Source organism: Parasphingorhabdus sp. (assembly GCF_036964565.1).
GTDB lineage: Bacteria > Pseudomonadota > Alphaproteobacteria > Sphingomonadales > Sphingomonadaceae > Parasphingorhabdus.
This window is the reverse complement of record NZ_JBALTN010000003.1, coordinates 1-112,723: the sequence shown is the minus strand read 5'-3', so window position 1 is coordinate 112,723 and position 112,723 is coordinate 1. Positions and strand designations below refer to the sequence as shown.

Here is a 112,723-nt window from a genome sequence, read left to right as displayed (position 1 = left end):
CGCTGGCCATGGGCGGGCGAAGTGAGCCAGAGACTGGAAAAGCCGGCCGGAGCCGAACGCTGGCTGTTCTCGAAACTGTCGGAATGGGAAGAAGAGCAGGCGAGACCGGCGCCCCGATCCGTTGCCATGAACGAGCAGGCAACGCTGGACAGGCTCACTGCGCTGACCGGTCAAGGCGCCGAGGATCGGAAGGGCCAGAAAAGCTATGCCGCCGCCGTCACCGGCATCTTCAACCCGCGCCGGATAAAGGGCGAACCCAATATGCTGCTCGCCGAAGCGGGCACGGGCATCGGCAAAACGCTGGGCTATCTCGCCCCGGCCTCGCTCTGGTCCAGCCAGGCCGGCGGTGCGGTCTGGATTTCGACCTTCACCAAGGCGTTGCAGCGCCAGCTCGACCGCGAAACCCGGCGCATCTATTCCGACGAGGCGACCTTCCGCAAGAAGGTGGTGGTGCGCAAGGGCCGCGAAAACTACCTCTGCCTGCTCAATCTGGAAGACGCGCTGCAGGGCGGGTTCACCGGACGAGCGGCGATTCTCGCCCATCTCGTCGCGCGCTGGGCCGCCTACAGCAAGGACGGCGACATGATCGGCGGCGACTTGCCCGGCTGGCTGACCACCCTGTTCCGGCGCAACGGCGCCACCGCGCTGACCGACCGGCGCGGGGAATGCGTCTATGCCGGCTGCCCGCATTACCGCAAATGCTTCATCGAGAAAGCCGCCCGGGCCAGCCAGCAGGCGGATATCGTGATCGCGAACCACGCGCTGGTGATGGTCAACGCCGCGCGCGGCCGGGAGCAGCAGAACCGCCCGACCCGGCTGATCTTCGACGAGGGCCATCATCTGTTCGATGCCGCCGATTCGATGTTTGCCGCGCGCCTGTCCGGCCAGGAGGCGATCGAGATCCGCCGCTGGGTGATTGGACCGGAGTCCCGCAACCGTGGCCGGCGCCGCGGGCTTGCCGCGCGCCTCGCCGATATCGCCTCCTATGACGAGGAAGGCGGCCGGGCGATCGAAAGCGCGCGCCTAGCGGCCGAGGCGATGCCCGGCGACGGCTGGCTGCAGCGGCTGGGCGAGGGCGAACCCTTCGGCCCGATCGAGACTCTGCTGCACGAGGTCCGGGCAATGGTCTTCGCCCGCGACGAAAGCCAGAGTGCGGACGCGGGCTATGGCCTGGAAACCGAGCTGTCCGATGTCGATGGCCCGATGATCGACGCCGTTGCCACCGCCGCCGAAGCCATGGATGCCCTGCTCCGGCCGCTGGTTCGCCTTGGGCAGCGGATCGAGCACCTGATCGAGGAGGGCCCCGACTGGATGGATGCCCCGGCCAGGGCCCGCATGGAAGGGGCCTTGTCCAGCCTCGGCTGGCGCTGCGATACATTGTCGGGATGGCTTTCGCTGCTGGCGCGGATTGGTGGACCCGCCGATCCCGACTTTGTCGACTGGCTGATGATCGACCGCTTCGAGGGCCGGGAATATGACATCGGCATCTGCCGCCACTGGCTCGATCCGACCATCCCGGTCACCGAGGTAGTGACCAAGCCGGCCCACGGCATATTGATCACCTCGGCCACGCTGAAAGGCGGCGGCGGCTGGGAAACCGCGCGGGCGCTCAGCGGGGCCGTACATCTCGATCATGCGCCGCAGGAATTCGAGGTCGCCAGCCCGTTCGACTATGCCAACCAGGCCAAGGTGATCATCGTCACCGACGTGAAGCGCGGCGACATGGCGGGTCTGGCGGGCGCTTATGCGCAACTGATCGAGGCATCCGGTGGCGGCACGCTCGGCCTGTTCACTGCGATCCGCCGGCTACGGACGGTTTACGCCCGGATCGCCGACCGGATGGCGCAGGGCGGACTGCCGATCTATGCCCAGCATGTCGATCCGATCGACACCGGAACGCTGGTCGACATCTTCCGCGACGACCCCAAAGCCAGCCTGCTCGGCACCGACGCGCTGCGCGACGGCGTCGACGTGCCCGGCCAGAGCCTGCGGCTGGTGGTGATGGAGTCGGTGCCCTGGCCGCGTCCCAATATCCTCCACCGCGCGCGGCGGCTGGCGGGCGGCGGCAGCGCCTATGACGACCGGATCATCCGCGCCAGGCTGGCCCAGGCTTTTGGCCGGATCATCCGTCGCGCCGACGACCATGGCCATTTTGTCATTCTTTCATCGGCTTTCCCTTCGCGTCTTCTCAGCGCCTTTCCCGAAGGCACACCGATCGAACGGATGCCGCTGGCGGAGGCGCTGGCCGAGATCCGCAATGCCAAATCCCAAATGCCGCAATCCGGTCTTTCAACTGAAACAAGTTTCATGCATGACAACGGGCAATGAAAAAACTGACCCTCCTCCGCCACGCCAAATCCAGCTGGGATGATCCGGTTGACCGCGATTTTGACCGCCCGCTCAACAAGAAGGGCAAACGCGCAGCAGCGGTAATGGGCCGCTTCATGCGCAGCAAAAAACTGGCCTTTGATCAGATTCTGGCCTCCCCTGCGGTTCGCGTGATCGAGACGTTGGAGAATGTCGAGGAGGCCTGCGGTCAGGCCATGGAGCCGACCTGGGACCGCAAAATCTACCTTGCCTCTTCGGCGACTCTGCTGGACGTCCTGCGCGGTGCCAATATCGATGCCGATCATGTGCTGCTGGTCGGCCATAATCCCGGGCTGGAAGATCTGATCTTCGACATCGTGCCAGACGACGGAAGCTCTCCCGCCCGCGATGAGGTGGAAATCAAATATCCAACCGGCGCGCTGGCTGAGATGACTCTGGCTATCGACAGCTGGGCCGACATCGGCGAAAACTGCGGCACGCTAGACCGATTCACCCGGCCCCGCGATCTGGATCCGGAACTGGGGCCGGACTACGACTAGGTTCTGTCCCGATGGCAAACATGGTGTCGTGTCCATGTCGGAAAAAATTGAGCACTACATGAATTTGACCCTGCCGATGCGGGTTCAGGCAATCGAAATGTCGCATCCGTTAAGGTTGGCGAAGATATTGCAGCGGCGCTTGGTTTCGGGCACCGCGCTCCATTCCTCGAACCAAGGGTCATGGCCATCCTTCATTTTCACGCCCGCGCGTCCTTCGCTCTGTTGGTGTCGGCATCGCTCCTGATATCGTCGCCCGCAAGTTCCGAAGAAAAGAGCACGGGCGAAGGCGAGGTTGAACGGTGGTCAGTCTTGCTTGCGTTTGGCGAAGACGAATGTCCGGAAAGCATCGATGGCGAAATCGTCGTGTGCGCGCGCCAGCCGGAAGAAGAACGATACCGGATCCCGAAATCCGTTCGGGAAAAGGAAAAGGAAGAGGAAGCGCAATATGCCTCCTCTTGGTCAGCGCAGTTCCAGAATCATGAGGACGCCGCACGACTGGGCCGCCCGAACAGCTGTTCGCCGGTCGGCACCAATGGCTTTACCGGATGTCAGGCAGCGGTCTTGCGGGACTGGTTCGCCCAGCGCAACCAGGATGGGCCTGCAGAATGACGCGCTGCAACCCAAAGCGACAGAAAAGTTTTGAAAAGACTAGGCCTCGTTGAGCGCATCCGACAACCGGTCGCGGATGGATTTGAGCTCGGACAGGACCAATATGTTCTCGTCCTGCATATTCTGATCGGACGTTGGAGCCCGAGAACTGGGCAGCGTTGCCGTATCGTCAATCTCTTGTGGTTTGCGCCGCGCGGCCAGAAACTTCCGGGCACCCTTAATCGTATAGCCCTCTTCGTTGAGCAGGCGGTTGATCGTTTTGACAATCTCCACATCTTCGGGACGATAGTGACGGCGGGCACCCGCGCGCTTCAGCGGCGTCAGCACCGCAAACTGATCTTCCCAGTAACGCAAGATGTGAGGCTTGATGCTAAGTTCTTTTGACAGTTCTCCGATAGTCCGGAAAGCTCCGTGTTCCTTAATCATGCTCTACTCCCCCGGTACGCCGGGTCCATTAACCTGCAGCGATAATCCTGTCACGCATCGTTTGACTGGCACGAAAGGTCAGCACGCGACGCGGCGCAATCGGCACCTCGATGCCGGTCTTGGGATTACGCCCGGTGCGTTCTCCCTTGTCGCGCAGCACGAACGTGCCAAACCCAGAAATCTTCACATTCTCTCCCTCGACCAAGGCGTCAATCATATGGTCGAGAATCGATTCCACCATGACCGCGCTGTCAGCACGCGAAAGCCCGACCTGCCGGTTCATGGTATCGGCAAGATCAGCGCGGGTCAGGGTGTTCGTGTAGCTCATCACAATTTCTTTCATTAAGAGATTGAAAAACAATAAAGCTATAAAGCAGATACTTGCTTTTGTAAATGTTGTCGGAAACTTACCAGTAGATTTCAGGCGCCTAGCCCGATAAGCGGAAATCATGACCGATAAACTTTCTCAGCCCGTAGCCCTTTCCGAATTGCTCTCTCAATGCGGACCCGGCGGTCCCGACCATCCAGTAGCGCTGCCACAAAGCTGGACGCAGGGCCGGACCGCCTTCGGCGGCCTGTCGGGCGCACTTGCCTATCACGCTGCCAGCCATATCGAGGATGACCTGCCTCCCCTTCGGTCGGCCCAGATCGCCTTTACCGGGCCGCTGTTTGGAACGCTGACCGCTGAAACCTCCATGCTGCGCCGCGGCAAGAGCACCGCTTTTGTGCAATCGGAAATATTCGGCGACAAGGGTCTCGGGCTGCACTGCAATTTCATTTTTGCCGCGCCTCGCCCCACCGAAGTGAAGACTTCGGACATCAGCATGCCGGATTTCCCTCCGCTGCCCGACGAGACGGACCTGCACAGCGGCCCACCGCAATTTTTCACCTCGAATATGGAATATGTCGGCAAGCGCATCGACACGAGCACGAAAACCAACCGCCTCACCCGGTGGATGCGCCTGAAACAGCGCAATGCCCTCGACCCCGTCGCGGAGATACTGTGCATGTGCGACAGCCTGCCGCCTTCGGTCATGGGCCTGCTCGACAGCAACGCCATGGTCAGCTCGATGAACTGGCAGGTCAACATCATCGCGGAAGACGTTTCGACGGAAAACGGCTGGTGGCTGATCGACTCGCACACCCATCATGCTGATCACGGGGCCAGCAGCCAGTATATGAGTATCTGGAACAGCCGCCGCGAATTGATGGCAACGGCCATGCAGAGTGTGGCCTATTACGCCTGATGACCGATGGCCTTCCTGATCGGCAAAAACCTCGTCTCGCCATTATCGGCACGGGGATTGCCGGTCTCTCTGCGGCCTATCTCCTCAAGAGCCTGTACTCGGTCACCGTCTTCGAAGCCCATGACCGCGCAGGAATGGGTGCCCATGGCGTGGATTATGTCAGCAACGGCATTACCCGCCGGATAGACATCCCCTTGCGCATCTTTTGCCGGGGCTATTATGATCATCTGCTTGCACTTTATGATCATATCGGGGTCGAGATACTGGCCAGTGATCATGCCGGAATTTTCGCAGACGAAACCGGTCGGATAGTCCTCCATTATGGCAACAGGCGCCGGGGCGCGTTGTCCGTGTCCTATTTGAAGGGCCGCAGCCTGTTTAGCGCCAAGGCCTGGACGATAGGCTTGCAGAGCCGTAGGTTTTTCAGCCGGGCCAAGGCCGATGTGCGTGGCCGGACCGACCTGGCAGACACCAGCTTTGGTGCGTATCTGCAACAGGCGCGAGCGGGCCAGGCGTTTGTCGATACAGTGCTGCTGCCGATGCTGTCAGTGACCTGTACCTGCGATTATCAGGCGATACGCAACTATCCTGCGGACATCATGCTGGAATATCTGACCTGCGGCATACACCAGATCGGGATCATGAGTGCCGCCAACGGAGTCGAGGATATTGTGCCGCGCCTGTTGACCGGCGTTGAACTGCGGACCAACAGTCCAGTGGAGAAGATCACGGCGGACGGAGACCTGCTCCGGCTGGTGACCAGCAGCGGCGCGGATGAACGGTTCGACCATGTGGTGATTGCCGCGCAGGCCCAACAGGCTGCGGCCATGCTGCCGGGCTTTGGCGAACGTGCGGCGTTGCTCAACCGCATACCCTTTGAACGGTCCAGCATGAGCGTCCATACCGACAAGGCAATCCTGCCTAGTCCTGTGGAAGGTCTGTCGCCGGTCAGTTATCATGTGCCGCGTGGCGAAAGCAGGGCGGAAGTCTCGGTCGACCTGACCAAGGCGATCGCCCGCCTGTCCGGCCAGGATGCGGTGTTCCAGACCTGGAATCCGATGCGCAGGATCGCCCCCAATCGCGAACTGGCCCGGGTCGATTTCACGCGGCCGACGGTGACCCGCGACAGCCGCAAGGCTGTCACGGCCTTGCGCGAATGCCAGATGCAGGCCGGCAACAGGCTTTGGCTGTGCGGTTCCTACATGGCGGAAAAAATTCCGCTGCTCGAGGCGGCTGTCGAGTCTTCGGTGGCGGTGGCGGAGCGTCTGGGCGCTGTCATTCCCTGGAAGGCCGGTGCCGGCGCTGCACTCTAGATGAGGCGCGAGTTCCATGATCTCGCAGAACTCGCGCTCAACCAGGAGGGCCAGGCATGGGGCAATCTGGGATATTGGCAGACCGCGACGGATTATTCGAACGCATGTTGTGCGTTGGCCCGGATACTGGGCGAGGAAGCCGGCCTGAACAGCCAATCCATCGTCTTTGACGCCGGCTTCGGATGCGGGGACCAGCTGCTGCTTTGGCAGAACCATTTTCGCGTGGCCCGGGTCGGCGGCGTGAACCTGTCGTTCAGCCAGACCGACTATGCAAAGGCGATGCTGGACAAGGCGGGATTCGGAATTGGTGCCGCGAACATCGTGCAGGGAAATATCGATGATCCCGAGGCGTGGAAATTGGCAGCAGACTATACTGCACCAAGCCATGTTCTCGCGCTCGACTGCGCCTATCATTTCCCGAGCAAGGTGGTGTTCTTGCAATTGGCGCGGCATCATCTCGCACGCTCGGGCCGCCTCGCCCTGACCGACTTCGTTCTTTGCAGCGGGCCGGACGCGGGTTTTCTTGCCCCTCGCCTGCTGCGCGGGATGCTGCGCCTGTCGCATATCCCGGCCGCCAATCTCGTCCACCCTGAGCAATACCGCCATCAGCTGCAGGAAGCCGGGTTCGGCAAAATCCGGATGACCGATATCAGCGAGCAGGTCATGCTCGGCTTTGCGCTCTTCACGAAAAGCCGTCTGCGGGACCAGATGCCTGCCGATATCCGCAAGGGGCCGCGCAGATCAAGCCGGCTCAAATACTGGCTCACCGGCCATTTCCTGCAATGGGCCCACCGCCGGTCGCTGTTGCGCTACGTTCTGATCAGCGCCACCAAGGCCGATTGAGCTCAATGCAAATCGCTTGCGAAATCCGATGCTGCCCGCCATCCTTGGGACGAGAGTCAAAGGTACAAAAGCGGACCGTATGGAACGAAGGAAAAATGCGCCATGAGCGAAGACGATCTACTCGAAAACTACCGCCGGGCCTATGACAGCAAGGTTGGCTTTGGCCACCGCCCTGCACTGATAATGATCGACTTCTGCCAAGGCTATTTCGATCCGAATTGCGATCTTTATGCCGACGTTGACGATGCGCTCGCTTCCGCCCTGCGGGTGCGAGAAGCGGCGCGCTCGGCCGGCATACCGGTGGTCCTGACCAATGTTTCCTACCATTCCAGCACCATTGACGGCGGCCGTTTCTTCGAGAAGGCGGCGCCGCTGCGCTATTTTGTCGAAGGCAATCCAATGGCCGCCTTTGCCAATGGTCTGGAGCCCCGGCCCGAGGAACTGGTGATCACCAAGCAATATCCCAGTGCCTTTTTCGGCACCTCACTTGCCTCGACCCTTACAGCATCGGGCGTCGACAGCGTGTTGCTGACCGGCCTGACCACCAGCGGCTGTGTCCGGGCGACCTGTGTCGATGCCATGTCGCACGGCTTTCGCACGGCCGTGATTGCCGATGGCTGCGGCGACCGCCACCAGGCTCCGCACGAAGCCAATCTTTTCGACATGAACGCGAAATATGCCGATGTGGTGAGCGAGGCTGAGGCCGTGGCATTCCTGGAGCAAAACCGCGCCGAGCAGGCTGCTGCCGGTCGCTAGAAGACATCATTCCAGGATGGCAAGCAATTGCTGCCACAATTGTTCGTCGAAATTCTCGTCGGTCACCTTGGTGCCGGTCCGCACGACGACAAGATCGAGACTGGGGACGACATAGAGCCGCCGATCCAGAAAGCCCAGAGCTGCAACCAGATCAGGGGGTGCGGCTGCAATCAGCGGCCCGTCCCGTCGTTCCGCGCCGGCCCGCACTACATGGTCGCTGCCGTTGAGCCACCATAATCGACCATAAGCCGGGTTGGTGGCCGACGGAGCGAACATCTTTTGCAACTCGGTTTCCGAAATGATGCGCCGACCATCGGGGGCGACGCCTCTGGCCAGGATCATCTCGCCAAAACGGCCGGAATCGCCAGGAGAGGTGACCAGCCCGCCGTTGTTGCCGACGTCACCGAACCCGGCCGGACGCTCCCGCCACTGCGTGTCCTCCATTGCCAGAGGTCCGGTGAGCCATGCGGCGGTCATCGCCTGGAGCGAAAGCCCGGAAGCCGCGGTCAGGACCTGTTTTGAAACCGCGTAGGCGGGTGTGTTGTAGAAGAACAGCGTCCCCGGCGGAGCGACATATTCGAGTTTGTCATCCAGTCCGGAATTCATCGCAAGCAAATGTCCGACCTGGATCTGCGCTTCCTCCTCGGGACTCGCCTTCGACCAGCCGGTGCCGATATATTGGCTCACGGGCGCGCCGACCTCCACCATACCCTTGTCGACGGCAATGCCGACCAGAATTGCGACAAAGCTCTTCTGCTGCGAAGCCACATCTTCCAGCAATTCTCCCTCGCCGTTCACTTCGTAGCGGAACAGGTCAAAGAGCGGATCCGGAGCGAGCGACCAGGTCCGGGACATGAGGGTGACACCATCCTTGATAACCAGAAAGCCCGTGCTGTTCTGATCGCGTATATAGGCCAGCAGCTTTTCCACCGCGACCGTATCGGGATTGTCCGTTCGGCCCGCAGCGATTTCTGGCCGCCCGGCTGCCGTGCCCTGGCATCCTGTCATCGCGAAAGCGGCGAGGATGGACATGGCTGCATAGAGATTCCGCTTCATTCGCTCCCGCCTTTGTTTCCTGTGAAGGCCCGTTTCACTGGTCTGCTCCGGCCAAAACATTGCCGCTCTCCCGGATGCGCGATCCCCGCGAAAGCATGATCCGCGCCACTTCTCCCTGCATGAAATATAATATATCCCGTGCGCTTTGGCTCGCCTGTTCGGCATCGCGAGCGACCAGCGCGGTGCGCACCGTTCGCCAGTGGGCATAGGGGCCCGGTCGGTCGGAATTGATGGCCAGCGCCACATAGGAATAATGAAATCGGGTCTTGCGCCGCACCGAGGCGATCATCTTCCGGGCATCGGCGCTGGAATGACTGGCCATCGCGCTGAAGATCTCCTCGCTCAGCCGGATGATATGGTCGGCGGGCTGATGGTCATCTGCCGCCGCCAGCAGACGATCAATATCCGCCAGATATTCGGCCATTTCCAGGTCGGATGCACGCAGGCAGGCCACCCGCACCGCCAGCCCGTACAGCGCGGCCCTTAGCTCGTAGAGTTCAAATACCTCCTCAACCGTGGTCGCGGATATTCTTGCGCCGCGGTTCTCCTCTATTTCCACCAGGCCGTCTTCGCCGAGGATGCGCAGCGCCCGCCTTGCGACCGACCGCCCCACTGAGAATTCATCGCAAACACGGGCTTCGCGCAGCCATACGCCCGGCTCAAGCTGGTTGGCCTGAATGCGTTCGCGCAGCGCCTGCGCCACCGCATCGGCGCCAATCGTCGGCACCGGCTCTTCGGCTGGCGCAGGACGGCTGGTGACAAGGTCGCGGGCAGGCTTCATCCTGTCACCCTATCGCTGCGCCCGGCCCTGCTCAAGCGTATATTCAACAATATCCGACATATTGTCGTACAATATCTTGACAGGATGTATTGCGCTGGCTGATAAAATCAGCATCACCCCAAGTGCATGGCAACGGCGGCCGAGGTAGCCGACAAGCGGCTGATATTGGCCAAAGAGCAGCATGTTGTGGCCCGACGAGAAAACCGATGATGAGGTATCAGATGATCAAGACCAGCAGAAGAAGCTTTCTCGGCGCGGGCGCCGCCGTATCGCTTGCTCCCGTTCGGTTGTCGGCGAAGACAGCGGCTGAAGGAAGCATAGGGCAGGATCTTTCCCGCTATGTCGGCTTTGGCAATAAGCGCGCCGGCGGCGAGGGCGACAATGCTTGCGGCGAGTGGCTTGCCTCGGAGCTCGCCGAAGCTGGCTATGCGGTCGAGCGACAATATTATGGCGTCCCCTATTTTGATGGCACGACAGCGGAAATCGAGTGCCAAGGCCGCAGCGTTCCAATCTATCCGCAGCCGGTAGTCGTGGCGACGGGTCCACAGGGGCTGACGGGCGCGCTGATCCGGGTGGATGCGCACGGGCAGTTCAGCGGAACGATGAAGGATGCCATCGCCCTTGTCGATCTTCCGCATGGCAGATGGTCGTCGATGCTGACGCCCGCGGTTCGGGCACCGATCGAAGCGGCCTTCGCGGCGGGGGCCAAGGCGGCGGTGGCGATCACCAACGGGCCTTCGGGAAAGGTGATCGCGCTCAACGCCGACGGGCGCGGGCCGATGTTTGCAGGGCCGGTCGCCCTGCTCGCGCCGGACCATGCGAAGGATTTGCTTGCGGCAGCGATGATGAGGAAACAGGCGCGCCTGACGATCGACGGCAGCGGCGGCACCCGTCAGGCGTTCAACTTCGTAGGAAGACTGGATCGCGGCAAGCGGCGCTGGCTTGCCATTTCAACGCCACGGTCGGGCTGGTTCGGCTGCGCGGCCGAGCGTGGCCCGGGCGTTGCCGCCTGGCTCGAACTGGCGCGCTGGGCGACCCGGGGTCTGCCCGATCACAATCTGTCCTTCCTGTGCAATACCGGCCATGAATATGAATATCTCGGCGCAGCGGAAGCGATGAAGGCGATCGCGCCCGCTGTCGACCAGACCGATTTCTGGCTCCACATCGGTGCCAATGTCGCGGCCCGCGACTGGCACAGCATCGCCGGGGTTTCGCCGCTGCCAAGCGTCGACAGCCAGCGTTACCTGTCCGTTTCCCCAGCACTGCTGCCGGTGGCCCGCACGCTGTTTGCCGGACAAGCCGGCTATGAGGCACCGGTGTCAAGCGCCGTGCTGTCCGCCGGCGAACTCGACGAGGTGATCAAGGCAGGCTATTCACCGGCTGCGGGGGTTTTCGGCATCCACCGCTATCACCACACGGCCGACGATGACGAGCGGTGTTTGCACGTGCAAGCCACCGTCTCTGCCGCGCAAGGATTTCGGGAGCTGCTCAAAACAGTGGCCCGACGACAGGCTTGAGAAGGTCGAGGCACACTGTGCGGTTCCAATGCCCGATTAGCGCCCCGGTTGCGGACGTTGAGCGTTCCGCAGCAGGAGCCTGAAGGCTGCCCTTCAGGAAGCCACGCAATAGCAGTCATCTGTTGATTGAGCTCTTTAGCTGACAAGCAGGAGTATCTTTCCAGCCCCCGTGCAAGACTTCATCCTCATATGTCGATCCGGCGGGACAAATGTGTCTGCGGCAATGCCAGGAACCATGACGTCAATCGCTGGCTCCGCTCGCTCGCCCAATCAGATAAAACTCCTTTTGCCGGCCGTCGATATATTGCACTGAATTACCGTCAAAAAACGCATCCTCTTCTGTCTTGAAGGACAGTTTTTGGTTGTCCCATTCGGGAACCGGCACTGTTGCGCTGAGTTCGATTGACCAAGCCGTGTTCGAGCGCACAATATATTCTCCGCGCGGGCCTGGCGTCTGGTCGTCCCAAAAACCTATGGCAGCGCCTGCTCCATGGCCATGATAGCCAATCGGATGCGAATAAATGCTCGGCTCCAGCCCTTGGGCGATTGCCTTGTCACGCGCCCGCACGAGAATGGCGTTGCCACTATCGCCCGCCCTGAAGGACGAAGTCAGCGCATCCTGGACACGGTTGCTGGCAGCCAGGCCATCGCGCAAGCCTTTCGGTGCCTGCGTCTCGCCATCGCGCAAGACATAGGCGTTCTGCTGGGTGTCGGTGTTCAACCGCAAATAGGTAATCCCGAAATCTGTCCAGAGCATATCGCCTTGCTCAATGATCGTATCACCTTCCAAGGCTTCATCCACGCCCCGGCGGCTGATGGCTACCGACGGGTGAAACCAGGTTTGCACCCCCAGTTCCGCAATCCTTTCGCGAAACCACCAGGCGACGTCATCGGTCGTAGTAACGCCGGGCGTTATAACCTTGTCCGAAAGCCCTTCGCCGATGATGGCGTGGGCCAGCGCCACGATCTCGGGGTAGCGCGCCATTTCGGAAGGCGTTCGCGTTTCCAGCCAGCGCACCGCCAGCACTTCATCGCGGAAGACCCGCGATTGAAGCGAAGCCGGCAGTGCTGCCATCATCTCGTCATAGGCGCTTAGCGTCATGCCGTCGGCATAGGCGGAAAGTTTCGATGAATTGATCGCAATCCTGCGGGGATTGCGTTCGGCGATGATTTCAGCGAGCCGGCGCCATTGGTCGGGCTGCGCCTCCGGCGTCCAGGCGGCCTTGAACATCTCCCCCAAGCCGTAGCGGCTGACGGTTAGCCGCTCGACCGGCTTGCCCGCACCGGGATCGAAAAACACCAGAATGGTGCGCCGTCGGGCCGAGAAGCTCTCGGCATCAAGCATCGACTCGACCACCGGTTCCTCGAAATTCTCCCGCGCAACCAGCACCCACATATCAACGCCCTGTTCGCGCATGATCATGGGTATGATCGTGTCGAGCCGCTCCTGCAGCCAAATGTTCAGAAGAGCGGCACGATCTCGAAGCGGCAGGACCGTGGGGTAAGCAGTCCTTTCGGCGCCATCCGCCGCAGCGGCTGGCACGAGCGGCATCGACAGAAACGCTGTTGCAAAAAGCATTCTAGCGGCTGAGCCAATCAATCTATCCAAGCTGGAAAGCCGAAGAAACATCGACAGCCCCGTCTTGTTGCATTTATCCGTCACCATTTTATCACCTTATCGGATGCGCTGACATGCGCGCTGGGCTTCTGTTCGCTTCCTTGTGCGGCAAAGTTTGCCGAACGTCCAGCCGCTGTTGCCGGTTCCGATTTTGTCCGGACCTGAGTGCAGATCTGATCCAACCGTGTTCAACGTCGACATTCCGGCTATATGGTCTAGCCTGATATTTCAGCTGGTCGTCCGATAGTCACGGGCGCCTTGGCTCAATCGGGTTGCGGCAAAATAGACGCAGGGTGACGGGAGCACGCCATGGTTCCGTCATTTGGGAAAGAGAAGGAAGAGCAGATATGCTGATCGGATTTTTTGCAGCTGTTTCGGCAGCAGTGGCAGTTGCCGCAGGTGCTTTCGGGGCTCATGCTGCACCAGGGCATCAGGAAGCGGAATGGCTGAGAACAGGCGGGCTTTATCAATTGCTGCATGCCGTTGCGGCACTGGCGATTATGGGGATCGCTAGAGGTCCGGCAATTTTGCTTCTTGCCGGATCTGCCATTTTCGCCCTCACCTTGTACGGGATGGCATTCGGCGCGCCACGATGGCTAGGGGCCGTAACGCCAATTGGCGGCACATTGCTTATTGGCGGATGGTTATGGGCTGGTTGGCTATATTACCGTGGCTAGAATTTTATACAATTGGGCATGAGCACGGGTGTTAGTATCGTCTGCTTTCGGTGCATACGGCCCAGTCGCGCACTCATGCGTATCATAGCATCGCGCCTGACACAGATACCATCGACCACATCATCGATTCGCACTGGAAACATCTGAACGAGCGAGAATTTCGTGCCTATTAGGAACTGATTCTGGTCGCTCGTTCCGAACCCCAGCTGGCCGAGCTTCTGGCTGCTAGCTATGCGGTGTTCATCAGCAAATGGCATGATATCGCGCGTGAGTTGATAGGTTGGGAGGCTCAAGATCCCGACACTGCCCGTAGCGGCAATATTGCCCATTACCTTCTCGAGGGAATGGCATATGGAAAAATCGGAGGCCAAATTTCCGAACGGGAGATTCAGGAAATTCTCGATTATGCCAAGCAGATCATGCGGAGCCAGATGAGAATATAATGATCAACTAGTCGGCCGCTACGAGTCCCCTGTCGACAATCTGGATGCGGCTCGACTTCCATCGCACTATTACCGCCCAAGGTTGCATGAAAGCCTAGCTCTGCCGGTGGATGGCAGAAACTTTACAGACCGCCCCTGTTAGGCACGACCCGGGTGACCGACGGAGATTATCTCTAGGACTTCCATTCTGCTCCCTATATGCAAACCTTCCCGTGGCTTGAATCGGTGATGTGAGAGCAGCAGCAATATTCGTCAGCTGCCGGTCGTTCAATTTCACCGCTTCCATGTCTCTTGAACGAGCGACGCTCAGCCGCTGATTCAATAATTGCACCGAACCAATTTCGCGTTATGTTGCAATTATACTGGGGGTGTCACAACTTGGATTTCGCAGAGAAGCAGGACCTTACCGCAATGCCCGTGGCATCGGTACGCGCGTCGCTCTTTGGCAGCTTCCAGTTAGTGGCAACAGACGGCGCAGAAATCGTCATTTCCAATCGGCGCGCGCGCGCTTTGCTCGCAATACTCTGTCTTGCGCCTGACGAACCGATTGACCGGGATCATCTCAGCAAGCTCTTGTGGCCTGGCCGATTTGAAGCACAGGCGCGAGGAAGCTTGCGGCAATGTTTGCTGGATTTGGGCAAATTGCTGGCTGCTGCTGATTGCAATCCGTTGGAAGTCTCGCGCAGCCGGATTGGCATCAATGCCGCTGGCGTGCAGACGGATCTTGTCGATCTGGAAACAGCGCTTGCCGCTGGCAGGTGGGCGCAAGCAACAGAATTGCTCCGGGCCATTGGCGGCAAGCAACTTCTCAATCAATTGAGTTCTGGAGAGGATCTCGAAACATGGCTGGCCGAGCGCAGGCAGGCGGTTGAGCAGCGATTGCAAATGAAAATCAGTGATGCTCTGACCCAATTGAAAGCCTCCGACAATCTAGCGGATCATGAGAGGCTGCTGGATGCTTGGATGCTTCGCCACCCGACTGCATCCCGAGCCGTTATGGCGGACCGGCAAAGCGGCAGGACGCGGATCGCAATACTCCCCTTTGCGTCTTTGGATAGTGAAAATGATCAGGAATATTTTGCCGATGGAATCGTAGATGAACTGATTACGACGCTGGGTCGGGTTCCGCAGCTTCTGGTCGCTGGGCGCACCTCATCCTTTCAGTTTAAAGATTCCAGCCGCTCGTTGCCGGAAATTGCCGATCTGCTTCATGTAGCGCATCTGGTCGAGGGATCGGTGCAGCGACATGGTGAAGATGTCCGGATCAATGTGCGCCTGATTGACGGCCAAACCGGCTTTGAAAGTTGGAGCTATCGCTACAAGGGAACAGAGGACGATATCCTTTCCTCGCGTGAGCAGGTGGCGCGAACGGTAACACGGGAGCTATGTGCGGCGCTCCAGTTGGACATCGCGAACCCCGCTATCCGCCGAATGACAGACAATAAGGCCGCATATGGCCTCTATTTGCAGGGCCGCTCCCTGACCCGCCGTGCGATTGGCGACGGTGTGTTGGACACCGCAATTGGATTGCTGGAACAAGCGTTGGAACTGGAGCCGGAATTTGCCGAATGCTGGACGGCATTGGCAGAGGCGCATGTCTACACGGCCGTTTATACACCGTGCCTGGACAAATTGGGGCAAGCCGAGCGCATGGCCGAGTGCGCGAAAAAGGCCATCCAACTCTCGCCGGAACAGGGCCACGCCTATGCCATGCTTGGCCTCTATCAATGGACCAAGAATAATGCGGTCGGTGCCCTTGATCTCGCATTCAAAGCCCATCAACTGGAGCCTGAAAATCCCGCTGTTGTCATGCGCCTGGGGTCTTTCCTGTTATATTGCGGACGGACGGCAGAAGCGTTGCCCTATTTAGAAGCGGCGGTCGATCAGGATCCTGTCGATGGCCGCAATTATGGCATGCTATGTGTGGCGCATCTCAATCTCGGCAATATTGATGCTGCAATACATGCGGGCCAGCGGATGGCGGATCTGGGTCAGCCTTCGCTGCATTTGGCGGCGGCGACGGCAGCTTCTGGTAACCATGATCTTGCCGTGGAGCAATATCAAAAAACCCGATTGTTAATGAATAGCGTGATCTTTGCGCCGGCGGGAACCACGCCGATGTCACCGGAAGCCATGGACGCATACTGGCTCCTCGCCGCCAAGGGTATTCATAGTGGACAGGAGGAAGACCGCCAGCAATATTGCCAAATGCTGGAAATGTTGCACGCCACGTTTCCCGACCCTTGTGATCCCACGATTGTATGGCCTGCGATCTGGATGGGTTATGCTCCGATGGTGTTCAAGACTTTGGGAAAACAGATTACGCCACCCAATATGGTTGGCCTGATGTCGCTCTGGGCCGATGTCGAACCGATCCGCCAGACTCGCTTGCACCCGGACTTCTTGGACTTTGCCAAGCACATCGGATTGGTTGCGGCATGGGAAAAATATGGCTGGCCGGATGTCATGCCCGAACCATCTCCAGCGAATTGACGCTTTATTGACACTTTATTGACGGTAGCACTGTTGACGGGACGTTACATTCGCGCGCATCAATAGTGCACGGAAATTGCAGAGAAACTTAGTCCATTTGAGACGGCCCGGAACACCGCTTTGCCGCTATCGGGAGCGCTTTGTCTGCATCACGTTGGGGGGGCAGAATGAACTATCCGATTGTTCACAGATGCATTGCGGCGGCATTGATGATGACTCCTTTGGCAGCATGCGGATTGCCTTCCGATCAGACGGCGCAAGAAGACGGTTCAGCCATTGATAACGCCGCCATCGCCAATCACGTCAAAGGAATTGCAAAGGGCGTTCTCGCGGCCTTTAACGCTGGCGATGCCGAGCAAGCGGTCCGCTTCAACGCTCCTGATTTTATCCAGATGTTTCACGGCCAGCCGAATGCCGACAATGCCTCCAATCTGGAAAACGCCCGCACCCAGCTGGCCGATCCGGCAGCAAAACTCACTGTTTCGGATGAAAAGGTCGAAGTCTCGCAGGGTGGCGACATGGCGGTCTACACATCCATCTACGTCTATGATTTTACCGATCCCGCGAGCAACGCTCCGGCAACCGAAACCGGCAACTGGGTGATGATTTTCCGGCGACAGTCGGATGGATCGATGAAAATTTATCGAGAGATTATCTCCGATGCGCCGCCTGTGGAAACGGCGAGCTAGGACCAGATATTCAGCATTCACTACAGAACCCGGCTCGGGGTGAGGCGGGACTAAGTTGAGGAGAAGACGAATGAATTTGATGAAAAAAATGATGATGGCAACCGCGATGATTGTCGCTGCGCCGACGGCATTATCCACCCCCGCCATGGCCGACGAATTCCCATTGATGGCCGGTGATTACACAACGATGACCGGCATCTTCATTGAGGATAGCGGATGGACTGCTTATGCCTCTTATCTCGCCAGCGAATGGAAGAAGAACCAGGATTTCGCCAAGTCCAAGGGCTGGATCAGCGATTATAAGATATATTATGTTGTCGATCCCCGCGACGGTGAGCCGACTATGTATCTGACGCAAACATTCCCCTCTTGGCCGAGCGGCACCGAGATGGAAAAACGTAACAAGGAATGGGAAGCCTTTGACAAAAGAACCAACGCGCAGCTCGACGCCGAATCCGGCAACCGGGCGAAATTCCGCAAGGTCACAGGTTCAATGACCCTGCAGGAAGCGACCGTCCGATAGGTTCAAAGCTTGGTCTTGGCGGACAGTGCAATCCTTTGCACTGTTTGCCCGGATTGAACCCCAGTCCGGCGGATGGTTTTGCGACCCGCCGTCCGCCGGACTATCCTTTTCCCAAGCGGCGGAAAATCCCATGCAAAGTCTTGCCGAGATAGCGAGTGATTATGCTGCTCTCATGGCCGCGGGCGAGACCCTGGCGGCGGCAGAGAAATACTGGGCAAGCGACATCATCGTTCTTGAGCCGGCCAATGTTGAATCAGACGGCCCAGCCATTGCCATTGGCAAGCCAGCGGCGCTTGCGAGATTGACGCGCTGGCTGGCGGCCAATGCGATGAGCGAGATACTGATCGACGGCCCGTTTGTCACCGGCGACCAATTCGCATTCTTCATCGACATGGAAATCACCCGTCGGGCCACCGGCGAACGGCAGCCATTCAGCGAAATCGCCACCTACACCGTGCGTGACGGGAAAATCATCGAAGAAAGATTCTTCTATGGCTGATGCAGGTGCCGCCCTCCCTGCTCCTGAAAGGGAGGTTCAAATATGACCACACAAACCAACACGGCCACTATTGGTATGGAACTGACCTCGGTGCCGCTGTTCCTCGTTTACCTCGCCAATCTGGCAATGGCGATGCGGGTAACGGGGGCGGAACTGGCGGCGACATCCTTCTCGGCGCTGGCGGCGATGTCCTCTGTCGCCTTATTGATCGCGTCGGCCATCCTGCCCTCTTTTGAGAATTTAGGCGGTTTTCAGGCGATGCTCGGCGTCAGCGCCGTACTTATAAACTTCGCCGGATTGCTGGCGTTGCTGCTGCATAGAGATGTTCGGCAAGCCGTCACCAAGGAGCAGGCATGACCGCGCCTTCAACTAGCAAGCACAAACTCCAGAAACGCCTTGGTCTGCCGTTCGCGCTGGCCATCTCGATCGGCTCGGTCATCGGCACGGGGATCATGCGCGCACCGGGCGTGATCGTGAACGAGGTGCCGGTCTTTTGGATCGCGATGGCGCTTTGGGCGGGGACGGGACTGTTGGTCTTGCTGGCGGCGAACGTCACTGCCGAACTGGGGGCGGCGTTGCCAAAAGCGGGCGGGCATTATGTCGCGGTCCATGCCGCGTTCGGCGATTCGATGGGGCTGCTGTCGGGATGGACCAACTGGCTGGCAAATGTGGCGGGAACGACTGCCGTTGCCATTGCGTGCGCCGATTTTCTCGGCACCATCAACCCGTGGGTCGCCGCGCATGTGCCATGGACGGCATCGGCGATTCTGCTCGCGGTAACGGCGGCCAACGCGGCGGGCGTGCGCGAGGGGAAATGGATTCAAATTGTCGGCACCGCCCTCAAACTCGGTCTGTTATGCGCCGTCGTGGGTATCGCGTTGCTGATCGATCCGGTCGCTATATCGTCCTCGTCGGCTGCAACCATGGTAACGGCGATGCCCGGCGGCATCGCCGGATTCGTCGCGATGGTGACCGCGATCCAGATCATCTGGGGCGCGTATGACGGCTGGTTTGGCCCGATCTACTTTTCCGAAGAGGACAAGAACCCCGGCCGGAACATTCCCCGCGCGCTGTTCACCTCCGTATTCGTGGTCATCGCCGTGTATTTGATAGTGAATCTCAGCCTTTTCAAGGCGCTCGACATCACCGGACTGCGCACGTCCGAATTGCCGATGGGGCTGGTGATCGAACAGGTATTCGGGCGGACGGGCAATGTCGTGGTCGCGTTGATCGCAACGATCATGGCACTGGTCACGCTCAATTCGATCGTGATGCCTACGCCGCGCATCCTGTTCGCGATGGCTCGCGACGGACTGTTCCCCCAGGCCGCGACGCGCGTCAATCGCGGGGGCACCCCCATCGTGGCGCTGGGCATTTCGGCGATGATTGCCTTTCCGCTCATTTGGTCAGGTGGGTATATCTTTGTGTTCAAGCTGACGGGGGCGCTTTCGATCTTTGCCAGTTGCCTCTATCTCGCCGCCTTTTTCGCCCTTCGCCGCAATCAGCCCGATCTGACCAGACCGTTTCGCGCGATCGGCTATCCGCTGCTGCCGGCGCTGGCGCTGGCGATCAGCGTGTTGCTGCTGATCGCCTTCATCGCCGCCGATCCGATCAGCGGCGTCTACATGGCGGCGCTGATTGCGATCTGCATCCCGGTCGGGTTCGTCGTTCATCGCAGGCGCATCACAGGACGTGTCGCAGCATGATATCGACAGCCAGTCACGGCACCGCCTTCCTTGGCCATCCCCGCGGGCTCGGGTATCTCGCCTTTACAGAAGCGTGGGAGCGGTTTTCCTTTTACGGGATGCAGTCGCTGCTCGTCCTGTACATGACGCAGGAATTGTTCCTCCCCGGCCATATCGATAATGTGGCAGGCATAGGCTGGTATCGCTCGTTATTGGAAGGGGCATATGGCCCCCTGTCACCACTGGCGCTCGCGGGGCAGACCTTCGGCCTTTATGCGGGTTTGGTCTATTTCACGCCGCTGTTCGGCGGCTGGATCGCTGACCGGTGGCTGGGATCGAAACGGACGGTGATTTTCGGCGTCTTGTTGATGACGGCGGGCCATGCGGCGATGGTACTGGAGCAGAGCTTTCTGATCGCGCTGACGCTGCTGATCCTCGGCTCGGGCGCGCTCAAGGGCAATATCGCATCGCAGGTTGGGCAGCTTTATCCAAAAGATGATGACAGGCCCTCGCGGGGTTTCGTCATGTTCAGTACGGCGATCAATATCGGTGCTGTAGGTGGCCCACTCGCCTGCGGGTTGCTCGCGCAACTCTATGGCTGGCACGTCGGTTTCGGCACCGCCGGCGTGATGATGCTGGTGGCGCTCGGCGTGTATTTGAAGGGGCTGCCGCACCTCCCCGACGAACCGCATCTGACACGCAGTTCTGAGCCACATCGCAAACTTTCGGCGTCCGACTGGCGCAGCGTAGGTATATTGATGATCTTTCTGGTGTTCCAGGTGCTTCTGGGGCCGGGATATGATCAGCAATTCAACATGGGCATGGCCTGGATCGACGCTGCCGTCGATTTGCAAACGCCGTTTGGACGGGTGCCGGTTGCATGGTTCGTCTCTATCAACTCCCTCGGCACGGTCTTGGGCGCGATTGCTGCGATTGGCTTTTGGCGCTGGCAGGCAAGGCGCGGGGACGAACAGAGCGATAACACCAAGATGGTTGTCGGCGGCCTGATGTATGGCGTGGGCACGATGCTGATGGCCGTCGGGTCAGCGTTCCAGACGGCCGGATCGGTCAGCATCGTCTTTCCCGCGCTATCCTATTTCATCACGGGCGTCGCCTTCACTTGGTCATGGCCGACATGGCTTGCTGTCATGGCACGCTATGCTCCGCGGCAAATCGCCGCGCGGATGATGGCGGCGGCCTATCTGGTGGCCTTCTTCGGTGCGATCGTCGCGGGCTATTTCTCGCGCTTTTATGAAACCATGGACCCTGCGCTGTTCTGGTTGCTCAACGCCGCCGCCTGCTGGATGGGCGCCGGGCTATTTTACTTGTTCGGACCAGCCATGACCCGCGCTCTGGTCGCAAACCTCGATCAAGCCCAAGAGCCTGCAATCCTATCGAAATATGCTTCGTTTGTGATTGAGAAATGAGATTAGACAAGGAGCTTTAGCATGATCAAGTCACCCTCGGCACTGGTCCATGTGGTTTACCGTACCCGCCGTTTTGCAGAAATGCTGCAATGGTATGCGACCGTTTTCGGTGCCAGCATCCAGTATCAGAACCCCGCGCTCGCCTTCCTGACCTTCGACGAAGAGCATCACCGCTTTGCGTTCGCCGATCTTGGCGTGATCCGCCCGGGCGATCCTGACCACAAGGATGATAGGGGCATGATCGGCGTCGATCATGTCGCTTGGGAATATGCTTCGCTGCGCGATCTGCTGGAAAATTACGAGTTGCTCAAAGCGGCCCGGATCAAACCCTATTGGTGCGTCCATCACGGCATGAGCGCTTCGCTCTATTATGCCGACCCGGACGGCAACCAGATGGAATTTACCGTCGATGTGTTTGCCACAAAAGCCGAGTGCACCGCCTATTTCCACGGCGATGGGATAAGCGAAAATCCGGTCGGCACAGAATATGATCCCGGTGACTGGCTCAACCGCCTGCGCGGCGGCACGGCAGAGCGTGATCTGATGCAAATGCATCCGAATACTGCGGTCTCACCTATTCGCGGCGCAATGACGGCATTGGCGCTATGAAGCGGCTTATTAGCAGCGCGTCGGCACCCGCATTGTCCCCGAAAACCGTCACTCCGATACGCCAACGCAATAAGAGCCGCGTATAACCGGACCGCGTATTGGGATGAACGCATCCGCGTGAAGCAATGATGGTCTGACGAAATAGACAAGCTCAAGCTAATCAACCGGGTCCGGCAGGGTGTTTTGCCGCCTAGCTAGTGGGCCCCAAAAAGGCCCCCAATGGCCGCGGATTTTAGCAATCAGTGGCAGCCGTCTATGAACGGAGCGCTTGCTCTTTTTCAATGCTTTCAGAACGTTATAAACCAGTCGCGCACTCAAGCGTATAATCTGCTGGTGCCCAGAAGAGGACTCGAACCTCCACATCCTTGCGAATACTAGCACCTGAAGCTAGCGCGTCTACCAATTCCGCCATCTGGGCCCATGCAGGCGACACTTTTGTCGATGCCACCTGATAGAGGCGGGCGATTAGCCGCTTGGTGGCTTGGCTGTCAATGATTCATATCGACAAAACGCTGTTGCTGCCGTTTGCCTGCAGCGGCCAGGGGGGCAGGCGCGGTGCGGCGGTCCAAAAAATGCTGGGCATCGGGCGGAATCCGCTGTTGCGTCACCCGCCGCGCTGGGGCAGAGGAAAGCGGAAAACCAAGGCACAGATGGAAGATGGACATGGACCTCGACGGACGACTGATTTGCATATTTGGCGGCGGCGGCTTTCTCGGCCGCTATATCGCGCAGTCCCTGTTGGAGCGCGGCGCGCGCCTGCGCATCGCCGAGCGCAACATCAGCAACGCCATGCATATCAAGCCGCTGGGCAATCTCGGGCAGACGCAATTCGTCAGCGCCGATGTGACCAAGCGGGACAGCGTGGAGCGCGCGGTGCGCGACTGTGACGGGGTCATCAATCTGGTTGGCGTGCTGAACGGGGATTTTGCCCGGGTCCACGTCGAAGGCGCCCGTCACGTTGCCGAGGCGGCCGCCGCCGCGAGTTGCCGGAGCCTGGTGCACATGTCTGCTATCGGCGCCGACCCGCAGTCCGCTTCGCGCTACGGGCGGAGCAAGGGCGAGGGAGAAGCGGCGGTATTGCAGGCATTTCCGAATGCCGTCATCCTGCGGCCGTCGATCGTGTTCGGCCGCGAGGACCAGTTCGTCAACCGCTTTGCTGCGATGATCGCGATGTTGCCGATCGTGCCGGTTATCGGCGGCAAGACCAGATTCCAGCCGGTTTTCGTCGGCGATGTTGCCGAGGCTGTGGCCGAGGCGGTGAGCCGTCCCGCAACTTATGCCGGCCACACCTTCGAGCTCGGCGGCCCGGAAATCCTGAGCATGGGCGAGATCAACCGGCGGATCGCGGCGATGACCGGCCGCGACCGGAGCTTTGTCGACGTGCCCGATTTTGCCGCCAGCGCCATGGCAAGCCTGTTCGGCCCCCTGCCCGGCGCGCCGATAACCAAGGACCAGTATATCATGCTGCAGAAGGACAATGTCGTCGCGTCCGGCGCCAAGGGCCTCGACGCACTGGGCGTGGCCGCGACGCCGCTGGCCGCGGTGGCACCGGGCTGGATGGACAAATATACCGCGCACGGCCGCTTTGGCGCACGCGCCAAGGCCAGCTAGGCTTTTAGTCCGTCCTAGAAGAAGGCGAGCAGCGCAATCCCCATTGCAATGCGGTAGACCACGAAGACCATCATCGATGCCTTGCGCAGGAACCGCATCAGGAAGGCCATGGTGGCCAGCGCCGCGAGGAAGGTCAGCGCACCGGTAATCAGCGCCTCGTGCACCAATGCGCTGCTGGCGCCCATCAGGTCGGGAATGATCAGCACGCCGGCACCGGCGACCGCAGGTATCGACAGCAGGAAGGAAAAGCGGGCGGCCTCGACCCGGCTATAGCCGAGGAAGCGGGCCGCGGTCATCGTCACGCCGGAGCGGCTGGTGCCCGGGATCAGCGCCAGCGCCTGGGCAAGGCCGACGATGATGCCGTCCTTCAGCGTCAGATCCTCGAAGGTCTTTACCTGCCGGCCGACCCGGTCGGCGATACCGAGCAGGATGCCGTAAATGATCAGGTTGGTGGCGACCAGCGTGGTGCTGCGAAAACCGTCGAGATAGCCGCCGGTCTTCAGGAACAGGCCGACGATCACCGCCGGTATCGTGCCGATGATGATCCACCAGAACAAGCGCCGCTCCGCCGGAGCCTGGCCGATACCCACCGTCGCCAGACCACCCCGGCCGAGCGCCCAGACATCCCGGAAGAAATAGGTCACGATCGCCAGCAGCGAACCGACATGGACGGCAATGTCGATCATCGGCCCCTGGTCGGCATAGCCGGTAAACACGGGCAGCAGGATCAGATGGCCGGAAGAGGATATCGGAAGAAATTCGGTGACGCCCTGCACAATCGCGAGAAGCAGCATTTGGATGAAGGTCATGGACAGCCTGTATATTGTTTGCCGCGCAATAGCGTCTCGCCGGACGCTTGTCCTGAAGAAAATATAAGTCCGATACGGACATATTAATCCAGAATCTTTGTAATTTCGAAGCTGGCATTACTTCTTTCAGCAAATATAGGACATATATTCTGTCCTATATGGGAATTTCCACGTGACTCTCGGGCCAGCTTTCGGTATTTCACGCTACGCACCGCTTTTGACGGGGCGCTGAATCACCGATAACTACCGGAAATGAAGGTCTGGCATGGCAAGAAGCCCGCAGAAACTGGAAATGTTGCGCTTTGTCGAGAAAGGACAGGCCTATCCCGAAAAGCGCGCGCCCGAGCTCCGCGCCGAGGATTTTCAGGAAATCGCCGACAAGTATGCGCCGGATACCGCCGCCGAACAATCCGCCCGCTGCTCGCAATGCGGCGTGCCTTATTGCTCGGTCCACTGCCCGCTGCACAATCATATTCCCGACTGGCTCCGCCTGACCGCCGAGGGCCGGCTGCGCGAAGCCTATGAAATGTCCAACCTGACCTCGACCATGCCGGAAATTTGTGGCCGCATCTGCCCGCAGGACCGACTCTGCGAAGGCAATTGCGTGATCGAATTTTCCGGCCATGGCGCGGTCACCATCGGCGCGGTGGAAAAATATATCACCGATACCGCCTGGGAAGAAGGCTGGGTCGAACCGCTGCAACCGGGGCGGCCGCAAGGTCAGTCGGTCGGCATCATCGGTGCAGGTCCGGCCGGGCTAACGGCAGCCGAATATCTGCGCGTCGCCGGCTATGAGGTGCATGTCTATGATCGCCATGACCGCGCCGGCGGGCTGCTGACCTACGGCATCCCGGGCTTCAAGCTCGAAAAGCATGTGATCATGCGTCGGGTACAGCGGCTGAAGGACGGCGGCATCGCCTTTCACGAAAATTTCGAGGTCGGCAGGGACGCAAGCCTGGACGAACTGCGCAGCCGGCATGACGCAATCTTGGTTGCCACCGGCGTCTACGAGGCGCGCGCCATCCAGATGCCGGGCGTCGGCGCACCCGGGGTCGAGGAAGCGCTCGATTTCCTGATCGCCTCCAACCGCAAGAGCTTTGGCGACACGGTCCCCGATTTCGACAACGGCCGCTATAATGCCGAAGGAAAGAATGTCGTCGTCATCGGTGGCGGCGACACGGCGATGGATTGCGTCCGCACCTCGATCCGTCAGGGCGCCAGATCGGTCAAATGCCTCTATCGCCGTGACCGCGCCAACATGCCGGGTTCACAGAATGAAGTGCGCAATGCCGAGGAAGAAGGCGTGGAGTTCGTCTGGCTCTCTGCGCCGAAGGCGGTCGAGGGCACCGATCATGTCACCGCCGTCCGGGCAACGCGCATGCGGCTGGGCGCGCCCGACGCCAGCGGTCGCCGTTCGCCGGAAGTCGAACCGGACAGCGATTTTACCATCAATGCCGATCTCGTGATCAAGGCGCTCGGCTTTGATGCCGAGGATCTCCCGGGCCTGTTCGGCTATCCCGATCTCGCGGTCACGCGCTGGGGGACATTGCGCGTCGATCACAAGTCGATGATGACCAATCTGGACGGGGTGTTCGCCGCCGGCGATATTGTCCGCGGTGCCAGCCTGGTGGTGTGGGGCATAAGGGACGGCCGCGATGTAACCGAACATATGCACCGGTTTCTCAAAGCGAAAAAACAGAAGGAAAAGGTGGCGGCATGACGACGACGGGATTTTTTCGGGGCGTGCCCCTGCTGGCGCTGGCGCTGGCGTTGGCGCAGACGCCTGCGGCGGCCCAGACCGGCGACGCATCCGCAATATCCGCCAGCGCGTCCGCTCATTATGAAGCCGCCTACAAGATGACCAGCCTGTCCATTGGCGGGGTTCTGCTGAGTCCCGAAATCAAGCAACTGATGCGCAAGCAGCTCCTGGAAGAATTTGCCCAAAACGAGGATTTCCAGACGCTGGAGCATGATTACCCGGGGATCGCCAACGCCGTGGTCGATGTTGTTTTGCCGGTCTCCGTGAAACATACCGAGCAAAATACCCCAGCGCTGATCGAACGGCTGGCGAAGCTCTATGCCGCGGAAATGACGTCGGAGGACATTGCAGTGGCGACCGCATGGTTCTCCAGCCCTGCATTTTCCCGTCTCAGCGCGACGATGGAGTCGAATCTGGATCTGTCAGAGATCATCCGCGGGTCGTTAACCGACACCAACAGACAGGTGAGCGGTGAAGATCTGGACAATATGGAGCGCAACAGCGCCGCCCGGTCCTCGTCGGATATGGCATTGGAGGACCGCGCTGCCATGATGCGGTTCTCCGGGACATCCGCCTATGCCAAGCTTGAAGCACTAAAGCCCCGGTCCCAGATGATCGAGACCGAATGGACCAACGAGGAACATTCGGAGCAGATGGCCGAACTGGATGAGGCAGCGATATCGTCGATCGAAGCGTTTACCAATCTGGATTTGCGCAAGTGACCCGCCGCCGAGCACCATATAGGATCCTGTCCGCCCTGGCCGGATCTGTGCTTTGGATCGGGGCTCCGGCTTCGGCAGCGCCGCCCGCGGCCCCAGAAGAGATGCCGGCGAGCGCGGAAGCCGCCAGCCCCGAGAGGCTGGCCGCTGCCCGGGTCACGGTCGATTATCTGTTCCCGCTTGGCACCTATCAGCGGATGATGAAGGGCACGATGGATCAGCTGATGGACAGCATATTGTCGCAAACCTTCGAGCGCCCGATGGCCGAGACGATGAAAGGCTATGGCCTTGAAGACAAAACGCTCGATGGGCTCGGCGAGGCGTCGTTCAAAGACTTGTTGACCAAGCGCGACCCGCATTTCGAGGAACGGATGAAAATATCCACGCGCGTGATGATGGACGAAATGGTCGACCTGATGACGACCATGGAACCGGCCCTGCGGGAGGCACTGACCAAGATTTACGCGCGCAAGTACACGGTGCCGCAACTCGGCGAGATGAACCGGTTTTTCGCTACCGAAACCGGCTCTGCCTTTGCCCGCGACTATATGATGGTCTTTGTCGATCCTGAAATGATGCAGTCGATGATGGGCATGGTCCCGGCGATGATGGATGCGATGCCGGAAATCGTCGGCAAGGTCGAAGCAGCGACCGCGCATCTGCCTGCCCCCGCACAGCCGCCGGCTGAAGAGCTGGAAGACACGCTTCCGGACGGCACGGAAGCCGCATCCGGTGATGACGGGGATGCCGCGTCGGCGCCCGAAAACTGGTCGGACGAGGATCGCGAACGGGTTGAACGGCTTGGCAGTGCGTCTGACGAGTCCCTGCAGCAATATTATGAGGCCATTGAAGCCGCCGAGAGCAATGCCCGGGCGCGACGGCAGAAGGACCAGTGATGACTTACAATTTTCCCACCCCCGAGCACGAACGCCTCGCCCGCGAAGGCATGTACCGGCCCGAGTATGAATCCGATGCCTGCGGTGTCGGTCTGGTTGCCGCGACCGATGGCAGGGCGTCGCGGCGCGTGGTATCGTCTGCGATCGATGCGCTGAAGGCGGTGTGGCATCGGGGCGCGGTCGACGCCGATGGCAAGACCGGCGACGGTGCCGGCATCCATGTCGACCTGCCCGAGCGCTTCTTTGACGACGCAATCGCCGACAGCGGCCACAAGGTCCGCCCCAATCGGCTGGCCGTGGGCATGATCTTCCTGCCGCGCACCGATCTCAATGCGCAGGAATCCTGTCGCACCATCGTCGAGGCCGAGATCATCGAAGCCGGCTACACCATCTATGGCTGGCGTCAGGTGCCGGTCGATGTCTCGGTGATCGGCCAGAAAGCCCAGAATACCCGGCCGGAGATCGAGCAGATCATGATCGCCGGCCCGATGCCGGACCGGCAGGACGCTCGCGAATTCGAGAAAAATCTCTACCTGATCCGCCGCCGGATCGAAAAGAAGGTGATCGCCGCACAGATTCAGGATTTCTACATCTGCAGCCTGTCCTGCCGCTCGATCATCTACAAGGGCCTGTTCCTCGCCGAATCCCTGTCGGTCTTTTATCCCGATCTCACCGACGAGCGGTTCGAGAGCCGGGTGGCGATCTTCCACCAGCGCTATTCGACCAACACCTTCCCGCAATGGTGGCTGGCACAGCCGTTTCGCTGCCTCGCCCATAATGGCGAGATCAACACGATCCGCGGCAACAAGAACTGGATGAAGAGCCACGAGATCAAGATGGCCAGCCTCGCCTTCGGCGACCATAGCGAGGATATCAAGCCGGTGATACCGGCGGGTTCGTCCGACACCGCAGCGCTGGACGCCGTGTTCGAGACGATCTGCCGTTCCGGCCGCGATGCGCCGACCGCCAAGATCATGCTGGTCCCAGAGGCCTGGCAGAACAACCCGGATATCGACCCGGCGCACCAGGCGATGTACGAATATATGGCGAGTGTCATGGAGCCGTGGGACGGCCCGGCAGCGCTGGCAATGACCGACGGCCACTGGGCGGTGGCCGGGGTCGACCGCAACGCGCTGCGCCCGCTGCGCTATTCCGTTACCGCCGACAACCTGCTGATCATCGGCTCCGAGGCGGGTCTGGTCGTGGTTCCGGAAAGCCAGATTGTCGAGAAGGGCCGGCTCGGCCCCGGCCAGATGATCGCGGTCGACCTGGATGCCGGCCAGCTGCTCAAGGACCGCGAGCTGAAGGACCGGATCGCCGCCGAGGAACCCTATGCCGATCTGGTCAAGGGGTTCCTGACCGTCGACGATTTGCCGCCCGCCCCCGATGCCATCGGCATGGGCTTTTCCAGGGAGGAACTGATCCGCCGGCAGACCGCCGCCGGCCATACGCTGGAAGATATGGAAATGATCCTCGCACCGATGGTCGAGGATGCCAAGGAAGCGGTCGGATCGATGGGCGACGACACGCCGCTGGCAGTGATCAGCGTCAAGCCGCGGCAGGTCAGCCATTTCTTCCGCCAGAACTTTTCCCAGGTCACCAACCCGCCGATCGACAGCCTGCGCGAGCGGCATGTGATGAGCCTGCGCACCCGCTTTTCTAATCTTGCCAATATCCTGGAACAGGACAGCCAGAACGAGGACGTGATGGTGCTGGAAAGTCCGGTGCTCAGCTGCGCCCTGTGGGAGCGGCTGAAGCTCGGCTTTGGCGATGCCGTCGCGCAGATCGACTGCACCATGGGCACCAGCGGCGGGGCGATCGAGCTGCGCGATGCGCTGGCCCGGATCCGCGCCGAGGCCGAACAGGCGGTGCGCGCCGGCAAGACCGAGATCTTCCTGACCGACGAGGATATCGACGAGGACCGGATGGCAATCTCGATGGTGATCGCGACCGCGGCGGTGCACACGCATCTCGTCCGCAAGGGGCTGCGCTCCTATGCTTCGGTCAACGTCCGCGCCGCGGAATGTCTCGACACCCATTGCTATGCGGTGCTGATCGGGGTCGGCGCGACGACGGTCAACGCCTATATGGCGGAGGCGGCGATTGCCGACCGCCATGCGCGCGGCTTGTTCGACCAGCTGTCGCTCGAGGCCTGTCTCGAACGGCACAAGAAAGCGGTCGACGACGGGCTGCTCAAGATCATGTCGAAAATGGGGATCGCGGTGATCTCGAGCTATCGTGGCGGCTATAATTTCGAGGCGGTCGGCCTGTCGCGGGCTTTGTGCAACGACCTGTTCCCCGGCATGCCGACCAAGATTTCCGGCGAGGGCTATGCCTCGCTGTTCATCAACGCCCAGGAAAAACACGAGGCGGCGTTCGAACCGGCGATCGTGCGGCTGCCGGTCGGCGGCTTCTACAAGCAGCGCGACGGCGGCGAGGCCCATGCCTATAGCGCCCACCTGATGCACCTGCTGCAGACCGCGGTCGCGCATGACAGCTATTCCTCCTATCTGCAATTCTCGCAGGCGGTGCGCGAGCTGGAACCGATCTATCTGCGCGACCTGATGGAATTCAACTACGCGCCGGTGCCGGTGCCGATCGACGAGGTCGAGGCGATCACCGAGGTGCGCAAGCGGTTCAACACGCCCGGCATGAGCCTCGGCGCGCTCAGCCCCGAGGCGCACGAGACGCTGGCGATCGCGATGAACCGGATTGGCGCTAAGTCGGTGTCGGGCGAGGGTGGCGAGGAAAAGCGGCGCTACACGCCGTTCGAAAATGGCGACAATGCCTCCAGCCCGATCAAGCAGGTCGCCTCCGGCCGCTTCGGCGTGACCGCCGAATATCTCGGCGCCTGCGAGGAGATCGAGATCAAGGTCGCGCAGGGCGCCAAGCCCGGCGAGGGCGGCCAGCTGCCCGGCTTCAAGGTCACCGAATTCATCGCCAAGCTGCGCCACTCGACGCCCGGCGTCACCCTGATCTCGCCGCCGCCGCACCACGACATCTACTCGATCGAGGATCTCGCCCAGCTGATCTACGATCTCAAGCAGATCAACCCGCGGGCGCGGGTCTGCGTCAAGCTGGTGTCTTCGGCCGGGATCGGAACGATCGCCGCCGGCGTCGCCAAGGCCCATGCCGATGTCATCCTGATCTCCGGCAATACCGGCGGCACCGGGGCGTCGCCGCAGACCTCGATCAAGTTCGCCGGCACGCCGTGGGAAATGGGGCTGAGCGAAGCCAACCAGGTGCTGACGCTGAACGGGCTGCGCCACCGGGTCAAGCTGCGCACCGACGGCGGTCTGAAGACCGGCCGCGACATCGTCATTGCCGCGATCCTCGGGGCCGAGGAATTCGGCATCGGCACGCTGAGCCTGGTAGCGATGGGCTGCATCATGGTCCGCCAGTGCCACAGCAACACCTGCCCGGTCGGGGTCTGCGTGCAGGACGAGAAGCTGCGCGCCAAATTCACCGGGACGCCGGAGAAGGTGATCAACCTGATGACCTATATGGCCGAAGAAGTCCGGGAGATCCTGGCACGGCTGGGCTATCGCTCGCTCGGCGAGATCATCGGCCGCACCGAATTGCTGCGCCAGGTCAGCCGCGGCGCGGAACATCTCGACGATCTCGACCTCAACCCGATCCTTGCCAAGGTCGACGCCAGGGACAGCGAACGCAGCTTCAACCTCGACACGCCGCGCAACGAGGTGCCGGACAGTCTCGACGCCGAGATGATCGACGATGCCAGGCCGGTGTTCGAACGGCGGGAGAAGATGCAGCTCACCTATACGGTGCGCAACACCCACCGCGCCGTCGGCACCCGCTTCTCGGCCGAGATTACCGCCAAATACGGCATGAGCGTGCTCAACGAGGACCATGTCCATATCCGCCTGCGCGGGTCGGCGGGGCAATCGCTCGGCGCCTTTCTCTGCCAGGGAATCACGCTGGAAGTGTTCGGCGATGCCAATGACTATGTCGGCAAGGGTCTGTGCGGCGGCAAGATCGTCGTCCGCCCGATGGTCAGCTCGCCGCTAGTCAGCCAGGACAACACGATCATCGGCAACACCGTGCTCTACGGCGCCACCTCGGGGCAGCTCTACGCTGCCGGCCAGGCCGGCGAACGCTTTGCCGTGCGCAACAGCGGCGCCGACGTCGTGGTCGAGGGCTGCGGCGCCAATGGCTGCGAATATATGACCGGCGGCAATGCAGTGATCCTGGGACCGGTGGGCAATAATTTCGGTGCCGGCATGACCGGCGGCATGGCCTTCGTCCTCGATCAGGACGACCAGTTCGGCAAGATGGCCAATGGCGATAGCATCATCTGGCAGCGGCTCGACAGCGCTCATTGGGAAGCGCATCTGCACGCGCTGATCGAGCGGCACCGACAGACCACCGACAGCAAATGGTCCGAATCGATCCTGCGCGACTGGGACCGCTGGCGCGACCGCTTCTGGCAGGTCTGCCCGAAGGAAATGGTCCACCGCATTGACCATCCGCTCTCGGACAAGGAGGCGATCGAGGCGGCGGAGTGACCAGCCGGCGGAGGCTCCTGGCCTTGCTCGGCCTTGCCGGACTGGGCGGATTGCTGCATCGTGAACCGGCAGCCGCTTTTACCAAGGGAACCCGAGCCATGAGCAAAATCACCCCCAATTATCTCGAGATGAAGGCCGCCGACCTGCCCGCCAGCAAGGCGTTTTACGAGCGGGCCTTCGGCTTTGCCTTCACCGACTACGGCCCGGACTATGCCGCGGTCGAGGGCGGGCCGGTGCAGATCGGACTGGCCGCGGGGACCGAGCCGGTGGCGCCGATGCCCACGTTCGAAAGTGACGATCTGGAAACCGCGCTGACGCAGGTCAGGGCCGCGGGCGGGGAAATCGTCAAGGAGATTTTCGCCTATCCCGGCGGCCGACGCTTCGAATGTCTTGATCCGTCGGGCAACCGGCTGGCCATCTATCAGCCGGGCTGACCCGTCAATCCGGCGGCCTGCCACATTATCTGCGATCCGGTTGATCAAGCCTCTTTCCCCGGCGCCCATTCGCGATTAAGCCGGACTCATGTGGCAGTTGTACCAATTCCCCCTATGTCCGTTTTCCCGTAAAGTCCGCTTGCTGCTGGGCGAGAAGTCGGTCGCCTATGAACTGATCCGCGAATCGCCATGGGATCAGCGCGACGACTTTCTGGCGATGAACCCGACCGGCCGCACCCCGGTGATGAAGCATGTCGAGCGCGACATCTGCCTGGTCGACAGCACGGCGATCTGCGAATATATCGAGGAGACCGTCGAAAAGGTGCCGATGATCAACGGCACCGCGATCAACCGGGCGGAAATCCGGCGGCTGGTGTCATGGTTTGACGAGCAGTTCTACGGTGATGTCACGGCCCCGATGCTGCACGAGCGGATGCACAAACGGCTGGTCCGGCGCGAACCGCCCGAGGCCAAGGTGCTGCGCGAGGCAATGCGGCGGGCCAATTCGCATCTCGACTATATCGACTATCTGATCGACCACCGCAGCTGGCTGGCTGGCGCGACGATGAGCCTCGCCGATCTGGCCGCGGCCGCGCAGATTTCCGTCGCCGACTATCTTGGCGCGATCGACTGGACCGGGCACGAACAGACCAAGGCCTGGTACGCCATGTTCAAGTCGCGCCCGTCGTTCCGTCCCTTGCTGTCCGAACGCATGGAAGTGATCGCACCACCGGCGCATTACGAGAAGGTCGACTTCTAGATTCACCATGGCCTGCTTCGTCATTGCGAGCGCAGCGAAGCAATCCAGGGCATCTTGTGCCGCTCTGGATTGCTTCGTCGCCTTCGGCTCCTCGCAATGACGGCAGTTTGTCCAGATTCTACACTGGCTGAATGAAATAGGTACCAAACAAGTTCAGGATGACGGTGCTTTCACTGATACGGATTCCGGATTCGGGTCACTGGGCCCGGACCACCGTCATCAGATAATTGAGCGCCAGATTGTCCGATATCGAGAAGCCGCTGGCAGGGCTGTAGGAGATGCCGCTGGTGTCGATCACCTGCAGCCCTGCCTCGCCGAGCATCGCTTCCATTTCTTCCGGGGTGATGAACTGCTCGTGATGATGTGTGCCGCGCGGGATGCGTCCGGTCAGCTCGGCCAGTTCGACCAGCATCAGCTTCGACAGGGCGGTGCGATTGGGGGTGGAGAGGATCATCAGACCATCATCCGCCATCGCTTCCGCCAGACCGTCGACAAAAGCCTGCGGATCATCGACATGTTCGATCACCTCTAGCGAGGTGACCAGATCGAAACCGCGACCGGCGAAATCCTCGATCGCCTCGCAGCGATAGTCGATGACCAGCCCCTGCGGGTCGGCATGGGCCTGCGCCGCAGCGATATTCTCCGGTGCCGCATCCAGTCCCGTCACGTCCGCACCCAGGCGGGCCAGCGGCTCGCACAGCAGCCCCGCACCGCATCCGACATCCAGCGCCCGTTTGCCGGCTAGCGGTTTTAACAGGCTGCTGTCGCAATGAAAATGCAGGTCGATGGCGTCCCTGATATAGCCGAGACGCACGGGATTCAGCCGATGCAACATCGCCGAAGACCCCTTCGGATCCCACCAGTCGGCGGCCAGCGCCCCGAAATGCGCGGCTTCTTCTGGCCTGATGGTGCTGCTACTTGCCTTTGTCATGTCCCCTCTTTATCAGGCTTTTCAATCCTGTTCAGGCCCTTTTTATCGAAAGTTTATCCGACAGCAGCATGGCACGCATAGTGATGAAATTTGGCGGCACCTCGATGGCCGGAATCGACCGGATCCGGCGGGTGGCGCAGATCGTGAAACAGCAGGCCGATGCCGGCCATGAAGTGGCGGTGGTCGTGTCGGCGATGGCCGGCGATACCGACCGGCTGGTCAATTTCTGCCGCGAGGCGAGTTCGCTCTACGATGCGGCGGAATATGACGTGGTCGTTGCCTCTGGCGAGCAGGTGACATCCGGCCTGCTGGCCATTGCCCTGCAATCTCTCGGGGCCCGGGCACGCAGCTGGCTGGGCTGGCAGATGCCGATCCGCACGGTCGAGGCGCACAGCAAGGCCCGGATCGATTCGATCGATGGCGCCGCCCTGATCGCAGCCATGCAGAGCGGCGAGATCGCGATCATCCCGGGGTTCCAGGGACTCAGCGAGGACGGCCGGGTCACCACGCTGGGGCGCGGCGGATCCGACACCAGCGCGGTCGCCATAGCCGCCGCGGTCAAGGCCGACCGCTGCGACATCTATACCGATGTCGACGGTGTCTATACGACCGACCCGCGCATCGTGACCCGCGCCCGCAAGCTGAACAAGGTGACGTTCGAGGAAATGCTCGAACTGGCCAGCGTTGGCGCGAAAGTGTTGCAGACCCGCTCGGTCGGGCTGGCGATGAAGGAAGGGGTGCGGATCCAGGTCCTGTCCTCTTTCACCGACGAGAATACCAACTGGACCGCCGACGACCTGCCCGGCACGATGATCGTGAGCGAAGACGAAATGGAGATTGACGATATGGAAGGCCAGCTGATTACCGGCATCGCCCATGACAAGAACGAATCCAAGATCACCCTGACCCGGGTGCCGGACAAGCCCGGCGCCGTGGCCAATATTTTTGCGCCGCTGGCCGAGGCCGCGATCAATGTCGACATGATCATCCAGAATGTCGGCCGCGAGAAGGGCGAAACAGACGTGACCTTCACCGTGCCGACCGCCGATCTCGACCTGGCGATGCAGGTGCTGGAAGGCGCCAAGGACAGCATCGGCTTCAACCGCCTGATCCCCGACAGCAATGTTGCCAAGATATCGGTGGTCGGCGTCGGCATGAAGAGCCATGCCGGTATCGCGTCGACGATGTTCAAGGCGCTGGCCGATCGCGGCGTCAATATCCAGGCGATCACCACCTCGGAGATCAAGGTCAGCGTGCTGATCGAGGAAGACTATACCGAACTGGCACTCCGCGTGCTGCACACCGCCTACGGCCTGGATGCCGAAGACGCGGCATGATCATTTTCCCTCCTCTGCAGGGGGATGGACCAAGGGAGCGGATGTCGAGCAGACCCCCTCACGCACCCCTCTCCCCTGCCGGGGCAGGGCTTTTGAAAGAAATTCAATGACCCAATCTCCACTGTCCCATCTCATGCAACGCGGTACCGATTTCCTCGGCTGCGAGACCGCGATCATGTGCGGGGCGATGTCTTGGGTGTCGGAGCGCCATCTGGTCAGCGCGATTTCCAACGCCGGCGGCTTTGGCGTGATTGCCTGCGGCGCGATGACGCCGGAATTGCTCGACACCGAGATCGCCGAGACGATGAAACGCACCGACAAGCCATTCGGCGTCAATTTGATCACCATGCATCCCGACCTGATGGACCTGATCGCGATCTGCGGGAAACATGGCGTGACGCATGTCGTGCTGGCCGGCGGCCTCCCCCCCAAGGGCAGCCTCGAAGCAATCAAGGAAACCGGTGCCAAGGTCATCTGCTTTGCCCCGGCTCTCTCGCTGGCAAAAAAATTCCTCCGCTCCGGCGTTGACGCCATCGTCATCGAGGGCATGGAAGCGGGCGGTCATATCGGGCCGGTCTCGACCTCGGTGCTGGCGCAGGAAATCCTCCCCGAGATCGCCGAGCAGCTGCCGGTGTTTGTCGCCGGCGGCATCGGCACCGGCGAGATGATCGCGGCCTATCTCGAAATGGGTGCCAGCGGCGTCCAGCTCGGCACGCGCTTTGTCTGCGCCCATGAATCCATCGCCCATCCCGATTTCAAGAAAGCCTTCATCCGTGGCAATGCCCGCGATGCGATCACCAGCGTCCAGGTCGATCCCCGCCTGCCGGTGATCCCGGTGCGGGCGCTGAAGAACAAGGGCACCGAGGAGTTTACCCGCAAGCAGATAGAGGTCGCCAAATTGCTCGACTCCGGCGCGATCGAAATGGGCGAAGCACAGCTGCAAATCGAACATTTTTGGGCGGGAGCGCTCCGGAAAGCGGTGATTGATGGCGATATTGAACATGGAAGCGTCATGGCCGGGCAATCGGTCGGCATGGTCAAGGGGGAGGAATCCGTGGCCGAAATTATCAAATCCCTCGTGGACCAGGCGGAAACGGCGCTCGCCCGATAGCGTTCAACCGTCTTGCCTGAACCCCGGCGCTTGGGCATAGCGGCGCCATGGCCGAACAAGCTTCCAATTCTTCCAATCCGGGTCCTGCCGAGCCGCCGGAAACAACCGGTCAAGGCCGCTACAACCAGGGCCTCACGCCGCTGCATCCGCCGCACAAAAGCCTGATCCGGATCCGCATGGTGATGCGGTCGCTGGTCCTCCTGGCGCTGGCGCTGGCCGCAGAGATTGCGTTGCAGGTTCAGATGGGCATCCGTCCGGGATTCCTTCTGATCCCGGTGTCGTTGCTCGCCCTGGTCCAGGTGCTGGCCCTGCCCGGCCGCATCTACCGCCGCTGGGGCTATGACATGGGCGACGGGCAACTGCGGGTGCTGCGCGGCTATCTCTGGCGCACCGACACCATCGTCCCGTTCAACCGCATCCAGCATATCGACGTGGCGCAGGGCCCGCTGCAGCGGCTGTTCGGCCTGTCGACCCTGATCGTGCACACCGCCGGAACCCATAATAGCATCGTCACCCTTCCCGGGCTCGCCACCGTCGATGCCGAGGATATGCGCGAGACGATCAAGGGCCATATCCGCAAAGACATGATATGAGCGACCCGGCTGACACTGGCGCAGCCGAGGCCCCGCCATTCCGGCGCCTGCACCCGCTGAGCATCATCCTGAAATCCGTCGGCGCCCTGGGCCAGAATCTGTTCGCGATTGTCGTTCTCCATTTCAGCCTGTTCGACCAGAATATATTCTACACGGGGCTCGCGGCGCTTGCGCTGATCGCGCTGGTCATTGGAGTCACCGCCCTGATCTGGTCGCGCTTCACCTATCAGGTCACCGGGAAGGAAATCCGGATCAAGAGCGGCCTTGTCAACCGCAACAGCCGGTCGATCCCGTTCGACCGCATCCAGGATGTCAGCCTCGAGCAGAAGCTGGTCAGCCGGCTGCTGGGGCTTGCCACAGTGGCGCTGGAGACCGGTTCCGGCGGCGGCGAGGACGGCCAGCTTGACGCGCTGGCGATCGCGGATGCAGACGCGTTGCGCGATACGATCCGCGACTACAAGGCAGGACAGGTTGCCGAAGCGGCATCGGCCGGCGACGGCGCGGGTGACAACACGAGTGACGGGGAGACGCCGGCGCTGTTCGCCATGGACAACCGCCGTGTTCTGATCGCGGGTCTGTTCAACTTCTCGTTCGTGCTGCTGGCGGTGCTCGGCGCGCTGGCGCAGAATTTCGACTTTCTGCTGCCCGACGGGTTTTTCGATCCGCGCCGCTGGCTCGACGCCCTGCCGGAACGGCAGACGATCGACGGCTTCAGTTCCCTGGCAAGGATTGGCGGGGCGCTGGGGGCGATCGTGGCGCTGGTTGCCGTCGGCCTGGCCAGCGGCATCGTCCGCACCTTTGTCCGGGATTATGATTTCCGGCTGGAGCGGGTCGACCGCGGGCAGCCCGGTTTCCGGCGACGGCGCGGGCTGTTCACGCTGACCGACATGGTGATGCCGATTCACCGGGTGCAGGCGGCCATCCTGCAGACCGGGCCGGTGCGCGAGCGGTACGGCTGGTTTCACCTGAAGTTCAGCTCGCTAGCCGCTGACGCCGGCGGCGAGACCGACCATAGTGCGGCACCCTGCGCGACACTGGCGGAGATTGACCCGATCCTGGCGGACAGCGGGATTGATCCGCCCGCCGCTGGTCAGGCCTTCATGGCCGTAGATCCCGCCTTCTGGTGGCGACGGGCGCTGCTCGTGCTGTTGCTGCTGGGCGCGCTCGCGGCGGGAGGCGGACTGTTCTTCCATCGCGGGCTGTTTGCGCTTGTCCTGCTTGCGCTGCCAGTGGCGGCACTGCTGTGGCTTGGCTGGCGCCACCACCGCTATGCGCTGACCCAGCGGCAGCTGTTCGTGCACAGCGGCTGGTGGCGGCGGCGGCTGGTTATGCTGCCGCGGCGGAAGATCCAGACCGTCGATGTCAGCCAGTCGCCGCTCGACCATCCGCTGGGCCTGGCAACGGTCACGATCGGCATCGCCGGCGGCTCGGCGATGCGGCCGCTGATGATCCGGGACATTGATTTTGCCGCGGCGATGGATTTACGCGAGGCGCTGGTTACACTCCAAGATCGGGCTTGACTATGGCCGCCAGATATCCTCGATAGTTACCAACGATATTTTCGGGGAGACGATAATGCTGAAGTCAAGATTTGCCCTGCTGCTGCCGCTGGCGCTGCTGACCCCCGCGCCGCTGGGCGCGCAATCCGGTGCCAGCCAGCAGTCCGCCGACCAGCGATCCGAGGCGCTGCACCGGATCATCGACGATTACTGGGCCTATCAGCTCGAGCAATATCCCGAATTCGCTTCCTCGCTGGGGATCGACGATCCGGTCGGGCGGGTGAGCGATGCCAGCCTCGCAGCCGAAGACCGGCGGGTCGAAAAGGCCAAGGCCTGGCTGAAGCAGCTCGATGCAATCGACACCGCGACGCTGAGCGAGGACGATAAGACCAATCATGGTATCCTGCGCCGGTCGCTGGTTGAACAGGTCGAAGCGAACGGCTTTGGCCAGCGCGCGATCAACTTCACCAACCGCGGCGGCTGGCACCAGAATTATGCCAGCATGCAGAACAACCTGCCGTTCCGCAACGCGCAGGACTACCGAACCTACATCAACCGGCTGAAGCAATATGCGGCGATCAATGACCAGTCGATCGCGGTCGCCAATACGGCCCTAGCCGGCGGCTTTGTCCAGCCCTGCGTGTCGATGGAAGGCTATGAAACCAGCATTTCCGGACTGCTGACCGAGGACCCGAAAGACTCGCGCTTCTATCAGCCGTTCACCCGCAAGCGGCCCGAATCGATCGATGCGGCGACTTATGCGGCGCTGGCCGATCAAGCAGCCGAGACCATCGAAACCGTCATCAATCCGGCGGTACGGCAACATCTCGCCTGGTATACGACAAGCTATGCGCCGAAATGTGCCAAGGCCCCTGGCATCTCGGCGCAGCCCGGCGGCGCGAAATATTATGATTCCCGCATTCGCCAGATGACCACCACCGAAAAGACGGCGGACGAGATCCACAAGATCGGTCTCGGCGAGGTGGCGCGGATTCGCGCCGAGATGGTCGCCGTCTCGAAGGAAGCGGGCTACGATACCCGCGAGGCCTTTATCGAGCATCTGCGCACCGACCCGCAATATTATGCCAAGACGCCCGAGGAGCTTATGGAGAAGGTCGCCCGGGTCAACAAGATCATCGACGGCAAGATGCCATCGGTGATCGGCAAGCTGGCGCGGCTGCCTTATGGTATCAAGGAAATACCGGCGGAGACGGCGGAAGGCACGACCACCGCCTATTACAATCCCGGATCGCCCGATGTCGGTATCGCCGGCTTCTACTATGTAAACACGTCGAAGCTCGACCAGCGGCCTTTCTGGGAAATCCCGGCGCTCAGCGTGCACGAGGCGGTGCCCGGCCACCACCAGCAGATCGCGCTACAGCAGGAGCTGGACATGCCCGACTTCCGCAAGCACGGCGCGTTCTTCACCGCTTTTGTCGAGGGCTGGGGGCTCTATTCGGAGCGGCTCGGGATCGAGATGGATCTGTATGACACGCCGGCAAAGAACATGGGGCGACTGTCCTACGAAATGTGGCGCGCCTGCCGGCTGGTCGTCGACACGGGCATCCACAGCAAGGGCTGGAGCAAGCAGCGGGCGATTGATTTCATGACCGACAACACCGCGCTTAGCGCGGCCAATATCGAGGCAGAGGTCAACCGCTACATCAGCTGGCCCGGCCAGGCGCTGGCCTACAAGATGGGTGAACTGAAGATCCGTGAACTGCGCACCAAGGCAACCAGCGAACTGGGCGAAAAATTTGACCTGCGCGAATTCCACGATGTCGTGCTCGGTCAGGGCGCGGTGCCGCTCGACATGCTCGAGGGACAGGTAAACCGCTGGATTGCAGCAAAAAAGGCGGGCTGATCAGTCCTCGTCGGGGCCGGGCGTTTCGTCCGCTCCCGGCGGCACGGCCAGGTCATCGACCGCTTTTGTTTCCGCATCCGTCGCATCCAGCCGCTCGCGGGCGGCTTCGGCAGCGGCCTCGCGCGCTTCGCGGTCGGCTTCGATCTCCAGCTGCCGCTCTTCCACGGCATCGGCTTCGGCATCGATCCGGGACAGACGGTTCTGGCGCTCTTCCTCGATCAGCTGGCCCCAGTTGACCGTGTCGTCGATGCCCTTTTCGGCATAGGCCTGACGCAGCAATTGCTGGGTGCAGCCGGTAAAGCCGCCAGCACCGGTGGGTGAGCAGCTGCTAGTTCCGGATTTCCCGACATATTCATAAGCGCGCACGCGTTCCGACCAGGCCTGGTTCTTCGCCTCGCCCAGTTCGCCGCCGCGCAGCGTTTCGGGAATGCGGTAGCGCTCACCCTCGTCCTTGCGCGCGCAGACGACAATTTCGTTCTCGCTGCTCTGCGGGCAGGGATCATCGCCGTAGATCACGAGCTGGTTGACCCGGTCGCCGGCCTGGTCCTGGGCCTGGGCCGGGACTGCCAGCATGCCAGCGCCCGACAGCGCGGCGGCGGAAAGGAGAAATTTCTTCATCATGCTCATTCCTTTGACGGCACCGGCCTGAACCGGCGCTGAAGCGGGGTCGCTCCCTAAATGCGTTTCGACAGCCCGATCGCCACCCGGCAACCCAGCCGGATGGCAGCGCTCAACACCGAATAGCCGGGTGCATCTTCCGCGCCCGATGCGATCGCCGTTGCCTTATGCTCCAGTTCCTCTTCGCGAAACTCCGCAATCATACGGGTCAGTTCCGGATCATCCTCGGTTTCCAGGGCATCCAGCTGCTCCCGGTAATGCTGGTCAATCTCGGTTTCCACCGCAGCCGTACAGGCCATCGCCGCTCGGGGGCCAAGCGCGGCGGTGGTCGCACCCAGCGCGTAGCCCGCCATTTTCCAGAACGGCTGCAGCGCCGTCGGACGAACCCCGCGATCGGCAATCATCCGGTCGAACGCGTCCAGATGGCGCTGTTCCTGTTCCGCCATATGGTGGATCGCGCTGCTGTGTGGCGCATCGTCACCCATTACCGCGAGCTGACCCTTGTAGATTTGCGCTGCGCCATATTCACCGGCCTGATTAACCCGGATCATGGAGGCGATATCGGCCCGTGCCCGTCCCAGTCCCGTCTCAGCCATGATTGCCATTCCTCCTGCCTTTTGCCGCCAGAGCCAAAATGGCGATAGCGCCGCCGGCCGACAAGAGGAAATTATAGCCTGCCAGCGAAATGCCGAACAGCGACCATGGTGCCACATCGCAGCGAACCAGCGGCGCGTTCATGATCGAATCGAGCAGGTCACCCCCTGCCGGCAGATTGGTGGAGCAGGACGTGAACCCTTCCCACCAGCCATATTCCACTCCGGCGTGAAAGCCGCCGATCAGTCCGCTGATCAGGACCGAAAGGGCTGCGGCGATGACCAGCGTCCTCGACCCCGGGCGTGACCGCAGCGCCAGCGCCAGCAGCGCGAAGACAATGGCGGCGAGGTGCGGCCATCTTTGCCACATGCACATCTCGCAAGGATAGAGCCCGAAGACATACTGGCTGACCAGGGCACCGCCGAGCAAGGCTGCGGGCAGCAGCAGCGCCAGCCAGCGGGCGGTGGGGAGCGATGCCATCGATCGACCCTAGTTTTTCGCGACCACGGTTTTCCTGGCAGATTTCTTCGCCGCCTTGTTCATCGCAACCTTCAATCCTTCCGGTCCGAGGCGGCCTATCGTTTGCAGCGCATAGTGCAGTTGGAAATCTTCCACGCCCTGTTCCTTCAGTTCTTCCGCCGTCTGCGTGAAGCGAGGATCGTCCTTGCCATCCTCCTCGATGATATCGTCCTTCAGCTTGACCTCGTTGATCAAGTGACGACGCAGGTCGGATTCCCGGAACCGGGGACGCGTCTTGTAGTCGGGATCGGACAATTGCGGGACATTGATGTCGGGTTCGATCCCGCCTTCCTGGACCGACTTGCCCGACGGCGTGTAATAGCGCGCGGTGGTCAGACGCAGGGCGCTTTCATTGGACAGCGGCAACAAGGTCTGGACCGAGCCCTTGCCGAAGCTTCGCTCGCCCATCACCAGCGCACGGTGGTGATCCTGCAGCGCTCCGGCCACGATTTCGGAGGCGGACGCCGAGCCGGCGTCGATCAGTACGATGATCGGCAATCCGCCGGTGGCGTCGCCGCTCTTGGCAAAATAGCGTTCGATGTCGGATTTTGCCCGTCCGCGCTGCGAAACGATTTCGCCGCGGGTCAGGAATACATCGGAGACCGAAACGGCTTCATCGAGCAGGCCGCCCGGGTTGGAACGCAAGTCGAGAATATAGCCCAGCGGCTTCTTGCCCAGCGATTTGTCGATGCCGACGATGGCGGCGGTAACATCGGCGCCGGTATCGCTGGAGAAGCTGTTGATGCTGATTACGCCGATCTGGTCCTTCACCTCCCAGGTGACGGGCTTGAGATCAATGATCGCGCGCTTCATCGAGACGTCAAACGGCTTGTCGCGGCCAGGGCGGACGATGGTGATGGTGATCGGATCGCCCGGCCTGCCGCGCATTTCCTCGACTGCTTCGTCGAGCGTGCCGCCGTAGATTAGCTCGCCGTCGATATGGGTGATATAGTCGCCAGCCTTGATGCCAGCCTTGTCAGCCGGCGTGTCCTTGAATGGCGCAATCACCTTTACTGCCCCATCCTCCAGCGTCACCGACAGGCCCAGCCCGCCGTAATTGCCGTCGGTCTGCGTCCGCAGATTTTCAAAATCGCGGGCGTCGAGAAAGCTGCTGTGCGGATCGAGGCTGCCCAGCATCCCGTTGATCGCACCCTTGATCAGGTCCGCATCATCGACTTGGTCGACATAGTCGTTCCGGACCCGCTCGAAGACGCTCATGAACTGCTCCATCTCGCGATAGGTGTTCGCATCGACAGCGGAAATCGCCGAAGTCGTCGCGGGCAGAAGCGCGACGGTGAGAACCAAGGCGGCGGCTTGCAATGCGGGCTTTTTCATCAATATTGTCCTGTCGGTCTTATTCGGTCACAAATATAGGCTGGAATCGCGTCTAAAGCAAAGGAGCTTAACCAATAATGACGCCCTGTGTCGACGAACAACGCTTTTTGGAGCCCTTTTGCCGGCTCACCCGATCAGGGCAGCAATATCGATCGGCCGGCCATGGCGGCGCAGTTCGACCGTGACCGTCGGATCATCGGACCCGGACTGCCCGACCGGCGCGCCCTGCACCACCCGGTCACCCACCGCGACACTGCTGGTTGCCATATTGGTGATCAGGCTGGTCCAGCCCCCTTCATGCTCGATGATCAGGATATTGCCATAGCCGCGATAGCGGCCCGCATAGGCGATCCTGCCCGCCGCCGGCGCGACGATTTGCGCCCCGGCATCGACGGCAAGGGTAATCCCGCGCGACCGATAGCCGCTGTCGGATATCTCGCCGAGCCCGGTGACAATTTCTCCGACGACCGGAAGACGATAGGCATTGGCAACATCTTCCGTCTGCGGTGACAAAGACACCTCAGCGCGGCCCCCTTGCCCGGGTCGCGGGACGGGGCCGTCCAGCGCCGCCAGCGATTCCCGAACCGCGCCGCTTTCGCGGATTTGGTCCATCAGGTCCAATATGTCGCGCGCTTCCTCGCCCAGCGCCAGCGCCTGCTCCTGCTCGAACCCGGCATCGCTGGAAAATTTCGCTGCCTCGATCCGCTCGCTGGCTTCGAGGCCGGCCAGTTGCCGCCGCTGTTCGGTCAGGCGCCGCTGGCTTTCATCAAGCGAGGCAATGGCGCGCGCGGCTTGCTGGCGCAGCTGTTCGCCTTGGTGCACTTCATCGCGGAGGCTGGCGGTGCGCCGCTCGATTTCCGGCATCACGGCGGACAGGATCGAACGCATGTAGATCAGTTCGTCGAGCGAGCGCGGCTCGACCAGCGCCAGTGCCGTCGGCTTGCGCGTCATTATCTGCAGCGCCGCCGTCAGCCGGATCATCGGCCCCTGCTTTTCGGCGAGCCGTTCGCGCTGGCGCTGCTGCAGACGATCAACAATGGCAATGCGCGTCCGGGCCGCCTTGATGTCGGCTTCTGCAGCCTGGATCCGCGCAGCGAGCGCGGCCGCCTGGCTGGCGATCCGGTCGGCGTCATTGCTCGCCGCCTCGGCCTGCCGGAGCAGGGCGACGCTGCGCTGCCGGGCGCGTTCGGACTGCTCGCGTGCAGACAGCAGGCTGCGTTGCTGCTCCGCCAGGCTGGGCCCCGAGGTCTGTGCGGAGAGCAGCGCCGCACCGGTGGTGGCGAACGCGAAACATCCGATCAGGACCAGGACCTTGCGCATCGCCGCCGTCATCCTTCCCGGTGATAGGGATGGCCAGCGATGATCGATGTCGCGCGGAACAGTTGCTCCGCCAGCATCGCCCGGGCCATCATATGCGGCCAGGTGGCCTTGCCAAAGGAAAAGAAATGATCGGCGCTGGCGCGCTCTTCGGCGCTGAGGCCGTCGGCGGCCCCGATCAGGAAGCGGGCCTCACGGGTGCCGGTGTCCCGCCAGCCGGAAAGCAGGCTGGCAAATTTGCCGGAGGTCCAGTTGTCGCCGGTTTCGTCCATGGCGATAATCCTGGTCTCGCCCTGCAGCTTGGGTGACTTGCCGCCCTGGTCCGGCAACTCGCTGATCTTCACCTCCCAGGCAATCCGCTTGAGATAGCGGTCGACCAGTTCCGCTTCCGGACTGCGGCCGATCTTGCCGCGGGCGACGATATGCAGCCTCATCGCCCTGCGATATCAGGCTTCGACGACTTCCGGCGCTTCGCCTTCCTCGTCAACCGCCCACATCCGCTCGAGATTATAGAAGGTCCGCACTTCGGGGCGGAACAGATGCACGATCACGTCACCGGCATCGATCAGCACCCAGTCGGCATTGGCCAGGCCTTCAACCCGGACGGTGCCACCGGCCTGCTTGACCCGCTCGGCGAGTTTCTGCGCGATACTCGCCACCTGCCGGGTAGAGCGTCCTTCGGCGATCACCATATGGTCGGCGATATTGCTTTTCCCGGCGAGCGGGATCGAGACGATGTCCTGCGCCTGATCATCGTCGAGCGATTTCATCACCAGCGCGTGGAGCGCATCGGACTCCGCCTTGCCTTCCTCGGAAGTGGCGGATTTCAGAACTTTTACCTTCGGTTTCGTCAACGTAAATCCTAATCTTCTGGGCCAATCAGCCGATGGGTCACCGCGTCCCTGACGCGGCGGTCCTCATATTGCTGGTGCCAATGGGGCCGGGCCATCCGGATCGCGGTGGCCGAGCGGGGGTCGGGACGATAGCGCAGGAATGTCAGCGCCGGCGTACTCCAGCTGGTCCAGTTACCACGCTGGCCCGCGGGGTGGACGAAGCGCCGCAGCCAGGCCATTGCGGGAGCCGCAAAAGCATCGCCATCATAGCCGGGTCTCGAAATAACTGCAATCGGCAATAATCGGGCTATTTTTCGCCAGTCTTTCCAGCGGTGGAACTGGGCCAGATTGTCGGCCCCCATGATCCAGACAAACCGCCGCTTCGGGTAGCGGCGGACCAGCTTGCGCAGACCATCGTACGTGTAGCGGGTGCCGAAATCCCGCTCGATCGCGGTCGGCCGGATACGGCTGCGCCGCGCCATTTTATGCGCCGAGGCCAATCGTGCGGGCAGCGGCGCCATGTCCTTGGCCCCTTGTTTCAGGGGATTGCCTGGCGACACCAGCCACCAGAATTCGTCGAGTTCGAGCTGGTCGATCGCAAACAGGCTGATCGATCGATGCGCCCCGTGTGCCGGGTTGAAGGAACCGCCAAGCAGGCCGGTCGTTTTCACCGGGGTCTGCTCAAGGGCGGACTTGCCCGGTTCCGCGCACGACCCATTTATAGGTGGTGAGCCCCTCCAGCGCGACCGGGCCGCGCGCGTGCAGGCGTCCGGTGGAAATGCCGATTTCCGCGCCGAGCCCGAACTGGCCGCCATCGGCGAACTGGCTCGAAGCATTGTGCATCACGATCGCGCTATCGGCACGCAGCATGAAATTTTCCGCCATATCCGCGTCTTCCGTGACAATGACGTCGGTATGATGTGAGCCATGATCTGCAATATGCGCCAGCGCCTCGTCAACCCCGTCCACCATCTTCGCGGACAGTATGGGGGCAAGATATTCCGTGTTCCAATCGGACGCCTCGGCAGAAACGATTCGCTCGTCGAGCTCCAGCACCGTATCATCACCGCGCACTTCGCAGCCGGCTTCCAGCAACGCACGAACAAGGGGACCGGGCGCAGGATAGTCCTGATCAATCAGCAGGGTCTCCATCGCTCCGCAGATACCGGTGCGCCGCATCTTGGCGTTGACCGCGATTGCCAGCGCCTTTTCCTGATCGGCGTCCTTGGCAATATAGGTGTGACAAATGCCGTCGAGATGCGCCAGGACCGGCACCCGCGCCTCGTCCTGCACCCTCTTGACCAGCGACTTCCCGCCACGCGGGATGATGATGTCGATCAGCCCGGCGGCCTTCAGCATCGCGCCGACCGCGGCCCGGTCGGTGGTCTGGACCAGCTGGATCGCATCGGCAGGCAACCCCGCCTCGACGACGCCCGCGACCATCGCCTCGTGAATCGCGCCGTTGCTGCGAATCGCTTCCGAACCGCCGCGCAGGATCACGGCATTGCCGGAGCGCAACGCCAGTGCCGCGGCGTCGGCCGTCACATTGGGCCGGCTTTCGTAGATGATGCCGATTACGCCGAGCGGCACCCGGACGCGCTCCATCACGAGACCATTGGGCCGTTCGCTACGATCAATCCGCTGGCCGACGGGATCGGGGAGCCCGGCGACATTGTCCACCGCCACGGCAATGGCCTCGAGTCGGCCGGCATCGATCATCAGCCGGTCAAGCATCGAATCGCTCAGGTCGCGTTCGCGCGCGCTCTCCATGTCGCGCGCATTGGCAGCCAGTATCTTGTCTTGGCTGGCGCGCAGGTGACGCGCGGCTGCTGTCAGTGCGGCGGCTTTCTGCGCATCGCTGACCCCGGTCAGCATGGAAAAGGCGGAGCGGGCCTTGCGGCCCATGTCGGTAATCAGTTGTGCTGGTTCAGTCATATGCGGCTGCTAGCATGGTGGCGGCGGCAATTTAACCCATAATCTCGCGCAATCTGCCCGCTTGGCGGCGGTGGCCGGAATGATTTCACGATGCGTGAACGCGGATGGCGCCGTGTGGTTCCATGGAATTGTGCAACTCATCGTACGAGTCGTTCGACTCGTCACGACTCGCCGCCCTGCGATTCGCCAGGCTGCCCTCCCTCTGCTAGCGGCTCTCCGGGGATTAGATTTTTACACGGCGGGTCATGCACAGTAATAACACCGGACAGGGGCTAAAGGCCCGGCTGGACCATATGTTTACCGATCGCGAGTTTTTCATGCGGTCGCACGGACAGGTCCGTTTTCTCACGATATCGGCGCGCTTGCAGAAGCGCGTGTTCTACTCCGCCGCGGCGGTGCTGGCGCTCTGGCTGGTGATCACGCTGGCGATGATGGTCAATCAGCTGACCGTAACCGGCGAGCGGATGGCACTGGCGGAGAAAGAGGCTGCCGTGAACAGCACGGAAAGCCGGGTTGCCAGCTACAAGCAGTCGATCGAGGGAGTCGCCGCCGACCTCAAGCAGCGGCAGGATGTGCTCGATGCGATGACCGAGCAGTTTATCGGCGATCAGCCGGCGCTCGGGGCAGCGACAGAAACGGACGAGCAGCTGTCGGAAAACACGCGCAAGATCAGCGCTGCCTTCCCCGAAGCGGCCCATCTCGCCAGGCTGGAAGCGCGGCAGATTGCCTTCGCAAGGCGCCTGACCCGTGCCGCCAACCAGCGCACCGAGCAGGTCGCCGAGGCGATTCGCAAATTCGGGCTGAACCCGGACAAGATGAGCCCGCAGCCCACGGACGCCATGGGTGGTCCGTTCATCCCCTTCTTCCAGGATGGCGACGACCAGCCGCTGCACCCGACGCTGGAGCAGCTGAACCGCGCGCTGCAGCGAATGGATGCGCTGGAACGCACGCTGATCGCGATTCCGTCAGGCAAGCCCTCGCGCACCGGCATGATGTCGAGCAGCTTTGGCTTTCGCCGCGACCCGTTCACCGGCGCGAGCGCAATGCACAGCGGCATTGATTTCAAGGGACCGCACGGCCAGCCGATTCTCGCTGCCGCCGGCGGCCGGGTCAGCCATGCGGGTTGGAAGTCCGGCTATGGCAAATCCGTCGAAATCACCCACGGTAATGGTCTGATGACCCGTTACGCGCATTTGTCGCGGATCGGGGTGACCACTGGCCAGACGGTCGAACAGGGACTACAACTGGGGGCAATGGGAAGCACGGGACGCTCGACCGGAACGCATCTGCATTTCGAAGTGCGGCTGAACGGACGCGCGATCAACCCCCGGCCATTTTTGGAGGCGAATACAGATGTTCTCAAGGTCAAAGCCAGCGCACGACAACGTGCCAGCGCGCCCAAGCGCGCCGAGTCAGGCACCAGCCGTGGCTAGAAACAGCGGCACCAGCGGATCGAGTTTCTCGATCATCGGCGACGGCATCGTCATCACCGGCAATATCGAATCGAAGGTCGACCTGCATATCGACGGCGAAGTGATCGGCGACGTGAAATGCCTGTCGCTGGTCCAGGGGCCGTCGAGCAAGATCAAGGGTGCGATCGTTGCGCAGAATGCCAGCCTGTCGGGTTCGGTCGAGGGCTCGATCGATGCCGGCGACCTTGCCATCGCCTCGACCGCCCGGATCGGCGGCGACGTTACCTATGAAAATGTCACGATCGAGCAGGGCGGCCATGTCGACGGCAAGTTCAAGCATCGCAGCAGCAAGTCTCCCAATCTCGCAAAGTCGACCGTGAACATGAACGAGATGGCAATCCCGCTCGAACTCAAGGAAGACGACCGGGCGGCCTGAAACCGCCGGCCACCCGCGCCTGACTAGCTGTGGGGCGCCTGCCGTCTGTAACTGAGCGCTTCCGCGACATGAATCCGGCCGACCGCGTTGGCGCCGGCGAGATCGGCGATCGTCCGGGAGACCCGCAGCACCCTTGTATAGCCCCGGGCCGACAGGCGCATCGCTTCCGCAGCCTGCGCCAGCAGCTTCCGCCCCGGCTCGTCGGGCGTGGCATATCGTTCGAGCACCTCGCCATCAATCTCGCTGTTGGTGCGTGCCGCGAGCCCGTCATAGCGAGCGGTCTGCAGGGAGCGCGCCCGCGCCACCCGCGCCGCCACCGCCACAGAGCCCTCTGCGGGAGGCGGCATTGTAAGGTCCGCCGCGGACAGGGCATCCACCTCGATGTGCAGGTCGATCCGGTCAAGCAGCGGGCCGGAGACCCTCGCCCTGTAATCCGCAGCGCAACGCGGGGCCCGCGAACAGGCAAGCGCCGCGTCACCGAGATGGCCGCAGCGACACGGATTCATCGCCGCGACCAGCTGCACGCGAGCCGGGAACGTGACATGGGCGTTGGCCCTGGCCACGCTGATCTCGCCGGTTTCCAGGGGCTGGCGCAGCGAATCGAGGACCGGTCGCTGGAATTCCGGCAGTTCGTCGAGAAACAACACGCCAAGATGGGCCATGCTGACTTCACCGGGTCGCACCTTCAATCCGCCGCCGACCAGCGCCGCCATGGATGCGCCGTGATGCGGGGCGCGGAACGGCCGCTGGCGGGACATCTGGCCCCCTTCGAGCACGCCTGCCACGGATGCCACCATCGACACCTCGAGCGCTTCGGCCGGAGAAAGCGGTGGCAATATTCCGGGGAGACAGGAGGCGAGCAGTGACTTGCCCGAGCCCGGCGGTCCGTTCATCAGCAGGTTATGACCGCCGGCCGCGGCAATTTCCAAAGCCCGCTTGGCGGTTTCCTGGCCTTTCACATCCTTCAGGTCCGGGCCATATTCCGGTTCGGGCACCGCTCCGGTTTGCGGGGGCGTCAATATCGACTGCCCCTTGAAATGGTTGAGCAGGGCCAGCAGGTCCGCCGGTGCAAGCACCTCGATATCCCCGGCCCAGGCCGCCTCCGGCCCCTGCCGTGCCGGACAGATCAGTCCGAGATCCTTGCCGGAAGCATGGAGCGCCGCCAGCAGCACGCCAGGGGTCGCGGCCAGCCGTCCGTCGAGCGACAATTCGCCGACGACAACATAGCCGGACAGGGTTTCCGCATCGACAATGCCCATCGCCCCGAGCAGCGCCAGCGCGATCGGCAGATCATAATGGGAACCGGCTTTCGGCAGATCGGCAGGCGACAGGTTGACGGTGATCCGCTTGGGCGGCAGCGACAGCCCCATCGCCGCGATGGCCGCTCGGACCCGCTCCCGGCTTTCCGCCACGGCCTTGTCCGGCAAGCCAACCACGTTGAAGGCGGGCAGACCGGGGGCAACCTGGCATTGCGCTTCAACACCGCGCGCCTCCAGCCCCAGATAGGCCACCGTCTGAACCAGCGCCACCATTATAGCCGCCCCAATGTCATGCCCCGAACACTGACCCGGAGCCGGGGCTGAGTCGAGCGACAACAGCAGCTTGGCCGCAACCGTCAAAATCAGCGGAAAACCGCGCAGCAATCGGGTTAACAGGGCCCCAACCACGCAGGCTCACGTTTTGGCAAGCGCCAAGCCCTAGGGTTTCTCTATGATATTCAAGAAGCAATCAGGACCCGCGCCTTGCGGCAGCAATCCGGACAGTCTTGCCGGCAGACTGTTCGTCGCTGCGTTCATGCTTTTCGCTTTGTTGCTCAGCCCCACCGATCCGGCCCTTGGCGCAAGCAGTTATGTCGTCACCGAAACCGTCGAGACCATCGAATATGAACTGTTCGAGCCAGCAGCGCGGGCAAAGCCGGCCGCCGCTATTGATGAATTTGGCCCGTTCCGCGTGGTTGCGACCGATACGGTCGAAATGAGCGGGACGGTCGACAGCTATACACCGGACCTTTTCCACCGCATGCTGGTACGATATCCCGGGATCAAGCGCATCGAGATGATCGATTGCGACGGCTCGGTGGACGAGCAAGCCAATCTGAAACTGGCCCGCATGATCCGCCGCGCCGGCATCAGCACCCATGTGCCCGCCCATGGATCGGTCCGTTCCGGGGCGGTCGAACTGTTTCTCGCGGGGCTGAGCAGGAGCGCCCATCCCCAGGCAGAGTTCATCGTCCACAGCTGGATCGACGAGGATGGACGCGAAGCCAATGACTTTCCGGCGAGTGATCCGGTGCACGCGGAATATCTCGATTATTATGCGGAAATGGGTGTCCCGGCTCCGATGGCCAAGGCCTTCTATGCCCTGACCAACAGCGTCCCGTTTTCGGAGCAGCTGCGGCTCTCGCAGTCCGACATGGCGCGGCTGCACCTCCTCCACTAGGCTTCTGCCCGCCCCCCATTGTTCACGCTTCATCCATATCGGGGAACGATAATCGCTGCGGCGCGCTATAATTGCGACGGCGCATCTTGTAGCGGTCGCCGCGAAGCGCCAAATGGAACGTGATGAACAAACAGGACAGAAAACGCTGGAAATATACGTCGGGATCGCGATTCGCGCTCTCGATCCTCGGCTTTTTCCTGATTCTGATCTCGCCGATCATCGGCGCCATTCCCGGTCCGGGCTTTATCATCGTCTTTCCCATTGGCCTGGCACTGGTGTTGCAGAATTCACGCTGGGCCAAGAAGCGCTACGTCGATTTCAAGCGGCGATTCCCGAACTATGGCAAATGGACCGACTGGGCGATGCGCCGGAGACATCACAAGACGCTGCCCGATGATTTCGAGCTGCCGCTTTTCGGCAAGGTGAAAACCGGCAGCAAGGGCAAGAAAGTCTAGTGCAATCGCTTGACTTTCCGCGCCTGCCTGCCTAATCGCAGCCACAACGTATCGGCCGCAGCTTTTGGCGGCCTTTTTTATCGAAATTTTGACGTAGGATAATCGCGATGAAGCGTACATTTCAACCGAGCCGCCTGGTCCGCAAACGGCGCCATGGTTTCCGTGCCCGCAAGGCCACCGTTGGCGGCCGCAAAGTGCTTGCAGCCCGCCGTGCCCGCGGTCGCAAGAAGCTCTCGGCCTAACACCAACGTGACCGAGCGTGCTGCGCCGACGCCAGCATGCCCGTCGCCGGACCAACCGGACCTCCGGCACCGGTCGTCCGAATCGGCGACCATCGATGCCAAACATCCCATAGAAGTGATTCGCAAGCGCGCGGATTTCCTCGCCGCCAATCGCGGCAAGCGATTCGTCACGCCCGGCTTCGTGTTGCTGGCCCACAGGCGGCGCGACAGCCATCCGCTTCCCGCCCAGACCGTTCGCTACGGAATCACCGTCACCAAAAAAATTGGCAATGCGGTTGCCCGCAACCGCATGAAACGCCGGTTCCGCGCGCTGCTGGCCGAAGTCCTGCCGGAGCACGGCTTTCCCGGCGCCGATCACATCATGATTGGCCGCAAGGCGGACACCGAAGCCGATTTCGCCACCATGAGGGCCGATCTCGAGAAGGGCCTGCGCTATCTGGCGAAACGGCTGGATTAGCGATGCTGAGGACCATCTTCATCTTCTTCGTGCGGTGCTGGCAATGGGGTCCGTCGCGGATATTGCCACCGACCTGCCGCTATATGCCAAGCTGCAGCGCCTATGCGATCGAGGCGATCGAGAAACACGGTGCAATTAGGGGTAGCTGGCTGGGGGCGAAACGGCTATTGCGCTGCCATCCTTGGGGTGGCTCGGGCTATGACCCGGTGCCTTGATGCCCTGAACACCGATCCTATTTGCAACATATGGCCGAAAGCGGGACGAAATAGTGGACGACAAGCGTAATATCATCATGGCGGTTCTGCTCACCGGGATCATTCTGTTCGGCTGGCCGCTGCTGATGGAACAGTTCTTCCCGGACATGGCCAACAAGAATGAAGTGGTGGAGCAGGCGAATGTGCCCGCGACCGACCAGGTTCCTGCCACGACCGGATCTTCCGGCAGCGCTCCGGCGACGGGCAGCGCCGAGATCACGGCCGCAGCCGATGCGGGCAAGATCCGCCCGCTCGCCACGGTTTTGCGGGAAAACCCCCGCGTGCTGATCGATACGCCCCGCCTGCAGGGATCGATCAACCTGAAGGGCGGACGCATCGATGATCTGACGCTCACCGATCACACGGTCGACATGAGCAAGGACAGCAAGCCGGTGCGCCTGTTTTCGCCCTCCGGTACGCAGGACGCCTATTTCAGCCGCTTTGGCTGGGCCGGAGAAGGTGTCGCGGTGCCCGACGACAATACCGTCTGGTCGACGGATGGCAGCCGGCTGACCCCGAGCAGCCCGGTCACGCTGAAATGGTCCAATGAAACGGGCCAGACCTATGCCATCAAGCTGTCGGTTGACTCCGACTATCTGATTACCAGCGAACAAAGCGTCATCAACCGCAGCGCCGGGCCGATTGCGGTGCGCCCCTATGGCCTGCTCAACCGGAAACGGGACCTCGACAATATTCCTCCAAACGAAGCCAGCACCTGGACCATCCATGCTGGCCCGGTTGGTGTCTATGAAGGCGCGGCCAATTACGATGTCGACTACAAGAATGTTGCCGGTGAAGAGCCGGGCTTCTTTGCCAGCCTGTTCGGAACCTCGGCCGTGGCCGGGACCAATGCCTATGACAAGGAAGTCAGCTGGCTTGGCTTTACCGACAAATACTGGCTGGGCGCACTGATTCCGGAGAATATATCCGACGTCAACGGCCGTTTCCGGTCCGGCGGTGGCGATATTTTCCAGGCCGAGATCGCGAAACAAAATCCGCAGATCGTCGGTCCGGGCCAGCAGCTCAATACCACCACGCGCCTGTTTGCCGGTGCCAAGGAAAACGCGCTGCTGGAAAAATATGAAGCAGAATACGGCATCCGCAATCTGGATCGTGCCATCGACTGGGGCTGGTTCTACTGGTTCGAAAAACCGCTATTCTATCTGCTCAACTGGCTGTTCAAGCTGGTCGGAAATTTTGGCGTCGCGATCATCCTGATGACGTTCATCGTCCGCGGGATCATGTTCCCGATTGCCCAGAAGCAGTTCGCCTCGATGGCGCAGATGCGCGCCGTCCAGCCGAAAATGAAGGCGATCCAGGAAAAGCACAAGGACGACAAGCAGCAGCAGCAGCAGGAAATCATGAAGCTGTACAAAGACGAGAAGGTCAATCCGCTCGCCGGCTGCCTGCCAATCTTCCTGCAGATCCCGATCTTCTTTGCGCTCTACAAGGTGCTGATGCTGTCGATCGAGATGCGCCACCAGCCCTTTGCCCTGTGGATCCAGGATCTCAGCGCGCCCGACCCGCTGACTCCGGTCAACCTGTTCGGCCTGCTGCCGTTCGATCCGCCGACCTTTCTCGCGGTCGGCATCCTGCCGATCCTAATGGGCATCACCATGCACCTCCAGTTCAAGCTCAACCCCGCGCCGATGGATCCGATGCAGAAGCAGATCTTCAGCATCATGCCTTGGATCCTGGTGTTCATCATGGCGCCGTTCGCCGCCGGTCTGCAGCTTTACTGGACCGTTTCCAACATCCTGACCATCGCCCAGCAGAAATGGCTCTATTCGCGCCACCCGCAGATGAAGGAAATGATGGCCAAGGAAGCCGAAGAGAAGGCGCGCAAGGCAGCGGCTGACAAGGCGGAGGCATGACGCCGCTGCATCCGAAGCTGTTCTCCGGACCGATCACTTTCCTGAAAAGTGCGCCGCAGCTGCAGTTCCTGCCCGACCCGAAGGTCCCGGAAATTGCCTTTGCCGGCCGTTCCAATGTCGGCAAGTCGTCGCTGATCAACGCGCTGACCAACCGCAACGGCCTCGCCCGGACATCGAACACCCCGGGACGGACGCAGGAACTGAACTTTTTCGACGTCGGCGAGCCGCTGATCTTCCGTATCTGCGATATGCCGGGCTATGGCTTTGCCAAGGCGCCGCCCAAGGTGGTCCAGAAATGGCGCTTTCTGATCAACGACTATCTGCGTGGACGGGCGGTATTGAAACGGACCTTCGTCCTGATCGATTCACGGCATGGCATCAAGCCGGTCGACGAGGAAGTGATGGAAATGCTCGACAAGGCGGCGGTCAGCTACCGGGTGGTGCTGACCAAGGCGGACAAGGTCAAGCAGGAAGAGCTGGACGCGACGGCGGAAAAGGTTGCGGCGATCGCCAAGAAGCATCCGGCGGCGCATCCCGACCTGCTGCTGACCTCGTCGGAAAAGAAACAGGGTATCGACGAACTGCGTCTGGCGGTTCTGGAGGCTGTGCAGAGCTGAGGACGCGGCACCCGTGCCCGGCGAACCATTGCTCGACACCGCCGATCATATTTGGTTATGGGGCTTTTTATGAAATTGATAATCGGAAACAAGGCCTATTCCAGCTGGTCGATGCGCGGCTGGCTCGCCTGCAAGCAATCGGGCGTGTCGTTCGAGGAACTGACCGTGCCGCTCTATGGCGACGACTGGGACCATGTCCGGGCAGGGGAGAATTTCGCGCCATCGGGCGGCAAGGTCCCGATCCTGTGGGATGGCGAGACCGTGGTCTGGGACAGCCTCGCGATCATCGACTGGCTCGCCGACAAGACCCACCGCGACCGCTTCTGGCCCAAGGACGAGACCGCCCGCGGCATGGCCCGGTCGATGGCGGCAGAAATGCATTCCGGCTTCATAGCGCTGCGCCGCCAGTGCCCGATGAACACGCGGAAAATATACGACGGCCTGGCGTTCAGCGACGAGGTCCGGGCGGATGCCGCCCGCGTTATCGAACTCTGGGCGCAGGCGCGGGCGCGCTTCGGCAGCGGCGGACCATTTCTGTTCGGCACCTACGGCGCGGCGGACATCATGTACGCGCCGGTCGTGTCGCGCTTCCAGACGTACGGATTCCGTCTGCCCGGCTTTGCCACCAGCTATATGCAGACGATCCTCGATCACGAATGGACCGCCCAATGGATGGAAGCGGCCGAGGAAGAGCCGTGGGTGATCGAACGGCTGGAACAGCCGGAAGCGGCAGACGCCTGAGCGGCGGCCGATGACGGTGCCGACCGCTCTCGATCTCGCCCAGCGACTGATTGCGCAGCCAAGCGTCACGCCCGCCAGCGGCGGCGTGTTTGATGTCATGGAAGCGATGCTGGAGCCGCTCGGTTTTGCAGTGACGCGTTTCATTGCCGGCGAGGCGCCGGACGGTCCCGTGGAAAACCTGTTCGCCATCCGCATGGGTCCCGCCGGCTCGCGCCATTTCGCCTATGCCGGCCATCTAGATGTCGTGCCGCCCGGCGAGGGCTGGCTGACCGATCCGTTCGTGCCGGAGGTGCGCGGCGACCTGCTGCACGGACGCGGCGCCGTCGACATGAAAGGCAGCATTGCCGCCTTCGTCGCCGCGCTGCACCATCTTCCGGCCGACCTCGGTACGATCAGCCTGATCATCACCGGCGACGAGGAAGGCCCGGCGCGGTTCGGGACTCTGGCGCTGATGGACCATATGGCCGAACGCGACATCGTGCCCGACCTCTGCCTGGTCGGCGAACCGACCTCGGTCCGCCGGCTCGGCGACATGATCAAGATCGGGCGGCGCGGCTCGGTCAACATGTGGATCACTGTGCACGGCATGCAGGGCCATGTCGCCTATCCGCAAAATGCCGACAATCCGATCACCAGGCTGGGCAAGATCCTCAGCGAGATTGACGCGCTGCGGCTCGACGAGGGTACCGACTGGTTCCAGCCGAGCAATATCGAGTTTACCGACCTGCACGTCGGCAATCCGGCGCACAATGTCATCCCGGCAAAGGCCGAGGGCCGCCTGTCGATCCGCTTCAACGACCGGCACACGGGGGAAAGCCTGGGCGTCCTGGTCCGGGAAATCGTCGAACGGCACGGCGGCGAACTGAGGCCGGTGATTTCCGGCGAACCCTTTCTCACCCCGCCGGGCGCATTTTCGGATATCGTCGCGGGCGCGATCCGCGAAGTGACCGGTGTCGAGCCTGAACTGTCGACCTCCGGCGGCACATCCGATGCCCGCTTTCTGGCGAAGATCATGCCGGTCGTCGAGTTCGGCCTGTGCAACGCGACGATGCACAAGCTGGACGAAGCGGTGGCGGTGGCCGATCTCGAACAGCTGGCGACGATTTTTGCAAAGATAACCGCGCGGGCGCTGGCCTGATCGCAGGGTTCAGCGGCGACGCCGCAGGATGATATAGAGAGCCCCTGCCCCGCCGTGCCGCGGATGGGCCCGCCGCACCGTGGCAATATGCGCATGATGCCGCGACGCTGCCAGCCAGTCGGAAATCGCCGCCCGGATTGCACCGCGCCCTCCTTCGCGGCGCCGCTCGTCGTCGTTGCGCGCCTTGCCGGTGATCAGCAAAATCGCGCGATGGCCGGCAGCGATGCTGAGCTCCAGCGCGCTGTCCAGCCGGCCGTGGGCGGAGGTCAGCGTATAGCCGTGCAGGTCCACCGTGACATCGGGCTGGACCATGCCCTTGGCCAGACGGCGATCCCAGCCGCCATCCAGCCCGTGGCGCGTCGGCACCGGCTTCTGGTCGCGCAGCGGGACGGCACCGGCAGATTGTCCGCCAAAGCTTTCGGCCGTAATCGGACCAGACAGATCGCGGGGCCTCCTGGCCACGGGAAGCCGCTCGATCCGCTTCACACTTTCCTTTTCGAGCGGCTCGACCGTCTCGATGACCTTTTGCCAGAGCGCCTTTTCACCGGCGGTAAGGGGCCGGTCCGCCATGGCTACTGTCCCGGATTTCGGCGCGCATCGACGAGCCTGGCAACCGTGCCCTTGGGCAGAAACAGCAGCGCCTGTCCGTTGGACGCCATCCCGCCGGCAATCTGCGACGCCTGCTCGCCCGCGCCCCAGAAGGTGTCGAAGCGGTTGGCGCCCTTGATCGCCCCGCCGGTGTCCTGCGCGACCCAGAGGCCGTCGGCAATATCATGGGCCATGTCGAGAAAGACCGGCGCGCCGAGCGGCACGAACAGCCGATCGGCCGCTACCGAGGTGCGGGCGACCACCGGGTGGCCCATCGCGCCCAGCGGCCCGGGGCCGGTCAGCTCGTTGAAAAAGACGTAGCTCTTGTTCTCGCGCATGATCTTCATGCCCTCGTGTGGATTCGCGCGCAGCCATTCGACGATGCCCTGCATGTTGGTCTTGCCGTCGGCGAGCAGACCCCGTTCGCGCATGACCTTGCCGATGCCGGTATAATCCTGGCCATTCTGGCCGGCATAGCCGATCCGCATGATCGATCCGTCGGGCAGGGCGAGACGGCCGCTGCCCTGGATCTGCAGGAAGAACAGGTCGATATAATCCTCGGCCCAGGCGATCTCCAGGCCCCGCCCGGCGAGCGCGCCATCGTCGATCTGGGCCCGGTCCTCGAACGGGACCAGTTTCGTGCCATCGATCTTGCCGCGGATGCGCTTGTCTTTCAGCGCTTCGGAAAACAGGCCGAGATCGACGTCCAGCAAATTGTCCGGCCGGCGATAGACCGGCACCTGATGGTGCTGGGTGCGAACGCGCGATCCGTTTATCTGCGGTTCGAAATAGCCGGTGGCGAAAGCCTTGCCATCGCCGATCTGCACCGCTTCGAAATAGGATGCGAAAAATTGCGCGGCGTCATTGCCCGGCCAGCGCTGCGCGGCATCGCAGGACATTTGCCAGTCGGTCCCCTTGGTCAGGCCGCTGTTGTCCTCGCGGCGGACCAGCGAGGAACAGCTGGTGCGGAAGGATTGCAGCGCCGCCGCGGCTTTCGCTGGCGTGATGTTGAGACTGGCTATATCCGGGCCCAGAGCAACGCCGGCACCGGTTGCGCGGGTCGGGTCATCGCCGATTTGCACGAGCTGCGAAGGATTGACCGGCTGAAAGCTCGACGAGCCACGGTTGTTCGGGACCGGTTGCTGCAGCGTGCTGTCCGGCCGCGTTTCGGTCACCCATTCGTCTTGCGACCTGGCCGGGCGGCTTTGCGCCGTGCCTTCGGGAATGATCGACATCGAACAGGCGCTGACCATCGTCATTGCCGCGAAAAGCGCGCCGATTTTCATGATGCTGTCCCTCGACGTACGCGGGTCAGGCCTCATCGGTTTCGTCGAGCAGCCAGTTGGGGTCGGCGCTGGAAAGGTCGCGGCTGAAGGTCCAGACATCGTGGGTTTCGGCAGCGTCGGACAGCGAGCCGCCGATCAGATTGCCCTTCTTGTCCTTGACCACGGCAGCGATATCGGCATCGAACTGCACCGTGATGCGCGCGAGCGGGCGGTTGAACTCGGCTGCCGAGATCCGCGCGCTGTCGATTCGCACCAGCTGATTTTCCAGTATTTCACCGCGTTTTTCGCGCGCGTCGATGGCTTCGACGAAGCTTTCATAGACATCATCGTCGCAGAGCGACTTCAGCTCTTCCTTGTCGCCCTTCCAGAAGGCTTCGAGGATCATTGCATAGGCCGCCTGCGCACCCTCGACAAACCGGCCGACATCGAAATTGCGGTCGGCGGCGAGGATTTCGCGCATGTCGGCTTCGGCGCTGCTGTCATAGACCATCGTCGGCGCGCCGGCAGTCGCAGGGACGATGTCGGGAACATGAGGCTTGGTATCATCCAGTGTCCGGCGCTCATTCGCCCGCGGTTCAATGTTGCGGGGCATGTGTTCCTGCTCATGACCGCTGCGCTTGCCCAGCACAGAATAGAGACGCAGGCCGAGAAAGGCTGCCACCATGGCCAGTAATACAATTTCGATGGTCACTTCAGAATCCAATCATTTCTTTGGCCCTATACATAGGCAGAAACAGGGCTGGTTTCAAATGGCATTCGCGAAAAAGCCGATTTGCCGCAACTGGTCCAAGTTTTGTACCCGCCAATTCGTGAACCTGCGCTTACAAATTCACCGGCCGGCAGGGCTGCAGACCGGACCATAGTCTTTGATTGCCCTTGACTGCGTCCCCTGCTAGGCGCGCTGCGTTCGGCGGCGCAATATGTGCCATATGACATGTTTGACTGATTTTCCGAAAGGACAGGCCGATGGCTGACGAGAATGACAAGAGTGAATCCGACGCAAACCCAAACGGGAATGTAACGACGCCTGACCCGCTTGCCAATGGCGCAGACACGCAGCCACAAATCGGGATGATTTCACAATATGTGAAGGATCTGTCGGTCGAGAATCCCAACGCGCCGGATGTCTACCAGTGGCAGGGCCAGCCGCAGATCGACGTCCAGTTCAATATCGGATCGTCCCAGATTTCCGACGAAATACACGAGGTCGAGCTGAAAGTCGACGTCACCGCCAAGGCGGACGAGGGCGTCGCCTTCGCCATCGAACTGCTCTATTGCGGCCTGTTCGGCCTGCGCAACATCACCGAGGAACAGGCGCATCCGTTCCTGTTCGCCGAAGCGCCGCGGCTGCTGTTCCCCTTTGCCCGGGCGATCATTTCCGAGGCGGTCCGCGATGCCGGCTTCCAGCCGCTGCTGCTGGAACCGATTGATTTCACCGCGCTCTACATGCAGCAGCGCGAGCAGATGGCGGCACAGCAATCGGGCGAGCAACCCGTTGGTAACGCCTAAGTCCCCTCGCTAGGCGGCAGGCATGAACCTGCTGAAATCCACCGGAACGATAGCCGGGCTGACTCTGGTCAGCCGGATATTCGGCTTTGTCCGCGACATCATGCTGGCCCGGATTCTGGGCGCCGGCGCCGCCGCCGATGCGTGGCAGCTGGCCTTCCAGCTACCCAACATCTTCCGCCGGCTGTTTGCCGAAGGCGCGTTTTCGGCCGCTTTTGTCCCGCTGTTCAACCGCAAGATCGAAGCGGACGACGACCGCACGGCGGCGCAGACATTCGTGATCGAAGTCCTGTCGGTCTTCGTGCCGCTGCTGCTGCTGTTCTCCGCCATCATGATGCTCGTCATGCCGGGCATCATCTGGCTGATCGACGATTTCGGACGCGGCGGAAGGACCAGCGACTTTTCGATTTCGCTGGCCCGCATCACCTTTCCCTATCTCGGCCTGATCAGCGTCACCACCCTGTTCGCGGCGATACTCAATTCGCTCAGCCGGTTCGCTGCGGCGGCGGCAGCGCCGATCATGCTCAATATCTGCATGATTACCGCGCTGCTCGCTGCCTATATTTTCAACGACGGGAGCGATCCGCGCCAGACCGCCTATTTCCTGGCGCTGGCCGTGGCGACGGCCGGCCTCGTGCAGATGCTCTGGCTCTATTACTGGGCACGCAAGACCGGGTTCCGCTTTCCGCTGAAAATGCCGCGCTTCAATGCCGACGTGAAGGAACTGGGAATCCTGATCCTGCCGGCCGTATTCGGTGCCGGCATCTACCAGATCAGCCGGTTCATCGACCTGTTCTTCCTCGGACGCCTGCCGGAAGGATCGTTCGTCTACCTGGCGATGGCCGACCGGCTGAACCAGCTGCCGCTGGGAATCATCGGCATTGCCTTGGGCACCGCGATCCTGCCGGCGCTGTCGCGTTTCATCGCCAAGAACGACCAGGGGGGCGCACAACGCTTGCAGAGCAACGCCATCGAGCTCGGCATGCTGCTGACCATTCCGGCGGCCATCGCGCTGTTCTTTGCCGCCGGGCCGCTGGTCACCTCTTTCTATGTCGGCGGCAATTTCACCCCTGCCGACGGCCAGACGACCTCTGCCGTAGTCGCTGCTCTGGTTGTCGGACTGCCCGCCTATGTGCTGGTCAAGGTCCTGATCCCAGGCTTTTTCGCTCGCAAGGATACCAAGACGCCGGTCTATACCGCCGCCATTTCGCTGCTGGTCAATATCGCGCTCAACCTGCTGCTGATCCCGGTCTACGGCATTCAGGGCCTCGCCTTCGCCGGCGCGATTGCGGCATGGTGCAATTGCGCAATGCTGTACACGATGCTTCATAGACGCGGGCATTTTCATCTCGAATGGACACTGTTGCTGCGGATCGGCCGGATCACGCTGTCGGCGGCCGGCATGGCAGCGGTGCTGATCTATGCTGCGCCGATCGGCGAGGGACTCTATGATGGCACGATGGCGCAGCGAATCGGGTCGATCACCGCTCTGGTCAGTGTCGGCGGACTGGTTTATGCCGCGCTCGCATGGCTGACCGGTGCGATCGATCGCGACAAGATCACCATGCTGACGAAAAAGAAAGCGGCGGAAGAGGCCGCGAGCGAAGGAAGTTGATACAATGCGTACGGTCTCGGGCATCCAGCCCACGGGTAATCTCCATCTCGGCAATTATCTGGGCGCGATCAAGAACTGGGTGAAGATGCAGGACGAAGGCGAGTGCCTGTTCTTTCTCGCCGACCTGCACGCGATCACGGTGCACAATGATCCCGCCGAACTAGCCGCCAATTGCCGCGAAATGGTCGCCGCGCTGGTCGCCGCCGGAGTCGATCCGGACCGGTCGATCCTGTTCAACCAGGCCCGCGTCCCCGCCCATGCCGAACTCGCCTGGCTGCTGATCTGCAACACGCCGATGGGCTGGCTCGACCGGATGACCCAGTTCAAGGAAAAATCCGGCAAGCACAAGCAGCGCGCCTCGCTCGGCCTCTACGGCTATCCGGTGCTGCAGGCCGCCGACGTGCTGGCCTACCAGACGACCCATGTGCCGGTCGGCGAGGACCAGAAGCAGCATCTGGAACTGGCCCGCGACATCGCATCAAAGTTCAACAGCGACACCGGCACCGAGACCTTCGTCCTGCCCGAACCCTTTATCGGCAAGACCGCCGCCCGGATCATGAGCCTACGCGACGGCAATGCGAAAATGAGCAAGTCCGATCCGTCCGATCTCAGCCGGATCAACATGAGCGACGATGACGAAACGATCGCGCGCAAGTTCAAGAAGGCGAAGACCGATCCCGAGCCGCTGCCCGACAATCTCGCCGATCTCGCCGATCGTCCGGAAGCGAGAAACCTCGTCGGCATCTTCGCCGCGCTGGCCGACCAGCCGCAGGAAAGCGTGCTCGCCGACTATGCCGGCAAGGGCTTTGGCGATTTCAAGCCGGCGCTTGCCGATCTTGCGGTCAGCACCCTGTCGCCGATCCGCCAGCGGTTCGAGCAACTACGCCAGGACGGGGATGCGATCGACGCGATCCTGAGCAAGGGTTCGGAGAAGGCCTCGGCGCTGGCCCGTCCGACGGTCGAAGCCGCCTATGCGGCGCTGGGATTGCTGCGCGACTAATCTTTTCCGACAGGATCCGCGGTTGCATCCGGCGCAAGAGGCTTGCCTGTCTCGCCATTTGCGGTAAATGCTGGACCATGGATATTATCTCGATACGGGGCGGCAACAAGCTGTCCGGCACCATTCCGATTTCCGGCGCCAAGAACAGCGCCCTCACCCTGCTGCCCTGCGCGCTGCTCACCGACGAGCCGGTCACGCTGCGCAATCTGCCGCGGCTGGCCGATGTCGACAGTTTCGGCCATCTGCTCAACCAGCTCGGCGTCTCCACGACGATCGAAGGCGCGCGGCCGGAGGATTTCGGCCGGGTGATGACGCTCAAGGCCGGCCGGATCACCTCGACCGAAGCACCCTATGATATCGTCCGCAAGATGCGGGCCTCGATCCTGGTGCTGGGACCGCTGCTGGCCCGCGCCGGCGAATGCCGGGTCTCGCTGCCAGGTGGCTGCGCTATCGGCAACCGGCCGATCGACCTGCATCTGAAAGCCATCGAGGCGCTCGGCGCCACGATCGAAACAACCAGCGGCTATGTCATCGCGCGCGTGCCCGACGGCGGCCTGCCCGGCGGCGACTTCACCTTCCCGGTGGTCTCGGTCGGTGCCACCGAAAATGCGCTGATGGCGGCAGTGCTCGCCAATGGTACCAGCATCCTCAGGAACGCCGCGCGGGAGCCGGAAATTGTCGACCTGTGCAACATGCTGGTCGCCATGGGCGGCGAGATCGAGGGCATTGGCTCCTCTACCCTGACCATCTCCGGTGTCGACCGGCTGCACGGCTGCACCTATCGCGTGATGTCGGACCGGATCGAGGCGGGCAGCTACGCCTGCGCCGTTGGTCTGGCGGGTGGCGAGGTCGACCTGCTGGCCGCGCGGGCCGATGAAATGGAAGCCACGCTGGATGCGCTGCGCCATGCCGGCCTGTCGGTCGAACCGCATGCCAAGGGCATCCGGGTCGCCTCCGATGGCAAACTCCGTCCCCTCACCCTGTCGACCGCTCCCTATCCAGGCCTGGCGACGGACATGCAGGCGCAGCTGATGGCGATGCTGTGCATGGCCGACGGGGCCAGCGTGCTGACCGAAACGATTTTCGAAAATCGCTACATGCACGTACCCGAGCTCAACCGGATGGGTGCGGATATCGAGACCAAGGGCCGCACCGCCGTGGTCCGGGGTGTCAAGAAACTCACCGGTGCGCCGGTGATGGCGACCGACCTGCGCGCCTCGATGAGCCTGGCGATCGCCGGGCTGGCAGCAGAAGGCGAAACCCGGCTGCAGCGCATCTACCATCTCGACCGCGGCTATGAGCGGCTGGAAGAAAAACTCGCTGCCGTCGGCGCCGATATCGAGCGAATCAGCGGCGACTAACAGGCACCCGCTAGCACTTATGGCAGCTTGTCTTTCCGCCATTTTTGCCGTGTAGTTCGCTCCAATAAAAGGAGAGGACGGGACCATGTTTTCAGGACCGATAGAAGACCGGCTGGCGATCCGGGAATTGCACGACGCCTATTGCGATGCGGTGCTGCGCAAGGACCCCGATGACTGGGGCGCGCTCTGGACCGAAGACGCCGTCTGGTCGCTGATGGGCACCGAAGTCATCGGCCGCGAGAATATCGTCAATCTCTGGAACGGCGCCATGGGCCAGTTCGATGCGGTCAGCTTTCTCGGGATACCCGCCAGCCTGCAAGTGACCGGCGACACCGCGTCCGGCCGCTACCAGACCCACGAAATACTGGTCGAGAAGGGCGAGCCGCGGGTGGCTGGCGGGCGCTATGATGATGAATTCGTCAAGATCGACGGCCAGTGGCTGTACAGCAAGCGCATATTCAACGTCGTCGCCCAGTTCGGCGGCAACAAGCTCTAGGGGAATTGGAAGCATGGCCAAAATACTGATCGCGGCGCATATCGATGTGGATCCGGCGACGCGGGAAGAATGCCTGAAGCAGGCGCAGCCCTATATCGACGGTGCGCTGAGCCAGGAAGGATGCCTCTGCTACAGCTGGGCCGCCGACCTGCACAATCCGTCGCGCATCGAGGTGTTCGAGGAATGGACCGACGAAGAGGCGCTGGCCCAGCATTTCGGGGATGTCCATTATGCCAGCATGCTCGCCCATATCGGCAGCTTCGGCCTGATCAACGCGGTCAGCGCCAAATATCGGGTGGATGCCGAGGGGCCGGTCTACAACGCCGAAGGCAAGCCGACCCCGGCCTTTGACTAATCTGAACAGGAATTTGCCATGAACGAAGCCGTATCCAAATCGCTGTTCCAGCCGGATGTGCTGGTGGACCCGTTTGATTTCTATGAGGAAAAGCGCGCCAAAAGCCCGGTCTTCTTCGACGAGGCCAGCGGCACCTATGTCGTGCTGGACTATGACCTGATCTCGGAAGCGGTCGGCCGCCTCGATGACTTTTCCAACAATTTCAACGCTCTGCTTTCCGGCGGGAAGACCGAGGAAGAGCTGAAAAATGACGAGGAGCTGCAGGCGATCCAGTCGAAAGGCTGGCCGCAGGTGAACACCCTGCTGACCGCCGACCAGCCGGTGCACACGCGCTTCCGCAAGCTGGTCAATCTCGCTTTCTCGATGCCCAAGGTCAACAAGCTGGAAGACAGCATGCGCGAAATGTCGAACGAACTGATCGACAATTTCATCGACAAGGGCGCGTGCGAATTTGTCGAGGAATATGCGATTCCGATGCCGGTCCGCACGATCGCGGTGCAGCTGGGGCTCGATGTCGCCGACGCCGGCACGATCAAGCGCTGGACCAATGCCTTCGTCGACCGCCTCTCCGGCATGATGACCCGCGAGCGGCAACTGGAAACCGAGCGCGAGGTGGTCGAATATCAGCACGCGCTGAAGGCCAATATGGACGAACGCCGCAAGGAAGCGAAAAGCGATATTCTTTCCGATCTGGTCAACGCGCAGGTCGATGGCGAACGGCCGCTTGATGACGCCGAATCGCTGTCGATCGTGCAGCAGCTGATGGTCGCCGGCAACGAGACCACCACCGCCGCGCTGGCCGAGGGCATGCGGCTGTTCGCCACCAATCCGGACCAGTACAGGAAGATCCAGGACGACCCCTCGCTGATCCCCAATGCGGTCGAGGAAGTTCTGCGCATGTCGAGCGGCTCCTCCGGCATTTGGCGCGTGATGCACCGCGACGCCGAGCTGGGCGGCGTGATGCTACCCAAGGGCGCGATGGTGATGATGCGCTATCATGCCGCCAACCGCGACCCCAAGCAGTTTGAAAATCCGAATGAATTCCGCGTCGACCGCAAGAATGCGCGCACCCATCTGGCGTTCGGCAAGGGCATCCACATGTGCGTCGGCAACATGCTGTCGCGCAAGGAAATGACCGTGTCCTTCCAGCAGTTCGCCAAGCGGATCGACAATATCCGGATCCCGGAAGGCGCGGAGCTGCGCTATCCGCCGAACATGATGCTGCGGGGGCTGGCCAATCTGCCGATCCTGTTCGACAAGAAATAGATCGGTAGACAGGAACAGGACATGGGCATGATGGACGGCAAGGTCGCGCTGATTTCGGGCGGCGCGGAAGGCATTGGCGGGACCGCCGGACAGCGGGTGATCGAGGAGGGCGGCTCGGTGATGCTGGCCGACATCCAGATCGACAAGGCCAGGGAACATGCCGCCGCTCTGGGCGAGCGCGCCGACGCGGTCGAACTGGACGTCCGCAATCTCGACCAGTGGCAGGCCGCGGTCGATGCCACGAAGCAGCGCTTTGGCAAGCTGACCACCCTGTTCAACGTCGCCGGCATTTCCGAACCCGGATCGGTCGACGAGGTTGATCTGGACAGCTGGAACCGCACCATCGACATCAATCTGCAGGGCACTTTCTATGGCTGCCGCGTCGGCCTGCCGGCGATCGTAGAAAGCGGCGAAGACGGCGCGATCGTCAATATCGGCTCGATGCTGGCGATGCGCCCGGGCGCGCAATTCGCCGCCTATAGCGCCAGCAAGGCGGCGGTCACCGCGCTCAGCAAGTCGCTCGCTCTGCACTGCGCCGCCGAAAAATATCCGGTGCGGGTCAACACCGTCCACCCCGGCGCGATCGACACGCCGATGTACCAGCGCTATCTCGCCGCCTATCCGGGTCCGCATGACGAGGCGGTCGAACTGTTCAACCGCAACCATCCGATCAACCGCGTCGGCCAGGCGGTGGAAGTCGCCAACGCCATGATCTGGCTGGCCAGCGATCTCAGCAGCTTCACCACTGCCAATGATGTCACCGTCGACGGCGGCGGCAGCTACCGCGAATGATGGCAAAAAAAGGGCGGCCGGAGCGGGCCACCCTTGATCACCGGACCGGTTGAAATACGAAGTCCGGCTTGATCCTGTCCGCTAGCGGTTGTTCGCCACGATATCCACGACCGTGCCGCCACCCGAACGCTCGTTCAGGGTGATCACATAGGCATCGGACTGGTTCGGCTTGGAACCGCCCAGCACATGCTCGCTGCCGCGCAACAGATATTCGGCGTCATAGCCACCGCGCTTGGCGCGGGTATAATAATAATCGACGATATTCTTGATCGGCGTGGCGGTGGTAAAGCTGACCACGCGCAGGTCGCATTTGCCCGCCGCTTCCTGCAAGCTGGCTTTCGGATAGACCGCAAATTCCGGCGGCATCTTGCTTGCCCAGCCCATGTCGTAGGTCAGCTTGTCCTTGCAGACCGGCTTGTTGCTGCGCGCTTCCTGCAGTTCGGCCTTGTCTCCCAGCGTCAACGCTTCGTCGTCCGAGGTCATTTGCTTGGGCGCCGGCGCACTCATCATTTTCCCGCCCAGCGCGGCCTTGGCAGCGGCGCTGCCATCCTCGCCGGTACCCGGAGGCACCGATCCGTCGGCAGCACCGTTGGCCCCGCGAATGGCGTTGCGATTGGCCTGGTCGGTAAGATCGGGATCGACGAGGATCGCATCTTCCAGTGCGTCGTTCATCGCCGGATCGGAGGTCAGGTTGTCGTCCAGCTTCGCCAGTTCCTCATCGCTGGTTTCGTTGCTGCCGCAAGCGGCCAGCGACAAGGGCAGCGCAAAGGCCGCAGCCGACAGCAAAAGGGAACGGGTGATCTTTGACATGCGAAATGCTCCTGAATTTACCGGAACATCTGCACCAAAAAGCGTTAATATTTCGTTAGGGAAACTGGTTAATCCGGTGACTATTCGTTAACCTCTTGTCCCGTTTCGGGATTCACCCGAACGTGTCTGGCCCACCGACTTCGCCAAACCGGATCAGCCGCGACGTCAGCACCGCGGCTTGGCGGTTGACCACGGCCTTCTGATATTCCGGATCGGTGACCATTTCCATGAACGCACCGCTGTTCGGATAGCGTGCGATGAAGGATGAATCCCATTGCTTGTCGTCGGGACCGATCACCATGCATTCCATCTGTCCCCGCCAGATGATGGTGCCGCCGACCCGTTCGAATATCGGGCCGCTGGTCTTGCCATATTCCCGATAGGCGCGGGCGCCGCTCCAGCCCTTGCCGGCGTTCGGATGATCATCCGGATATTGCGCCGATTCGTGGAAACGAAGCAGGTTGAGCATGTTGATCGGTACATCGCGCGGCAGCGCCTTGAATGCGTCGAAACTTTCGCGGGTCGGGTCGAGATACCGGTCTTCAGCCATGCTCATGCGCTCCTATTGAAACTGTTTTCTGTTCTGTTGCCACTGTTCGCGAGATTGCCCCCAGTCGTCAACACGCGCGTCCTGAAACGGTGCTGGCAATTGCGTCGGACCACGATTGCTGGCACCGAGGCGCTCCGCCAGCCGGATCGAGGCAGAGTTCGCTGGATGAATCGTGTGGCAGATATCATCCCACTCCAGCACGTCGACCGCATAGTTCATGCTCGCCACCGCCGCTTCGAGCGCATAGCCTTTTCCGGCATATCCGGGCGCTACCGCCCAACCCACCTCGGTGCCGGGCCAGCCCTCGGGGTGCCAGGGTCCGATCCGACCGATCCACTGGCCGCTATCCTTTAGAATAAGCGAGAACATCCCGAAACCGCCGACATGCCATGCGCCAACCATGGCGCACAGACTTCGCCATGATTCAGCGCGACTTTTCGTTCCGCCGATATGTGCCATTGTGTCTTCATCTGCCTGAAAGGCTGCCCAATCTTCGAAATCGTCTGCACTCGGCGGACGCAGGATCAGCCGCTCGGTTTCAAGTCTGATATCGTCGATCCTCACGGCCATTCTCCCTTGCCGGAAGAACCTACTATGCGCATGCCGATTTGCAAATGCTTGAAATCACAGTGCACTATGCTTATAATACACTCATGTTCAATCTGATCTCCCTGCTCATCGGCGCTATCGCGCTCGTTCTGTCCTTCATCGGGCTGGTGCCGCTGCTCGGCTGGACCAACTGGCTGATCCTTCCGTTCGCGGGGATCGGTGCCCTGTTCGGCCTGATCTCATCGCGTACCAGCGGCATGTATTTCTGCCTGATCGTGATGGCCATATGCATGCTCCGGCTGTGGATCGGTGGAGGCATCATCTAGCAGGGCGTTCGGGTTTTCCCGGCGATAGCTTTTCTTGATTGCCGGACCGCGGCGCTGCGCTTAAGCGCAGACCGATGTTCAGCGGACTTTCCAGTAGCCGAATCGGTCTTATCCAAGCGCTGATTGCCTGCCTCTCCTGGGGGCTGATGCCGGTCTATTTCAAACTGCTGCAGAATGTGGATGCCCTGGAAGTCGTCAGCCACCGCATCGTCTGGTCGGTGCCGTTGCTGCTGCTCATCCTCTATTTCCGCAAGAATTTCGCGAGCTTGGTTGCTGCTGCCAGAGACCGGAAGTTGCGCTGGCTGATGTTGACCAGTTCCTGCCTGATCGCAGCCAACTGGCTGATCTACGTCTGGGCGGTGCACGAGGATCATATCTTGGCGGCCAGTCTCGGCTATTTCATCAGCCCGCTGATGACCGTCCTTATGGGAAGGCTGTTTCTGGGAGAGACCCTTTCCCGCAGTAAATGGATCGCCATCGCGATCGCCGCTGTGGGCGTTTCCGTCCTGGCGATGCAGGCGCTCGACACACTCTGGATCAGCCTCGCGCTGGCCGCATCCTGGAGCTGCTACGCCCTGGTCCGCAAGATTGCCGAGATCGGACCGATAACCGGGCTGACGGCGGAGACGGGCCTCTTGTTCCTTCCCTTCATGCTGCTGCTGATCTGGCTGACCTTCAACGTCCCGGCTTCCGGTTCCGACCAGCATTTTGGCGATGACCGGACGATTGACCTGCTGCTGATCGGCGGTTCCATCGTCACCGCCATCCCGCTGCTGCTGTTTGCATCCGCGGTCAAGAAAATGACCCTCGCCGCGATCGGTCTGCTCAACTATCTGGCACCGACGATCCAGTTTCTGATCGGGGTATTTGTCTATCGGGAAGCCGTGACCCTGTCGCACATGGTCTGCTTCCTGCTTATCTGGATCAGTCTCGCGCTTTTCTCCACCGATTCCTACCGTGCCGGCAAGGCCGCCCGAGCGCTGCCATCCCTCTGAACCGCTTGACGGCTCAGTCCGCCGCAAGGCGCCAGGGCAAGGCGGAACCAGCGTGAAACGGAACCAGCGTTGACCCCGAAGATTCGATCTGGTCGGGAATCGAACCGTCTATGCGTTCCAGCGTCACCCTGCCCTCGTTGAGCGGCAATCCGTAAAAATCGGGGCCGTGCTCGGAGGCGAAACCTTCCAGCCGGGCGAGCGCATTTTCTTCGGCAAACACGGCGGCATAGCTTTCCAGCGCATAAGGCGCGTTGAAGATGCCAGCACAGCCGCAGGCCGACTGCTTGGCAGCGATTTCGTGCGGCGCGCTGTCGGTGCCGAGAAAATAGCTGGCCGAACCGGAGGTCGCCGCCTTGCGCAGCGCCAGCCGGTGCCGTTCGCGCTTGGCCACCGGCAGGCAATAGGCATGCGGACGGATGCCCCCGGCGAACATCGCGTTGCGGTTGATATGCAGATGATGCGGCGTGATCGTTGCGCCGATATTGGGCCCGGCGCTGTCGACGAACTGCACCGCCTGCTCCGTCGTGATATGCTCGAACACGATTTTCAGGCCGGGGAGGTCGCGGATCAGCTTTTCGAGTACGCGATCGATGAACACCGCCTCGCGATCAAAGATATCGATCTCGCCGTCGGTAACCTCGCCATGGACGAGCAGCGGCATGCCGATCGTCTGCATCCGTTCCAGCACCGGCATGATATGGGTCACGTCGGTCACCCCGTGGGCACTGTTGGTGGTCGCGTTCGCCGGATAGAGCTTGGCCGCGGTATAGATGCCCGCCGCATGGCCGGAAGCGATATCGTCGGCATCCGCGTCATCGGTGAGATAGCAGGTCATCAGCGGGGTAAAGTCGGCTCCCTCCGGCAATGCCGCGATGATCCGGTCACGATAGGCGGCGGCGCTGGCCGCGCTGGTCACCGGCGGTGACAGGTTGGGCATGACAATGGCCCGGGCAAACTGCCGCGCGGTAAAATGTGCCACCGCCGCCAGCATCGCGCCGTCGCGCAGGTGGACATGCCAGTCATCGGGGCGGCGGATGGTGATGCGGTCCTGGTTGTCGGTCATGTGCGGTTCCGTGTTCCGGCACCCGTTACGGCACCTATTTCGGCAAGCCGGGTGCGAGCGGGTTGGTTTTCTGTTCGCAAACCCCTACCTAAATGGCATGACCGAAACCAGACTTAATGATCGCGCCGTCATCCGGCTTTCCGCGACCGACGGATCCGAAGATATCCGCGCGTTCCTGCAGGGACTGGTGACGCAGGACATGATGGCGGTGGCACCCGACGCGCCGCAATGGTCGGCACTGCTGTCCGCGCAGGGAAAGCTCCTGTTCGACTTTTTCCTTTGGGTCGACGGCGATGACATCCTGATCGACTGCGAGGCAGAGCAGGCGGATGCCCTCGTCAAGCGACTGAAGCTGTACCGGTTGCGCCGCAAGATCGAAATTGGTCTGGATGATTCGCTTGCCGTGCACTGGGCCCTGAAGGCAGCCGACAAACCCGTTGATCCGCGCCTGCCTGCGATCGGGCACCGGTGGCTCGGCGCGGCGGCACATGCTGCCGGGGCGGACGATGCATACCGGCAGCATCGCCTTTCGCTCGGCGTTACCGAGGGACAGGCCGAGCTGGGCAGCGACAAGACCCTGTGGCTGGAATGCAATGCCACTGAACTGGGCGGGGTCAGCTTTGCCAAGGGTTGCTATGTCGGCCAAGAAAATACCGCCCGCATGAACTATCGCCAGAAGGTCAACCGGCGCATGGTGGTGGTGCCGATCAGCGAAGCCGACGACAAGCGGCAGCGCCTCGCCTATCCCGCCTACGGGCTGTCGGTAGAGCATCGGCGGGTGGAGGATATCCGGGGACGCGATCTGCCCGACTGGCTGGCGCAGGCGATAGCTCCGGAATGAGGGGCATCGCGCCCGGCGCCTGATCGTGCAGGCAATGGCACAGGCTAGCGAGATCCGGTGCGATGGGGGGCGCCTGCCAGCTATGGCAGCAGCGCCCCGTTCATCGCTTTGACCTGAAGTCGGCTTAGGCGGCGTCGCTTTCTTCGGTCGCGCGCGGCTTCATCACCCGCTTCTTGCGTGCCGGCTTCTTCTCGACCTCGACCTCGGCTGATTTCGAAATCGCGGGCGGCAGGGCGCTGGCATCAAGGCCGTTGCTTCCGCCGTTCTTTTCCGCAGAATCGTCGCGGGCCGCGCCATTGTCCGCCTTCCGGGGACGCCGGCTGCGGACAGGTTTCTTTTCTTCCGCCGCTTCAACGGTATCGCCATTGTTCTGATCATCGCGATCATCATGATCGTTGCGATCATCGCGTTTCTGGCGACCGGGCTGGGACTGCTGCGAACGACCGCGCGGAGCGTCGTCGTCATAGTCGCTGTCATCGTCGTGGCCGTTGCTGTTGCCGCGATTGTCCGAACGGTTGTCGCCGCGCGGTTCCTCGCGCGCAACCCGCTGCTCTTCGCGGCGGGCCATGGTGTCGGCATTGACCCGGAAATAGTGATCGGCAAATTGATGATAATATTCGGCCTGGACCCGGTCACCGTTGACCTGGGCATCCTGCGCCATTTTCTTGAATTTATCGAGCATCTGCACGGCATTGCCGCGCGTCCGGTTGTCGATCCGGTTGTCGCGATCCGATCCGCCGCCGCCACGATTGCTCTGGGGACGGTTGTTGGTGTTCCGGCCGCGCCCACGGCGGCCAGGCTGACGATTGTTCATCAATTTTTGAGTATCCTTAAGTCGTTAATAAACTTGGTCTTTCTCAAGTCATAGCCACACTCTGGTGGCGATTGCGTTGCGGGCAACTTGTCCACAACGGCCCATACAAAACAAACACGCGCCGAAAACCAGCAACATTATCGCAATGGGGGCAGGCCAGTGATATTGGGAAAAAGCCAGAAATCCTCTGGGCCTGAACAAGTCTTAGCGCCTCGTTTCGGCAAATCCAAGCCCTTTTTAGCGACGAAGGATCAGCAACCGGTCGGTACCGGACAAATCCTGTTTAAGATCAACATGATAGCCGCCTTCGGAGGCGATTTTCGAGACAGGGGCCGCTTGGTCAAAGCCGATTTCCAGCAGGGCGGTTCCCCCCGGGGCGAGCAATGCTTCCAGTCCCGGAATGAGGATCCGGTAGTCGTCCAGCCCTGCTTCGCCGGCGAACAGGGCCCGGTGCGGTTCGAAATCGGCGACATCGGCGGACAGGCGCGTCCCGTCTGCCACATAAGGCGGGTTGGCGAGGATCAAGTCAAAACCGGACCCGATGGTGCTGGTCCAGCCGGGCCGGGTCCAATCGAGCAGCAGGAAGCGGGCGCGGCCAGCCATTCCCAGGGCATCGGCATTGTTGTGGGCAATCTGCAGCGCGGCGGCGCTGGCATCCATGCCGACGCCGGCAGCGTCGGGAAACTCGTGCAGCGCGGCGAGCAGCAGCGCGCCGCTGCCGGTACCGAGATCGAGGATCCGCTGCGGAGGCTTGGAGGCAAAAATGCCGATCGCTTGCTCGATCAGCAATTCGCTGTCGGGCCGCGGGATCAGGACATCGGCCGTCACCTCCAGATCGAGGCCCCAGAATTCCTTGCGGCCGATAATATGGGCAACCGGTTCGCATCGCTGGCGCCGCTCGATCAACGCGGCAAAGGCGGCTGGCGCATCCAGCCCGGGCAGCTTCAGCAGCAGTTCGGCTCGATCGATCCCCAGCGCGTGGGCGAGCAGCAGTTCCGCGTCGAGGCGCGGCGTGTCGGACACATCCGCCAGTGCCTGCGCCGCCTCGCGCAGAGCCGCGGCAGCATCACCCATCCAGATTGGCGAGCCGGCTGGCTTCATCCTCGGAGATCAGCGCGTCGACCATTTCCCCGAGCGCAGTCCCCTCGATGATTTCCGGCAGCTTGTGCAGGGTCAGGTTGATCCGGTGGTCGGTCACTCGCCCCTGCGGATAATTATAGGTGCGGATGCGCTCGCTGCGATCGCCGCTGCCGACCATCGACTTGCGCGCCTCGGCTTCCTCGCTCTGCACCGCGTCGCGTTCCTGCTCGTAGAGCCGCGCCGCCAGCACCTTCAGCGCCTGCGCCTTGTTCTTGTGCTGCGACTTGCCGTCCTGGCACTGCACCACCAGCCCGGTCGGCAGGTGGGTGATGCGGATGGCGCTGTCGGTCTTGTTGACATGCTGGCCGCCGGCGCCGCTGGCGCGATAGGTGTCGATGCGCAGGTCCTCGGTGCGGATCTTGATGTCGACTTCCTCGGGTTCCGGCAGGATCGCCACCGTCGCCGCCGAGGTGTGGATACGCCCGCCGCTTTCGGTTTCCGGGACCCGCTGCACCCGGTGGACGCCGGATTCGAACTTCAGCTTGGCGAACACGCCCTTGCCCTGGATATTGGCGACCACCTCCTTGAAGCCGCCGACTTCCGAGGCGTTGGCCGAGATCATCTCGACCTTCCATCCCTGCTCCTCGGCATAGCGCGTGTACATCCGGTACAGATCGCCGGCAAACAGGGCTGCCTCGTCACCACCGGTGCCGGCGCGAATTTCGAGCATTGCCGGCCGCTCGTCGGCGCTGTCCTTGGGCAGCAGTTGCAGCGCCAGCGCGTGTTCCGCTGCGGCCAGCGCCTTTCGGACGCTGTCGACTTCGTCCGCCGCCATCGCCTTCATCTCGGCATCGTCGCCGGCGAGCATCTCGGCCAGGCTCTCCTGCTCGTCGCGCAGCGCCTTCACCTCCGCGGCGGCGATGGCCACCGGCTCGATCTCCGCATATTCCTTGGACACGGCCACGAACTTGTCGCTGTCGAGATCGCCAGAGGCCATCATCGCCTGCAGTTCGGCGAAGCGCGCCTCGATCTGGGCGATACGCTGGGGGGTGATGGCGGTCATGCGGTCAGCGCCTCCGCCAATCCGCTGAGCACGATCTCGCGCTGATCGCCGGTTTCGAGATTCTTGACCGCGGCCACGCCATTGGCGAGCTCGTTTTCACCGATGATCACCGCATGCACCGCACCCGCCGCATTGGCCTTCTGCATCCGCTTCTTCATATTCCCCTTGTAGGCCATGTCGCAGCTGACGCCCGACCGGCGCAGGTCGGCCATGATCTTCATCGCCGCCGCCTCGCAGCCGTCGCCCAGCGGGATGAAAATGGCGTCGGGCCCAGCGACAGCCGGTTCCTCGAGCAACATCCCCAGCCGCTCGATCCCGGCGGCCCAGCCGACCGCCGGCGTGTGCGGCCCGCCCAGCGATTCGATCAGGCCGTCATAGCGCCCGCCCGCCAGCACCGTGCCCTGCGCGCCCAACCGGTCGGTGACAAATTCAAACGCCGTGTGCCGATAATAATCCAGCCCGCGCACCAGCCGGCTGTTGCGCGTCCACGCCACGCCGCAGGCATCCAGCCCCTCGGTGACCTGGGCAAAAAATTCCGTCGCCTCGCTCGACAGATAGGCGTCGATATCGGGCGCGGTGTCTGCAATCGGCCGGTCCTGCCGTTCCTTGCTGTCGAGAATACGCAGCGGATTGCGCTCCAGCCGGTCGCGGCTGTCTTCCGACAGGTCCGCCTTGTGCGCCCGAAAATGTTCGACCAGCGCATCGCGCCATGCGTCCCGGCTTTCCGCGTCACCCAGGGTATTGAGTTGCAGGGACACGCCATCGGCAATGCCGAGTTCCTTCAAAAGCTGGTCGGTAAAACACAGGAGTTCGACATCCGCCGCCGGTTCGCCCGCGCCGATAATCTCGGCATCGAGCTGGTGGAATTGCCGGTAGCGCCCCTTTTGCGGCCGCTCGTAGCGGAACAGGGGCCCGTGCGCCGATAGCTTCAGCGGCACATGTTGCTGCCAGCCATTCGACAGGAACGCCCGGCAGATGCCGGCGGTAAATTCCGGTCGCAGGGTCAGGCTGTCGCCGCCGCGATCCTCGAAGCTGTACATTTCCTTCGAGACCACGTCGGTGGTCTCGCCGAGCGAACGGGCAAAAACCGCGGTCGGCTCGAACACCGGCATTTCGACACCCTTGAAGCCGTAAAGCCGCCGCACCCGCTCGAAGGTCGCCACGACATGCTGAAAGCGTTCCTGATCGTCGCCGAAAATATCCTGCGTGCCGCGCACCGGCTGGGGGGTCTGTATCTTTGCCATGGGCAGCCTTTAGCCGGTGATCCGGCAAAGCGGAATATGTTTTTCATGTCGCCCTGGTGGCCGCACCCTGCACAACCACTGGACGCCGCCGCCAAAAAACGTCATTTGACCGCAAAACCGATTCAGGGGATTTTTTGCATGCGTATCATTGCCATATTGGGCCTTTGTCTGAGCCTGACCCTGCCCATGCCCGCCGCGGCGATGCCGGACGATCTGAGCAAGCCGCGGTATAGCGCCCCGCAAGACACCATCCCCGCGCCGCAGGATATCGCCTATCCCGGGACGATGATGCTCGAAGTCGATGCCCGCGATCATGAACAGGGCATATTCCGGGTCAGCCAGACGATCCCGGTGGCCAAGGCCGGCCCGCTGACCCTGCTCTATCCCGAATGGCTGCCCGGCAATCACGCGCCGCGCGGCGAGATCGAGAAGCTGGTCGGGCTCCAATTCACCGCTGGCGGGCAAGAGCTGGCCTGGGTCCGCGACAATGTCGACGTGTTTGCCTTTCACCTGACCGTTCCCGAAGGCGTGTCGGAGATCAGCGCGACCTTCCAGTTTGTCTCCGCGACCACGTCCAGCCAGGGCCGGATCGTCATGACACCGGCGATGCTCAACCTGCGCTGGCACCAGGTTTCCCTCTACCCCGCGGGCTATTATGTCCGCCAGATTCCGGTTGCCGCGACCGCCATCTATCCCGACGGCTGGCAGGCCGCCAGCGCGCTGCGCCCGCAAACCACCAGTGGCAGCACCGTGGTCTACGAGAAAACCGACTATGACACGCTGGTCGACAGCCCGGTCTTTGCCGGGCAACATTTCCAGACCCACAAGCTGACCGGCCGGGTCCATCTCAATATGGTGGCTGATGACGCGAAATATCTCCAACCCTCCGAGGAGCAGATCGCCCGGCATGGCGCGCTGGTCCGCGAGGCCGAGGCGCTGTTCGGCAGCCATCCCTATGACCGCTATGATTTCCTGCTGGCGCTGACCGACGAACTGGGCGGCATCGGGCTGGAGCATCACCGGTCATCGGAAAATGGCGTGAACCGCGAATATTTCACCGAGTGGGACAGCGGCCCGGGGCGCCGCAACCTTCTGCCGCACGAGCTGACCCATGCCTGGAACGGCAAATATCGCCGGCCAGCCGGCATGTGGACGCCCGATTTCCGCCAGCCGATGCGCGACAATCTGCTCTGGGTCTATGAAGGGCAGACGCAATTCTGGGGCTATGTGCTGGGCGCCCGGTCGGGCCTTTTCTCCAGGCAGGACACGCTGGACGCCTTTGCCGCGATCGCCGCCGATCTCGACCTCAGGGTTGGTCGCAGCTGGCGCCCGCTTATCGACACCACCCATGATCCGATCATCGCCGCCCGCCGTCCCAAGCCTTGGACCAGCTGGCAGCGGTCAGAGGATTATTACAACGAAGGCCTGCTGATCTGGCTCGAGGCCGACCAGATCATCCGCAGCAAGTCCGCCGGCAAAAAGTCGCTGGGCGATTTCGCGCGGTCGTTCTTTGGCGGGCGGGACGGCGACTGGGGCGTGCGCACCTATGAGGAACAGGATGTCATCGACGCGCTCAATGCCGTTCAGCCCCATGACTGGACGAGCTTCGTCGCCGAACGCGTCGACCGGACGACTAGTGAAGCGCCCAAGAACGGCCTCCTGATGGGCGGCTACCGTCTGGTTTTCGTAGACCAGCCGAGCGCCTATATCCGGGCGAACGACAAGCGCCGCAAGCAGATGGATCTCAGCCACAGCATCGGCGTGGTGATGGGGGCGAAGGCGGTGATCAAGTCGGTCGAATGGGACAGTCCCGCCTTTCGGGCCGGCCTCAAGTCCGGGCTCACGATTTCGGCGGTCAACGGCACGGCCTATAGCGACGAGGTTCTGAAACAGGCGATCGAGGAGAACCGGGGAAAAGACGGCAAGATCGAAATTTTTGCCAAAAATGGAGAGGCCTATCAGAATTTTATGGTCGACCATTCGGGTGGCCTGCGCTATCCGGCGCTGGAAAAAATCACCGGAGAGGGTGCCGAGCAACAAGGGGGCATAGACCGGCTGTTGCAGCCAAAAACCAGATAAGGACTACCTTTTCCATGGATATCAACAAGATCGCGATTGGCGATAACCCGCCGGAAAGCCTGAACGTCATCATCGAGGTGCCGGTTGGCGGCGAGCCGGTAAAATATGAGTTCGACAAGGAATCCGGCGCCCTGTTCGTCGATCGTATCCTGCACACGCCGATGCGCTATCCGGCCAATTACGGCTTCGTTCCGCACACCCTGTCGCCCGATGGCGATCCGCTTGATGCGCTGGTCGTGGCGCGTTCGCCGTTCATGCCGGGCTGCGTCGTGCGCTGCCGTCCGATCGCGGTGCTCAATCTCGAGGACGAGCATGGCGGCGACGAGAAGCTGCTCTGCGTGCCGATCGACGCGACCTTCCCTTATTATCGCAAGATCGACGAAGGAAGCCACCTGCCGGAAATCGTGATGCAGCAGATCGAACATTTCTTCACCCACTACAAGGATCTCGAACCCGAAAAATGGGTGCGGGTCGGCAAATGGGGCGACGCCGACGAAGCGCGTCGGGTGGTCCTCGAGGCGATCGAACTGGCAAAGCAAGGCAAGGCAGACGCAACCTAAGCGGACAGCGGCGCGTTAGACTGTCGAGCAGTTTAACAGGAGCGCCGCATGTCCCGGGTCACCAATATCGAGAATTTTGCCCGCGCCGGCTATCTGAGCCGAGCGGTTGTCTATGGGCTTCTGGGCTATCTGACCCTGACAACCGCCCGGTCGCAAGGAACGACCGGCGTGCTCGAGCAGATCGAGACCATGTCGGCGGGCGGCCTGCTGCTGTCTCTGGTCGGGATCGGGCTGCTCGGATACGGTATTTTCCGGCTTTACGGTGCGTGGATGGACCTGCAGGGTCACGGCAGTGATGCCAAGGGGATAGCGGTTCGCCTCGGCCATGCCGCCAGCGGTTTCGCGCATGTCTTCCTGTGCTATTTCGCGTTCAGGGCCGTGCTGGGCTTTTCCGGCGGGTCCGGTGAAGGCGACAGCGCTGGCCAGGCTGCCGGCACGCTCGCCTCGATGCCGCTGGGCGACATCATGCTGGGCATCGTCGGTCTCGGATTTGTCGCGGCAGCCTTCAACCAAGCGGTGAAGGCCTATACCGCGAATTTCATGGCCTTGCTGGACGCGGATGCACCGGCGATGGCCAAACATGTCGGGCGGGCCGGCTATGCCGCGCGCGCCGTGGTATTTGCCGTCCTCGGCTGGCAGATCGCTGCCGCCGCATTGAGCGGCGATACCGGGTCGGTTGGCGGGATCGGCCAGGTTCTGGACAGCTTGCGGTCGACCAACTGGCTTTACATGGCGGTGGCCATCGGGCTCCTGCTGTTTGGGCTTTTCAGTCTTGTCATGGCGCGCTATCGCCGTATCCGGAACGACAATGTGCTGGAGCGACTGACATCCTGACCACCCCGAAAAAAGCAGGCCTTATCCTTCTGGGATGCGCGCTTGTATCCGCCTGTGCCACCCCGGAAACCCGGGTCCGCAACGGCCTGATCAACGCCGGCCTGTCCGCGCCGATTTCCGCCTGCATGGCGGACCGGATGGTCGATCGGCTTTCGCTTGGTCAGTTGAACAAGCTCAATGGCCTCAGCAAGCTGAAAAAGCAGAAGGCCGGCGACGTGACGATCAACGAATTCGTCAAAAGGACCCGCGCGCTGCAGGATCCGGAGATCATCGGTGTCGTGACCTCCTCCGGCGTGGTCTGCGCGGTCAGATAGGTCCCTGGTTCTCCCTTGCCCTCACCAAAGAAGGTGATGGGACACCCCCGTTTGGACCCGCAGCGCTCACGGCTCCGGCTTGCCGCGTCTTCCTCAGCGCATCATGATTGCGTCCGTTGCTGGATCAGCCAGAGCAAATGAGATAGATTTCAAATATGTCCGAAATCCTGATCCGACCTGCAACATCCGCGGACGCCGCGTCTTTCCCCGACATCGAGCGGTCGGCGGGAGAAGCATTTCTCGCGATCCCGGGCCTGGAGTGGATTGCCGGCGATGACGTGATGTCCGCAGCCCAGCACCAGATCTACATCGACGAGGGCACGGCGTGGGTCGCGCTTTCGGACAATCGCCCCGTCGGCTTTGTCACGGCCGCGCGCCATGACGACGCGCTGCACATTCTGGAACTGTCGGTCGAATCGGGCCAGCAGGGCCATGGCATTGGCCGCCGCCTCATGGAAACGGCGAAAGCCCATGCGTCGACCCACGGCGTTCCTGCGCTTTCCCTGACCACGTTTCGCGACCTGCCGTTCAACGAGCGGTTTTATCGCAAGCTCGGCTACCGGACGCTGGAAACGCCAGCACTGCCACAGCGGCTGGCGGACATATTGCAGGCGGAAATCGACAACGGACTTCCCGGCGATCGGCGCTGCGCCATGCGACTGGATATCTGATATCGCGCGGCCCTCCGGTTTCACCTGAAACCTGTTCCGCTACAACAGTCTGGCCAGCCGACAATTATCTTGAATCAGGGTGGAAATGCCCCATCATCTGTGCTTAAGCGGCACGCAAGACTCGCACCCGCGATCGCACCATCTTCAAGCTCGATGAAAGGCTTCACATCTTCCCATGAACATCCATGAATATCAGGGCAAAGAATTGCTCGCCAAACACGGCATCGCCGTTCCTGCCGGCTTTGCCGCGCTTTCCGTTGAAGAAGCCGTTGCTGCAGCCGAAAAACTGCCCGGACCGCTTTACGTCGTCAAGGCGCAGATTCATGCCGGTGGCCGTGGCAAGGGCAAGTACAAGGAACTGGGAGCGGATGCAAAGGGCGGTGTCCGGCTGTCGAAAACGATCGACGAAGTGCGCGCCAATGCCGAGGAAATGCTCGGCAATACCCTGGTGACGATCCAGACCGGTGACGAGGGCAAGCAGGTCAACCGGCTCTATGTCACCGATGGCGTCGATATCGAAAAGGAATTCTACCTCTCGATCCTCGTCGACCGCGCCAGCGGCCGCGTGGCGATGGTCGTCTCCACCGAAGGCGGCATGGATATCGAGGACGTCGCCCACAACACCCCGGAAAAGATCAAGACAATCACCATCGATCCGGCCCAGGGCTTCATGCCCCATCACGGTCGCACCCTCGCTTTCGCGCTGGGGCTGGATGGCGATCTCAACAAGCAGGCGCAGAAGCTCGGTAAGAAGCTCTATGACGCGTTCCTTGCGATGGATTGCGAAATGGTCGAGATCAACCCGCTGGTGGTCACCGAGGACCAGCAGCTGATCGTGCTCGACACCAAGATGAGCTTCGACGGCAACGCGCTGATGCGTCACCCCGACATCGCCGCGCTGCGCGACGAGACCGAGGAAGATCCGGCGGAAGTCGAGGCCAGCAAGTCCGATCTCGCCTATATCAAGCTCGACGGCAATATCGGCTGCATGGTCAACGGTGCCGGCCTGGCGATGGCGACGATGGATATCATCAAGCTCAACGGCGCTTTCCCGGCCAACTTCCTCGACGTGGGCGGTGGCGCAACCAAGGAAAAGGTGACCTCGGCGTTCAAGATCATCCTCGCCGACCCGGCGGTGGAAGGCATTCTGGTCAACATCTTCGGCGGCATCATGAAATGCGACATCATCGCCGAGGGCATTGTTGCCGCAGCCAAGGAAGTCGACCTTTCGGTGCCACTGGTGGTTCGCCTCGAAGGCACCAATGTCGAGCAGGGCAAGGAAATTCTGGCCAATAGCGGCCTGCCGATCGTGTCGGCCGATGACCTCGGCGATGCCGCGAAAAAGATTGTCGCGCAGGTAAAAGAGGCAGCCTGAACCGACGGAAAACCATATCCCGTTCGTCCTGAGCCTGTCTAACGATGCAGGCTCGGCACGAACGGAGACGGCCCTGATGCGGCCAAACCGGAATTGCTGCACCGCAGCGCAAACTTGACGTTTACGTGAACGTAAGCTACGATGGTTGAGAAAATAGAGAAGGAAACAGCAATGAAAATCCTGGTACCCGTCAAGCGGGTGATAGATTATAACGTGAAACCGCGGGTCAAGTCCGACGGCAGCGGCGTCGATCTCGCCAATGTCAAAATGTCGATGAACCCGTTCGACGAAATTTCCGTCGAGGAAGCCATCCGCCTGAAAGAGGCCGGCAAGGCTGAAGAAATCGTCGCCGTTTCGGTCGGCCCGCAAAAGGCCCAGGAAACGCTGCGCACCGCGCTCGCCATGGGCGCAGACCGCGCCATCCTGGTGGTCACCGACGAGGAAGTCGAGCCGCTCGCCGTCGCCAAGATCCTCGCCAAGATCGTCGAGGAAGAACAGCCCAGGCTGGTCATCACCGGCAAACAGGCGATCGATGACGATTCCAACCAGACTGGCCAGATGCTCGCCGCCTTGCTCGGCTGGGGCCAGGGCACGTTCGCCAACACCGTCGAGCTGGACAGCGACTCGATCACCGTCAAGCGCGAAATCGACGGCGGCCTCCAGACGGTAAAGCTCAGCCTGCCCGCCGTGGTCACCACCGACCTGCGCCTCAACGAGCCGCGCTATGCCTCGCTGCCGAACATCATGAAGGCGAAGAAAAAGCCGATGGATGAAAAGACACCGGCCGATTACGGCGTCGACATCACCAAGCGCCTGACCACCACCAATGTCTCCGAGCCGCCGGTTCGCCAGGCCGGTGAAAAGGTCGAGGACGTCGATGCACTGGTCGCGAAATTGAAGGCTGTCGGCGCGATCTGATAGCCAGGTTTTATCCGTTAGTCCTGAGCCTGTCGAAGGACGACTAAGGTCTTGAAGCGCACTTCGACAAGCTCAGTGCTAACGGACCGGACAAGATTGAAGGAGTTACACAAATGAAAACTCTCGTACTCGTAGAACATGACAACAAGACCATGAAGGACGCCACCCTGGCCGTGGTCACCGCTGCCTCGCAGCTCGGCGAAGTCCACGCGCTGGTGCTCGGCTCCGGCTGCGCTGCCGTCGGCGAACAGGTCGCCAAGGTCGCCGGCGTCGCCACCGTGCACGTCGCCGACGATGCGGCGCTCGAGCATCAGCTCGCGGAAAACGCCGCGCCGCTGATCGCCAGCCTGATGGAAACGCACGACGCCTTCCTCGCGCCCGCCACCACCACCGGCAAGAATATCGCCCCGCGCGTCGCCGCCCTGCTCGACGTCATGCAGATCAGCGACATTCTCTCGGTCGAAAGCGAAGACACGTTCACCCGGCCGATCTACGCCGGCAACGCGATCGCCACGGTCAAGTCGAGCGATGCCAAGAAGGTCATCACCGTCCGCGGCACCGCCTTTGACAAGGCCGCCACCGAAGGCGGCTCGGCCAGCATCAAAGGCGTCACCGGCGCCGGCGAATCCGGCCTGTCGAGCTTCGTCAGCGAGGAAATCGCCAAGTCCGAACGCCCCGAGCTGACCAGCGCCAAGATCATCGTCTCCGGCGGCCGCGCGCTCGGTTCCTCCGAAAAGTTCGAGGAAGTCATCACGCCATTGGCCGACAAGCTCGGCGCCGGCATCGGCGCCAGCCGCGCCGCCGTCGACGCGGGCTATGTCCCGAACGACTATCAGGTCGGCCAGACCGGCAAGATCGTCGCTCCAGAAGTCTATATCGCCATCGGCATCTCCGGCGCAATCCAGCATCTCGCCGGCATGAAAGACAGCAAGATCATCGTCGCGATCAACAAGGACGAGGACGCGCCGATCTTCCAGGTCGCCGATATCGGCCTGGTTGCGGATCTGTTCAACGCGGTGCCGGAGTTGACAGGCAAGCTGTAAGCCTTCTCCCTCAAGGGAGAAGGATACGCAGCCTTGATGCGAATGCATCTAGGCGCAGTTGGATGAGGGTGCTCCGCCATCGAGAGTGCAGTACACCCTCACCCAGCTACGGCTACATTCGCTACGCTCATCAAGCCTGCGCATCCCTCTCCCTCACGGGAGAGGGATACATCCCTAAACCGTAAAACTCTCCCCGCACCCGCAAGCGCCCTTGGCGTTCGGGTTCTCGAACACAAAGCCCGCGGTGAAATCATCCTCCACCCAGTCCATGGTGCTGCCGATCAGGTATAGCACCGAGCCGCCATCGACATAGAATATCCCGCCGGGGGTGACGATCTTCTCGTCGAACGCGACTTCCTCGCTGACATAGTCGACCGAATAGGCGAGGCCCGAGCAGCCGCGGCGCGGGGTCGACAGCTTGACGCCGATTGCGTCGTCGGGCGCCTTGGCCATCAGGTCAGCGATGCGCTGCTCCGCCGCCGGGGTCAGCTGGATCGCTGCCGGAATTTCGCGGGTCTTGGTTGTCGTGTCGGTCATCTTCTTTCTCCGATGCCGTTAGCCCTGAGCTTGTCGAAGGGCGCTTCTCGTCCGAGAGGCGTGGTTCGACAGGCTCACCACTAACGGATTACTTCTTCCTTCTTCTCCCCTCCCGCCAGCGGGAGGGGAATAGTTCACAGCATCCCCAGTTCCAGCTTCGCCTCGTCGCTCATCTTGCCCGGGTCCCACGGCGGGTCCCAGACGAGATTGACTTCGGCATGGCCGACGCCGGGGACGCTGCCGACCTGCAGCTCGATCTCGCCGGGCATCGATTCGGCGACCGGGCAATGCGGCGTGGTCAGCGTCATGGTGACAATCGCGTGATTGTCGGGGGTGATCTCGACGCCATAGATCAGGCCGAGATCGTAAATATTCACCGGAATTTCCGGATCGAAAATCGACTTCAGCGTGTCGATCACCGCCTCGTAGACATCGCCGCCGGCTTCGCCCGCCGGGGTCTCCGCCGGTTTCTGCGCGAGAAAGCCCTCGAGATAATCCTTCTTGCGGCTGAGCTTGGCCGAATCGCTTTCCGCTTCATAGGGCGACGGCGCCATCACCGGCGCGAGCTTGTCTGCCGGACTGTCGTCCACCGCATCCTCGACCTTGGCCAGTTTCGGCTTCTCGACGCTGTCGACTTCTTCCACCAATATCTTCCGTTCTTCATTCATGTTGGTCACCTTATCCGAAAATCTTTCTGACGCGGTTCACGCCGTCCACCAGGGCGGCGACATCGCTGTCATCGCTGTAAATCCCGAAACTCGCCCGCGCCGTCGCCGGCACGCCGAGATAGTCCATCAGCGGCTGGGCGCAGTGATGCCCGGCCCGGATCGCGACGCCGCCTTCGTCCAATATGGTGGCGACATCATGCGGATGCACGTCACCCACCGCAAAACTCAATATGCCCATGCTCCGGTCAGGACCAAAGACCCGCACCGAGTTGATCCCGGACAGCGCCTCGCGCGCCGTCGCCAGCGTCGCGTTCTCGTGATCCGAGATCACGTCCATGCCGATCGCGCTGGCATATTGAATCGCCGCATCCAGCCCGACGACACCGGCGATATGGGGCGTCCCCGCTTCAAAGCGGCCCGGCGGCGGCGCAAAACTCGTGCCGTCGAAAGACACACGGTCGATCATCGACCCGCCAGCCTTCCAGGGCGGCATCGCTTCAAGTGTTGCATAGGGCGCCCAGAGCGCGCCAATCCCGGTCGGCCCGTAAATCTTGTGCCCGGAGAAAACATAGAAATCGCAGCCCAGATCCTGCACGTCGACGGGTAGCCGCGGCGCGGCCTGGCAGCCGTCGAGCAGCAGCTTTGCCCCGACCTTGTGCGCAATCCCCGCCGCCCGCTTGGCATCGAGCAGCGAGCCGAGCACATTGGAGACATGCGCCAGCGCCACCAGCTTGTGCCGTTCGGTCAGATTTTCCTCGATCCAGTCGAGATCGATCTGGCCGTCTTCGGTCAGCGGCGCGACATCGATATGCGCCCCGACCCGCTCGGCCAGCATCTGCCACGGTACGATATTCGAATGATGCTCCAGCTGCGACAGCATGATGCGGTCGCCCTTCGCCACAAATGTGTTGCCCCAGCTTTCGGCGACCAGATTGATGCTGTCGGTGGCACCGCTGGTAAAGACGATTTCATTTTCGCTGGCCGCGTTCAGAAACCCGGCGACCCGCTTGCGCGCCGCTTCATAGGCCAGCGTCATATTCGCCGAACGCGCATAGACGCCGCGGTGCACGGTGGCATAGTCCGGGCCATAGGCGCGGGCGATGGCGTCGAGCACCGCCTGCGGTTTCTGCGCGGTGGCGGCGGAGTCGAGATAATGCCAGTCCGGCCCAATGCCGGGGAAGTCGGCCCTGCGCGAAATAAAGCTCCGTTCGTCCTGAGCTTGTCGAAGGACAGCTGGCGGTCGCGCGGGTGCTTCGACAGGCTCAGCACGAAAGGGAACTGGGTTGCCAGCATCACTCACGACAACCCCTCCATTACCTCAAGCGCCCTGCCCTCGATCTTTTCCCGCGCCGCATCATCCTCCATGCTCACGAAAGCATCGGCAATGAATGCCTGCAGCATCAGCTTCTTCGCCGTCGCCGGGTCGATCCCGCGCGAGGCCATGTAGAACAAAGCCTGCTTGTCGAGCTCGCCGACCGTCGCGCCATGGGCGCATTTCACGTCGTCGGCGAAAATTTCCAGTTCCGGCTTGGCATTGGCGGTCGCGCCGCGGTCGAGCAGCATCGCCTTGACCGACTGCGCCGCGTCGGTTTTCTGGGCATGGCGCGCGACATTGATCCGGCCAAGGAAGCTGCCCGTCGCCTTGTCGGCCAGCACCGATCGCACCACCTGGTTGGATGTGCCGTCGGGTTCGGCGTGAATCACCTCGGTGACGATCTCCAGCGTCTGTGACCCCTTGCCCAGGATCGCCCCGCCCAATTCGAAATGCGCGCCCCTGCCGAGCGTCGCCTTGACGTGGATCCGACCATAGTCGGCAGCATTGGCAAGAACATGAATGGCAAAGTGCGCATTGTCGCCAATGGTGACGTCGAGATCGACCATGCCGACACCGTCGACCACCGGCAGTTCGGTGACCAGCCGGGACGCCCGCTCGCCAGGGGGCACATCGATCCGTTCCGGACCGTCCAGCTCTGGCCAGACGCGTTCCAGCGCCTTCAGATCGGCATAGCGCCAAGCTTCATCTCGGCGCGTGGGAAGCGGGGCGTTCATCGCATCACCTCCCGCTTTTCCGCGCGACAGCGCCAATTTATATCACGCGAAGACGCGAAGACACGAAGGCAGCGCAGCAAGAGGCTATCTCTTTGCGCCTTCGCGGCTTCGCGCGAGTCAAAAATATCCCAATAGTGGCCGCTAAAGCGGCCGTTATTGGTTTGAAGGGATCTGGCCGAAAAAATCACGCCGCCTCCGCTATCGCTTCATAGCCCTCTTCTTCCAGCTGCAGCGCCAGGTCCGGGCCGCCGGTCTTGACGATCCGGCCATCGGCGAGCACGTGGACAAAGTCCGGCTTCACCAGTTCGAGCAGCCGCTGGTAATGGGTGATCAGCAACACCGCCTTGTCGGGCTTGCGCATGATGCTGTTGATGCCCGCACCGACCGTGCGCAGCGCGTCAATATCGAGGCCGCTATCGGTCTCGTCGAGGATCGCCAGCTTCGGATCGAGAATGCCCATCTGCACCATCTCGTTGCGCTTCTTCTCGCCGCCGGAAAAGCCGACATTCACGGCGCGTTTCAGCATATCCATGTCCATCTTCAGCAGCGCCGCCTTTTCCTTGGCCAGCTTGATGAATTCCGCTCCGTTGAGCGGCTCCTCGCCGCGCAGCTTGCGCTGCGAATTCAGGCTTTCGCGCAGGAACTGCAGGTTGGACACGCCGGGGATCTCGACCGGATATTGGAAGCCGAGAAAGATACCGGCTGCGGCGCGTTCGTGCGGGTCCAGTTCGAGGAGATCCACCGTTTCGCCTTCGCCCGTTCGTGCTGAGCGTGTCGAAGCACCGCTCTCCTGCTCACCCTGTCCTTCGACAGGCTCAGCACGAACGGATGGGGTAAAGCTCACCGACCCTTCGGTAATCTCATACCCAGGCCGCCCGCCCAGCGCATAGGCCAGCGTCGACTTGCCCGCGCCATTGGGCCCCATGATCGCATGGATTTCACCCGCGTTGATGGACAGGGAAAGCCCCTTGAGGATTTCGGTATCGCCAACAGAGGCGTGGAGGTTTTCAATTTTTAGCATTTCAAGCTTTCAGTTTTTTACTATTGGAACGCCTTGAAGTGACGGCGCAAATCGTGGCACTGGCTAAACTCGCGGCAAGCACAATAATGGCATCTGCAAGACCATGGCCAAAATTCGAGCCGCTCATCAAAAAGAACAAAAGCGCTAGCGCGCCATAAGACATCGGTCCCCCCAAGACGGCGAGAAACCAATTGAGAGTCCAATGCCGACTGTCAGATGCATTGTGGAAGACGGTGAATGAAATCCAAACCGGTAAGACAATTGCCGTGGTGAATGAAATGAATTCCATCAGCATCGCCCGATACCCGCTTGAACCTTAGCAGGCCTGACTCTCGCCCCTTGAGAGAAGGGATTTAGGGTGTCATCTGAACCAAATGTCTGCGAAATCTCCTTCGCATCTTCGCGCCTTCGCGCGCAAAAATTTGCCTCACGCGAAGCCGCGAAGCCGCAAAGTTCGCTCATCCCGTCATTGCGAGGAGCCGCAGGCGACGTGGCAATCCAGAGATGGCGCGCGCCGCCCTGGATTGCGTCGCTGCGCTCGCAATGACGAAGGGAAGGACGGGACATGATCACCCAACCGACCCTTCCAGACTGATCGCCAGCAATTTCTGCGCCTCGACGGCAAATTCCATCGGCAGCTGCTTCAGCACATCCTTGGCAAAGCCGTTGACGATCAGCGACACCGCCTCTTCCTCGTCGAGCCCGCGCTGCTGGGCGTAGAACATCTGGTCGTCGCTGATCTTCGAGGTGGTGGCCTCATGCTCGATCTGCGCGGTCGGGTTGCGGACCTCGATATAGGGCACAGTATGCGCGCCGCTCTGGTCGCCGAGCAGCAGCGAATCGCACTGGGTGAAATTGCGGACATTTTCCGCATTCGGCCCGACCCGCACCAAGCCGCGATAGGTGTTATCGCTGTGACCGGCGCTGATCCCCTTGGAGATGATCGTCGAACGGGTGTTCTTGCCATTGTGGATCATCTTGGTGCCGGTGTCGGCCTGCTGATAATTGTTGGTCAGCGCGACCGAATAGAATTCGCCGACGCTGCCCTCGCCGTTGAGCACGCAGCTCGGATATTTCCAGGTCACCGCGCTGCCGGTCTCGACCTGGGTCCAGCTGATCTTGCTGTTCCTGCCCTGACACAGCCCGCGCTTGGTGACAAAATTATAGATACCGCCCTTGCCATTCTCGTCGCCGGGATACCAGTTCTGGACGGTCGAATATTTGATTTCCGCATCATCCATCGCAACCAGTTCGACGACAGCGGCGTGCAGCTGGTTCTCGTCGCGCATCGGCGCGGTGCAGCCTTCGAGATAGCTGACATAGCTGCCTTCCTCGGCGATGATCAGCGTGCGCTCAAACTGGCCGGTATTTTCGGCGTTGATCCGGAAATAGGTGCTGAGCTCCATCGGGCATTTCACGCCCTTGGGGATGTAGACAAAGGTACCGTCGCTGAACACGGCGCAGTTGAGCGTGGCGAAATAATTGTCGTGCATCGGCACGACCTTGCCCAAATATTTTTTGACCAGTTCGGGATATTGCTTGATCGCTTCGGAAATCGAGCGGAAAATCACGCCGGCATCTTCCAGTTCCTTGCGGAAGGTGGTGGCAACCGAGACGCTGTCGAACACCGCGTCGACAGCGACCTTGCGCGCGCCTTCGACGCCAGCGAGCACTTTCTGCTCCTCGATCGGAATGCCGAGCTTCTCGTAGACGCGCAGGATTTCCGGATCGACCTCGTCGAGGCTGCCCAGCTTTTCCTTCGGCTTGGGCTCGGCGTAATAATAGGCATCCTGATAGTCGATCATCGGAATGTCGAGCTTGGCCCAGTCCGGCGCCTCCATCTTTTCCCACTGGCGAAAGGCCTTGAGACGCCATTCCAGCATCCACTCGGGCTCGCCCTTCTTGTCGGAAATGAAGCGCACCGTGTCCTCGTTGAGGCCCTTGGGCGCAAAATCCTGCTCGATGTCCGACGACCAGCCGAACTCATAGGTAGACGCCTTGTCGACGGCCTGCTGCGCCTCGGCATTCATCGCCTTGCGCTCGGCATCATAATCGGAGGTTTTCACTGTTTCACTCATAGCATTATCCTGTTCGCGTCGAGCGAAGTCGAGACACTCCGCCCGCTGTCACCATCTCTCGGCTCCCGACCAGAAGCCGGCAGTTCATCCTGAGCCTGCCGAAGGGCGCGAGACGGACGGTGACCCATATGGGTTGAAGGCATGTCCGACAAGCTAGCCAAACTGACATCATCCAGCGCCTTGCGGATCGTGCGGTTGACCACGCCCCAATGGGGCTTGACGGTGCAGCCGCTCTCCAACAGGCAGTCATGATTACCGTCGATTGTGCAGCTGGTGATCGCCAGCGGGCCTTCGACCGCCTCGACAATATCGGCGAGGCTGATCGACGAAGGCGGCCGCGCCAGCCTTATGCCGCCGCCAATACCGCGAGTCGATTCGAACAGCCCGGCCGCGGTCAGGCGGCTGACCAGTTTCTTGGCAGTGGGCAGCGGAACGCCGGTTTCCTGTGCCAGCTTGGTGGCGTTGAGCTTGCCCTCCGCCAGCAGCGCCGCGCCGCAATGCCGCGCAGCGGCGGACATCAGGACAACGGCATAATCGGCTAGGTTGGAAAGGCGCATGTTTCTCGATTCGCTGGTGTGAATTTCTAAACAAGACTGATTTAGTCTCATTTATCCAACATTGCAAGCCCAGCGCGGCCTGCAGCGAATTTCAGCGGACCGGTCTAACCTTCCAATCCTTCCATTCAGGTGTCCGAAATCAGCGGCGCAATCTGGCCCTTGAGATCGGCACGCTGGTCGATCAGCCGGGCGGTCTCGCCCTCGCCCACCCGCAACTGGGTCGGAGTCACGCCGGCGAAGAACTTCACCTCGCGGATCATGTGCGACTGGTCGTAAAAGGCGTCGATCAGCTCCAGCAATTCTTCCTCATTATGTTCGGCATAGGCCCGCGCCGCTCGCAGCGCGCGATATTTGCGCGCCAGATATTTCGGCGGCATGCCATAGAGCTTGTTGACCGTCCGCAGCACCTGCCGCGAGCTTTGCTCGGATCGCTCCATCAGGCTGCTGACCGGCGGTGACGGCTCCGATGACAGCCACTCGTCGACCATCTTGGTAAAGGCCGCGGTCTCCGGCTTCAGGCGCGGCTTCAGCGCCCGGTAGATCTTGTCGGCCCAGGCCACCATCTCCTCCGGCGTCTGGCAGCGTCGCAGATATTCGAGGTTCTTGTCGACTTCCTGACCGAACACCTCGGCGGCGTTAACCGCCCGGTCGGTATAGTCCGCCGCCGACTTGCGGGTGGAAATGGCCCAGCCGGACGGTAATATCCCGACCCCGAACATGCGGAACGGCCCGGTGACATCGAAATGCATGGATCCCGTCGAGGGCCCCTGCAGCATGGCATCCTTCGCCGAAAAACTGCTGCCATCCGCAAAACCAATGACGGCGGTTCCCTCCAGCAGGAAACGCAACTGGGCGATCGCCGCCCGCTCGTTGTCGGCGAAACGCGGCTGATCAGCCTCGAACAGATAATAGACCGAGACCAGGTCCCGGACATCCTCCGCTGGCGCAAAATATCTTAAACTAACCAACTTACGACCCCCTGATCTGCCCCTCCTCCAAGTTCAGACAGCACATGAATGCTCTTTTATAGGCGGAAAACAAAGGTAAAAAAAAGGCCTGACTAAATAAATAGCCAGGCCGATAAGGAAAAGAACCGGATTGCCATCGGTGTGCAATGGCAAAAGCTCTTCGGGTCGCACTGTCCTTATCCATTGAATGCCAGCAGAATCATTGGATGAAAACGACAGATTGCGGCTTTTCGTTTGACAGTTCAGGACATTTTGACGCCCTCATTTGCTCGCAGCAATCCAGGCGTCGACCCGCTCTTCAAGAATATTGAGCGGGACCGGGCCACTTTTCAGCACTACATCATGGAATTCGCCCATCGCAAACCGTTCGCCCAGTGCTTTCTGTGACCTGTCGCGAAGCTCGAGTATTTTCAGCTTGCCGATCATATAGGCCGTCGCCTGCCCCGGAAAAACGATGTAGCGCTCGATCGCCTTGCGAATATCGTCTTCCGGATTGGGCGTGTTGTCGGTGAGATACTGAATGGCCTGTTCACGGCTCCAGCGCTTGTGGTGGATGCCGGTGTCGACGACCAGCCGGCAGGCCCGCCACAACTCCATGCCCAGTCGGCCAAAGTCGCTGTAGGGATCCTGATAGAATCCCATGTCCTTGCCAAGCTCTTCGGAATAGAGCCCCCAGCCTTCGGTATAGGCGGTCCAGCCTCCGAAGCGCCGGAACGGTGGCAAATCGCCCAGCTCGGTCTGGATCGTTCTCTGCAGATGATGGCCAGGCAGTCCTTCATGATAGGCCAGCGCTTCCAGTTCGGTCTTAGACATGCTGCGCAAATTGTACAGGTTCACATAATAAGTGCCGGGACGCGAACCATCGGGTGCCGGGCTGCTGTAAAAGGCCTTGCCGGCGGATTTCTCGCGAAACGCCTCGACCGGCTTGATGACCAGGGGCGCTTTCGGCAAGGTATTGAAAAAGTCCGGCAGCTTCTCTGTCATCGCCGCCAGCTTGCTGTCGACATCGGCGAGATAGGCTTCTCGGCTCTCGTAGTAAAATTCGTCGCTGGTCCGCAGATGCTGGAAGAAATCCTGCAAACTGCCCTCAAATCCGACATCCGCCATGATCTTGCGCATCAGTCCGTGAATCCGCTCGACATTGTCCAGTCCGATCTGGTGGATTTCATCCGCGGTCAGTTCCGTCGTCGTATAGTTGTTCAGCCGCTCGGCATAATAAGCCGCACCATCCTTGAGACGCCAGATACCATCGCCATCGCCAGCGACGGCCTGCTGACGCTCCATCTCGGCGATCAGCTTTTGATAGGCAGGCTTGAGACTGTCGACCATTGCCGTGGCGCCGCGCGCGACCAGATCGTCCTTTTCCGCATCCGGAATATCAAGTGCTGCCACCTTCTTTTTCAGATCGGCATATATGGGCGAGTCGTCTCCAACGCTGAACGGCGCGCCACTGATCACGTTCTTCGCATCCGCAATAACATAGGGGAAGACCCAGTCCGGCACCATGATGCCGTCATTCGCACGCTCCGCCGATTGCGCAACCAGAGCGTCGATGAGCGGACCCGCAGCAGCGAGCCGGCTGACATAGGCCTCGGCATCCGATTTGCTCGCAACCCGGTGAATATTGATGAGGAACGCCGGGATCTGGCTTTGCGCGCCGTTCATCTGGTCAAAGATATAGGCGTTGCGGCGGAACGGAAACGCATTCCGGGAACGTTCGGCCCGTACCTGAAACAGGCGATAGCTCAGCTGGCTGGAATCGCTCAGGTCGGACTGGTCGAACGTCGCTTCCATCTGCGCAAGCGCAGCTTGATCGCGTTCATATTGCGCGACTTCGGCAGCATCGCTCGGGTCATCCCACTTGCCATAATCGGCGTCGCGGATGCCGCGATAGGCCTTGGACATGGGGGAATGGGCAAGTTGCTCGTCATCATATTGCTTGAAAAAGGCGGAGAGCTGCTCATCGACATTCTGCGCCGCCGGAGCCTCCGACTCAGTGGTCTGCGCGTGGCTTGCCGGTGCGACGCTCATGGCGGTCAGGGCCAAAGTAGAAGCAGCGGCCAACAACAAATTTCTCATCAAAAATCTTCCTTTTCTGATATCAATGGATGGAGACTATCATCCCGTTCAAATTTGCACAAACTTCATGAGCCCCATTCCGCGGGGCCAAACAATGTCTTGGCAGGTGCACGGCCGGTCGTTAGTCGCATGGACCATGCAGCAACGGGCACCGGACGCTTTGATCATCGGCGGCGGCCATAATGGCCTGGTCTGCGCCTATTACCTCGCTCGCGCGGGAATGAAGGTCAGGATAGTGGAAGCTCGCCCCGTTGTTGGGGGGGCCGCGGTAACCGAGGAATTCTGCCCAGGATTTCGCAACAGCACCGCCAGCTACACGGTTTCGCTGTTGCAGCCAAAGGTCATTTCCGACATGGGCCTGGTGGAGCGCGGCTATCGCGTGGTCGAACGCCCGAAAAGTAATTTCCTGCCGCTGGGCAAGCGGGCCTATCTGCTGATGGGCGGTTCGCTGGAAGCAACCCAGCAAGAGATATCCCGCTTTTCCCGTACCGATGCGGCACGGTTGCCCGACTATTACGCCATGCTCGAATCGGCAGCCGAGATCTTGCGCGATCTGGCGCTGCAGATTCCCCCCAATGCCGGAGAAGGAGCCCGAGCCATGCTGGCGGGCATCAGAACCGCTCGCCGGTTCGCGAAACTGTCGGCCCTGGAACAGCATCAGATCCTCAAGCTGTTCACCCTGAGTGCTCGCGAGCTGCTCGACCAGTGGTTTGAAAGCGCGCCGGTCAAGGCCGCTTTCGGTTTTGACGCCATTGTCGGCAATTATGCCAGCCCCGATACCCCGGGCAGCGCCTATGTCCTGCTCCACCATGTCTTTGGCGAGGTCAACGGCAAGCAGGGGCAGTGGGGCCACGTTGTTGGCGGCATGGGCCGGATTACCGAGCTGATGGCTGAAGCCTGCGACGAGGCGGGGGTTGAAATAAGCTTGCAGACGCCGGTGGAGAAACTGATCGTCAAGAAGGGAAAGGCGGTCGGGATACGCACGACCACCGGCGAAACGGTCCATGCACCCAGGATCATCGCCAACGTCGGCCCCAAGCTGCTTTATGACCGGCTGATCGATCCCGCCGATCTTCCCGACGATTTTCGCAAGATGATGGCCGGCTATCAATGCGCCTCGGGCAGTTTCCGGATGAACCTGGCTTTGAGCGGCCTGCCCGAATTTACCGATCTGCCGGGGACGGGCGACCACCTGAAGTCGGGGATCATCATGGCACCATCGCTCGATTATATGGACCGTGCCTATCAGGATGCGCGCCAGTACGGCTGGTCACGCGAACCGGTCGTGGAAATGCTGATCCCCGGCCTCGTGGACAACAGCCTGGCGCCTGCCGGTCATCATGTCGCTAGCCTTTTCTGCCAGCAGTTTGCCCCGCAATTGCCGGACGGACGGCACTGGGACGACGAGCGCGAGGCAGCAGTCGATGCGATATTGGCGGTGGTCGAAAGTCATGCACCGGGCTTCCGCAAGCTGATCCTCGGCCAGATGGCGCTGTCACCATGGGATCTGGAACGGAAGTTCGGCCTGGTCGGCGGCGACATATTCCACGGCCGCATGTCGCTCGACCAGCTCTGGGCTGCCCGACCGGTAATCGGTTCCGCCGCATATCGGGGACCGATAAAAGGTCTGTACATGTGCGGATCGGGCACCCATCCGGGCGGCGGCGTCACCGGTGCACCCGGCCATAATGCCGCCAGGGCAATCCTTCAGGAGCGGAGTATGTTCACCCGCTGGCGCGCCTGACGCTACGACAGGCTGGACAAATCAGCTGCCTATTGCGCGCCGCCACAGAGAGGGATAGATTTCCGAAAACGGGATGGGAGAGATAAAAATGCGCAAGCCACTGATGGGAGCGGTCTGTGCCGCGGCCTTGGCCGTTTCGGCATGTTCGGGCAATGACAGCACGGAAGAAAGCAGCGCCGCGGTAACCAACACCGAATATCCGGAGCAGGTGTTCTGGGGAGACACCCATCTCCATACCGACAACAGCATTGATGCATTCGGCTTCGGCAACAGACTGGACGCGGAAGCGGCCCTGCGCTTTGCCCGCGGGGAAGAAGTCACGGCGACCAAGGGCGCAACGGCGAAACTGTCCCGCCCGCTCGATTTTCTCGTGATAGCCGACCACAGCGATGCAATGGGCGCAACCAAGGCGATCATGGAGGCCCCGCGCATCGCCTTGCTCACCAATAAATTCCTGCTCCGGTGGCACGACATGATGAATGAGAGCGACGAAGGGTCGCTGCGCGTCACGTCCGAACTCATCGACGGAGCGGCCAAGGGAACCCTGCCGGAGTCCCTCACGAACCCGGAAGAAACCCGGGAACGCACGACCGACCTGTGGGCCAAGCATGGCAAGACGGTCGACAAATATAACGAACCCGGCAAGTTTACCGCATTCATGGGCTTTGAATATACCGCGATGCCGGATGGCGACAATATCCACCGCGTGGTGATGTTCCGGGACAGCCCGGAAAAAATGGGGAATACCATCCCCTATGGCGCGCTGGGTTCGCAGGACCCGGAAAGGCTCTGGGCCTATATGGACGCCTATGAGCAGAAAACCGGCGGCAAGGTGTTGGCCATTCCGCACAACAGCAATGTCTCGAATGGCCGGATGTTTGCGATGAACAAATATGACGGCAGCCCGATCGATGCCGCCTATGTCAAGACCCGGGCGCTGCGCGAACCGATCGTCGAGGTCACCCAGATCAAGGGTGACAGCGAGGCGCACCCCTTTCTGTCCCCGAACGACGAATTTGCCAATTTTGGTGTGGCCGGATGGGACAAATGCAATCTCAGCTGCACGAAGGACATGCCGCCCGAAAGCTACGGCGGCAGCTATATTCGCGAAGCGCTGAAGCGGGGGCTTGAACTGACCCTTGCCGTCGGCGCCAATCCGTTCAAGTTCGGCATGATCGGTTCGACCGACAGCCATACGTCGCTGGCAACGGCGGACGAGAATAATTTCTTCGGCAAGCACAGCGGCAACGAAGCCAACAGCAAGAATCGCGCCCTCGAACCGCAAAATCTCGGGACCCGCGAGGGCCGCTTCGGCTGGCATTATCTGTCGAGCGGCTATGCGGCGGTGTGGGCGACAAGCAATACGCGCGAAGCCATTTTCGACGCGATGATGCGCCGCGAAGTCTATGCGACAACCGGCCCGCGGATGCAGGTCCGGTTCTTTGGCGGTTTTGATTTCACCGCCAATGACACCAGCGATCTGGTGAAAACCGGCTATACCAAGGGTGTCCCGATGGGCGGTGACCTGAGCGGCGGCAGCGGCGAAGCACCGAAATTCCTGATCAGCGCATTGATGGACCCGGAAAGTGCCAGCCTCGACCGGATCCAGGTGATCAAGGGCTGGGTCGATGCGTCCGGCGAAAGCCAGGAAAAAATCTATAATGTCAGCTGGAGCGATGCCGACAGCCGCAGAATCGGAGCCGACGGCAGACTGACCCCGGTGCCCAACACGGTGGATCTGTCCAAGGGAACCTGGGACAATGCCACTGGCGCGCCGGAACTGGTCACCTTCTGGCAGGATCCGGACTTCGACGCGGACCAGCACGCTTTTTATTATGTGCGCGTGCTGGAAATACCGACCCCGACCTGGCCGGTATATGATGCGCTCAAGTTCCGCCTGACCCTGCCCGACGAGGTCATCAAGATACAGCAGGAGCGTGCCTATAGTTCGCCTATCTGGTATTCGCCAACGGTCTGACATCTTCGCGAACATTCAAGTGGCACCCGCAGCATCGCGGTTGCCGCCTTCTTTCAACGGGCCGCGGCTTAAGCTGATGGGTGGCAACAAATATGTGGCGTAAACTGATACGGGAACCGCTGATCCACTTTCTGGGCGGCGCCTTGCTGCTGTTTGCCTTTTTCTGGGCGACCGGCACCGACCGCGATCCGGCGGACTATCAGATCAGCATCGATCAAGGCGATATCGAGCGGCTGACCGCGGACTGGGTACGCAATTTCCGGCGTACCCCGACCAAGGCAGAGCTGGACAGTCTGATCGACCAGGAAATTGCCGAAGAAATCTACTATCGGGAAGCGTTGCGGCTGGGGCTGGACAAGAACGATCCGGTCATCCGGCGGCGGCTGTTCACGAAGCTGCGCTTTCTCGATGGCGAGAATTCGAGAAGCCCCGAACCGACCGACGCGCTACTGCAGCAATGGTTGGACGAACATCCGCAAAAATATGCATCGTCGCCGCTTTATGATTTTGAGCAAATCTACCTCGGCCAGATCAGCGCGACCGCCGCCACAAAGATAGTGCGTCAGTTGAATGAAGGTGCCCTGCCCGAGACGTTCCGGAAACCGCTTTCCCTCCCCGCCACCGTCGAACGGGCCAGCAGCCCCGACATTTCTCGCCAGTTCGGCGACCAGTTTGCCGGGCAATTGGAAGGATTGGAACCGCGTAGCTGGCACGGCCCCGTCACTTCCGGCTTCGGCATGCATGCGGTGAGGGTCACCGGGACAGCCGCGGGACAGGCACCAGCCCTGGAAGATGTCCGGCAACAGGTGTTGAATGACTGGTCTGCGGCCCAGGAGGCCACTCGGAAGCAAGCCGCACTGTCCCGCTACCGGGAACAATATGATATCAGAATAGTCGGCCGGCCGTGACGCACCACCGTGCCGTTCTGTGGCTCGTTTTCCTGCTTGCCCTGTGTCCGGCGAGCGGGCGCGCTGACGAATTGCGTCCTGCCTATATCGAGATGACCGAGCAAGCGCCCGGCCAATGGTCGCTGCTGTGGAAAGCCTCGACCAATTCGCTGCTGGGGCAGAGCGGTGAAGTCATGATCCCGGACAATTGCGAGATCGACGGCGAGCCACAGCGCGAATTTTCCGGCAGCAATATTCTCACGCGGATAAAGCTGCGTTGCGCCGGGTCCCTTCAGGGTGAAACCATCGGTCTCAAGGGCCTGGAACTGTCCACCACAGACGCGCTGGTGCGCGTCGCGCCCTTGGACAGCGCGATGCAGACGGTGCGCCTGACCCCGGATCAGCCCGCCGTGACCCTGCCAAAGCCCTCGTTGATCTCCAATGTCGCCGCCACCTATACGGTTATCGGGATTGAGCATATATTGCTGGGCTTCGACCATCTGTTCTTCGTTCTGGCCCTGGTCCTGCTGCTCCGAAACGGCTGGCTGATCGCCAAGACGGTTACCGCCTTCACCGTTGCGCACAGCCTGACTCTGGTCGGAACAACCCTGGGGTGGATGTCGCTGCCCTCCCAGCCGGTCGAGGCGGTGATCGCGCTCTCGATCGTGTTTCTGGCCGTCGAGGTGGTCAAGTCGAGGCCCGATGACATCCGGCTTTCCGAGCGCTTTCCCTGGATTGTCGCTTTCCTGTTCGGCCTGCTCCACGGCTTTGGTTTCGCCGGCGCCCTCGCCGAGATCGGTCTCCCGGAAGGAGATGTCCCGCTGGCCTTGCTGACCTTCAACCTCGGCGTGGAAATCGGACAGCTGGCGATCGTCGGGGTGGCGCTGACGGCGATATATTTGCTGGGAAGAATGCGCGGCGACTGGCTACGGAACAGCAAGATCGCGCTCGCCTACGGCATCGGCAGCATCGCCACTTACTGGTTCATCGAACGGACCCTTGCCTGAACCGCATCGCGTCTGTTGTCGGAACGAAGCAACAGAAGGTCACTCCAGAATTTACTGGGCCGTGTAGCCGCCATCCACAACAAATTCGGCGCCGGTGACATAGGTCGACTCATCGGATGCCAGAAACAGCACGCAATTGGCAATGTCCAGTGGTTCACCCAGCCTGCCAGCCGGAATGGCAGCCTCGATGGCTTCATAATTTTCCGCATTGGACTCCGCACCCTGGTCCTGCATGTTGGTCCGGATGATTCCGGGATGCACGGTGTTGACGCGGATATTGTCGGCGGCAACCTCCAAGGCCACGGATTTGCTGAACAGCTTCACCGCCCCTTTCGAAGCCGCATAGCTGGCGCTGCCCCGAAAGCCGACAAGACCGGCAACCGACGACAGATTGATGATCGAACCGCCACCGGATTGTCGCATCGCCTTTACCGCTGCTTGCGTGCCGATAAAGCTGCCAACGACATTGACGTCAAACTGGCTGCGAAGCGCGGGCACCGCCCGGTCACTGGCAACTGACGCCACCTCCAGTATCCCGGCATTGTTGACCAGCACGTCCAGTCGGCCGTACTCGGCCAGCAGTTCCGCTATCACCCTTTCCCAGTCATCCTGCGATGCCACATCATGCTGGACGGCGGAGGCCGCGCCGCCATTCTCCCGAATCAGCCTGGCGGTTTCTTCGACGCCTGCCAGATCGACATCGCTGAGCACCACCGTGGCGCCTTCTGCGGCCAGCCGTTCGCCAACCGCCGCGCCGATCCCCGGGCGCGATGCGCCGCCGGTAACCAGCACGATTTTGCCGTCCATGCGGTTGCCCATGGCTCTATCCCGCCGGAGGTCTGTGGGCGTCGGCCGACCAGTCCTGTCGTGCCGCCCATTCTTCCAGCGTCTCGAATTCTACTTCCGGCAGGCGCTGCTGCATGAAATCCGTGTCGACTTCGAACGGCCTGGTCTCGTTGTTGTTGTTATACTCGTAGAAGGCGGTGATGCCGGCAGCCATTTTTTCCCGGTTTTCGGGCGGCACATCGTCGCCGAACGCCTTGACCAGATAGTCACCGAATTCCTTCGGGGTGCAGGGATCATATTTGATCTCGTGCCCGAACACGCGCGACAGGGTTTCCGCGACCTGCGGTGGCTTCAGACGCTGGGGGCCACCGATATTCAGCCAGGAGCCTTCAAAATCGGGACGATCCATTGCCGCGACCATGCATTTGCCGACATCATCAAGGCTGATCCAGTTGGCCTGAAGGTCTGCGTTGTGCGGATAGACATAGCGTTTTTCATCGACGATGAACGGCCGCGCCCAGTTGGTCAGCAGATTGTCCATGAACAGGACCGAGCCGAAAACGGTGGCCGGCATGCCGGACCGGAAAATCTCGTTCACCGCGATCGTGTTGTTCCCATAGGTGAACGGTTCGCCGGGCCGCTCGGGGATCCAGCTCGAGGTGTTCCAGACGAAGCGCTCGGTGCCGGCTTCCTTCGCGGCAGCCGCGACCTTGCCGACCATCGTTGCCCGATCTTCGCGGGCCTGCAACGGATGGGTGTAGAAAACCGCATCCGATCCTTCGAACGCGGGAACCCAAGTGGATTCGTCGGTGAGATCGATGGTGCGGCATTCATCCGCCGCGTTGGTGCCGCCGAGATCAGGATTTTCACTGCGCGACAAAGCGCGAACCTTGTGCCCCGCTGCTGCCAGTTGCCGTATTTGGGCGAGGCCTTGCCGACCTGTTGCGCCTACGACCGATACCAATGCCATGATCTTCTCTCCTTTTGCGTTTGCAGGGACGCTAGAGGTGAAAATGCCGGGTCCCAATGCTCCATTTTGTCAGGACATTTTTGCTAGGGTCGGGTCACGATGCCCCGGCGGCCAGCATCGCCTGCCAGCGCTGCATGCCGGAGATCCATCGTTCCGGATCAGCGCCCTTCTGCTTGATATAATCGCCAACCACGGGATGGGGCAGAATCAGGAAGCGCTCGTCGCCAATCGCCTCGACACACAGGTCGGCCACATGCTCCGGAGTCACAATCCCGTCCTTGGCCATCGTGGACGTATCGACACCGGCGATCATCGGGGTATCCACGCCCTGCGGGCACAGTACCGAGACCTTTAGGCCGTCTGCGCCGTGGGTAATCGCCAGCCATTCGGCAAAGCTGACCGCTGCATGCTTGGTCACCGAATAGGGGGCCGAACCGATCTGCGCCAGCAGGCCGGCGGCCGAGGCGGTGTTGAGCAGATAGCCGCCGCCGCGCTCGAGCATCTTCGGCACCAGGATCCGCGCGGCCCGGATATGGGCCAGCACATTGATGTCCCAGATATTCTGCCAGATTTCGTCGTCGACTTCGGCGCCGCCGCTGGTGATGATGCCGGCGTTGGACACGAACAGGTCAATCGGCCCGATGTCGGATTCTACGGTCTCAATCAGGGTACTGATATCATCCGCGAGAGAAACATCGGTCCGAATCGCCACCCCGCCGATCTCGTCGGCAACCGCCTGAGCGCCTGCCAGATCGCGGTCCGCGCAGACGACGGCCTTCGCCCCTTCAGCCGCAAAGCGCCGCGCCATCGCCGCTCCGATCCCGCTGGCGCCGCCGGTGATAACGATGATCTTGTCTGCCAAATCCATTTTGATCCTGTCCCGCTTGAATAAATTAATCACTCGCTTAAAGATGCGCACCGACTAGAACAAGAGCAACGTTGCTTCGGGGTCGATAGACGACCGAAAAAATCTGGTCCGGAACACAGGAGAAGAAAATGTACAGTCACATGATGGTGGGATCGAACGACATCGATCGGTCGAAAAATTTCTACGATGCCTTGTTCAAGAGCGTCGGTGGCCCGGAAGCCATGGTCGATCCGAAAGGCCGGCTGATGTACATGCACAATGACGGAATTTTCATGGTGACCCCGCCGATCGACGGTCAGGAAGCCACCTGCGGCAACGGCATGACCGTGGGTTTTGCGATGGAAAGCCCGGAGCAGGCCGACGCATGGCACAAGGCTGGTGTCGAAGCCGGCGGAACGGCAATTGAAGACGCGCCCGGGGTGAGGGAAAATCCCGGCATGAATCTCTATCTTGCCTATCTGCGCGACCCGGATGGAAACAAGCTCTGCGCCCTGCACCGGATGGCCTGAAGCCTATGCCGAACAAGAGCGCCCGCATCGGCGGTGCGAGTGGCTATTGGGGCGAAAGCGCCATGGCCACGCCGCAGCTGCTCGATGCGGGCGTAGACTATCTGGTCTATGACTATCTCGCCGAGATCACCATGTCGATCCTGGCCCGGGCGCATGCCAAAGACCCGTCCGCGGGCTTTGCCGGCGATTTCATCAGCGCGGTCCTGAAACCCCATGCGCGCGCTATCGCCGCGCAGGGGGTGAAGGTCATTGCCAATGCCGGCGGCGTCAATCCGGCAGCCTGCGGCGAAGCGGCGCGCGCCTTGCTGAAGGAACAGGGGCTGGATCTCAAGGTCGCGGTGGTCACGGGCGACAATCTGCTGCCGGAACTGGACCGGATTGCGGCCGCGGCACCGTCCGAAATGTTCACCGGCGCAGCGTTCCCGGACAAGGACCGGATCGCCAGTGTCAACGCCTATCTCGGCGCCTTTCCGATTGCCCGGGCGTTGGCCGAAGGCGCGGATATCGTGATCACCGGTCGCTGCGTCGACAGCGCGGTCACCCTCGGCGCCTGCATCCACGAATTCGGCTGGTCGCCGGACGACCATGACCTGCTGGCGAGCGGCAGCCTCGCGGGCCATCTGCTCGAATGCGGGCCGCAGGCGACCGGTGGCAATTATACCGACTGGGAGGATGCCGGTGACATCGCCAATATCGGCTATCCGATCGGAACCGTCGCACCCGACGGGTCCTTCACCGTCACCAAGCCGGAAGGCACCGGCGGCTGCGTCACGGTCGGGACGGTTTCGGAACAGATGCTCTACGAAATCGGCGACCCGCAGGCCTATATCCTGCCCGACGTGGTCTGCGATTTTTCCGGGGTCGAAATCTGCCAGCTTGGTCCGGACAAGGTCCATGTCTCGCCGGCCCGCGGCTATCCGGCGCCGGATCATTACAAGACCTGCCTGACCTATGGCGAAGGCTTTCGCGGCGGCACCTATGTCAGCTTCTACGGTTTTGACGCCGCCCGCAAGGCGCAGAAATTCTGCGACAATGTGTTTGCCCGCGCCAATAAAATCCTGCGCGGCCACAATCTCGGCGGCTATAGCGAAACCAGCGTCGAGCTGATTGGCGCGGAGAGCCAGTTCGGTGACTTTGCCGACCCAAGGGAACCGCGCGAGGTCGTGGCCAAGATCGCCGCCAAGCACGACGAGGCGGCAGCGATCGGGATATTGCTCCGCGAACTGACCGGCCTCGGCCTGGCGACACCTCCGGGACTGAGCGGTTTTTCCGGTGCCCGTGCCAAGCCGTCGCCTGTCGTGCGGCTGTTTTCCTACCTCACGCCGAAAGCGGGGATCGCCATCCGTATCGACATCGATGGCCGACCGATCTCCTTCTCCGAAGCGGGAGGGCCGGCGTTTGATCCCTCGTCGATCGTCCGGCCGGCCGATCCGGAGCTGCCCGGAATATCCGATGGAATCGTGACGGTACCGCTGATCCGGTTGGCCTGGGCGCGGTCTGGCGACAAGGGCAACAAGGCCAATATCGGCGTGATCGCTCGCGATCCTGCCTATCTGCCCTTTATCTGGGCGGCGCTGACGCCGGAGTCGGTGGCCGGGCGCTTCGGCCATTTTATCAAAGGCGGTGCCGAGGCCGCACGAATCGGCAAATACCATTTGCCGGGCTCGCACGCGATCAATTTTCTGATCGATGCGGTGCTTGGCGGCGGCGGCGTCGCCAGCATTCGCAATGATGCCCAGGGAAAGGGCTATGGCCAGATATTGCTTGCCCATCCGGTTGCGATTCCTGCCGCGACGGCCGATAAGCTGACCGAAACGGAGGGACGATCGCAATGATGCAGGAAGCGCTGGACTTCAGGGACGAGAGTGATACGCTCGCTGCGGTGCTCGCCGATGCCGACGACATGCTGTTTGCCACGGTCACCCAGTTCAAGAGCTGGACGATCGAGGATGTCATCGGTCACCTCCATATCTGGAACGCCGCGGCACTGATGACCCTGCAGGATCCGGACGCCTTCCAGCGGTTTCTCCGTGATATCATGAGCGCCTTCAAGACCGGCAAAAGCCATATCGACGTGCAATATCAATGGCTCGACGAACATGCCGGCGGCGTGCGGGGCAAGGCCCTGTTTGATGCCTATTGCGACTATTATCCCAGGCTCGCCGCTGCCTATGGCGACGCCGATCCCGAGCAGCGCGTCGCCTGGGCCGGCCCCGACATGACGACACGGTCGAAGATCATCGCCCGGCAGATGGAAACCTGGTCTCACGGCCAGGAGATTTTCGATATCCTCGGCGAACAGCGCCAGGACGGCGACCGGATCCGCAATATCGCCCATCTCGGCGTCACCACCTACGGCTGGACATTCCGCAATCGCCGCCAGGAGCCGCCCGCGCCCAAGCCGTTTGTCCAGCTGACCGCGCCATCGGGAACGGTGTGGGAATGGAATGATCCCCAGACGGACAATATGGTACGCGGCAGCGCGGTCGAATTCGCCCAAGTCGTGACCCAGACGCGCAATATCGATGACACCGCGCTGGAAACGCTCGGCACCACCGCTCGCCAGTGGATGGAAATCGCCCAATGTTTCGCCGGTGGCCCGGAAACCCCGCCCGCCAGGGGCACAAGGAGCATGGTGACCGGCTGAGATGGAAGAAAGCATTACCGCCAGCGAACGCATCGCCGCCCTGGCCACGAACAGGGTATCAACACAAGAATAATACCTGCGAGAACTGAGCGCGCTGCTTGCCGAACGCGGCAAGCCGGGTATGATTGTCAGCGACACCGACCGCGACAAATTGATCTTGGGGATCAAGTTGAAGGGGGGCACGGAACTCACCTCCAATGGGGTGCTGGCCTGGTGTGGAGACGCAAGGATTGAGTGGCATTACACGACGCCTAGCAAGCCGACAGATAACGCGTTTGTGGAGAGCTTTAACGGACGGATGCGTGACGAGTTGTTGAACGAGACGCTGTTCATGAGCCTTGATCACGCCCGTGAAATGATCGCCTTACGGATCGATGATTACAATAATCGGCGGCCACACTCATCGCTGGGATACGCCACTCCGGCGGCGTTCGCTGCCGAATTCGAAAAGCAAGGGGCTGCTTCGCTCCGCATAACCGGAGGCTACGTTACGCAGCCCCTTACTTCACCCGCGCAAGTACCCAAAAATGAAGTCGAGACTCTAATCTCAACTGGATGAATGTTCGGGGTCACGTCACTGCCGCTCGCGCCAAAACACTCGATGCCATCGCCGTAATAACGCGCTCACGCAAATCAATCGAATAAGCTCTGCTCGTCCTTACTGACCTCCATTCCAGCCAGAACATTGAATCATAAATATCCCAAAAGTGAATCCTGTATGGATTCATTCAAACAAGATTATGCTCTAATGAAGGACTTTTGCAGCCATGTGGGTTTTGCTGGGCGCGACAATCCATGTCGGCCAGCCAGCGCCATGCCATTCAGCCGCCATATAAACACGGCGTAGGATAGCCAGCCATTGACGCAGCAATTCGGCATTCATTGCCAGCCGCGCGGTGTCACCATCTGCACTGCAGAAGATCAATATGGCCCCATTCTTTGCGATTTGCATATCGATCTTGCAGACAAGCCACTCGTGACCTGCCTCCGCAACTCGAACTGGAGCCTGTGGTTCGTGCCGATCAACAGCCCGTTGCTGTGCCACCCCAGCTATAACATCGGCATAAACCGCATCAGTATGATCTGGTTTCACCTGATTGACCAGCGCAGGTACCAACCGATTGACGATCCGCTGGGTTAACCAGATCCTTGCGAAGCCGCCATCCCCGAGCTGAGCGGTAAGCGATATGCGATCCTGATCTGCTACGTAAAGTGAGGTGATCCGTTTGAGTTCCAACATTGCGCCGTGACGATACCTGTTGTACTGGGGTGAGGGAACCCCAAATCGAGATGAATTCAGTCAGAGCTTTATGTCCATTTTCACGCCTGCTTTCGTCTGATAGATCTTATCCCCTATGAGCGACCTACTGCAATCAGTCAGCGCTGATGTCGGGCTGTCGCCAAACCGGTGCCCCTAATGTTACCAAACTCTCAATCCTGAGAGCGTGCCAAACAGGGTTGCAAGGATCAGGAAGCAGATTCGTCTCCGATGAGTGCGCGCATTATGCTGGCTAAGCCGCTGGCATTATTGTGCATATCATGGTCGCGAGCGGCGACTTGCAGAGCTTGTCGAGACACCGCCTGATAGGCTTCCTCGTCGTCATACAGGCGTTCAATTTCCTCGATCAGAGGCAGCAGCGCTTCGTCCGTTGGCAGGCGCTGATAGGGGGCCGCGTGCAAAGTATCTGGCAAACCAATTTGTGGTCCAGCACCGCCCTGCACCTCTGGTGAGCCGCCGTGAGCAGTGACAATCGCAGGGATGCCATTCATCAGTGCTTCAATGATGACACGGCTGCCGCTTTCCCACCACAGGCTGGGCGCAAGCAGCAGTCTGGCCCGGCGATAGACCGGCCGCATGTCCGCTGAATGGGGCGTGACCACGACATTACTCAGCACATGCGGCGGCTCGTCGTGGGAACGAAAGGCATGCCCGAGCATTTCGTCCCAGTCCCCGCGCCCACGGACGATTTCAAATTTTATGTGAGGTCTGCGCGATTCCATCAGAATGGCAAGTCTTGCCACCAGCGCTCCGCCTTTGGCAAAGGACGGACTGACGAACAGCAGATGTCGGTGATCGTGTAGCGCTCCCACGACACGTCGCGCATCGATAAAAGTGCCCACTGGTTCGGCTGCAATCCCAAGGCGCTTGGCGTAAAGGTCGGCGGTAGCACGGGTGTCTGTAACCACCAAATCAACGTCACGGTGCCAGCGGTCAGTGTGATAATTCCCATTGACGAGATAGAACGCCACCTTTGCTCCGGCGTGGCGAGCTTCGTCCGCAATCAGATAGTCAAACGGCTGCCCGCCATAGAAATAGACAATATCCGGGCGCCAGGATTCTAGGATCTTTCGATAACACCCAAACCAGGCCGCCTCCTCCATGGCGCGGACTTCGCCGCGCCGGGTGGACCCAGTAATCAACAGTTCGTGCGTGAGGTCGCCGTCATCCATTGTTACAAGCCGGCCCGGCTGCGTCCTGATGCGATCCCACACCTTGCCGAGTGCCGCGCTACCGCCCTCATCGTCGAAGACGGTGGCACCTAGAATACGGACGTCGAAGCCTTGCTCAGCAAGCGCCCGCAATTGTTCCCGCGCTGAAATCGAAGCACCACTGCTGCAGTCGAGCAGGCAGTATAAATTAGCCCAGAACAGTTTCGGCATATATACCTCGCACCGAGATCGAGCCACGCAACTTAAGTAGTATCTTGCCAGATACCGACCTCGCTTTTCGAATATCCAGCGACCAGATTTCCTGCACAAAGTTGAAGTTTTGAAAACCTGTTACGTCAAACTTGCGGTGAATCCTGTGCATCTTCAGTTGCGGCAAGCTTGGCGAGTTGGCCCTGAGTTAAGATCAGGCCTACGGGATCTGTAACCTGCAGATCCAGGTGGGCGTCTTTCGCCTCCTGCCATATTGAAAGCGCAGCGCCCGCGCTGGCAGGCGTAGCCAGAACGAGTTGGTGCCCGTTGGGCTGTTTTGTGACTACGAGATACATCATTCCTCCAAGATTTTTTTTGGAATAGTTCATATGAGCGCATACCGCAAATTATTGAAGATATAATTCCGGCTGAGATCGCATAACGCTCTTTGTTCAAGATAGGATTATCATTGGGGAAATTCCTTACCAGTTAAAATGACACGATTGGCATACAGACGTGTCGGCGGGTTTGCGGTCAAGTCACCGCATGGACGTCGTGAAACTTTTGGGTATGAATGTGCGGCATCACCGCAAGCAGAAGGGCATTACCCAGGAAGAGCTTGCGGTGGCGGCCGGAATGGAACGCAGCTACGTTAGCGACCTTGAGCGTGGTACGCGCAATCCGTCTGTGGCCGCGCTTGGCAGATTGGCCGTGGCTTTGGAAGTCGAACCGGCCGCACTTTTACAATCAGTACCGGACTAGCTCGGCCTTTCAAATAAGATACCCTGTTTTGCGCGTTTCGGCCTGGACCAAAATCGGTAGTCGATTACGGACGATCAGGTACCAAAGACATAAGTTGCGATGGAAACGGAACCGCGAACTCCTTCGCATCGTCACCTGCCAGCCATTTGTCTTAGTCGTCAGGATGCAGGATCACCGGCATGGCTTTGGGATGGATCGGCTTGACCAAGGGGTTTGGTTCGCAGGTCAGGAAGGCATAGACATTGCCCTCGTCCGACTCTCGCCAAACCCCGGCAAATGCCGATACGGTCTCTTCTTTGACCGTGAACCAGCATTCTTCCCTGCCAGCATTGGGCTTGGGTTCGGCAAATTGAGTGAATGGCACGAGGCAGCGATTGACAGGCTTTGTCAGCATCGATCGCCAGAACGGGCTTGAAAGGTTGCGGACGTTGGTTATCCGCTTTGTGATGGTCGTATCTGGTCTCTTGCCCTTCATCTGCAAAGGCACTCCCCATTGCATGGTGTTGAGTATCTTTTGCCCGTCATGAACCCGAGCAACCACGCCCTGATATTTCGGCCAGACTTCCGCTTTGGCTGCCGACAAATCCCATGAGATATACTCTCGCCATGTCTGTAGCGTAGCTATCGCCTCCGGATCATTGCGGTAATGGTTGCACATTCCAGACTGTCTATCATGACGATACATAACGTCAAACTTGGTTTGAATTGACGTTGTCATCCCCAACGAGTGGTAGATTCCCGACATCGATCTCGTGACCAGGTTAAACCGAGACCAGCCGCTGTAGGTGAAAGGAGATGCAGGTTTGCTTCTCCATATAAGATACCGCTTTTTACGCATTTCCCAAAAAAAACCCCCCGGGATCCAAGAAGGACCCGGGGGGCTGTCTGGCAGAGCGATTGGAGCCGCGCTGCGAAGGTTAGTCCAGCTTAGGCGATCATGCCCGCGCTGAAGGTGTCTTCGGTGTTGTTCAGGAGGACAACCACCAGGTCGGCCTGACCGTCGGTGTTGGCATCGACGAACAGCAGTCCTGCACCTTCCTGGCCATTGACCTGACCGGTCGTGGCAGCGCCATCCAGATCGGTCGCCGAAGTCATGAAGTAGGTCATGCTTCCACCCGAGCCTGCGAAGGCCGCGTTGGCCTGTGCGTAGGCAAGAGCATAGGTAGCAACTTCTGCGCCTTCATCGTAGTTGGAGCCATTACCCTCACCGAGCATCGTGAAGTCGATCTCGTCGCCGTCAGTGACCCCGTCAAAGTCGAGGATCTGGTCGGCGCTCTGGTAATCAGAGTCAGCTCCCGTCAGGATCGGGGAAGCACCCGATCCAGCAAAGGCTTCGGTGAACGCGATGTCCGCATCAAAGGCACCGTTATCGGCATCGTTGTCGAGCAGGTTGATCACCGCACCGGCTACCGATGCCGTTACGAAGGCATCAGAGAAACCGGCTTCAAGGCCGACGGCGACATCGGTCGGAGTCTCCACACCAGTCACCTGGTAGCTGGAGTTGGTATTACCGCCAGCGTTGAAGTCAGTGGTGAGGCTGTAGATGTCATTATTGACCGGCGTACCCGACACTTCGATTTCGACCTCATGCGCGACGTCAGGGTTGACGATCGCATCACCGAAGAACGTCGTTGCTCCGTTGTAAGCAGTCGACGTCGGCTCCGTAGTCACGGCGGCGAACACTACGCTAACGATTTCCACCGAGTCGCCAGCTTCGCCGGTCAAGGTCAACAACCCTCCAACCGCGCTTGCGTTGACCCCGACGTTCGCACCAAGCAGCGTTGCCGCCGCGCTGGCCACCGAAGACGCACTGTTGAAGTTGACGTCTGCGCCGAAGTTACCGTCACTTACGATCACTGATACCAAGCTGCGCTGAGGCTGACTCACTTTCGGGATTCCCAAACCGGTGAAAGTATGAATCTATGGCATCCTTCATTTGGAGGAAGTGACATGGGATCAGCGATTAGCTTGCGGGATGATTTTGACGGCACTGCCTTGAGGCAACTGGCGCGGAAGTCGAAAAGCGCGAACCAGGCCCGGCGGCTTTTGGCATTGGCCGAGATTTACGATGGTGGCAGCCGGACATCGGCGGCGCGGATCGGCGGGGTGGGCTTGCAGATTGTGCGCGACTGGGCGGTCCGCTTCAACGCCCGGGGTCCCAGCGCCCTGCTCGATGGCAAGGCACCGGGAAGACAGTCGCTGCTCAATGATGCTCAGCGCCGAGCGCTTGTTGAAACGGTCGAGCGCGGTCCGATCCCGGCGATCCATGGCGTCGTTCGCTGGCGACTGATCGATCTGGTCCAGTGGCTTCATTACGAATTTGCGGTCTCGCTCGATGTAACGACCGTGGGGCGTGAGCTAAAGAAACTGGGCTATGTCAGGCTAACGGCACGGCCTCGCCACCACGCCCAGAACGAACTTGTCCTGGAGG

At 61.2% G+C, this 112,723-nt stretch carries 115 protein-coding genes, 1 tRNA gene and 1 pseudogene (1 of these 117 cut by a window edge); 69 read left to right on the top strand and 48 right to left on the bottom strand.

The features are described 5' to 3' along the window. The 3 genes from V7650_RS04560 to V7650_RS04550 form a co-directional block, all read left to right on the top strand. Positions 1 to 2,328 carry the 3' portion of an ATP-dependent DNA helicase gene (locus V7650_RS04560; protein ID WP_335655062.1) on the top strand. The gene continues 408 nt to the left of window position 1, outside the view, so 2,328 of the gene's 2,736 nt are visible here — the last part of the coding sequence; its start codon lies off the left edge, out of view; it ends in the stop codon at positions 2,326 to 2,328. Beyond that, positions 2,325 to 2,867 (top strand): SixA phosphatase family protein, encoded by a 543-nt coding sequence (locus tag V7650_RS04555; protein ID WP_335655061.1) that lies wholly within the window; start codon positions 2,325 to 2,327, stop codon positions 2,865 to 2,867. The genes V7650_RS04560 and V7650_RS04555 overlap by 4 nt, the downstream gene beginning before the upstream one ends. A 309-nt stretch (positions 2,868 to 3,176) precedes the next feature. After that, entirely contained in the window at positions 3,177 to 3,476 is a 300-nt protein-coding gene (locus tag V7650_RS04550; protein ID WP_335655060.1) for a hypothetical protein, read from the top strand. Positions 3,477 to 3,515: 39 nt separating this feature from the next. Here V7650_RS04550 and V7650_RS04545 read toward each other — a convergent pair whose 3' ends face one another. Both V7650_RS04545 and V7650_RS04540 read right to left on the bottom strand, forming a co-directional pair. Continuing rightward, positions 3,516 to 3,830, bottom strand: coding sequence for a MerR family transcriptional regulator (locus tag V7650_RS04545; RefSeq protein WP_442955259.1), 315 nt, complete (start codon positions 3,828 to 3,830; stop codon positions 3,516 to 3,518). A 100-nt stretch (positions 3,831 to 3,930) separates the two neighbouring features. Beyond that, the gene (locus V7650_RS04540) at positions 3,931 to 4,230 is read right to left on the bottom strand and encodes an integration host factor subunit alpha (RefSeq protein ID WP_335655058.1); all 300 of its coding nucleotides are present in this window, start codon (positions 4,228 to 4,230) and stop codon (positions 3,931 to 3,933) included. Between the two features lie 121 nt (positions 4,231 to 4,351). On the opposite strand from V7650_RS04540, the gene V7650_RS04535 reads away from it, so the two are divergent. The 4 genes from V7650_RS04535 to V7650_RS04520 all read left to right on the top strand — a co-directional run bounded on the left by V7650_RS04535 (position 4,352) and on the right by V7650_RS04520 (position 8,061). Next, positions 4,352 to 5,149: a thioesterase family protein gene (locus V7650_RS04535; protein WP_335655057.1), complete on the top strand. Its 798-nt coding sequence runs from the start codon at positions 4,352 to 4,354 to the stop codon at positions 5,147 to 5,149. Then, positions 5,149 to 6,462, top strand: a complete 1,314-nt coding sequence (locus tag V7650_RS04530; protein ID WP_335655056.1) for an FAD-dependent oxidoreductase — start codon at positions 5,149 to 5,151, stop codon at positions 6,460 to 6,462. The genes V7650_RS04535 and V7650_RS04530 overlap by 1 nt, the downstream gene beginning before the upstream one ends. Further along, on the top strand, positions 6,463 to 7,305 hold the full coding sequence (locus V7650_RS04525; RefSeq protein WP_335655055.1) for a hypothetical protein: 843 nt from the start codon (positions 6,463 to 6,465) through the stop codon (positions 7,303 to 7,305). It abuts the gene before it with no gap. A gap of 102 nt (positions 7,306 to 7,407) precedes the next feature. Further along, on the top strand, positions 7,408 to 8,061 hold the full coding sequence (locus V7650_RS04520) for an isochorismatase family protein (protein WP_335655054.1): 654 nt from the start codon (positions 7,408 to 7,410) through the stop codon (positions 8,059 to 8,061). 6 nt (positions 8,062 to 8,067) lie between these two features. On the opposite strand, the gene V7650_RS04515 is transcribed toward V7650_RS04520, so the two are convergent. The 3 genes from V7650_RS04515 to V7650_RS04505 are packed head-to-tail and all read right to left on the bottom strand — an operon-like array spanning position 8,068 to position 10,081. Continuing rightward, the gene (locus V7650_RS04515) at positions 8,068 to 9,117 is read right to left on the bottom strand and encodes a serine hydrolase domain-containing protein (protein ID WP_335655053.1); all 1,050 of its coding nucleotides are present in this window, start codon (positions 9,115 to 9,117) and stop codon (positions 8,068 to 8,070) included. 34 nt (positions 9,118 to 9,151) lie between these two features. Then, positions 9,152 to 9,898 carry a GntR family transcriptional regulator gene (locus V7650_RS04510; protein ID WP_335655052.1) on the bottom strand — a complete coding sequence of 249 codons (747 nt, stop codon included), beginning with the start codon at positions 9,896 to 9,898 and terminating at the stop codon, positions 9,152 to 9,154. A gap of 9 nt (positions 9,899 to 9,907) precedes the next feature. Next, the gene (locus tag V7650_RS04505; RefSeq protein WP_335655051.1) at positions 9,908 to 10,081 is read right to left on the bottom strand and encodes a hypothetical protein; all 174 of its coding nucleotides are present in this window, start codon (positions 10,079 to 10,081) and stop codon (positions 9,908 to 9,910) included. 38 nt (positions 10,082 to 10,119) lie between these two features. Here V7650_RS04505 and V7650_RS04500 point away from each other — a divergent pair, with 38 nt between their 5' ends. Continuing rightward, positions 10,120 to 11,415 carry a hypothetical protein gene (locus tag V7650_RS04500; protein ID WP_335655050.1) on the top strand — a complete coding sequence of 432 codons (1,296 nt, stop codon included), beginning with the start codon at positions 10,120 to 10,122 and terminating at the stop codon, positions 11,413 to 11,415. A 241-nt stretch (positions 11,416 to 11,656) separates the two neighbouring features. On the opposite strand, the gene V7650_RS04495 is transcribed toward V7650_RS04500, so the two are convergent. Further along, positions 11,657 to 12,994 carry a M24 family metallopeptidase gene (locus V7650_RS04495; RefSeq protein WP_335655049.1) on the bottom strand — a complete coding sequence of 446 codons (1,338 nt, stop codon included), beginning with the start codon at positions 12,992 to 12,994 and terminating at the stop codon, positions 11,657 to 11,659. A 389-nt stretch (positions 12,995 to 13,383) separates the two neighbouring features. Between V7650_RS04495 and V7650_RS04490 the strand changes: the two genes are divergently transcribed. The 9 genes from V7650_RS04490 (at position 13,384) to V7650_RS04450 (ending at position 22,078) form a co-directional block, all read left to right on the top strand. Then, on the top strand, positions 13,384 to 13,710 hold the full coding sequence (locus V7650_RS04490; RefSeq protein ID WP_335655323.1) for a DUF423 domain-containing protein: 327 nt from the start codon (positions 13,384 to 13,386) through the stop codon (positions 13,708 to 13,710). Between the two features lie 821 nt (positions 13,711 to 14,531). Next, positions 14,532 to 16,646 (top strand): hypothetical protein, encoded by a 2,115-nt coding sequence (locus V7650_RS04485; RefSeq protein WP_335655048.1) that lies wholly within the window; start codon positions 14,532 to 14,534, stop codon positions 16,644 to 16,646. Positions 16,647 to 16,813: 167 nt separating this feature from the next. Beyond that, complete coding sequence (locus tag V7650_RS04480; protein ID WP_335655047.1) at positions 16,814 to 17,335, top strand: YybH family protein; 522 nt, start codon at positions 16,814 to 16,816, stop codon at positions 17,333 to 17,335. Positions 17,336 to 17,405: 70 nt separating this feature from the next. Continuing rightward, positions 17,406 to 17,858, top strand: coding sequence for a hypothetical protein (locus V7650_RS04475; RefSeq protein WP_335655046.1), 453 nt, complete (start codon positions 17,406 to 17,408; stop codon positions 17,856 to 17,858). A 130-nt stretch (positions 17,859 to 17,988) separates the two neighbouring features. After that, positions 17,989 to 18,357, top strand: a complete 369-nt coding sequence (locus V7650_RS04470) for a nuclear transport factor 2 family protein (protein ID WP_335655045.1) — start codon at positions 17,989 to 17,991, stop codon at positions 18,355 to 18,357. Positions 18,358 to 18,399: 42 nt separating this feature from the next. Further along, entirely contained in the window at positions 18,400 to 18,714 is a 315-nt protein-coding gene (locus tag V7650_RS04465; RefSeq protein ID WP_335655044.1) for a hypothetical protein, read from the top strand. Continuing rightward, positions 18,711 to 20,063: an APC family permease gene (locus tag V7650_RS04460; RefSeq protein ID WP_335655043.1), complete on the top strand. Its 1,353-nt coding sequence runs from the start codon at positions 18,711 to 18,713 to the stop codon at positions 20,061 to 20,063. The genes V7650_RS04465 and V7650_RS04460 overlap by 4 nt, the downstream gene beginning before the upstream one ends. Then, the gene (locus V7650_RS04455; RefSeq protein ID WP_335655042.1) at positions 20,060 to 21,469 is read left to right on the top strand and encodes a peptide MFS transporter; all 1,410 of its coding nucleotides are present in this window, start codon (positions 20,060 to 20,062) and stop codon (positions 21,467 to 21,469) included. The genes V7650_RS04460 and V7650_RS04455 overlap by 4 nt, the downstream gene beginning before the upstream one ends. Positions 21,470 to 21,490: 21 nt before the next feature. Next, the gene (locus V7650_RS04450; protein WP_335655041.1) at positions 21,491 to 22,078 is read left to right on the top strand and encodes a VOC family protein; all 588 of its coding nucleotides are present in this window, start codon (positions 21,491 to 21,493) and stop codon (positions 22,076 to 22,078) included. 331 nt (positions 22,079 to 22,409) lie between these two features. Here V7650_RS04450 and V7650_RS04445 read toward each other — a convergent pair. After that, positions 22,410 to 22,496 (bottom strand) — tRNA-Leu (locus tag V7650_RS04445). 245 nt (positions 22,497 to 22,741) lie between these two features. On the opposite strand from V7650_RS04445, the gene V7650_RS04440 reads away from it, so the two are divergent. Next, on the top strand, positions 22,742 to 23,689 hold the full coding sequence (locus tag V7650_RS04440; protein ID WP_335655040.1) for a complex I NDUFA9 subunit family protein: 948 nt from the start codon (positions 22,742 to 22,744) through the stop codon (positions 23,687 to 23,689). A gap of 14 nt (positions 23,690 to 23,703) precedes the next feature. On the opposite strand, the gene V7650_RS04435 is transcribed toward V7650_RS04440, so the two are convergent. Beyond that, positions 23,704 to 24,498, bottom strand: a complete 795-nt coding sequence (locus V7650_RS04435; protein WP_335655039.1) for an undecaprenyl-diphosphate phosphatase — start codon at positions 24,496 to 24,498, stop codon at positions 23,704 to 23,706. Positions 24,499 to 24,763: 265 nt separating this feature from the next. Between V7650_RS04435 and V7650_RS04430 the strand changes: the two genes are divergently transcribed. The 6 genes from V7650_RS04430 to V7650_RS04405 all read left to right on the top strand — a co-directional run bounded on the left by V7650_RS04430 (position 24,764) and on the right by V7650_RS04405 (position 33,592). Further along, positions 24,764 to 26,218, top strand: a complete 1,455-nt coding sequence (locus V7650_RS04430) for an NAD(P)-dependent oxidoreductase (RefSeq protein ID WP_335655038.1) — start codon at positions 24,764 to 24,766, stop codon at positions 26,216 to 26,218. Continuing rightward, a complete protein-coding gene (locus tag V7650_RS04425; RefSeq protein WP_335655037.1) occupies positions 26,215 to 26,979 on the top strand; it encodes a hypothetical protein in 765 nt (254 codons plus the stop codon). The genes V7650_RS04430 and V7650_RS04425 overlap by 4 nt, the downstream gene beginning before the upstream one ends. A gap of 101 nt (positions 26,980 to 27,080) precedes the next feature. Further along, complete coding sequence (locus tag V7650_RS04420) at positions 27,081 to 27,872, top strand: DUF2059 domain-containing protein (protein WP_335655036.1); 792 nt, start codon at positions 27,081 to 27,083, stop codon at positions 27,870 to 27,872. Beyond that, entirely contained in the window at positions 27,872 to 32,398 is a 4,527-nt protein-coding gene (gltB, locus tag V7650_RS04415) for a glutamate synthase large subunit (RefSeq protein ID WP_335655035.1), read from the top strand. The genes V7650_RS04420 and gltB overlap by 1 nt, the downstream gene beginning before the upstream one ends. A gap of 98 nt (positions 32,399 to 32,496) precedes the next feature. After that, positions 32,497 to 32,832, top strand: coding sequence for a VOC family protein (locus V7650_RS04410; protein ID WP_335655034.1), 336 nt, complete (start codon positions 32,497 to 32,499; stop codon positions 32,830 to 32,832). An 88-nt stretch (positions 32,833 to 32,920) separates the two neighbouring features. Beyond that, positions 32,921 to 33,592, top strand: a complete 672-nt coding sequence (locus tag V7650_RS04405; RefSeq protein WP_335655033.1) for a glutathione S-transferase family protein — start codon at positions 32,921 to 32,923, stop codon at positions 33,590 to 33,592. Positions 33,593 to 33,788: 196 nt separating this feature from the next. Here the strand turns inward: V7650_RS04405 and ubiG are convergent, their stop codons facing one another. Continuing rightward, the gene (gene ubiG, locus V7650_RS04400) at positions 33,789 to 34,523 is read right to left on the bottom strand and encodes a bifunctional 2-polyprenyl-6-hydroxyphenol methylase/3-demethylubiquinol 3-O-methyltransferase UbiG (RefSeq protein ID WP_335655032.1); all 735 of its coding nucleotides are present in this window, start codon (positions 34,521 to 34,523) and stop codon (positions 33,789 to 33,791) included. 68 nt (positions 34,524 to 34,591) lie between these two features. Here ubiG and V7650_RS04395 point away from each other — a divergent pair, with 68 nt between their 5' ends. The 5 genes from V7650_RS04395 (at position 34,592) to V7650_RS04375 (ending at position 40,927) form a co-directional block, all read left to right on the top strand. Then, positions 34,592 to 35,860 carry an aspartate kinase gene (locus V7650_RS04395; RefSeq protein ID WP_335655031.1) on the top strand — a complete coding sequence of 423 codons (1,269 nt, stop codon included), beginning with the start codon at positions 34,592 to 34,594 and terminating at the stop codon, positions 35,858 to 35,860. Between the two features lie 106 nt (positions 35,861 to 35,966). Then, positions 35,967 to 36,971: an NAD(P)H-dependent flavin oxidoreductase gene (locus V7650_RS04390; RefSeq protein WP_335655030.1), complete on the top strand. Its 1,005-nt coding sequence runs from the start codon at positions 35,967 to 35,969 to the stop codon at positions 36,969 to 36,971. A gap of 47 nt (positions 36,972 to 37,018) precedes the next feature. Then, a complete protein-coding gene (locus V7650_RS04385; protein ID WP_335655029.1) occupies positions 37,019 to 37,564 on the top strand; it encodes a PH domain-containing protein in 546 nt (181 codons plus the stop codon). Then, positions 37,561 to 39,084, top strand: coding sequence for a PH domain-containing protein (locus V7650_RS04380; RefSeq protein WP_335655028.1), 1,524 nt, complete (start codon positions 37,561 to 37,563; stop codon positions 39,082 to 39,084). Before V7650_RS04385 ends, V7650_RS04380 begins: the two co-directional genes overlap by 4 nt. A gap of 55 nt (positions 39,085 to 39,139) precedes the next feature. Beyond that, complete coding sequence (locus tag V7650_RS04375; RefSeq protein ID WP_335655027.1) at positions 39,140 to 40,927, top strand: DUF885 domain-containing protein; 1,788 nt, start codon at positions 39,140 to 39,142, stop codon at positions 40,925 to 40,927. On the opposite strand, the gene V7650_RS04370 is transcribed toward V7650_RS04375, so the two are convergent. The 9 genes from V7650_RS04370 to V7650_RS04330 all read right to left on the bottom strand — a co-directional run bounded on the left by V7650_RS04370 (position 40,928) and on the right by V7650_RS04330 (position 48,078). After that, complete coding sequence (locus tag V7650_RS04370; RefSeq protein ID WP_335655026.1) at positions 40,928 to 41,548, bottom strand: hypothetical protein; 621 nt, start codon at positions 41,546 to 41,548, stop codon at positions 40,928 to 40,930. 53 nt (positions 41,549 to 41,601) lie between these two features. Further along, positions 41,602 to 42,141 carry a demethoxyubiquinone hydroxylase family protein gene (locus tag V7650_RS04365; protein ID WP_335655025.1) on the bottom strand — a complete coding sequence of 180 codons (540 nt, stop codon included), beginning with the start codon at positions 42,139 to 42,141 and terminating at the stop codon, positions 41,602 to 41,604. Continuing rightward, positions 42,134 to 42,619, bottom strand: a complete 486-nt coding sequence (locus V7650_RS04360) for a disulfide bond formation protein B (RefSeq protein ID WP_335655024.1) — start codon at positions 42,617 to 42,619, stop codon at positions 42,134 to 42,136. The genes V7650_RS04365 and V7650_RS04360 overlap by 8 nt, the downstream gene beginning before the upstream one ends. Before the next feature lie 9 nt (positions 42,620 to 42,628). Further along, complete coding sequence (locus V7650_RS04355) at positions 42,629 to 43,993, bottom strand: S41 family peptidase (protein ID WP_335655023.1); 1,365 nt, start codon at positions 43,991 to 43,993, stop codon at positions 42,629 to 42,631. Between the two features lie 126 nt (positions 43,994 to 44,119). After that, positions 44,120 to 45,313, bottom strand: a complete 1,194-nt coding sequence (locus V7650_RS04350) for a murein hydrolase activator EnvC family protein (RefSeq protein WP_335655022.1) — start codon at positions 45,311 to 45,313, stop codon at positions 44,120 to 44,122. An 8-nt stretch (positions 45,314 to 45,321) separates the two neighbouring features. Continuing rightward, a complete protein-coding gene (locus tag V7650_RS04345) occupies positions 45,322 to 45,744 on the bottom strand; it encodes a 23S rRNA (pseudouridine(1915)-N(3))-methyltransferase RlmH (RefSeq protein ID WP_335655021.1) in 423 nt (140 codons plus the stop codon). Between the two features lie 12 nt (positions 45,745 to 45,756). Further along, positions 45,757 to 46,080 (bottom strand): ribosome silencing factor, encoded by a 324-nt coding sequence (gene rsfS, locus V7650_RS04340; RefSeq protein WP_335655322.1) that lies wholly within the window; start codon positions 46,078 to 46,080, stop codon positions 45,757 to 45,759. 92 nt (positions 46,081 to 46,172) lie between these two features. Then, positions 46,173 to 46,814, bottom strand: a complete 642-nt coding sequence (locus V7650_RS04335) for a nicotinate-nucleotide adenylyltransferase (RefSeq protein ID WP_335655020.1) — start codon at positions 46,812 to 46,814, stop codon at positions 46,173 to 46,175. A 10-nt stretch (positions 46,815 to 46,824) separates the two neighbouring features. Then, positions 46,825 to 48,078, bottom strand: a complete 1,254-nt coding sequence (locus tag V7650_RS04330; RefSeq protein ID WP_335655019.1) for a glutamate-5-semialdehyde dehydrogenase — start codon at positions 48,076 to 48,078, stop codon at positions 46,825 to 46,827. Positions 48,079 to 48,323: 245 nt separating this feature from the next. On the opposite strand from V7650_RS04330, the gene V7650_RS04325 reads away from it, so the two are divergent. Both V7650_RS04325 and V7650_RS04320 read left to right on the top strand, forming a co-directional pair. Further along, positions 48,324 to 49,511, top strand: coding sequence for a M23 family metallopeptidase (locus tag V7650_RS04325; RefSeq protein ID WP_335655018.1), 1,188 nt, complete (start codon positions 48,324 to 48,326; stop codon positions 49,509 to 49,511). Then, positions 49,504 to 49,926, top strand: a complete 423-nt coding sequence (locus V7650_RS04320) for a bactofilin family protein (protein WP_335655017.1) — start codon at positions 49,504 to 49,506, stop codon at positions 49,924 to 49,926. The genes V7650_RS04325 and V7650_RS04320 overlap by 8 nt, the downstream gene beginning before the upstream one ends. A 23-nt stretch (positions 49,927 to 49,949) precedes the next feature. On the opposite strand, the gene V7650_RS04315 is transcribed toward V7650_RS04320, so the two are convergent. Then, the gene (locus tag V7650_RS04315) at positions 49,950 to 51,458 is read right to left on the bottom strand and encodes a YifB family Mg chelatase-like AAA ATPase (RefSeq protein WP_335655016.1); all 1,509 of its coding nucleotides are present in this window, start codon (positions 51,456 to 51,458) and stop codon (positions 49,950 to 49,952) included. A 178-nt stretch (positions 51,459 to 51,636) separates the two neighbouring features. Here V7650_RS04315 and V7650_RS04310 point away from each other — a divergent pair, with 178 nt between their 5' ends. From V7650_RS04310 to dapE, 9 genes are all read left to right on the top strand, one after another. Then, positions 51,637 to 52,365, top strand: a complete 729-nt coding sequence (locus tag V7650_RS04310) for a hypothetical protein (protein WP_335655015.1) — start codon at positions 51,637 to 51,639, stop codon at positions 52,363 to 52,365. 122 nt (positions 52,366 to 52,487) lie between these two features. Beyond that, positions 52,488 to 52,820: a hypothetical protein gene (locus V7650_RS04305; RefSeq protein ID WP_335655014.1), complete on the top strand. Its 333-nt coding sequence runs from the start codon at positions 52,488 to 52,490 to the stop codon at positions 52,818 to 52,820. 107 nt (positions 52,821 to 52,927) lie between these two features. Then, positions 52,928 to 53,062, top strand: coding sequence for a 50S ribosomal protein L34 (rpmH, locus tag V7650_RS04300; RefSeq protein ID WP_074203543.1), 135 nt, complete (start codon positions 52,928 to 52,930; stop codon positions 53,060 to 53,062). A gap of 7 nt (positions 53,063 to 53,069) precedes the next feature. Continuing rightward, complete coding sequence (rnpA, locus tag V7650_RS04295; RefSeq protein WP_335655013.1) at positions 53,070 to 53,519, top strand: ribonuclease P protein component; 450 nt, start codon at positions 53,070 to 53,072, stop codon at positions 53,517 to 53,519. A gap of 2 nt (positions 53,520 to 53,521) precedes the next feature. Continuing rightward, the gene (yidD, locus tag V7650_RS04290) at positions 53,522 to 53,734 is read left to right on the top strand and encodes a membrane protein insertion efficiency factor YidD (protein WP_335655012.1); all 213 of its coding nucleotides are present in this window, start codon (positions 53,522 to 53,524) and stop codon (positions 53,732 to 53,734) included. A 53-nt stretch (positions 53,735 to 53,787) separates the two neighbouring features. Continuing rightward, the gene (yidC, locus tag V7650_RS04285) at positions 53,788 to 55,647 is read left to right on the top strand and encodes a membrane protein insertase YidC (RefSeq protein ID WP_335655011.1); all 1,860 of its coding nucleotides are present in this window, start codon (positions 53,788 to 53,790) and stop codon (positions 55,645 to 55,647) included. After that, positions 55,644 to 56,264: a ribosome biogenesis GTP-binding protein YihA/YsxC gene (yihA, locus tag V7650_RS04280; protein WP_335655010.1), complete on the top strand. Its 621-nt coding sequence runs from the start codon at positions 55,644 to 55,646 to the stop codon at positions 56,262 to 56,264. Before yidC ends, yihA begins: the two co-directional genes overlap by 4 nt. Positions 56,265 to 56,333: 69 nt before the next feature. After that, a complete protein-coding gene (locus V7650_RS04275) occupies positions 56,334 to 57,005 on the top strand; it encodes a glutathione S-transferase family protein (protein WP_335655009.1) in 672 nt (223 codons plus the stop codon). 10 nt (positions 57,006 to 57,015) lie between these two features. Then, on the top strand, positions 57,016 to 58,143 hold the full coding sequence (gene dapE, locus V7650_RS04270) for a succinyl-diaminopimelate desuccinylase (RefSeq protein WP_335655008.1): 1,128 nt from the start codon (positions 57,016 to 57,018) through the stop codon (positions 58,141 to 58,143). 9 nt (positions 58,144 to 58,152) lie between these two features. On the opposite strand, the gene V7650_RS04265 is transcribed toward dapE, so the two are convergent. Genes V7650_RS04265 through V7650_RS04255 form a run of 3 tightly spaced genes read right to left on the bottom strand, consistent with a single transcriptional unit; the run spans position 58,153 to position 60,681 of the window. Then, positions 58,153 to 58,713, bottom strand: a complete 561-nt coding sequence (locus tag V7650_RS04265) for a Smr/MutS family protein (RefSeq protein WP_335655007.1) — start codon at positions 58,711 to 58,713, stop codon at positions 58,153 to 58,155. 2 nt (positions 58,714 to 58,715) lie between these two features. Beyond that, a complete protein-coding gene (gene mltA / locus V7650_RS04260; RefSeq protein ID WP_335655006.1) occupies positions 58,716 to 60,017 on the bottom strand; it encodes a murein transglycosylase A in 1,302 nt (433 codons plus the stop codon). 25 nt (positions 60,018 to 60,042) lie between these two features. Beyond that, complete coding sequence (locus tag V7650_RS04255; protein WP_442955262.1) at positions 60,043 to 60,681, bottom strand: Tim44/TimA family putative adaptor protein; 639 nt, start codon at positions 60,679 to 60,681, stop codon at positions 60,043 to 60,045. 302 nt (positions 60,682 to 60,983) lie between these two features. Between V7650_RS04255 and secB the strand changes: the two genes are divergently transcribed. The 8 genes from secB (at position 60,984) to V7650_RS04215 (ending at position 68,408) form a co-directional block, all read left to right on the top strand. Further along, positions 60,984 to 61,526 (top strand): protein-export chaperone SecB, encoded by a 543-nt coding sequence (gene secB, locus V7650_RS04250; protein WP_335655004.1) that lies wholly within the window; start codon positions 60,984 to 60,986, stop codon positions 61,524 to 61,526. A 22-nt stretch (positions 61,527 to 61,548) separates the two neighbouring features. Then, positions 61,549 to 63,138 carry a murein biosynthesis integral membrane protein MurJ gene (gene murJ / locus V7650_RS04245; protein WP_335655003.1) on the top strand — a complete coding sequence of 530 codons (1,590 nt, stop codon included), beginning with the start codon at positions 61,549 to 61,551 and terminating at the stop codon, positions 63,136 to 63,138. Positions 63,139 to 63,142: 4 nt separating this feature from the next. Continuing rightward, positions 63,143 to 64,138 carry a tryptophan--tRNA ligase gene (gene trpS / locus V7650_RS04240; protein ID WP_335655002.1) on the top strand — a complete coding sequence of 332 codons (996 nt, stop codon included), beginning with the start codon at positions 63,143 to 63,145 and terminating at the stop codon, positions 64,136 to 64,138. A gap of 77 nt (positions 64,139 to 64,215) precedes the next feature. Then, positions 64,216 to 65,499, top strand: a complete 1,284-nt coding sequence (murA, locus tag V7650_RS04235; RefSeq protein WP_335655001.1) for a UDP-N-acetylglucosamine 1-carboxyvinyltransferase — start codon at positions 64,216 to 64,218, stop codon at positions 65,497 to 65,499. 85 nt (positions 65,500 to 65,584) lie between these two features. Beyond that, on the top strand, positions 65,585 to 65,995 hold the full coding sequence (locus tag V7650_RS04230; protein ID WP_335655000.1) for a nuclear transport factor 2 family protein: 411 nt from the start codon (positions 65,585 to 65,587) through the stop codon (positions 65,993 to 65,995). Between the two features lie 13 nt (positions 65,996 to 66,008). Then, positions 66,009 to 66,350, top strand: a complete 342-nt coding sequence (locus V7650_RS04225) for a putative quinol monooxygenase (protein ID WP_335654999.1) — start codon at positions 66,009 to 66,011, stop codon at positions 66,348 to 66,350. A gap of 18 nt (positions 66,351 to 66,368) precedes the next feature. Beyond that, on the top strand, positions 66,369 to 67,616 hold the full coding sequence (locus V7650_RS04220; protein ID WP_335654998.1) for a cytochrome P450: 1,248 nt from the start codon (positions 66,369 to 66,371) through the stop codon (positions 67,614 to 67,616). 21 nt (positions 67,617 to 67,637) lie between these two features. Further along, positions 67,638 to 68,408 (top strand): SDR family oxidoreductase, encoded by a 771-nt coding sequence (locus tag V7650_RS04215; protein ID WP_335654997.1) that lies wholly within the window; start codon positions 67,638 to 67,640, stop codon positions 68,406 to 68,408. An 81-nt stretch (positions 68,409 to 68,489) separates the two neighbouring features. Here the strand turns inward: V7650_RS04215 and V7650_RS04210 are convergent, their stop codons facing one another. The 3 genes from V7650_RS04210 to V7650_RS04200 all read right to left on the bottom strand — a co-directional run bounded on the left by V7650_RS04210 (position 68,490) and on the right by V7650_RS04200 (position 70,332). Further along, the gene (locus V7650_RS04210; protein WP_335654996.1) at positions 68,490 to 69,218 is read right to left on the bottom strand and encodes a hypothetical protein; all 729 of its coding nucleotides are present in this window, start codon (positions 69,216 to 69,218) and stop codon (positions 68,490 to 68,492) included. Positions 69,219 to 69,330: 112 nt separating this feature from the next. Then, positions 69,331 to 69,768 carry a DUF1330 domain-containing protein gene (locus tag V7650_RS04205; protein WP_335654995.1) on the bottom strand — a complete coding sequence of 146 codons (438 nt, stop codon included), beginning with the start codon at positions 69,766 to 69,768 and terminating at the stop codon, positions 69,331 to 69,333. Positions 69,769 to 69,780: 12 nt separating this feature from the next. After that, positions 69,781 to 70,332, bottom strand: coding sequence for a GNAT family N-acetyltransferase (locus V7650_RS04200; RefSeq protein WP_335654994.1), 552 nt, complete (start codon positions 70,330 to 70,332; stop codon positions 69,781 to 69,783). A 50-nt stretch (positions 70,333 to 70,382) separates the two neighbouring features. On the opposite strand from V7650_RS04200, the gene V7650_RS04195 reads away from it, so the two are divergent. Both V7650_RS04195 and rarD read left to right on the top strand, forming a co-directional pair. Beyond that, positions 70,383 to 70,643 (top strand): hypothetical protein, encoded by a 261-nt coding sequence (locus V7650_RS04195; protein WP_335654993.1) that lies wholly within the window; start codon positions 70,383 to 70,385, stop codon positions 70,641 to 70,643. 74 nt (positions 70,644 to 70,717) lie between these two features. Continuing rightward, positions 70,718 to 71,638 carry an EamA family transporter RarD gene (gene rarD / locus V7650_RS04190; protein ID WP_335654992.1) on the top strand — a complete coding sequence of 307 codons (921 nt, stop codon included), beginning with the start codon at positions 70,718 to 70,720 and terminating at the stop codon, positions 71,636 to 71,638. Between the two features lie 13 nt (positions 71,639 to 71,651). Here the strand turns inward: rarD and pyrC are convergent, their stop codons facing one another. Further along, positions 71,652 to 72,701: a dihydroorotase gene (pyrC, locus tag V7650_RS04185; RefSeq protein WP_335654991.1), complete on the bottom strand. Its 1,050-nt coding sequence runs from the start codon at positions 72,699 to 72,701 to the stop codon at positions 71,652 to 71,654. 97 nt (positions 72,702 to 72,798) lie between these two features. Here pyrC and ygfZ point away from each other — a divergent pair, with 97 nt between their 5' ends. Further along, the gene (gene ygfZ / locus V7650_RS04180) at positions 72,799 to 73,542 is read left to right on the top strand and encodes a CAF17-like 4Fe-4S cluster assembly/insertion protein YgfZ (RefSeq protein ID WP_335654990.1); all 744 of its coding nucleotides are present in this window, start codon (positions 72,799 to 72,801) and stop codon (positions 73,540 to 73,542) included. Positions 73,543 to 73,666: 124 nt separating this feature from the next. Here ygfZ and V7650_RS04175 read toward each other — a convergent pair whose 3' ends face one another. The 4 genes from V7650_RS04175 to hisS all read right to left on the bottom strand — a co-directional run bounded on the left by V7650_RS04175 (position 73,667) and on the right by hisS (position 77,743). Then, entirely contained in the window at positions 73,667 to 74,356 is a 690-nt protein-coding gene (locus tag V7650_RS04175; RefSeq protein WP_335654989.1) for a DUF4167 domain-containing protein, read from the bottom strand. A gap of 237 nt (positions 74,357 to 74,593) precedes the next feature. After that, the gene (gene prmC / locus V7650_RS04170) at positions 74,594 to 75,430 is read right to left on the bottom strand and encodes a peptide chain release factor N(5)-glutamine methyltransferase (protein ID WP_335654988.1); all 837 of its coding nucleotides are present in this window, start codon (positions 75,428 to 75,430) and stop codon (positions 74,594 to 74,596) included. Beyond that, positions 75,423 to 76,499 (bottom strand): peptide chain release factor 1, encoded by a 1,077-nt coding sequence (prfA, locus tag V7650_RS04165; protein WP_335654987.1) that lies wholly within the window; start codon positions 76,497 to 76,499, stop codon positions 75,423 to 75,425. The genes prmC and prfA overlap by 8 nt, the downstream gene beginning before the upstream one ends. Then, a complete protein-coding gene (hisS, locus tag V7650_RS04160; protein WP_335654986.1) occupies positions 76,496 to 77,743 on the bottom strand; it encodes a histidine--tRNA ligase in 1,248 nt (415 codons plus the stop codon). The genes prfA and hisS overlap by 4 nt, the downstream gene beginning before the upstream one ends. A 138-nt stretch (positions 77,744 to 77,881) precedes the next feature. Here hisS and V7650_RS04155 point away from each other — a divergent pair, with 138 nt between their 5' ends. The 8 genes from V7650_RS04155 to V7650_RS04120 all read left to right on the top strand — a co-directional run bounded on the left by V7650_RS04155 (position 77,882) and on the right by V7650_RS04120 (position 85,537). After that, entirely contained in the window at positions 77,882 to 79,822 is a 1,941-nt protein-coding gene (locus V7650_RS04155) for a M61 family metallopeptidase (RefSeq protein WP_335654985.1), read from the top strand. 14 nt (positions 79,823 to 79,836) lie between these two features. Next, positions 79,837 to 80,382 (top strand): inorganic diphosphatase, encoded by a 546-nt coding sequence (gene ppa / locus V7650_RS04150; RefSeq protein ID WP_335654984.1) that lies wholly within the window; start codon positions 79,837 to 79,839, stop codon positions 80,380 to 80,382. Between the two features lie 48 nt (positions 80,383 to 80,430). Continuing rightward, a complete protein-coding gene (locus V7650_RS04145) occupies positions 80,431 to 81,216 on the top strand; it encodes a DUF1206 domain-containing protein (RefSeq protein ID WP_335654983.1) in 786 nt (261 codons plus the stop codon). A gap of 137 nt (positions 81,217 to 81,353) precedes the next feature. Then, positions 81,354 to 81,530, top strand: a complete 177-nt coding sequence (locus V7650_RS04140) for a hypothetical protein (RefSeq protein WP_335654982.1) — start codon at positions 81,354 to 81,356, stop codon at positions 81,528 to 81,530. A 155-nt stretch (positions 81,531 to 81,685) separates the two neighbouring features. After that, positions 81,686 to 82,201: a GNAT family N-acetyltransferase gene (locus V7650_RS04135; RefSeq protein ID WP_335654981.1), complete on the top strand. Its 516-nt coding sequence runs from the start codon at positions 81,686 to 81,688 to the stop codon at positions 82,199 to 82,201. A gap of 175 nt (positions 82,202 to 82,376) precedes the next feature. After that, positions 82,377 to 83,576, top strand: a complete 1,200-nt coding sequence (sucC, locus tag V7650_RS04130; RefSeq protein ID WP_335654980.1) for an ADP-forming succinate--CoA ligase subunit beta — start codon at positions 82,377 to 82,379, stop codon at positions 83,574 to 83,576. Between the two features lie 171 nt (positions 83,577 to 83,747). Then, positions 83,748 to 84,494 carry an electron transfer flavoprotein subunit beta/FixA family protein gene (locus V7650_RS04125; RefSeq protein ID WP_335654979.1) on the top strand — a complete coding sequence of 249 codons (747 nt, stop codon included), beginning with the start codon at positions 83,748 to 83,750 and terminating at the stop codon, positions 84,492 to 84,494. A gap of 113 nt (positions 84,495 to 84,607) precedes the next feature. Further along, on the top strand, positions 84,608 to 85,537 hold the full coding sequence (locus V7650_RS04120) for an electron transfer flavoprotein subunit alpha/FixB family protein (protein WP_335654978.1): 930 nt from the start codon (positions 84,608 to 84,610) through the stop codon (positions 85,535 to 85,537). Positions 85,538 to 85,711: 174 nt separating this feature from the next. Here the strand turns inward: V7650_RS04120 and V7650_RS04115 are convergent, their stop codons facing one another. The 10 genes from V7650_RS04115 to V7650_RS04070 all read right to left on the bottom strand — a co-directional run bounded on the left by V7650_RS04115 (position 85,712) and on the right by V7650_RS04070 (position 95,494). Then, on the bottom strand, positions 85,712 to 86,074 hold the full coding sequence (locus tag V7650_RS04115; protein WP_335654977.1) for a HesB/IscA family protein: 363 nt from the start codon (positions 86,072 to 86,074) through the stop codon (positions 85,712 to 85,714). Between the two features lie 134 nt (positions 86,075 to 86,208). Then, positions 86,209 to 86,742, bottom strand: coding sequence for an SUF system Fe-S cluster assembly protein (locus V7650_RS04110; RefSeq protein WP_335654976.1), 534 nt, complete (start codon positions 86,740 to 86,742; stop codon positions 86,209 to 86,211). Positions 86,743 to 86,752: 10 nt separating this feature from the next. Further along, complete coding sequence (locus tag V7650_RS04105; RefSeq protein WP_335655321.1) at positions 86,753 to 87,940, bottom strand: aminotransferase class V-fold PLP-dependent enzyme; 1,188 nt, start codon at positions 87,938 to 87,940, stop codon at positions 86,753 to 86,755. 98 nt (positions 87,941 to 88,038) lie between these two features. Continuing rightward, complete coding sequence (locus tag V7650_RS04100) at positions 88,039 to 88,791, bottom strand: SufD family Fe-S cluster assembly protein (RefSeq protein ID WP_335654975.1); 753 nt, start codon at positions 88,789 to 88,791, stop codon at positions 88,039 to 88,041. A gap of 184 nt (positions 88,792 to 88,975) precedes the next feature. Beyond that, complete coding sequence (gene sufC, locus V7650_RS04095; RefSeq protein WP_335654974.1) at positions 88,976 to 89,812, bottom strand: Fe-S cluster assembly ATPase SufC; 837 nt, start codon at positions 89,810 to 89,812, stop codon at positions 88,976 to 88,978. A 1-nt stretch (position 89,813) separates the two neighbouring features. Next, complete coding sequence (locus V7650_RS04090) at positions 89,814 to 90,101, bottom strand: hypothetical protein (RefSeq protein WP_335654973.1); 288 nt, start codon at positions 90,099 to 90,101, stop codon at positions 89,814 to 89,816. Between the two features lie 280 nt (positions 90,102 to 90,381). Beyond that, positions 90,382 to 91,842: a Fe-S cluster assembly protein SufB gene (gene sufB, locus V7650_RS04085; RefSeq protein ID WP_335655320.1), complete on the bottom strand. Its 1,461-nt coding sequence runs from the start codon at positions 91,840 to 91,842 to the stop codon at positions 90,382 to 90,384. A 44-nt stretch (positions 91,843 to 91,886) separates the two neighbouring features. Then, positions 91,887 to 92,447 (bottom strand): SUF system Fe-S cluster assembly regulator, encoded by a 561-nt coding sequence (locus V7650_RS04080; RefSeq protein ID WP_335654972.1) that lies wholly within the window; start codon positions 92,445 to 92,447, stop codon positions 91,887 to 91,889. A 125-nt stretch (positions 92,448 to 92,572) separates the two neighbouring features. Next, the gene (locus tag V7650_RS04075; protein WP_335654971.1) at positions 92,573 to 93,415 is read right to left on the bottom strand and encodes a DUF6597 domain-containing transcriptional factor; all 843 of its coding nucleotides are present in this window, start codon (positions 93,413 to 93,415) and stop codon (positions 92,573 to 92,575) included. Positions 93,416 to 93,676: 261 nt separating this feature from the next. Continuing rightward, positions 93,677 to 95,494, bottom strand: coding sequence for a DUF885 domain-containing protein (locus V7650_RS04070; RefSeq protein WP_335654970.1), 1,818 nt, complete (start codon positions 95,492 to 95,494; stop codon positions 93,677 to 93,679). A gap of 94 nt (positions 95,495 to 95,588) precedes the next feature. Here V7650_RS04070 and V7650_RS04065 point away from each other — a divergent pair, with 94 nt between their 5' ends. The 4 genes from V7650_RS04065 (at position 95,589) to V7650_RS04050 (ending at position 101,110) form a co-directional block, all read left to right on the top strand. After that, positions 95,589 to 97,238, top strand: coding sequence for a phytoene desaturase family protein (locus V7650_RS04065; protein ID WP_335654969.1), 1,650 nt, complete (start codon positions 95,589 to 95,591; stop codon positions 97,236 to 97,238). 88 nt (positions 97,239 to 97,326) lie between these two features. Continuing rightward, positions 97,327 to 99,216, top strand: a complete 1,890-nt coding sequence (locus V7650_RS04060) for a DUF3604 domain-containing protein (protein ID WP_335654968.1) — start codon at positions 97,327 to 97,329, stop codon at positions 99,214 to 99,216. A 92-nt stretch (positions 99,217 to 99,308) separates the two neighbouring features. Continuing rightward, a complete protein-coding gene (locus tag V7650_RS04055) occupies positions 99,309 to 100,124 on the top strand; it encodes a peptidylprolyl isomerase (protein ID WP_335654967.1) in 816 nt (271 codons plus the stop codon). After that, positions 100,121 to 101,110, top strand: coding sequence for a HupE/UreJ family protein (locus V7650_RS04050; RefSeq protein WP_335654966.1), 990 nt, complete (start codon positions 100,121 to 100,123; stop codon positions 101,108 to 101,110). The genes V7650_RS04055 and V7650_RS04050 overlap by 4 nt, the downstream gene beginning before the upstream one ends. Before the next feature lie 51 nt (positions 101,111 to 101,161). Here the strand turns inward: V7650_RS04050 and V7650_RS04045 are convergent, their stop codons facing one another. From V7650_RS04045 to V7650_RS04035, 3 genes are all read right to left on the bottom strand, one after another. Then, a complete protein-coding gene (locus V7650_RS04045; RefSeq protein WP_335654965.1) occupies positions 101,162 to 101,929 on the bottom strand; it encodes an SDR family NAD(P)-dependent oxidoreductase in 768 nt (255 codons plus the stop codon). A 4-nt stretch (positions 101,930 to 101,933) separates the two neighbouring features. Beyond that, complete coding sequence (locus V7650_RS04040; protein WP_335654964.1) at positions 101,934 to 102,866, bottom strand: SDR family oxidoreductase; 933 nt, start codon at positions 102,864 to 102,866, stop codon at positions 101,934 to 101,936. A 94-nt stretch (positions 102,867 to 102,960) separates the two neighbouring features. Further along, positions 102,961 to 103,734, bottom strand: coding sequence for an SDR family oxidoreductase (locus tag V7650_RS04035; protein ID WP_335654963.1), 774 nt, complete (start codon positions 103,732 to 103,734; stop codon positions 102,961 to 102,963). A gap of 128 nt (positions 103,735 to 103,862) precedes the next feature. Between V7650_RS04035 and V7650_RS04030 the strand changes: the two genes are divergently transcribed. From V7650_RS04030 to V7650_RS04015, 4 genes and pseudogenes are all read left to right on the top strand, one after another. Next, positions 103,863 to 104,243, top strand: coding sequence for a VOC family protein (locus V7650_RS04030; protein ID WP_335654962.1), 381 nt, complete (start codon positions 103,863 to 103,865; stop codon positions 104,241 to 104,243). 5 nt (positions 104,244 to 104,248) lie between these two features. Further along, entirely contained in the window at positions 104,249 to 106,078 is a 1,830-nt protein-coding gene (locus V7650_RS04025) for an acyclic terpene utilization AtuA family protein (RefSeq protein ID WP_335654961.1), read from the top strand. Continuing rightward, positions 106,075 to 106,890: a TIGR03084 family metal-binding protein gene (locus tag V7650_RS04020; RefSeq protein ID WP_335654960.1), complete on the top strand. Its 816-nt coding sequence runs from the start codon at positions 106,075 to 106,077 to the stop codon at positions 106,888 to 106,890. The genes V7650_RS04025 and V7650_RS04020 overlap by 4 nt, the downstream gene beginning before the upstream one ends. 76 nt (positions 106,891 to 106,966) lie before the next feature. Beyond that, a pseudogene (locus V7650_RS04015) lies at positions 106,967 to 107,449 on the top strand (integrase core domain-containing protein); the annotation flags it as partial. Positions 107,450 to 107,635: 186 nt separating this feature from the next. Here the strand turns inward: V7650_RS04015 and V7650_RS04010 are convergent. From V7650_RS04010 to V7650_RS04000, 3 genes are all read right to left on the bottom strand, one after another. Continuing rightward, positions 107,636 to 108,130: a hypothetical protein gene (locus V7650_RS04010; protein ID WP_335654959.1), complete on the bottom strand. Its 495-nt coding sequence runs from the start codon at positions 108,128 to 108,130 to the stop codon at positions 107,636 to 107,638. Between the two features lie 227 nt (positions 108,131 to 108,357). Beyond that, on the bottom strand, positions 108,358 to 109,551 hold the full coding sequence (locus V7650_RS04005) for a glycosyltransferase (protein ID WP_335654958.1): 1,194 nt from the start codon (positions 109,549 to 109,551) through the stop codon (positions 108,358 to 108,360). A gap of 125 nt (positions 109,552 to 109,676) precedes the next feature. Beyond that, on the bottom strand, positions 109,677 to 109,919 hold the full coding sequence (locus V7650_RS04000; protein WP_335654957.1) for a hypothetical protein: 243 nt from the start codon (positions 109,917 to 109,919) through the stop codon (positions 109,677 to 109,679). Between the two features lie 157 nt (positions 109,920 to 110,076). Here V7650_RS04000 and V7650_RS03995 point away from each other — a divergent pair, with 157 nt between their 5' ends. Beyond that, positions 110,077 to 110,292 (top strand): helix-turn-helix domain-containing protein, encoded by a 216-nt coding sequence (locus V7650_RS03995; RefSeq protein ID WP_335654956.1) that lies wholly within the window; start codon positions 110,077 to 110,079, stop codon positions 110,290 to 110,292. A gap of 151 nt (positions 110,293 to 110,443) precedes the next feature. On the opposite strand, the gene V7650_RS03990 is transcribed toward V7650_RS03995, so the two are convergent. Further along, positions 110,444 to 111,010, bottom strand: coding sequence for an SOS response-associated peptidase family protein (locus V7650_RS03990; RefSeq protein ID WP_335654955.1), 567 nt, complete (start codon positions 111,008 to 111,010; stop codon positions 110,444 to 110,446). A gap of 209 nt (positions 111,011 to 111,219) precedes the next feature. Then, complete coding sequence (locus V7650_RS03985; RefSeq protein WP_335654954.1) at positions 111,220 to 112,179, bottom strand: hypothetical protein; 960 nt, start codon at positions 112,177 to 112,179, stop codon at positions 111,220 to 111,222. A 63-nt stretch (positions 112,180 to 112,242) separates the two neighbouring features. Between V7650_RS03985 and V7650_RS03980 the strand changes: the two genes are divergently transcribed. Continuing rightward, the coding region (locus V7650_RS03980; protein WP_335654953.1) for a helix-turn-helix domain-containing protein at positions 112,243 to 112,723 on the top strand (481 nt) is incomplete at its 3' end.

Coding starts and splice junctions, on each gene's coding strand:
- V7650_RS04555 (WP_335655061.1), top strand. CDS start 2,325: ATGAAAAAACTGACCCTCCTCCGCCACGCCAAATCCAGCTGGGATGAT.
- V7650_RS04540 (WP_335655058.1), bottom strand. CDS start 4,230: ATGAGCTACACGAACACCCTGACCCGCGCTGATCTTGCCGATACCATG.
- V7650_RS04535 (WP_335655057.1), top strand. CDS start 4,352: ATGACCGATAAACTTTCTCAGCCCGTAGCCCTTTCCGAATTGCTCTCT.
- V7650_RS04530 (WP_335655056.1), top strand. CDS start 5,149: ATGACCGATGGCCTTCCTGATCGGCAAAAACCTCGTCTCGCCATTATC.
- V7650_RS04525 (WP_335655055.1), top strand. CDS start 6,463: ATGAGGCGCGAGTTCCATGATCTCGCAGAACTCGCGCTCAACCAGGAG.
- V7650_RS04520 (WP_335655054.1), top strand. CDS start 7,408: ATGAGCGAAGACGATCTACTCGAAAACTACCGCCGGGCCTATGACAGC.
- V7650_RS04515 (WP_335655053.1), bottom strand. CDS start 9,117: ATGAAGCGGAATCTCTATGCAGCCATGTCCATCCTCGCCGCTTTCGCG.
- V7650_RS04510 (WP_335655052.1), bottom strand. CDS start 9,898: ATGAAGCCTGCCCGCGACCTTGTCACCAGCCGTCCTGCGCCAGCCGAA.
- V7650_RS04505 (WP_335655051.1), bottom strand. CDS start 10,081: ATGCTGCTCTTTGGCCAATATCAGCCGCTTGTCGGCTACCTCGGCCGC.
- V7650_RS04500 (WP_335655050.1), top strand. CDS start 10,120: ATGATCAAGACCAGCAGAAGAAGCTTTCTCGGCGCGGGCGCCGCCGTA.
- V7650_RS04495 (WP_335655049.1), bottom strand. CDS start 12,994: ATGCTTTTTGCAACAGCGTTTCTGTCGATGCCGCTCGTGCCAGCCGCT.
- V7650_RS04480 (WP_335655047.1), top strand. CDS start 16,814: ATGAACTATCCGATTGTTCACAGATGCATTGCGGCGGCATTGATGATG.
- V7650_RS04475 (WP_335655046.1), top strand. CDS start 17,406: ATGAATTTGATGAAAAAAATGATGATGGCAACCGCGATGATTGTCGCT.
- V7650_RS04470 (WP_335655045.1), top strand. CDS start 17,989: ATGCAAAGTCTTGCCGAGATAGCGAGTGATTATGCTGCTCTCATGGCC.
- V7650_RS04465 (WP_335655044.1), top strand. CDS start 18,400: ATGACCACACAAACCAACACGGCCACTATTGGTATGGAACTGACCTCG.
- V7650_RS04460 (WP_335655043.1), top strand. CDS start 18,711: ATGACCGCGCCTTCAACTAGCAAGCACAAACTCCAGAAACGCCTTGGT.
- V7650_RS04455 (WP_335655042.1), top strand. CDS start 20,060: ATGATATCGACAGCCAGTCACGGCACCGCCTTCCTTGGCCATCCCCGC.
- V7650_RS04450 (WP_335655041.1), top strand. CDS start 21,491: ATGATCAAGTCACCCTCGGCACTGGTCCATGTGGTTTACCGTACCCGC.
- V7650_RS04440 (WP_335655040.1), top strand. CDS start 22,742: ATGGACCTCGACGGACGACTGATTTGCATATTTGGCGGCGGCGGCTTT.
- V7650_RS04435 (WP_335655039.1), bottom strand. CDS start 24,498: ATGACCTTCATCCAAATGCTGCTTCTCGCGATTGTGCAGGGCGTCACC.
- V7650_RS04430 (WP_335655038.1), top strand. CDS start 24,764: ATGGCAAGAAGCCCGCAGAAACTGGAAATGTTGCGCTTTGTCGAGAAA.
- V7650_RS04425 (WP_335655037.1), top strand. CDS start 26,215: ATGACGACGACGGGATTTTTTCGGGGCGTGCCCCTGCTGGCGCTGGCG.
- V7650_RS04420 (WP_335655036.1), top strand. CDS start 27,081: ATGCCGGCGAGCGCGGAAGCCGCCAGCCCCGAGAGGCTGGCCGCTGCC.
- gltB (WP_335655035.1), top strand. CDS start 27,872: ATGACTTACAATTTTCCCACCCCCGAGCACGAACGCCTCGCCCGCGAA.
- V7650_RS04410 (WP_335655034.1), top strand. CDS start 32,497: ATGAGCAAAATCACCCCCAATTATCTCGAGATGAAGGCCGCCGACCTG.
- V7650_RS04405 (WP_335655033.1), top strand. CDS start 32,921: ATGTGGCAGTTGTACCAATTCCCCCTATGTCCGTTTTCCCGTAAAGTC.
- ubiG (WP_335655032.1), bottom strand. CDS start 34,523: ATGACAAAGGCAAGTAGCAGCACCATCAGGCCAGAAGAAGCCGCGCAT.
- V7650_RS04395 (WP_335655031.1), top strand. CDS start 34,592: ATGGCACGCATAGTGATGAAATTTGGCGGCACCTCGATGGCCGGAATC.
- V7650_RS04390 (WP_335655030.1), top strand. CDS start 35,967: ATGACCCAATCTCCACTGTCCCATCTCATGCAACGCGGTACCGATTTC.
- V7650_RS04385 (WP_335655029.1), top strand. CDS start 37,019: ATGGCCGAACAAGCTTCCAATTCTTCCAATCCGGGTCCTGCCGAGCCG.
- V7650_RS04380 (WP_335655028.1), top strand. CDS start 37,561: ATGAGCGACCCGGCTGACACTGGCGCAGCCGAGGCCCCGCCATTCCGG.
- V7650_RS04375 (WP_335655027.1), top strand. CDS start 39,140: ATGCTGAAGTCAAGATTTGCCCTGCTGCTGCCGCTGGCGCTGCTGACC.
- V7650_RS04370 (WP_335655026.1), bottom strand. CDS start 41,548: ATGATGAAGAAATTTCTCCTTTCCGCCGCCGCGCTGTCGGGCGCTGGC.
- V7650_RS04365 (WP_335655025.1), bottom strand. CDS start 42,141: ATGGCTGAGACGGGACTGGGACGGGCACGGGCCGATATCGCCTCCATG.
- V7650_RS04360 (WP_335655024.1), bottom strand. CDS start 42,619: ATGGCATCGCTCCCCACCGCCCGCTGGCTGGCGCTGCTGCTGCCCGCA.
- V7650_RS04355 (WP_335655023.1), bottom strand. CDS start 43,993: ATGAAAAAGCCCGCATTGCAAGCCGCCGCCTTGGTTCTCACCGTCGCG.
- V7650_RS04350 (WP_335655022.1), bottom strand. CDS start 45,313: ATGCGCAAGGTCCTGGTCCTGATCGGATGTTTCGCGTTCGCCACCACC.
- V7650_RS04345 (WP_335655021.1), bottom strand. CDS start 45,744: ATGAGGCTGCATATCGTCGCCCGCGGCAAGATCGGCCGCAGTCCGGAA.
- rsfS (WP_335655322.1), bottom strand. CDS start 46,080: ATGAAATCGCTCGACGATGATCAGGCGCAGGACATCGTCTCGATCCCG.
- V7650_RS04330 (WP_335655019.1), bottom strand. CDS start 48,078: ATGACTGAACCAGCACAACTGATTACCGACATGGGCCGCAAGGCCCGC.
- V7650_RS04325 (WP_335655018.1), top strand. CDS start 48,324: ATGCACAGTAATAACACCGGACAGGGGCTAAAGGCCCGGCTGGACCAT.
- V7650_RS04315 (WP_335655016.1), bottom strand. CDS start 51,458: ATGGTGGCGCTGGTTCAGACGGTGGCCTATCTGGGGCTGGAGGCGCGC.
- V7650_RS04310 (WP_335655015.1), top strand. CDS start 51,637: ATGATATTCAAGAAGCAATCAGGACCCGCGCCTTGCGGCAGCAATCCG.
- V7650_RS04305 (WP_335655014.1), top strand. CDS start 52,488: ATGAACAAACAGGACAGAAAACGCTGGAAATATACGTCGGGATCGCGA.
- rpmH (WP_074203543.1), top strand. CDS start 52,928: ATGAAGCGTACATTTCAACCGAGCCGCCTGGTCCGCAAACGGCGCCAT.
- yidD (WP_335655012.1), top strand. CDS start 53,522: ATGCTGAGGACCATCTTCATCTTCTTCGTGCGGTGCTGGCAATGGGGT.
- yihA (WP_335655010.1), top strand. CDS start 55,644: ATGACGCCGCTGCATCCGAAGCTGTTCTCCGGACCGATCACTTTCCTG.
- V7650_RS04275 (WP_335655009.1), top strand. CDS start 56,334: ATGAAATTGATAATCGGAAACAAGGCCTATTCCAGCTGGTCGATGCGC.
- dapE (WP_335655008.1), top strand. CDS start 57,016: ATGACGGTGCCGACCGCTCTCGATCTCGCCCAGCGACTGATTGCGCAG.
- V7650_RS04265 (WP_335655007.1), bottom strand. CDS start 58,713: ATGGCGGACCGGCCCCTTACCGCCGGTGAAAAGGCGCTCTGGCAAAAG.
- mltA (WP_335655006.1), bottom strand. CDS start 60,017: ATGAAAATCGGCGCGCTTTTCGCGGCAATGACGATGGTCAGCGCCTGT.
- V7650_RS04255 (WP_442955262.1), bottom strand. CDS start 60,681: ATGGTGGCAGCCTTTCTCGGCCTGCGTCTCTATTCTGTGCTGGGCAAG.
- secB (WP_335655004.1), top strand. CDS start 60,984: ATGGCTGACGAGAATGACAAGAGTGAATCCGACGCAAACCCAAACGGG.
- murJ (WP_335655003.1), top strand. CDS start 61,549: ATGAACCTGCTGAAATCCACCGGAACGATAGCCGGGCTGACTCTGGTC.
- trpS (WP_335655002.1), top strand. CDS start 63,143: ATGCGTACGGTCTCGGGCATCCAGCCCACGGGTAATCTCCATCTCGGC.
- murA (WP_335655001.1), top strand. CDS start 64,216: ATGGATATTATCTCGATACGGGGCGGCAACAAGCTGTCCGGCACCATT.
- V7650_RS04230 (WP_335655000.1), top strand. CDS start 65,585: ATGTTTTCAGGACCGATAGAAGACCGGCTGGCGATCCGGGAATTGCAC.
- V7650_RS04225 (WP_335654999.1), top strand. CDS start 66,009: ATGGCCAAAATACTGATCGCGGCGCATATCGATGTGGATCCGGCGACG.
- V7650_RS04220 (WP_335654998.1), top strand. CDS start 66,369: ATGAACGAAGCCGTATCCAAATCGCTGTTCCAGCCGGATGTGCTGGTG.
- V7650_RS04215 (WP_335654997.1), top strand. CDS start 67,638: ATGGGCATGATGGACGGCAAGGTCGCGCTGATTTCGGGCGGCGCGGAA.
- V7650_RS04210 (WP_335654996.1), bottom strand. CDS start 69,218: ATGTCAAAGATCACCCGTTCCCTTTTGCTGTCGGCTGCGGCCTTTGCG.
- V7650_RS04205 (WP_335654995.1), bottom strand. CDS start 69,768: ATGGCTGAAGACCGGTATCTCGACCCGACCCGCGAAAGTTTCGACGCA.
- V7650_RS04195 (WP_335654993.1), top strand. CDS start 70,383: ATGCTTGAAATCACAGTGCACTATGCTTATAATACACTCATGTTCAAT.
- rarD (WP_335654992.1), top strand. CDS start 70,718: ATGTTCAGCGGACTTTCCAGTAGCCGAATCGGTCTTATCCAAGCGCTG.
- pyrC (WP_335654991.1), bottom strand. CDS start 72,701: ATGACCGACAACCAGGACCGCATCACCATCCGCCGCCCCGATGACTGG.
- ygfZ (WP_335654990.1), top strand. CDS start 72,799: ATGACCGAAACCAGACTTAATGATCGCGCCGTCATCCGGCTTTCCGCG.
- V7650_RS04175 (WP_335654989.1), bottom strand. CDS start 74,356: ATGAACAATCGTCAGCCTGGCCGCCGTGGGCGCGGCCGGAACACCAAC.
- prmC (WP_335654988.1), bottom strand. CDS start 75,430: ATGGGTGATGCTGCCGCGGCTCTGCGCGAGGCGGCGCAGGCACTGGCG.
- prfA (WP_335654987.1), bottom strand. CDS start 76,499: ATGACCGCCATCACCCCCCAGCGTATCGCCCAGATCGAGGCGCGCTTC.
- hisS (WP_335654986.1), bottom strand. CDS start 77,743: ATGGCAAAGATACAGACCCCCCAGCCGGTGCGCGGCACGCAGGATATT.
- V7650_RS04155 (WP_335654985.1), top strand. CDS start 77,882: ATGCGTATCATTGCCATATTGGGCCTTTGTCTGAGCCTGACCCTGCCC.
- ppa (WP_335654984.1), top strand. CDS start 79,837: ATGGATATCAACAAGATCGCGATTGGCGATAACCCGCCGGAAAGCCTG.
- V7650_RS04145 (WP_335654983.1), top strand. CDS start 80,431: ATGTCCCGGGTCACCAATATCGAGAATTTTGCCCGCGCCGGCTATCTG.
- V7650_RS04140 (WP_335654982.1), top strand. CDS start 81,354: ATGGTCGATCGGCTTTCGCTTGGTCAGTTGAACAAGCTCAATGGCCTC.
- V7650_RS04135 (WP_335654981.1), top strand. CDS start 81,686: ATGTCCGAAATCCTGATCCGACCTGCAACATCCGCGGACGCCGCGTCT.
- sucC (WP_335654980.1), top strand. CDS start 82,377: ATGAACATCCATGAATATCAGGGCAAAGAATTGCTCGCCAAACACGGC.
- V7650_RS04125 (WP_335654979.1), top strand. CDS start 83,748: ATGAAAATCCTGGTACCCGTCAAGCGGGTGATAGATTATAACGTGAAA.
- V7650_RS04120 (WP_335654978.1), top strand. CDS start 84,608: ATGAAAACTCTCGTACTCGTAGAACATGACAACAAGACCATGAAGGAC.
- V7650_RS04115 (WP_335654977.1), bottom strand. CDS start 86,074: ATGACCGACACGACAACCAAGACCCGCGAAATTCCGGCAGCGATCCAG.
- V7650_RS04110 (WP_335654976.1), bottom strand. CDS start 86,742: ATGAATGAAGAACGGAAGATATTGGTGGAAGAAGTCGACAGCGTCGAG.
- V7650_RS04100 (WP_335654975.1), bottom strand. CDS start 88,791: ATGAACGCCCCGCTTCCCACGCGCCGAGATGAAGCTTGGCGCTATGCC.
- sufC (WP_335654974.1), bottom strand. CDS start 89,812: ATGCTAAAAATTGAAAACCTCCACGCCTCTGTTGGCGATACCGAAATC.
- V7650_RS04090 (WP_335654973.1), bottom strand. CDS start 90,101: ATGGAATTCATTTCATTCACCACGGCAATTGTCTTACCGGTTTGGATT.
- sufB (WP_335655320.1), bottom strand. CDS start 91,842: ATGAATGCCGAGGCGCAGCAGGCCGTCGACAAGGCGTCTACCTATGAG.
- V7650_RS04080 (WP_335654972.1), bottom strand. CDS start 92,447: ATGCGCCTTTCCAACCTAGCCGATTATGCCGTTGTCCTGATGTCCGCC.
- V7650_RS04070 (WP_335654970.1), bottom strand. CDS start 95,494: ATGAGAAATTTGTTGTTGGCCGCTGCTTCTACTTTGGCCCTGACCGCC.
- V7650_RS04065 (WP_335654969.1), top strand. CDS start 95,589: ATGTCTTGGCAGGTGCACGGCCGGTCGTTAGTCGCATGGACCATGCAG.
- V7650_RS04060 (WP_335654968.1), top strand. CDS start 97,327: ATGCGCAAGCCACTGATGGGAGCGGTCTGTGCCGCGGCCTTGGCCGTT.
- V7650_RS04055 (WP_335654967.1), top strand. CDS start 99,309: ATGTGGCGTAAACTGATACGGGAACCGCTGATCCACTTTCTGGGCGGC.
- V7650_RS04045 (WP_335654965.1), bottom strand. CDS start 101,929: ATGGGCAACCGCATGGACGGCAAAATCGTGCTGGTTACCGGCGGCGCA.
- V7650_RS04040 (WP_335654964.1), bottom strand. CDS start 102,866: ATGGCATTGGTATCGGTCGTAGGCGCAACAGGTCGGCAAGGCCTCGCC.
- V7650_RS04035 (WP_335654963.1), bottom strand. CDS start 103,734: ATGGATTTGGCAGACAAGATCATCGTTATCACCGGCGGCGCCAGCGGG.
- V7650_RS04030 (WP_335654962.1), top strand. CDS start 103,863: ATGTACAGTCACATGATGGTGGGATCGAACGACATCGATCGGTCGAAA.
- V7650_RS04025 (WP_335654961.1), top strand. CDS start 104,249: ATGCCGAACAAGAGCGCCCGCATCGGCGGTGCGAGTGGCTATTGGGGC.
- V7650_RS04020 (WP_335654960.1), top strand. CDS start 106,075: ATGATGCAGGAAGCGCTGGACTTCAGGGACGAGAGTGATACGCTCGCT.
- V7650_RS04010 (WP_335654959.1), bottom strand. CDS start 108,130: ATGTTGGAACTCAAACGGATCACCTCACTTTACGTAGCAGATCAGGAT.
- V7650_RS04005 (WP_335654958.1), bottom strand. CDS start 109,551: ATGCCGAAACTGTTCTGGGCTAATTTATACTGCCTGCTCGACTGCAGC.
- V7650_RS04000 (WP_335654957.1), bottom strand. CDS start 109,919: ATGAACTATTCCAAAAAAAATCTTGGAGGAATGATGTATCTCGTAGTC.
- V7650_RS03995 (WP_335654956.1), top strand. CDS start 110,077: ATGGACGTCGTGAAACTTTTGGGTATGAATGTGCGGCATCACCGCAAG.
- V7650_RS03990 (WP_335654955.1), bottom strand. CDS start 111,010: ATGACAACGTCAATTCAAACCAAGTTTGACGTTATGTATCGTCATGAT.